At 49.3% G+C, this 113,214-nt stretch carries 120 protein-coding genes and 1 riboswitch (1 of these 121 only partly in view); of the genes, 36 read left to right on the top strand and 84 right to left on the bottom strand.

The window, feature by feature from the left end; all coding sequences use genetic code 11:
• Positions 1 to 62, top strand: a riboswitch (cyclic di-GMP riboswitch) (it extends 25 nt beyond the left edge of the window).
• A gap of 40 nt (positions 63 to 102) precedes the next feature.
• Positions 103 to 960, top strand: coding sequence for a putative glycoside hydrolase (locus ACQKD4_RS01860; protein WP_427372269.1), 858 nt, complete (start codon positions 103 to 105; stop codon positions 958 to 960).
• A gap of 133 nt (positions 961 to 1,093) precedes the next feature.
• Here the strand turns inward: ACQKD4_RS01860 and ACQKD4_RS01855 are convergent, their stop codons facing one another.
• The 5 genes from ACQKD4_RS01855 to ACQKD4_RS01835 form a co-directional block, all read right to left on the bottom strand.
• Entirely contained in the window at positions 1,094 to 2,584 is a 1,491-nt protein-coding gene (locus ACQKD4_RS01855; RefSeq protein WP_427373257.1) for an FMN-binding glutamate synthase family protein, read from the bottom strand.
• Complete coding sequence (locus ACQKD4_RS01850) at positions 2,562 to 2,645, bottom strand: hypothetical protein (RefSeq protein WP_353047527.1); 84 nt, start codon at positions 2,643 to 2,645, stop codon at positions 2,562 to 2,564. Before ACQKD4_RS01850 ends, ACQKD4_RS01855 begins: the two co-directional genes overlap by 23 nt.
• A 74-nt stretch (positions 2,646 to 2,719) precedes the next feature.
• Positions 2,720 to 3,106, bottom strand: a complete 387-nt coding sequence (locus ACQKD4_RS01845) for a hypothetical protein (protein ID WP_214694370.1) — start codon at positions 3,104 to 3,106, stop codon at positions 2,720 to 2,722.
• Positions 3,107 to 3,359: 253 nt separating this feature from the next.
• Positions 3,360 to 3,776 (bottom strand): YbjN domain-containing protein, encoded by a 417-nt coding sequence (locus tag ACQKD4_RS01840; RefSeq protein ID WP_427372268.1) that lies wholly within the window; start codon positions 3,774 to 3,776, stop codon positions 3,360 to 3,362.
• A 152-nt stretch (positions 3,777 to 3,928) separates the two neighbouring features.
• A complete protein-coding gene (locus tag ACQKD4_RS01835; protein WP_427372267.1) occupies positions 3,929 to 4,777 on the bottom strand; it encodes a MurR/RpiR family transcriptional regulator in 849 nt (282 codons plus the stop codon).
• Positions 4,778 to 4,939: 162 nt separating this feature from the next.
• Between ACQKD4_RS01835 and ACQKD4_RS01830 the strand changes: the two genes are divergently transcribed.
• The 7 genes from ACQKD4_RS01830 to ACQKD4_RS01800 all read left to right on the top strand — a co-directional run bounded on the left by ACQKD4_RS01830 (position 4,940) and on the right by ACQKD4_RS01800 (position 13,039).
• Positions 4,940 to 7,399 (top strand): bifunctional diguanylate cyclase/phosphodiesterase, encoded by a 2,460-nt coding sequence (locus ACQKD4_RS01830; RefSeq protein WP_427372266.1) that lies wholly within the window; start codon positions 4,940 to 4,942, stop codon positions 7,397 to 7,399.
• A gap of 137 nt (positions 7,400 to 7,536) precedes the next feature.
• Positions 7,537 to 8,418, top strand: coding sequence for a phosphogluconate dehydrogenase (NAD(+)-dependent, decarboxylating) (gene gnd, locus ACQKD4_RS01825; RefSeq protein WP_214694376.1), 882 nt, complete (start codon positions 7,537 to 7,539; stop codon positions 8,416 to 8,418).
• A gap of 89 nt (positions 8,419 to 8,507) precedes the next feature.
• Complete coding sequence (locus tag ACQKD4_RS01820; RefSeq protein ID WP_074036021.1) at positions 8,508 to 9,851, top strand: gluconate:H+ symporter; 1,344 nt, start codon at positions 8,508 to 8,510, stop codon at positions 9,849 to 9,851.
• Positions 9,852 to 9,867: 16 nt separating this feature from the next.
• The gene (gene gntK, locus ACQKD4_RS01815) at positions 9,868 to 11,367 is read left to right on the top strand and encodes a gluconokinase (protein ID WP_427372265.1); all 1,500 of its coding nucleotides are present in this window, start codon (positions 9,868 to 9,870) and stop codon (positions 11,365 to 11,367) included.
• A 116-nt stretch (positions 11,368 to 11,483) separates the two neighbouring features.
• Complete coding sequence (locus ACQKD4_RS01810; protein ID WP_427372264.1) at positions 11,484 to 11,765, top strand: hypothetical protein; 282 nt, start codon at positions 11,484 to 11,486, stop codon at positions 11,763 to 11,765.
• A 5-nt stretch (positions 11,766 to 11,770) separates the two neighbouring features.
• The gene (locus tag ACQKD4_RS01805) at positions 11,771 to 12,250 is read left to right on the top strand and encodes a GNAT family N-acetyltransferase (protein WP_427373256.1); all 480 of its coding nucleotides are present in this window, start codon (positions 11,771 to 11,773) and stop codon (positions 12,248 to 12,250) included.
• Between the two features lie 54 nt (positions 12,251 to 12,304).
• Complete coding sequence (locus tag ACQKD4_RS01800; RefSeq protein WP_427372263.1) at positions 12,305 to 13,039, top strand: polysaccharide deacetylase family protein; 735 nt, start codon at positions 12,305 to 12,307, stop codon at positions 13,037 to 13,039.
• A 69-nt stretch (positions 13,040 to 13,108) separates the two neighbouring features.
• Here the strand turns inward: ACQKD4_RS01800 and ACQKD4_RS01795 are convergent, their stop codons facing one another.
• Together ACQKD4_RS01795 and ACQKD4_RS01790 are read right to left on the bottom strand one after the other, a co-directional pair.
• On the bottom strand, positions 13,109 to 14,056 hold the full coding sequence (locus ACQKD4_RS01795) for a diguanylate cyclase (protein WP_427372262.1): 948 nt from the start codon (positions 14,054 to 14,056) through the stop codon (positions 13,109 to 13,111).
• 318 nt (positions 14,057 to 14,374) lie between these two features.
• Positions 14,375 to 14,893 (bottom strand): dihydrofolate reductase family protein, encoded by a 519-nt coding sequence (locus ACQKD4_RS01790; RefSeq protein ID WP_427372261.1) that lies wholly within the window; start codon positions 14,891 to 14,893, stop codon positions 14,375 to 14,377.
• Between the two features lie 75 nt (positions 14,894 to 14,968).
• On the opposite strand from ACQKD4_RS01790, the gene ACQKD4_RS01785 reads away from it, so the two are divergent.
• A complete protein-coding gene (locus ACQKD4_RS01785; RefSeq protein ID WP_427372260.1) occupies positions 14,969 to 15,859 on the top strand; it encodes a helix-turn-helix transcriptional regulator in 891 nt (296 codons plus the stop codon).
• A 38-nt stretch (positions 15,860 to 15,897) separates the two neighbouring features.
• Here ACQKD4_RS01785 and ACQKD4_RS01780 read toward each other — a convergent pair whose 3' ends face one another.
• Together ACQKD4_RS01780 and ACQKD4_RS01775 are read right to left on the bottom strand one after the other, a co-directional pair.
• Complete coding sequence (locus tag ACQKD4_RS01780; RefSeq protein ID WP_427372259.1) at positions 15,898 to 17,451, bottom strand: PTS transporter subunit EIIC; 1,554 nt, start codon at positions 17,449 to 17,451, stop codon at positions 15,898 to 15,900.
• Between the two features lie 71 nt (positions 17,452 to 17,522).
• The gene (locus tag ACQKD4_RS01775) at positions 17,523 to 18,875 is read right to left on the bottom strand and encodes a 6-phospho-alpha-glucosidase (RefSeq protein WP_427372258.1); all 1,353 of its coding nucleotides are present in this window, start codon (positions 18,873 to 18,875) and stop codon (positions 17,523 to 17,525) included.
• 143 nt (positions 18,876 to 19,018) lie between these two features.
• Here ACQKD4_RS01775 and ACQKD4_RS01770 point away from each other — a divergent pair, with 143 nt between their 5' ends.
• Positions 19,019 to 19,756 (top strand): GntR family transcriptional regulator, encoded by a 738-nt coding sequence (locus ACQKD4_RS01770; protein WP_214744468.1) that lies wholly within the window; start codon positions 19,019 to 19,021, stop codon positions 19,754 to 19,756.
• Between the two features lie 61 nt (positions 19,757 to 19,817).
• Here ACQKD4_RS01770 and ACQKD4_RS01765 read toward each other — a convergent pair whose 3' ends face one another.
• Entirely contained in the window at positions 19,818 to 20,036 is a 219-nt protein-coding gene (locus ACQKD4_RS01765; protein WP_271305526.1) for a type II toxin-antitoxin system Phd/YefM family antitoxin, read from the bottom strand.
• Positions 20,037 to 20,151: 115 nt separating this feature from the next.
• Between ACQKD4_RS01765 and ACQKD4_RS01760 the strand changes: the two genes are divergently transcribed.
• A complete protein-coding gene (locus ACQKD4_RS01760; protein WP_427372257.1) occupies positions 20,152 to 21,096 on the top strand; it encodes a peptidoglycan DD-metalloendopeptidase family protein in 945 nt (314 codons plus the stop codon).
• A 32-nt stretch (positions 21,097 to 21,128) separates the two neighbouring features.
• Here the strand turns inward: ACQKD4_RS01760 and ACQKD4_RS01755 are convergent, their stop codons facing one another.
• The 6 genes from ACQKD4_RS01755 to ACQKD4_RS01730 form a co-directional block, all read right to left on the bottom strand.
• Positions 21,129 to 21,527: a cytidine deaminase gene (locus ACQKD4_RS01755; RefSeq protein ID WP_427372256.1), complete on the bottom strand. Its 399-nt coding sequence runs from the start codon at positions 21,525 to 21,527 to the stop codon at positions 21,129 to 21,131.
• Between the two features lie 178 nt (positions 21,528 to 21,705).
• Positions 21,706 to 22,542, bottom strand: a complete 837-nt coding sequence (locus ACQKD4_RS01750) for an ABC transporter ATP-binding protein (protein ID WP_427372255.1) — start codon at positions 22,540 to 22,542, stop codon at positions 21,706 to 21,708.
• Entirely contained in the window at positions 22,543 to 23,574 is a 1,032-nt protein-coding gene (locus ACQKD4_RS01745; protein WP_274664071.1) for a FecCD family ABC transporter permease, read from the bottom strand.
• Entirely contained in the window at positions 23,571 to 24,596 is a 1,026-nt protein-coding gene (locus tag ACQKD4_RS01740; RefSeq protein ID WP_214744484.1) for a FecCD family ABC transporter permease, read from the bottom strand. Before ACQKD4_RS01740 ends, ACQKD4_RS01745 begins: the two co-directional genes overlap by 4 nt.
• Positions 24,593 to 25,606: an iron-siderophore ABC transporter substrate-binding protein gene (locus tag ACQKD4_RS01735; RefSeq protein ID WP_427373255.1), complete on the bottom strand. Its 1,014-nt coding sequence runs from the start codon at positions 25,604 to 25,606 to the stop codon at positions 24,593 to 24,595. The genes ACQKD4_RS01740 and ACQKD4_RS01735 overlap by 4 nt, the downstream gene beginning before the upstream one ends.
• A 175-nt stretch (positions 25,607 to 25,781) precedes the next feature.
• Complete coding sequence (locus ACQKD4_RS01730; RefSeq protein WP_427372254.1) at positions 25,782 to 26,375, bottom strand: FMN-binding negative transcriptional regulator; 594 nt, start codon at positions 26,373 to 26,375, stop codon at positions 25,782 to 25,784.
• Positions 26,376 to 26,445: 70 nt separating this feature from the next.
• Between ACQKD4_RS01730 and ACQKD4_RS01725 the strand changes: the two genes are divergently transcribed.
• Complete coding sequence (locus tag ACQKD4_RS01725) at positions 26,446 to 27,111, top strand: haloacid dehalogenase type II (RefSeq protein WP_427372253.1); 666 nt, start codon at positions 26,446 to 26,448, stop codon at positions 27,109 to 27,111.
• Here ACQKD4_RS01725 and ACQKD4_RS01720 read toward each other — a convergent pair.
• A complete protein-coding gene (locus tag ACQKD4_RS01720) occupies positions 27,108 to 27,620 on the bottom strand; it encodes a GNAT family N-acetyltransferase (RefSeq protein ID WP_427372252.1) in 513 nt (170 codons plus the stop codon). The two genes, ACQKD4_RS01725 and ACQKD4_RS01720, sit on opposite strands and share 4 nt — an antisense overlap.
• A 15-nt stretch (positions 27,621 to 27,635) precedes the next feature.
• Positions 27,636 to 28,088 (bottom strand): MarR family winged helix-turn-helix transcriptional regulator, encoded by a 453-nt coding sequence (locus ACQKD4_RS01715; protein WP_074035992.1) that lies wholly within the window; start codon positions 28,086 to 28,088, stop codon positions 27,636 to 27,638.
• 120 nt (positions 28,089 to 28,208) lie between these two features.
• On the opposite strand from ACQKD4_RS01715, the gene ACQKD4_RS01710 reads away from it, so the two are divergent.
• The 5 genes from ACQKD4_RS01710 (at position 28,209) to ACQKD4_RS01690 (ending at position 32,208) form a co-directional block, all read left to right on the top strand.
• Positions 28,209 to 28,565: a DUF2200 domain-containing protein gene (locus ACQKD4_RS01710; protein WP_427372251.1), complete on the top strand. Its 357-nt coding sequence runs from the start codon at positions 28,209 to 28,211 to the stop codon at positions 28,563 to 28,565.
• Positions 28,562 to 28,993 (top strand): DUF1801 domain-containing protein, encoded by a 432-nt coding sequence (locus ACQKD4_RS01705; protein ID WP_427372250.1) that lies wholly within the window; start codon positions 28,562 to 28,564, stop codon positions 28,991 to 28,993. The genes ACQKD4_RS01710 and ACQKD4_RS01705 overlap by 4 nt, the downstream gene beginning before the upstream one ends.
• A 78-nt stretch (positions 28,994 to 29,071) precedes the next feature.
• Positions 29,072 to 29,713, top strand: a complete 642-nt coding sequence (locus tag ACQKD4_RS01700; protein WP_214744494.1) for a TVP38/TMEM64 family protein — start codon at positions 29,072 to 29,074, stop codon at positions 29,711 to 29,713.
• Positions 29,714 to 29,822: 109 nt separating this feature from the next.
• On the top strand, positions 29,823 to 30,548 hold the full coding sequence (locus ACQKD4_RS01695) for a polysaccharide deacetylase family protein (protein WP_427372249.1): 726 nt from the start codon (positions 29,823 to 29,825) through the stop codon (positions 30,546 to 30,548).
• A gap of 127 nt (positions 30,549 to 30,675) precedes the next feature.
• A complete protein-coding gene (locus ACQKD4_RS01690) occupies positions 30,676 to 32,208 on the top strand; it encodes a methyl-accepting chemotaxis protein (RefSeq protein WP_427372248.1) in 1,533 nt (510 codons plus the stop codon).
• A gap of 38 nt (positions 32,209 to 32,246) precedes the next feature.
• Here ACQKD4_RS01690 and ACQKD4_RS01685 read toward each other — a convergent pair whose 3' ends face one another.
• The gene (locus tag ACQKD4_RS01685; protein WP_274664082.1) at positions 32,247 to 33,104 is read right to left on the bottom strand and encodes an SDR family oxidoreductase; all 858 of its coding nucleotides are present in this window, start codon (positions 33,102 to 33,104) and stop codon (positions 32,247 to 32,249) included.
• A gap of 146 nt (positions 33,105 to 33,250) precedes the next feature.
• Between ACQKD4_RS01685 and ACQKD4_RS01680 the strand changes: the two genes are divergently transcribed.
• From ACQKD4_RS01680 to ACQKD4_RS01670, 3 genes are all read left to right on the top strand, one after another.
• Positions 33,251 to 33,679 carry an Rrf2 family transcriptional regulator gene (locus tag ACQKD4_RS01680; protein ID WP_074035980.1) on the top strand — a complete coding sequence of 143 codons (429 nt, stop codon included), beginning with the start codon at positions 33,251 to 33,253 and terminating at the stop codon, positions 33,677 to 33,679.
• A gap of 129 nt (positions 33,680 to 33,808) precedes the next feature.
• Positions 33,809 to 34,726 (top strand): TerC family protein, encoded by a 918-nt coding sequence (locus ACQKD4_RS01675; RefSeq protein WP_427372247.1) that lies wholly within the window; start codon positions 33,809 to 33,811, stop codon positions 34,724 to 34,726.
• An 87-nt stretch (positions 34,727 to 34,813) separates the two neighbouring features.
• A complete protein-coding gene (locus ACQKD4_RS01670; RefSeq protein WP_427372246.1) occupies positions 34,814 to 34,975 on the top strand; it encodes a hypothetical protein in 162 nt (53 codons plus the stop codon).
• Between the two features lie 43 nt (positions 34,976 to 35,018).
• Here the strand turns inward: ACQKD4_RS01670 and ACQKD4_RS01665 are convergent, their stop codons facing one another.
• On the bottom strand, positions 35,019 to 35,735 hold the full coding sequence (locus ACQKD4_RS01665) for a peptidoglycan DD-metalloendopeptidase family protein (protein WP_427372245.1): 717 nt from the start codon (positions 35,733 to 35,735) through the stop codon (positions 35,019 to 35,021).
• Positions 35,736 to 35,931: 196 nt separating this feature from the next.
• Entirely contained in the window at positions 35,932 to 36,408 is a 477-nt protein-coding gene (locus ACQKD4_RS01660; protein ID WP_214694422.1) for a DUF305 domain-containing protein, read from the bottom strand.
• Between the two features lie 168 nt (positions 36,409 to 36,576).
• Here ACQKD4_RS01660 and ACQKD4_RS01655 point away from each other — a divergent pair, with 168 nt between their 5' ends.
• Genes ACQKD4_RS01655 through ACQKD4_RS01645 form a run of 3 tightly spaced genes read left to right on the top strand, consistent with a single transcriptional unit; the run spans position 36,577 to position 39,017 of the window.
• Positions 36,577 to 36,915: a hypothetical protein gene (locus ACQKD4_RS01655; RefSeq protein WP_427372244.1), complete on the top strand. Its 339-nt coding sequence runs from the start codon at positions 36,577 to 36,579 to the stop codon at positions 36,913 to 36,915.
• A 21-nt stretch (positions 36,916 to 36,936) separates the two neighbouring features.
• A complete protein-coding gene (locus ACQKD4_RS01650; protein WP_427372243.1) occupies positions 36,937 to 37,611 on the top strand; it encodes a response regulator transcription factor in 675 nt (224 codons plus the stop codon).
• Complete coding sequence (locus ACQKD4_RS01645) at positions 37,608 to 39,017, top strand: sensor histidine kinase (RefSeq protein WP_427372242.1); 1,410 nt, start codon at positions 37,608 to 37,610, stop codon at positions 39,015 to 39,017. The genes ACQKD4_RS01650 and ACQKD4_RS01645 overlap by 4 nt, the downstream gene beginning before the upstream one ends.
• 18 nt (positions 39,018 to 39,035) lie before the next feature.
• On the opposite strand, the gene ACQKD4_RS01640 is transcribed toward ACQKD4_RS01645, so the two are convergent.
• Positions 39,036 to 39,971 (bottom strand): F510_1955 family glycosylhydrolase, encoded by a 936-nt coding sequence (locus ACQKD4_RS01640; RefSeq protein ID WP_427372241.1) that lies wholly within the window; start codon positions 39,969 to 39,971, stop codon positions 39,036 to 39,038.
• 58 nt (positions 39,972 to 40,029) lie between these two features.
• The gene (locus ACQKD4_RS01635; RefSeq protein ID WP_427372240.1) at positions 40,030 to 42,042 is read right to left on the bottom strand and encodes a heavy metal translocating P-type ATPase; all 2,013 of its coding nucleotides are present in this window, start codon (positions 42,040 to 42,042) and stop codon (positions 40,030 to 40,032) included.
• A gap of 130 nt (positions 42,043 to 42,172) precedes the next feature.
• On the opposite strand from ACQKD4_RS01635, the gene ACQKD4_RS01630 reads away from it, so the two are divergent.
• From ACQKD4_RS01630 to ACQKD4_RS01615, 4 genes are all read left to right on the top strand, one after another.
• On the top strand, positions 42,173 to 43,702 hold the full coding sequence (locus ACQKD4_RS01630; protein WP_427372239.1) for a multicopper oxidase family protein: 1,530 nt from the start codon (positions 42,173 to 42,175) through the stop codon (positions 43,700 to 43,702).
• 168 nt (positions 43,703 to 43,870) lie between these two features.
• Positions 43,871 to 45,013, top strand: a complete 1,143-nt coding sequence (locus tag ACQKD4_RS01625; protein WP_427372238.1) for a sensor histidine kinase — start codon at positions 43,871 to 43,873, stop codon at positions 45,011 to 45,013.
• Positions 45,014 to 45,101: 88 nt separating this feature from the next.
• Positions 45,102 to 45,245: a hypothetical protein gene (locus ACQKD4_RS01620; RefSeq protein WP_274664095.1), complete on the top strand. Its 144-nt coding sequence runs from the start codon at positions 45,102 to 45,104 to the stop codon at positions 45,243 to 45,245.
• Positions 45,246 to 45,336: 91 nt separating this feature from the next.
• Entirely contained in the window at positions 45,337 to 46,422 is a 1,086-nt protein-coding gene (locus ACQKD4_RS01615; protein WP_427372237.1) for a GGDEF domain-containing protein, read from the top strand.
• 40 nt (positions 46,423 to 46,462) lie between these two features.
• Here the strand turns inward: ACQKD4_RS01615 and ACQKD4_RS01610 are convergent, their stop codons facing one another.
• The 7 genes from ACQKD4_RS01610 to ACQKD4_RS01580 form a co-directional block, all read right to left on the bottom strand.
• Positions 46,463 to 47,137: a glycerophosphodiester phosphodiesterase gene (locus tag ACQKD4_RS01610; RefSeq protein ID WP_427372236.1), complete on the bottom strand. Its 675-nt coding sequence runs from the start codon at positions 47,135 to 47,137 to the stop codon at positions 46,463 to 46,465.
• A 1-nt stretch (position 47,138) separates the two neighbouring features.
• Positions 47,139 to 48,446 carry an ABC transporter substrate-binding protein gene (locus ACQKD4_RS01605; RefSeq protein WP_427372235.1) on the bottom strand — a complete coding sequence of 436 codons (1,308 nt, stop codon included), beginning with the start codon at positions 48,444 to 48,446 and terminating at the stop codon, positions 47,139 to 47,141.
• A gap of 16 nt (positions 48,447 to 48,462) precedes the next feature.
• Positions 48,463 to 49,272: a carbohydrate ABC transporter permease gene (locus tag ACQKD4_RS01600; protein ID WP_214759762.1), complete on the bottom strand. Its 810-nt coding sequence runs from the start codon at positions 49,270 to 49,272 to the stop codon at positions 48,463 to 48,465.
• Positions 49,269 to 50,174 (bottom strand): carbohydrate ABC transporter permease, encoded by a 906-nt coding sequence (locus tag ACQKD4_RS01595; RefSeq protein ID WP_427372234.1) that lies wholly within the window; start codon positions 50,172 to 50,174, stop codon positions 49,269 to 49,271. Before ACQKD4_RS01595 ends, ACQKD4_RS01600 begins: the two co-directional genes overlap by 4 nt.
• A complete protein-coding gene (locus ACQKD4_RS01590) occupies positions 50,171 to 51,262 on the bottom strand; it encodes an ABC transporter ATP-binding protein (RefSeq protein ID WP_427372233.1) in 1,092 nt (363 codons plus the stop codon). The genes ACQKD4_RS01595 and ACQKD4_RS01590 overlap by 4 nt, the downstream gene beginning before the upstream one ends.
• Positions 51,259 to 51,846 (bottom strand): glycerol-3-phosphate responsive antiterminator, encoded by a 588-nt coding sequence (locus tag ACQKD4_RS01585; RefSeq protein ID WP_214694469.1) that lies wholly within the window; start codon positions 51,844 to 51,846, stop codon positions 51,259 to 51,261. The genes ACQKD4_RS01590 and ACQKD4_RS01585 overlap by 4 nt, the downstream gene beginning before the upstream one ends.
• 202 nt (positions 51,847 to 52,048) lie before the next feature.
• Positions 52,049 to 53,530: a cryptochrome/photolyase family protein gene (locus ACQKD4_RS01580; protein WP_427372232.1), complete on the bottom strand. Its 1,482-nt coding sequence runs from the start codon at positions 53,528 to 53,530 to the stop codon at positions 52,049 to 52,051.
• A 64-nt stretch (positions 53,531 to 53,594) separates the two neighbouring features.
• Between ACQKD4_RS01580 and ACQKD4_RS01575 the strand changes: the two genes are divergently transcribed.
• A complete protein-coding gene (locus ACQKD4_RS01575; RefSeq protein WP_427372231.1) occupies positions 53,595 to 54,224 on the top strand; it encodes a class I SAM-dependent methyltransferase in 630 nt (209 codons plus the stop codon).
• A 108-nt stretch (positions 54,225 to 54,332) separates the two neighbouring features.
• Here ACQKD4_RS01575 and ACQKD4_RS01570 read toward each other — a convergent pair whose 3' ends face one another.
• The 8 genes from ACQKD4_RS01570 to ACQKD4_RS01535 form a co-directional block, all read right to left on the bottom strand.
• Entirely contained in the window at positions 54,333 to 55,271 is a 939-nt protein-coding gene (locus tag ACQKD4_RS01570) for a sensor domain-containing diguanylate cyclase (RefSeq protein WP_427372230.1), read from the bottom strand.
• Positions 55,272 to 55,378: 107 nt separating this feature from the next.
• Positions 55,379 to 58,705, bottom strand: coding sequence for an Ig-like domain-containing protein (locus ACQKD4_RS01565; protein ID WP_427372229.1), 3,327 nt, complete (start codon positions 58,703 to 58,705; stop codon positions 55,379 to 55,381).
• 158 nt (positions 58,706 to 58,863) lie between these two features.
• Positions 58,864 to 59,142, bottom strand: a complete 279-nt coding sequence (locus ACQKD4_RS01560; RefSeq protein ID WP_012727334.1) for a hypothetical protein — start codon at positions 59,140 to 59,142, stop codon at positions 58,864 to 58,866.
• A gap of 57 nt (positions 59,143 to 59,199) precedes the next feature.
• Positions 59,200 to 60,249 carry a C45 family autoproteolytic acyltransferase/hydolase gene (locus tag ACQKD4_RS01555; protein WP_214694477.1) on the bottom strand — a complete coding sequence of 350 codons (1,050 nt, stop codon included), beginning with the start codon at positions 60,247 to 60,249 and terminating at the stop codon, positions 59,200 to 59,202.
• Between the two features lie 63 nt (positions 60,250 to 60,312).
• Positions 60,313 to 62,049: a methyl-accepting chemotaxis protein gene (locus ACQKD4_RS01550; RefSeq protein ID WP_427372228.1), complete on the bottom strand. Its 1,737-nt coding sequence runs from the start codon at positions 62,047 to 62,049 to the stop codon at positions 60,313 to 60,315.
• 95 nt (positions 62,050 to 62,144) lie between these two features.
• Complete coding sequence (locus tag ACQKD4_RS01545) at positions 62,145 to 62,600, bottom strand: hypothetical protein (RefSeq protein ID WP_427372227.1); 456 nt, start codon at positions 62,598 to 62,600, stop codon at positions 62,145 to 62,147.
• Between the two features lie 11 nt (positions 62,601 to 62,611).
• A complete protein-coding gene (gene fabZ, locus ACQKD4_RS01540; RefSeq protein ID WP_427372226.1) occupies positions 62,612 to 63,034 on the bottom strand; it encodes a 3-hydroxyacyl-ACP dehydratase FabZ in 423 nt (140 codons plus the stop codon).
• Between the two features lie 13 nt (positions 63,035 to 63,047).
• Positions 63,048 to 63,308, bottom strand: a complete 261-nt coding sequence (locus ACQKD4_RS01535; RefSeq protein ID WP_427372225.1) for a DNA-directed RNA polymerase subunit beta — start codon at positions 63,306 to 63,308, stop codon at positions 63,048 to 63,050.
• A 194-nt stretch (positions 63,309 to 63,502) separates the two neighbouring features.
• Between ACQKD4_RS01535 and mscL the strand changes: the two genes are divergently transcribed.
• Complete coding sequence (mscL, locus tag ACQKD4_RS01530; RefSeq protein ID WP_214744537.1) at positions 63,503 to 63,880, top strand: large conductance mechanosensitive channel protein MscL; 378 nt, start codon at positions 63,503 to 63,505, stop codon at positions 63,878 to 63,880.
• A gap of 26 nt (positions 63,881 to 63,906) precedes the next feature.
• Here the strand turns inward: mscL and ACQKD4_RS01525 are convergent, their stop codons facing one another.
• From ACQKD4_RS01525 to ACQKD4_RS01510, 4 genes are all read right to left on the bottom strand, one after another.
• Positions 63,907 to 65,004 (bottom strand): glycerate kinase, encoded by a 1,098-nt coding sequence (locus tag ACQKD4_RS01525; RefSeq protein ID WP_427372224.1) that lies wholly within the window; start codon positions 65,002 to 65,004, stop codon positions 63,907 to 63,909.
• Positions 65,005 to 65,069: 65 nt separating this feature from the next.
• Positions 65,070 to 65,852, bottom strand: coding sequence for a flagellar hook-basal body protein (locus ACQKD4_RS01520; RefSeq protein ID WP_427372223.1), 783 nt, complete (start codon positions 65,850 to 65,852; stop codon positions 65,070 to 65,072).
• Between the two features lie 11 nt (positions 65,853 to 65,863).
• Positions 65,864 to 66,637: a flagellar hook-basal body protein gene (locus ACQKD4_RS01515; protein WP_214792958.1), complete on the bottom strand. Its 774-nt coding sequence runs from the start codon at positions 66,635 to 66,637 to the stop codon at positions 65,864 to 65,866.
• Positions 66,638 to 66,735: 98 nt separating this feature from the next.
• Entirely contained in the window at positions 66,736 to 68,691 is a 1,956-nt protein-coding gene (locus tag ACQKD4_RS01510; RefSeq protein ID WP_427372222.1) for a HAMP domain-containing sensor histidine kinase, read from the bottom strand.
• Positions 68,692 to 68,878: 187 nt separating this feature from the next.
• Here ACQKD4_RS01510 and ACQKD4_RS01505 point away from each other — a divergent pair, with 187 nt between their 5' ends.
• Together ACQKD4_RS01505 and ACQKD4_RS01500 are read left to right on the top strand one after the other, a co-directional pair.
• Positions 68,879 to 70,660 carry a sensor histidine kinase gene (locus ACQKD4_RS01505; protein ID WP_427372221.1) on the top strand — a complete coding sequence of 594 codons (1,782 nt, stop codon included), beginning with the start codon at positions 68,879 to 68,881 and terminating at the stop codon, positions 70,658 to 70,660.
• Positions 70,641 to 71,420, top strand: coding sequence for a response regulator (locus tag ACQKD4_RS01500; RefSeq protein ID WP_427372220.1), 780 nt, complete (start codon positions 70,641 to 70,643; stop codon positions 71,418 to 71,420). The genes ACQKD4_RS01505 and ACQKD4_RS01500 overlap by 20 nt, the downstream gene beginning before the upstream one ends.
• 40 nt (positions 71,421 to 71,460) lie before the next feature.
• On the opposite strand, the gene ACQKD4_RS01495 is transcribed toward ACQKD4_RS01500, so the two are convergent.
• Positions 71,461 to 72,222, bottom strand: coding sequence for an SDR family oxidoreductase (locus ACQKD4_RS01495; protein ID WP_427372219.1), 762 nt, complete (start codon positions 72,220 to 72,222; stop codon positions 71,461 to 71,463).
• A 187-nt stretch (positions 72,223 to 72,409) separates the two neighbouring features.
• On the opposite strand from ACQKD4_RS01495, the gene ACQKD4_RS01490 reads away from it, so the two are divergent.
• Together ACQKD4_RS01490 and ACQKD4_RS01485 are read left to right on the top strand one after the other, a co-directional pair.
• Positions 72,410 to 72,916 (top strand): hypothetical protein, encoded by a 507-nt coding sequence (locus tag ACQKD4_RS01490; protein ID WP_427372218.1) that lies wholly within the window; start codon positions 72,410 to 72,412, stop codon positions 72,914 to 72,916.
• 13 nt (positions 72,917 to 72,929) lie between these two features.
• Positions 72,930 to 73,301 carry a VOC family protein gene (locus tag ACQKD4_RS01485; RefSeq protein WP_427372217.1) on the top strand — a complete coding sequence of 124 codons (372 nt, stop codon included), beginning with the start codon at positions 72,930 to 72,932 and terminating at the stop codon, positions 73,299 to 73,301.
• 41 nt (positions 73,302 to 73,342) lie between these two features.
• Here ACQKD4_RS01485 and ACQKD4_RS01480 read toward each other — a convergent pair whose 3' ends face one another.
• From ACQKD4_RS01480 to glyA, 22 genes are all read right to left on the bottom strand, one after another.
• Positions 73,343 to 74,329: a rod shape-determining protein gene (locus ACQKD4_RS01480; RefSeq protein WP_074035900.1), complete on the bottom strand. Its 987-nt coding sequence runs from the start codon at positions 74,327 to 74,329 to the stop codon at positions 73,343 to 73,345.
• A gap of 81 nt (positions 74,330 to 74,410) precedes the next feature.
• Positions 74,411 to 75,712, bottom strand: a complete 1,302-nt coding sequence (gene murA, locus ACQKD4_RS01475) for a UDP-N-acetylglucosamine 1-carboxyvinyltransferase (protein ID WP_214694514.1) — start codon at positions 75,710 to 75,712, stop codon at positions 74,411 to 74,413.
• A 242-nt stretch (positions 75,713 to 75,954) separates the two neighbouring features.
• Positions 75,955 to 76,173 carry a DUF1146 family protein gene (locus ACQKD4_RS01470; protein ID WP_074035896.1) on the bottom strand — a complete coding sequence of 73 codons (219 nt, stop codon included), beginning with the start codon at positions 76,171 to 76,173 and terminating at the stop codon, positions 75,955 to 75,957.
• Positions 76,174 to 76,374: 201 nt separating this feature from the next.
• The gene (locus ACQKD4_RS01465) at positions 76,375 to 77,565 is read right to left on the bottom strand and encodes an EAL and HDOD domain-containing protein (RefSeq protein ID WP_427372216.1); all 1,191 of its coding nucleotides are present in this window, start codon (positions 77,563 to 77,565) and stop codon (positions 76,375 to 76,377) included.
• Positions 77,566 to 77,715: 150 nt separating this feature from the next.
• Positions 77,716 to 78,126, bottom strand: coding sequence for a F0F1 ATP synthase subunit epsilon (locus ACQKD4_RS01460; RefSeq protein WP_012727354.1), 411 nt, complete (start codon positions 78,124 to 78,126; stop codon positions 77,716 to 77,718).
• Between the two features lie 28 nt (positions 78,127 to 78,154).
• Positions 78,155 to 79,573: a F0F1 ATP synthase subunit beta gene (gene atpD / locus ACQKD4_RS01455; protein ID WP_159562971.1), complete on the bottom strand. Its 1,419-nt coding sequence runs from the start codon at positions 79,571 to 79,573 to the stop codon at positions 78,155 to 78,157.
• Positions 79,574 to 79,607: 34 nt separating this feature from the next.
• Entirely contained in the window at positions 79,608 to 80,465 is an 858-nt protein-coding gene (atpG, locus tag ACQKD4_RS01450; RefSeq protein ID WP_074035890.1) for an ATP synthase F1 subunit gamma, read from the bottom strand.
• 36 nt (positions 80,466 to 80,501) lie between these two features.
• The gene (atpA, locus tag ACQKD4_RS01445) at positions 80,502 to 82,010 is read right to left on the bottom strand and encodes a F0F1 ATP synthase subunit alpha (RefSeq protein WP_078147660.1); all 1,509 of its coding nucleotides are present in this window, start codon (positions 82,008 to 82,010) and stop codon (positions 80,502 to 80,504) included.
• Positions 82,011 to 82,028: 18 nt separating this feature from the next.
• Positions 82,029 to 82,562 (bottom strand): F0F1 ATP synthase subunit delta, encoded by a 534-nt coding sequence (locus ACQKD4_RS01440; RefSeq protein ID WP_427372215.1) that lies wholly within the window; start codon positions 82,560 to 82,562, stop codon positions 82,029 to 82,031.
• Complete coding sequence (atpF, locus tag ACQKD4_RS01435; protein WP_074035884.1) at positions 82,562 to 83,089, bottom strand: F0F1 ATP synthase subunit B; 528 nt, start codon at positions 83,087 to 83,089, stop codon at positions 82,562 to 82,564. The genes ACQKD4_RS01440 and atpF overlap by 1 nt, the downstream gene beginning before the upstream one ends.
• A 71-nt stretch (positions 83,090 to 83,160) precedes the next feature.
• Complete coding sequence (gene atpE, locus ACQKD4_RS01430) at positions 83,161 to 83,382, bottom strand: F0F1 ATP synthase subunit C (RefSeq protein ID WP_012727360.1); 222 nt, start codon at positions 83,380 to 83,382, stop codon at positions 83,161 to 83,163.
• A gap of 65 nt (positions 83,383 to 83,447) precedes the next feature.
• A complete protein-coding gene (gene atpB, locus ACQKD4_RS01425; protein WP_074035878.1) occupies positions 83,448 to 84,185 on the bottom strand; it encodes a F0F1 ATP synthase subunit A in 738 nt (245 codons plus the stop codon).
• On the bottom strand, positions 84,185 to 84,592 hold the full coding sequence (locus ACQKD4_RS01420) for an ATP synthase subunit I (RefSeq protein ID WP_074035876.1): 408 nt from the start codon (positions 84,590 to 84,592) through the stop codon (positions 84,185 to 84,187). The genes atpB and ACQKD4_RS01420 overlap by 1 nt, the downstream gene beginning before the upstream one ends.
• Complete coding sequence (locus tag ACQKD4_RS01415; protein WP_026825087.1) at positions 84,589 to 84,816, bottom strand: hypothetical protein; 228 nt, start codon at positions 84,814 to 84,816, stop codon at positions 84,589 to 84,591. The genes ACQKD4_RS01420 and ACQKD4_RS01415 overlap by 4 nt, the downstream gene beginning before the upstream one ends.
• A gap of 662 nt (positions 84,817 to 85,478) precedes the next feature.
• Positions 85,479 to 86,108: a uracil phosphoribosyltransferase gene (gene upp / locus ACQKD4_RS01410; RefSeq protein WP_074035874.1), complete on the bottom strand. Its 630-nt coding sequence runs from the start codon at positions 86,106 to 86,108 to the stop codon at positions 85,479 to 85,481.
• A gap of 103 nt (positions 86,109 to 86,211) precedes the next feature.
• Positions 86,212 to 87,420, bottom strand: coding sequence for a hypothetical protein (locus ACQKD4_RS01405; protein WP_427372214.1), 1,209 nt, complete (start codon positions 87,418 to 87,420; stop codon positions 86,212 to 86,214).
• Between the two features lie 190 nt (positions 87,421 to 87,610).
• Positions 87,611 to 88,306 (bottom strand): hypothetical protein, encoded by a 696-nt coding sequence (locus tag ACQKD4_RS01400; RefSeq protein WP_427372213.1) that lies wholly within the window; start codon positions 88,304 to 88,306, stop codon positions 87,611 to 87,613.
• Positions 88,307 to 88,414: 108 nt separating this feature from the next.
• Positions 88,415 to 89,650 carry a histidine kinase dimerization/phospho-acceptor domain-containing protein gene (locus ACQKD4_RS01395; RefSeq protein ID WP_427372212.1) on the bottom strand — a complete coding sequence of 412 codons (1,236 nt, stop codon included), beginning with the start codon at positions 89,648 to 89,650 and terminating at the stop codon, positions 88,415 to 88,417.
• A 2-nt stretch (positions 89,651 to 89,652) separates the two neighbouring features.
• On the bottom strand, positions 89,653 to 90,330 hold the full coding sequence (locus ACQKD4_RS01390; protein ID WP_214744568.1) for a response regulator transcription factor: 678 nt from the start codon (positions 90,328 to 90,330) through the stop codon (positions 89,653 to 89,655).
• Positions 90,331 to 90,395: 65 nt separating this feature from the next.
• Positions 90,396 to 90,644 carry a hypothetical protein gene (locus ACQKD4_RS01385; RefSeq protein ID WP_214744570.1) on the bottom strand — a complete coding sequence of 83 codons (249 nt, stop codon included), beginning with the start codon at positions 90,642 to 90,644 and terminating at the stop codon, positions 90,396 to 90,398.
• Positions 90,645 to 90,743: 99 nt separating this feature from the next.
• On the bottom strand, positions 90,744 to 91,688 hold the full coding sequence (locus tag ACQKD4_RS01380) for a hypothetical protein (RefSeq protein ID WP_427372211.1): 945 nt from the start codon (positions 91,686 to 91,688) through the stop codon (positions 90,744 to 90,746).
• A 4-nt stretch (positions 91,689 to 91,692) separates the two neighbouring features.
• Positions 91,693 to 92,946, bottom strand: a complete 1,254-nt coding sequence (gene glyA / locus ACQKD4_RS01375; protein WP_074035858.1) for a serine hydroxymethyltransferase — start codon at positions 92,944 to 92,946, stop codon at positions 91,693 to 91,695.
• 128 nt (positions 92,947 to 93,074) lie between these two features.
• On the opposite strand from glyA, the gene ACQKD4_RS01370 reads away from it, so the two are divergent.
• A complete protein-coding gene (locus ACQKD4_RS01370; RefSeq protein ID WP_427372210.1) occupies positions 93,075 to 93,860 on the top strand; it encodes an alpha/beta hydrolase in 786 nt (261 codons plus the stop codon).
• Between the two features lie 50 nt (positions 93,861 to 93,910).
• On the opposite strand, the gene ACQKD4_RS01365 is transcribed toward ACQKD4_RS01370, so the two are convergent.
• From ACQKD4_RS01365 to rho, 10 genes are all read right to left on the bottom strand, one after another.
• Positions 93,911 to 94,453 carry a TIGR01440 family protein gene (locus tag ACQKD4_RS01365; RefSeq protein ID WP_427372209.1) on the bottom strand — a complete coding sequence of 181 codons (543 nt, stop codon included), beginning with the start codon at positions 94,451 to 94,453 and terminating at the stop codon, positions 93,911 to 93,913.
• The gene (rpiB, locus tag ACQKD4_RS01360; protein ID WP_214694546.1) at positions 94,450 to 94,890 is read right to left on the bottom strand and encodes a ribose 5-phosphate isomerase B; all 441 of its coding nucleotides are present in this window, start codon (positions 94,888 to 94,890) and stop codon (positions 94,450 to 94,452) included. The genes ACQKD4_RS01365 and rpiB overlap by 4 nt, the downstream gene beginning before the upstream one ends.
• Positions 94,891 to 94,894: 4 nt before the next feature.
• Positions 94,895 to 95,395 carry a low molecular weight protein arginine phosphatase gene (locus ACQKD4_RS01355; RefSeq protein ID WP_214694549.1) on the bottom strand — a complete coding sequence of 167 codons (501 nt, stop codon included), beginning with the start codon at positions 95,393 to 95,395 and terminating at the stop codon, positions 94,895 to 94,897.
• A 21-nt stretch (positions 95,396 to 95,416) separates the two neighbouring features.
• Complete coding sequence (locus ACQKD4_RS01350) at positions 95,417 to 96,427, bottom strand: L-threonylcarbamoyladenylate synthase (protein WP_427372208.1); 1,011 nt, start codon at positions 96,425 to 96,427, stop codon at positions 95,417 to 95,419.
• Entirely contained in the window at positions 96,408 to 97,265 is an 858-nt protein-coding gene (gene prmC / locus ACQKD4_RS01345; protein WP_427373253.1) for a peptide chain release factor N(5)-glutamine methyltransferase, read from the bottom strand. Before prmC ends, ACQKD4_RS01350 begins: the two co-directional genes overlap by 20 nt.
• The gene (gene prfA / locus ACQKD4_RS01340) at positions 97,265 to 98,335 is read right to left on the bottom strand and encodes a peptide chain release factor 1 (RefSeq protein WP_074036532.1); all 1,071 of its coding nucleotides are present in this window, start codon (positions 98,333 to 98,335) and stop codon (positions 97,265 to 97,267) included. The genes prmC and prfA overlap by 1 nt, the downstream gene beginning before the upstream one ends.
• Before the next feature lie 82 nt (positions 98,336 to 98,417).
• Positions 98,418 to 99,029: a thymidine kinase gene (locus ACQKD4_RS01335; protein ID WP_214694566.1), complete on the bottom strand. Its 612-nt coding sequence runs from the start codon at positions 99,027 to 99,029 to the stop codon at positions 98,418 to 98,420.
• Between the two features lie 106 nt (positions 99,030 to 99,135).
• Positions 99,136 to 100,359, bottom strand: a complete 1,224-nt coding sequence (locus ACQKD4_RS01330) for a cation:proton antiporter (RefSeq protein WP_427372207.1) — start codon at positions 100,357 to 100,359, stop codon at positions 99,136 to 99,138.
• A 99-nt stretch (positions 100,360 to 100,458) separates the two neighbouring features.
• Entirely contained in the window at positions 100,459 to 100,701 is a 243-nt protein-coding gene (locus tag ACQKD4_RS01325; RefSeq protein WP_012727387.1) for a type B 50S ribosomal protein L31, read from the bottom strand.
• An 82-nt stretch (positions 100,702 to 100,783) separates the two neighbouring features.
• Positions 100,784 to 102,121, bottom strand: a complete 1,338-nt coding sequence (gene rho, locus ACQKD4_RS01320; protein WP_427372206.1) for a transcription termination factor Rho — start codon at positions 102,119 to 102,121, stop codon at positions 100,784 to 100,786.
• Between the two features lie 385 nt (positions 102,122 to 102,506).
• Here rho and ACQKD4_RS01315 point away from each other — a divergent pair, with 385 nt between their 5' ends.
• Positions 102,507 to 103,208: a C40 family peptidase gene (locus tag ACQKD4_RS01315; protein WP_074035842.1), complete on the top strand. Its 702-nt coding sequence runs from the start codon at positions 102,507 to 102,509 to the stop codon at positions 103,206 to 103,208.
• A gap of 40 nt (positions 103,209 to 103,248) precedes the next feature.
• Here the strand turns inward: ACQKD4_RS01315 and ACQKD4_RS01310 are convergent, their stop codons facing one another.
• The 9 genes from ACQKD4_RS01310 to ACQKD4_RS01270 form a co-directional block, all read right to left on the bottom strand.
• Complete coding sequence (locus ACQKD4_RS01310; protein WP_012727390.1) at positions 103,249 to 104,019, bottom strand: ABC transporter permease; 771 nt, start codon at positions 104,017 to 104,019, stop codon at positions 103,249 to 103,251.
• A complete protein-coding gene (locus tag ACQKD4_RS01305) occupies positions 104,009 to 104,935 on the bottom strand; it encodes an ATP-binding cassette domain-containing protein (RefSeq protein WP_427372205.1) in 927 nt (308 codons plus the stop codon). Before ACQKD4_RS01305 ends, ACQKD4_RS01310 begins: the two co-directional genes overlap by 11 nt.
• Positions 104,936 to 105,022: 87 nt before the next feature.
• Complete coding sequence (gene glpX / locus ACQKD4_RS01300) at positions 105,023 to 105,994, bottom strand: class II fructose-bisphosphatase (RefSeq protein ID WP_074035838.1); 972 nt, start codon at positions 105,992 to 105,994, stop codon at positions 105,023 to 105,025.
• Positions 105,995 to 106,008: 14 nt separating this feature from the next.
• Positions 106,009 to 107,265, bottom strand: coding sequence for a UDP-N-acetylglucosamine 1-carboxyvinyltransferase (gene murA, locus ACQKD4_RS01295; protein WP_427372204.1), 1,257 nt, complete (start codon positions 107,263 to 107,265; stop codon positions 106,009 to 106,011).
• A gap of 27 nt (positions 107,266 to 107,292) precedes the next feature.
• The gene (fsa, locus tag ACQKD4_RS01290) at positions 107,293 to 107,943 is read right to left on the bottom strand and encodes a fructose-6-phosphate aldolase (protein WP_337874995.1); all 651 of its coding nucleotides are present in this window, start codon (positions 107,941 to 107,943) and stop codon (positions 107,293 to 107,295) included.
• A gap of 152 nt (positions 107,944 to 108,095) precedes the next feature.
• Positions 108,096 to 108,950, bottom strand: coding sequence for a class II fructose-1,6-bisphosphate aldolase (gene fba, locus ACQKD4_RS01285; RefSeq protein ID WP_214694578.1), 855 nt, complete (start codon positions 108,948 to 108,950; stop codon positions 108,096 to 108,098).
• A gap of 161 nt (positions 108,951 to 109,111) precedes the next feature.
• Positions 109,112 to 109,471: a response regulator gene (locus ACQKD4_RS01280; RefSeq protein WP_074035830.1), complete on the bottom strand. Its 360-nt coding sequence runs from the start codon at positions 109,469 to 109,471 to the stop codon at positions 109,112 to 109,114.
• 91 nt (positions 109,472 to 109,562) lie between these two features.
• Positions 109,563 to 109,919, bottom strand: a complete 357-nt coding sequence (locus tag ACQKD4_RS01275; RefSeq protein WP_427372203.1) for a DUF1093 domain-containing protein — start codon at positions 109,917 to 109,919, stop codon at positions 109,563 to 109,565.
• Positions 109,920 to 110,046: 127 nt separating this feature from the next.
• Positions 110,047 to 111,705, bottom strand: a complete 1,659-nt coding sequence (locus tag ACQKD4_RS01270) for a glycerol-3-phosphate dehydrogenase/oxidase (RefSeq protein WP_224862317.1) — start codon at positions 111,703 to 111,705, stop codon at positions 110,047 to 110,049.
• A gap of 261 nt (positions 111,706 to 111,966) precedes the next feature.
• Between ACQKD4_RS01270 and ACQKD4_RS01265 the strand changes: the two genes are divergently transcribed.
• A complete protein-coding gene (locus ACQKD4_RS01265; protein ID WP_427372202.1) occupies positions 111,967 to 113,082 on the top strand; it encodes an NADH-dependent flavin oxidoreductase in 1,116 nt (371 codons plus the stop codon).
• The last annotated feature ends 132 nt before the right edge of the window (positions 113,083 to 113,214 follow it).

Below are 113,214 nucleotides of genomic sequence, written 5' to 3'. Positions count from 1 at the left end.
AAGTAAGGGCGCAAAGACATGGGTCGTCGATCTTTCGAGATACCGATCGCCAGTCTGCAATAGCCGCAGCCGCTCTCTGATAACTATCAGGAGGGTTTTTTTATGGGTATTTTCTCAGCCAAACGTATCATCAGTATCTGTTGTGCATTCGTTGTCGGATTCGCATTATGGACGCCACATCAAGCGGTCGCCAAAGCGAGCAACCCGCTCGCAAACGTCGAGTCGTACAAGATTTATTACGATATGCCGAGTAAGAGCAAGATCAAAAAGATGCAACAGTATGACCTCGTCATCATCGAGCCTGTTTATTATACTGCAGCTCAAATCAAAGAGTTACAAAAATTTGGTACGAAAGTGTACGGCTACATCAATACGATGGAAGCTGACAATTGGAACGTCGATTTCATCAGGCAGATGAACGAGTCGGACTTCTTCCACCGTAACGGACAACGTGTCCATTATGCGGAGTGGGATTCTTATTTGGTCGACATGACGTCGACGCATTATCGTGAGCTATTGACGCGTGAAGTGGAGAAACAAATCGTCGCCAAAGGATTAGACGGGGCGTTCTTAGATACTGTCGGAAACATCGACAACGAACATTCAGAACAACCGACGATCTTGAAAGCACAGCGCGACGGGATGAGTCAGTTCATGAAGACGATCAAGGCCAACCACCCTACCCTTTCTCTCATTCAAAACTGGGGATTTGCGACACTGAAGACGTATACGTATCCGTATGTGGATGGTGTCATGTGGGAAAGCTTCAACTATACGACGATTTCGAAAGATCAATGGTCAAAAGACCGCATCCAAGAATTGCGTGACCTCGATGCGCGATACGGCATCAAGGCGTTGACGGTATCTTCGAAACAACGTCCGAAGAGTGCGGCATACGCGGAACAAAACGGGTTCATTCATTTCCATTCAAACGCTACTTTAGATTATAATAAATTCTGACTTTCATTTACATGATTGTACAAGTATCTGGTAGTTTCTACAACGAAAATACTGTAAAAACATCCTACGGGTTTGCCTTCTTTATCGGCAAATGCGTAGGATGTTTTGATGAAATCCTTTGATTCAACGTTTATTAATCATGCATCAACCGGATCTGACCGTCCGGTTCTTGATAGATCACGTGTTCTTGTGACAGTTCGGTCGGAGAACGGACCCCTGCGGCGGCCGTCATATTATACAGTCCTTCCCGGAGCGAGATGATGTAGTTCGTGACCCGAAAGCTCTTCTCGTCGACGACAAGAGCACGCTGCAGTTTCGGGTCGGTCGTCGCGACACCGACCGGGCAACGGTTCGTATGACACACCTGCGCCTGGATACAGCCGACGTTGAACATGAGCCCGCGAGCGATGTTGACGAGGTCGGCACCGAGGGCGAGGGCAATCGCCACCTTGTCCGCTGTGATGAGTTTCCCCGAGGCGAACAGTTTGATACGGTCCCGAAGACCGTGCTCGATCAAGAGGCGATGGACGTATGGGAGCGCCGCCTTCAATGGCAACCCGACCGTATCGGCGAGTTCCTGGTACGTCGCCCCTGTCCCGCCTTCACTCCCGTCAATCGTGATGAAGTCCGGTACGATGTGAGAAGTCGCCATCTCTTCGACGAGCGATTCCATGTCCTGTATGTTGCCGACGACGAGCTTGATGCCGACCGGCTTCCCACCGATCTCACGCAACTTTTCGATAAAAGCCAACAACTCCCCATGTGTGTGAAACTCGGAGAATCGGTTCGGGCTGTCAATCGTCTCGCCGACACGCACACGTCGGATGCGGGCGATCTCCTCGGTCACTTTCGAGCCGTCGATATGTCCCCCACGCGTCTTCGCCCCTTGTGCGAGTTTCAGTTCGAACGCCTTCACTTGCGGGAGCGCGCTCTTCTGTTTGAACGCTTCCACCGAAAACGCCCCGTCTTCATCTCGAACACCAAATAGTGCCGGACCGATTTGACAGATGATGTCGACATTCCCTTTCAGGTGATAGTCCGAAAGACCGCCTTCCCCTGTGTTCATCCATGTCCCGCCCGCACGACCGAGTCCGATGGAGAGGGCCGTGATTGCCTTGTCGCCGAGCGAACCGAAGCTCATCGCCGACTGCCCGACGAGCCCGCGGACGTAGAACGGCTCCCGACACGTCTCCTTCCCGATGATGATGGTATCTTCTTCTGTCAATAAGTACGGAGAGATGTCACGTTCGACGAGATGCTCTTTTCGGGTGAAGAGGTTATCTTCATCGAGTTCATACACCCACGTCGACACTTTTGTTGAATTGTCGATGCGTAGTTCGTTCCGATTTGTCGGATAAAGGGCGTTTTGAAGATAGAACCCACCCGCGTCAAAGTCTCGCTCCGAACCGAATCCGATGATGCGTGACTTGTATTTTCCGGCAATGACGGCCGCCTCGTATTCGTTTCGCGAGAACGGCTTCGCCTCGTTGTCGTTCAAGAACAAATATTGCCGAAGCTCCGGACCCATCTTCTCGAACATATAACGCAGTTTTCCGAGAATCGGGAAGTTACGGAGGACGGAGTGCTCACGTTGGTTTCGGTCACGTCGCCACAAGTAAAACAGAAGTAGCGGTGGAGCTGTCATCATCATCAATAAGAGCACAAGCAAGATGGTCAACATCGATGTATTGAGTGACACGGTCTCTCCTCCTTTTTTACTAGACGAAAAACACCCTGTCGCAAACGGAACAGGATGTCATCAGTCGCTCGGGATCGTGACCCCGTCAAATTGTTCATTTCGGCACAGCGTGATCGCCTGCATCGCTAGTTTATAGTCTTCTTCCGGCAAGGCGATCAATTCGGTCGGAAGGACCCATTCTTTTGAGTTATACAAGTGAATGACAAGTTTGGCGAGTACAAACTCTCGTTTATCGAACGTATTGTCATCGATGATCGTGGAGGTTCGAATCTTCCCAGCTTCGAGGTCTATATAAGGAAGCAAACATTCTCGGATATGCGAATGACCCGCAAGTACATATAGCGCGGCGAAGTATTCGCGACTGGTACTGCCAGGATCCGTGAGTCGTTGTGCTAACCGTTTGAACTCGTTGTAGTGGTCGGAAGATAAAAAATCAATATGGTTCATCGGTCCACCTTCTCTCTCTAAGCCTCGCTTTGCCCTCAGAGTTTATAATTTCCACCTTTTTGTAGAAGTTAACCCTGTTTTCTTTAGATTCGAAGTTTCAAAACTGTTCAAAAAAACCGTCTCTAACGAAGAAAATCACCTTTTTTAAAACTTAAATTTTCAATAAAAAAAGATGCTTCGCTAACTTTAACGAAAACATCTCACGCTGTAACTATTTTCATGTCTTTTAAAATAGACTGACATCTATAATTTTTTAAGCCCATTGTAATCGCATAAATTTAGGATAAGACTCTTCTGCATTTCCGATAATCCCCAACAATACATCTGTTAAATGATACGGATCCAGTTTCGTCTCACCTAAAAATAAAGAGTAGTGGGCAGATATGTTTCCATCGGTCTCAATAAATTTCGTAAATCGATACGCTGAATTCAAATTATTTAATAGTTCATATAAAGATTCTTTCTTTAAAGGATTTTGAATATTTGCAATACCAAAAATTTTAAGGTCTATTAGCTCTTCGGTCTTATTAAATTCAACAACTACAGTAACTGACCCACCATTGTCAAAAGATTGTCTTGTTCTAAAAAATGTGCCGTCTTCGTCCTTAATTTCTTCCATATAAACATTCTCGTTTTCTAAATAATTTCTAAAAATAGCGATGTTAGACATTAAAACAACTCCATTCTCCATTATTTGAAAGCTTTATTACATTATATTTATTATTTAAGTTTTTTTAAAGAGAATATCATATCGCTTTAAATTTTTTTCTCTTTTAAAACCTAAAAAATCTACCTTATTCACAGAAGGAAGATTTTTATTGATTACACACGCCGGTTGGCAATCGCCTCACGCATCTGTTGGAGAGACGCACGTGCCGCGTCCCCACGTCGCATCATGACAGCTGTAAACAAGGCATCGATCAAGCTGAGCTCCGCGATGCGGGAAGCGAGTGCCTCTGAGCGGAACGCCGTCTCTTGGGACACGGTATAAAGCGAGACGTCGGCAATCTTCGAGAGCGGTGATTTCGCATAGTTCGTGATGGCAACCGTCGGGACACCCTTCTCTTTTAGGAGTTTGGCGATATCGAGCGTTTCCTTAGAAGCCCCGGAATGAGAGATGACGACGGCGACGTCGTCTGTCGTCAATTGCGAGGCCGACATGAGCTGCATATGCGACTCGAGGATGGCGCTCACTTGAAGCCCGCTTCGGACGAACTTATGATAGGCGTCTAACGCGACGACCGCTGACCCACCACTCCCAAAGAATTCGATGCGGCATGCCCCGAGGAACAGCTCGACGGTTTTCTCTAAGGAGTCTCCTTCTAAAATCTGACGCGTCGATTCGATTGTCTTCCCATTCGTCGAAAAAATTTTCTCCGCGATTTCGAGCGCCGTGTCCGTCTCCGTGATATCTTCATGGATGTCTTGAAGCGGTGCGACGACATCCGAGGCGAGCGCGATTTTTAACGCCTGATAGCCTTTGAAGCCGACGCGCTGACAAAAGCGGAACACGGTCGATTCGGCGACATCAAGGTCATCTGCCACTTGATTGATCGTATGGTGAATGATTTGTTCTGGTTGTTTTAAAATATAGTCGGCAATACGCTGTTCTTTCTTGCTCAGTGTCGAATAGGCGCCACGGATGCGGGCCGTCCCGTTCATCGTTTCCATCAAGAATCACCCTTTCTCTTCTTCACTTAACGATACCGTTTCGAAAAAAATTCCGCAATGTGTGATTCGCTCAAAAAGATTGACCCACCTTACAAAACGGGGCAGGAAGTGCGATTCTGGAATATGCTACTCTAATAAAGCACTTTTCAATTCATTCACTCATTGAACCATTTGAAATCGAAAGGACTGTTTCGAATCGAACATCACCTCAGTAGCACGTACAACTTACCACTCGTCATTCTTTCCATCGCTGTTGCCATCTTCGCTGCAGGTGTCGCTCTCGATATTAGCAGTCGTTTGAAATATGCGAAATACGCCTCACGGTTCAGTTGGGTCGCAGCCGGCGCCTTCAGTCTCGGGCTTGGGATTTGGGCGATGCACTTTATCGGCATGCTGGCATTCCACCTAAACGATGACGTGACGTATCACCTCGGCATCGTCTTGTTGTCGATCGTACCGGCCGTCGTCGCCTCAGGGCTAGCCTTTTGGATCATCAGCCATCCGGAGACACGACCGGTGCAACTCGTCTTTTGCGCTTTCTTGATCAGTGTCGGGGTCGTCTCCATGCACTACATCGGGATGGAAGCGATGCAGATGAACGCCATCCTCACGTATGACCCAGTCATGTGGATTGCGTCTGCCATCGTCGCGTTCGTCGCCTCGCTCGTCGGACTATATATCCTCTTCTATATCCCGAACGTCTCTCGGTTCCATTGGCGCCGCCTTGTCAGTTCGGTCTTGATCGGTGTCGCCGTTTCCGGGATGCATTATGTCGGGATGGGCGCCGCCCGTTTCACGCCGACGGAAGGCGTCGCTCAGCCTCTAAGTGGATATGCGGTCGATAGCACCCTTCTCGCCTACGTCATCGCAGCGAGCGTCATGACCTTGTTCGTGATCATGTATATCTCTCTTAGGACGGCATCACAGCTCGAGGCACAGTCTGAAGAACTCGAGATGAAGTTTGAATCGATCATCGAATCGGCATCGGATGCCATCATCGTCGCCGACCATACCCGTGTCATCCTCCAATGGAATCAAGGAGCGACTGACTTGTTCGGATATACGTATGACGAGATGATTGGACAGTCGATTGTCGCCATCATCCCGGAACGATTCCGTGACGCGCACGAGCGCGGCATGCAACGTTACGAGAAGACGGGTGAGAAACGCGTCATCGGTCAAACGGTCGAACTGATCGGCTTACGAAAAGACGGTGTCGAAGTGCCAATCGAGATGTCGCTCGGAACGTGGAAGACGGACAAAGGCATCTTCTTCAGTAGCATCATCCGTGACATCAGTGAACGGAAACGAATCGAGGCACAAATTAACGACCTCGTCTATTTGGACCCACTCACCGGACTCCCGAACCGTCGCTTGTTCAGCGACCGACTCGACGCACTACTCGGTCAGTCCCAGCAAGAACCGTTCGCCTTATACTATATCGACCTCGACAACTTCAAAGTCATCAATGACCGCTTCGGCCACTCGATCGGCGACCAGTTTTTAAAGCAAGTGACGACCCGGATCCAGTCGACGATTCAAAAGTCGGACACGCTCGCCCGTCTCGGTGGAGATGAATTCATCATCTTGTCACCGCATACGAAAAGTAACCTTGCGGCCCATCGTGCTCAAGAATTGATCAACGTCCTCCATCCACCGTTTGAACTCGAGAACGAGGAAGTGTTCACCGGAGCTTCGATTGGGATCAGTCTTCACCCGTCCGACGGGGATACGGCAGAAGATTTAATCAAGAACGCCGATATCGCCATGTATCGGGCGAAGGCTGACGGCAAGAACGGCTATCAGTTCTTCACGAACGAATTGAACGAGTCCGTGTCCCGTCGTTCGAACTTGTCGATGGCACTCCGTAAAGGAATCGGGCGTGGCGAGTTCACCGTCCACTATCAACCGCAAATCCAGTTGGAGACGGAAATGGTCATCGGCATGGAGGCACTCGTCCGTTGGCACCATCCGGAACTCGGGATGATTTCCCCTGGTGAGTTCATTCCGATCGCCGAAGAGACGGGAAGCATCCACCGCCTCGGTGAGTTCGTCTTGAATGAGGCGTGTCGCCAAAACAAGGCGTGGCAAGATGCGGGCATCCCCCCGTTTCGAGTCGCCGTCAACATCTCGGCCATTCAGTTCGCTCAAAAAGACTTGCCGGAAGTCGTCAGCCGCGCACTCGACGCATCAGGTCTCGAGGCACAGTATTTAGAACTCGAGTTGACCGAGAGCGTCATCCAAAGCGCGGACCGTGCCATCGAAACGATGCATGAGCTCGTCGCCCTCGGGGTCCATCTCTCGATCGATGACTTCGGTACGGGCTACTCGTCTCTCAGCTACTTGAAGCTATTCCCGATTGATACGCTGAAGATCGACCAGCACTTCACGAAAAATATCGAGAGCGATGAGAAAGACGCGGCTCTTGTTAAAACAATCATCCGTATGGCGCATGAGCTTGATTTGAACGTCATCGCGGAAGGCGTCGAGACGGAGAATCAAGTCGCTTTCCTAAAAGCCGAATCGTGCAACCAGGCACAAGGGTATTACTATAACCGTCCATTGCCGGCGGAAGAGATTGACGTCTTCTTCCAGCAATATAAGAAAGCATCATCGAGTTGATTCATTCGACCTCCATGACGGGGGTCGAATTTTTCGTATGAAAAAGAAAAAAATTCCGTGATTCTACTTGTAAATCGAATTTATTTTGATATGATGAATCTAGAGACGGAAAAAAATTCTTTTTCAGGGGTGACGATATGGAAATTGGTTTGATTGGTTTAGGAAAAATGGGGTACAATTTGGCACTCAACTTGAGCGACCACGGACATACGGTCGTCGGGACAGACGTCGGGGACGTCACATCGGACGCGTTCACGATCGTGCCGACACTCGAAGATGTCGTGAGCAAGTTGTCGACGCCACGCGTCATCTGGGCGATGGTCCCTGCCGGCGACGTCACGGAAGCGGTACTCGCCGAATTGTATGAGCGACTCGAACCGGGCGACATCGTCATCGACGGTGGCAACTCGAACTACAAACTGTCGGTCGCACGCGCCGAACAGTTCGCCGAGAAGGACATCAAGTTCTTCGACTGCGGGACGAGCGGTGGCACAGACGGTGCCCGGAACGGTGCCTGTACGATGGTCGGGGGTGACGCAGACGCGTGGCCAACGATTGAACCGATCTTCAAAGACTTGTCTGTCGAGAACGGCTACCTGTATACAGGTCCTGCCGGAAGCGGTCACTTCTTGAAAATGATCCATAACGGGATCGAGTATGGGATGATGCAGGCGATTGCGGAAGGGTTCGACATTTTAGAGAAGAGCCCGTTCGATTACGACTACGAACAAGTTGCACGCGTCTGGAATCACGGATCGGTCGTCCGCTCTTGGCTCATGGAACTTACGGAGAACGCCTTCAAGAAAGATGCGAAGCTGGATGAAATCCGTGGGGTCATGCATTCGTCGGGTGAAGGCAAATGGACGATCGAGACGGCGCTCGACCTTCAGGCGGCGGCACCGGTCATCGCCTTGTCGCTCATGATGCGCTACCGCTCACTCGAAGACGACACGTTCTCAGGTAAAGTCGTCGCCGCACTCCGCAACGAGTTCGGTGGTCACGCGGTCGTCAAAAAGTAAGAAATGCGGAAAAGGTCACGGGGAAATGACCTTTTCCTTTGTCAAAAACTGTAAACGGTTACATATTTGAAATTTAGGGGGAAAACTCAATGTCTGGCTCAACACTTATTTTGATCGCCTTAGCCGGGATCTTCTTGCTCTTATTTTTAGTCATTCGTACAAAACTTCACGCATTCGTTTCGTTGTTACTTGTCAGCTTAATCGTCGGGGTCGCGGCCGGCATGCCGCTCGGGGACGTCATCGCCTCCATCCAGAACGGCATGGGCGGAACGCTCGGCTTCGTCGCCGTCGTCGTCGGTCTCGGCGCGATGTTCGGGAAGATGCTTGAAGTGTCAGGTGGCGCGGAACGCCTCGCCCAGACGCTCGTCAGTAAGTTCGGAGAAGACAAGGCACAATGGGCGCTCGGGATCACCGGGTTCATCGTCGCCGTTCCGGTCTTCTTCGATGTCGGTTTCATCATTCTCGTCCCAATCGTATACGGCCTTGCCAAAAAGACGGGACGTTCGCTTCTCTACTATGGGATTCCGCTCCTCGCGGGCCTCGCGGTCACGCACAGCTTCATCCCGCCGACACCTGGTCCGATCGCTGTTGCGAACTTGATCGGTGCCGACCTCGGTTGGGTCATCTTGTTCGGTGTTCTCGCTGGGATTCCAGCAATGATTTTAGCCGGTCCCGTTTTTGGGAAGTATATTGCTAAGAAGATTCATGTGACGATTCCGGACTACATGGAATTTGAAGAAATCGACACATCGAAAGAATTGCCAAGCTTCAAAATGATCTTGTCGCTCATCTTGATCCCGCTCGTGTTGATCTTAGCGAACACGCTCTCAGCGGTACTCTTGGATGAAGGCAACGCCGTCCGTGACTTCTTGACGTTCCTCGGACACCCGTTCGTCGCCTTGACGATCGCGACGCTCCTCACGTTCGTCTTCCTCGGGACGCGCCGCGGCTATTCACGTGACGAAGTACAAGAAATTGCAACGAAAGCACTCGAACCAGCCGGGATCATCATCCTCGTCACAGGGGCCGGTGGCGTGTTCAAACAAGTACTCATCGACTCAGGTGTTGGTGACGTCCTCGGTGAAATGATGGCTGGTTCACCACTTCCGGCAATCGTCCTCGCCTTCTTGATTGCGACGGTCGTCCGTGTCGCCCAAGGGTCGGCAACGGTCTCGATGGTCACAGCAGCTGGACTCATCACACCGCTACTTGAAATCCAAAACATCACAGGCGCGGCACTCGGTTTGATCGTCATCGCCATCGCCTCAGGGGCGACTGTCCTCTCGCACGTCAACGACTCAGGCTTCTGGCTCGTCAACCGTTACTTCGGTCTCGATGTGAAAGATACGCTCAAGTCATGGACGATCATGGAAACGATTATCGGACTCACCGGCTTTGCCGTCGTGTTCTTGATTAGCCTATTTATCATCTAAGTTAGGAAGTGATTTTGTGTTTACGATTGGGGTCGATATCGGGACGACGAGTACGAAAGCCGTCCTGTTCAACGGTCATCAACAACTGGCGGTACATAACGTGTTGTATCCGCTTCTCACGCCCGATACGGAGACGGCCGAGCAAGACCCGGTCGTCATCTATGGGGCCGTGCTCGAAGCCGTTTCGGCGGTCCGCGCCAAAGCGGACGGTCCAATTCGCTTCGCATCGTTCAGTTCGGCGATGCATAGCTTAATCGCACTTGATGCGTCAGGACGTCCACTCACGAACAGCATCACGTGGGCCGACAGTCGGGCGAACCCATATACGCAAGAAATCAAACGCGACTTTGACGCGAGTGCCCTCCATATGCGCACCGGCACCCCGGTTCATCCGATGGCGCCGCTGTCGAAACTGCGCTGGTTGAAATCAGAACATCCTGATGTCTTTGAACAGACGGCCAAGTTCGTCTCCATCAAAGAGTATGTCATTTATCGATTGACGGGACGTTTCGTCGTCGATCACTCCATCGCCTCGGCGACGGGACTGTTCAATTTGAAACAACAGAGTTGGGACACAGAAGCACTTGAGGTTGCCGGTGTGACGCCAGATCGTTTGTCCGAACTCGTGACAACGACAGAGATTTTACACGTGACGCCAGACGTGACCGAGACGCTCGGCTGGGACTTCCCGCTCGTCATCGGGGCAAGCGACGGCGTGCTCTCGAACCTCGGGGTCGGTGCCTTCGAACAAGGCGTCGTCGCCGTGACAATCGGGACAAGTGGCGCCATCCGGACGGTCGTCTCAGAACCCGTCGAAGATCCGAAAGGTCGCATCTTCTGTTATGCGCTGACAGACAAGCATTGGGTGATCGGTGGGCCGGTCAATAACGGCGGCATCATCCTACGCTGGCTCCGTGACGAGTTTGCGGCAAGTGAGGTCGAAACGGCGAAACGTCTCGGCATTGACGCGTACGACGTGTTGACGCGAATCGCCGAGACGGTCAAACCGGGTGCGGACGGTCTGTTGTTCCATCCATATTTAATGGGTGAACGTGCCCCGCTCTGGGACTCGAACGCCCGCGGTTCCTTCTTCGGACTCAGCATTCACCATAAACGGGAACACTTCATTCGTGCTGTATTGGAAGGGGTCATCTTCAACTTGTATACGGTCATGCTCGCACTCGACGAGTTGACGGGCGCACCGAACCGCATCCATGCGACGGGTGGCTTTGCTCAATCGAGCCTCTGGCGTCAAATGATGGCGGACATCTTCGACACACCGGTCGTCGTGCCGGAAAGTCACGAGAGTTCATGCCTCGGTGCCGTCATGCTCGGGGAGTACGCCTTCGGGGACATCGAGGAGTTCCAAGAAGTGCCGCAAGTGACCCACGAGCATGCACCGAACATGGAAGCGACGAATGTATATCGAGAGCTCTTGCCGATTTACATTCGCCTGTCACGTCACCTGTCAGAAGAATATGAAGCCATTTCAGCGTTTCAGCGGAAGCATGTGTGACATCAAACCGAGTCCTTCGAGGGCTCGGTTTTTTGAATCATGACAGGAGATTTCGTTTCATACATGGAAAGTAAGTGCGAGGTTGAACTGTCAACATTAAAGAAGGGAGTGGTCAAATGGCGATCGCAATCGGATATCTCATTGCAGGTTTAGGCGCATTCGTGGCGTATTGGTTCAGTACGGGCGAAGCACGAAATACAAAATTTAAAATATGGGGTGTTGCGCTCATGATCCCCATTTCACCAGCACTGGCCTTTTCAATCGGACTCTCCTACGCCATCAGTGTACAGAACGGTTGGGCCGGATTGATCATGTGGTTTATTTTCCCTGCGATCTTCTTTAGTGGTCTTGCGCTTCTATTGGTCGGTCTATTCAAAAAAGAAAAGAAAGTCGTTTGAGCGATATGGTAATCACGCTCACGACACCCCGCTGCCTCATCCGCCCATTCGAACGCCAGGACATCGAATCGTTCATGATCTATCGGAACGACTTGGACTGGATGAAGTACCAATCGTTCAAAGGTCTTAGCTATACCGAGTACGAGAACGCCCTACTCGGCGAACAATCGCTTCAACACGGCATACAACTCGCCATCATCGACCAAGCGACCGAAGAATTGATTGGGGACGTGTATATCCAGCAAGAAGACCAGACGTATTGGATTGGCTATACCATCGCACCTACACGAGCTCGCCAAGGCTATGCGTTCGAGGTGATGTCGGGATTGATTCGTCACTTGGCCGACCAAGGAGCAGAAGTGTTCAAAGCCGGTGTCCTTGAGACGAATGAGGCGTCAATCGCGCTATTGAAAAAATTGAACTTCACTTATCACACGACAGAACTCGACGAACACATTTATCGTCTCGATGTCTCGGATATGTGATAAGGTATGTGTCATATGTCACTTGTTTTTTGATTCGAGGGAGCTATTGTTGGAATGAAGAAACGCGTTCTATTGCTTATGTCTATTTTTTTGTTAATTGGTACGTTGTCACAGGCAGCGATCCCGGAACCGAAAGCCTATAACGATCCGAGCCTCATCTATCTGACGCTTGATGATGGACCGAACTGGAAAACTGGAAAACTGCTCGACGTGTTGAAGAAGCATCAGGTAAAGGCCACTTTCTTCATCCTCGGGAAAAACATCGAGGGGAATGAGCATCTTCTTCACCGCATCGTCGATGAGGGTCATTTGATTGCCTTGCACGGGATGCGGCACGACCGGGAAGAATTTTATGAGACACCGATGACGGCGGTGCAGCAAATGCAGGAAGTGCAAGCACTCATCTATGATGTCACAGGCATTCATACGAATATGGCCCGTACCATTTACGGAAGTGACGCCGGGATGTCACCTGCACACTGGCAAGCGATGACTGAAGCCGGTTTTGAGATTTGGGACTGGAACGTTGGCAGTTTCGATCATGTGTATAAGAAAGACAATGCCCGGGTCGAGCAGCGCGTGTTCGACCGACTCGAGGCGAATCGTGCCGCCAATATCGCTTCCATCATCTTGGCGCACGATCATTCGATGACGCCGGAAGCACTCGATACAATCATCCGCTATGCGAAAGAGCGGGATTACGAATTTCGGACGCTCGAAGGCGTTCACCCGCCCCATAACTTTTTAGATGGGTGGGAACCACTTGCCGATGAACAGACGACTCTATGACTGTAGATTTTCTCATGATTTACAGTCCTTCACATGAAAACAGCGCATCGGAATGCCCGATGCGCTTTCTCATTGAACGTATTCCACACTTTCATGGATATGCGTACGGTTTCTTCCGCTGTTTTTCGCTTGATACAGGCAATCGTCTGCTAAATGAACCATTTCACGAAGATGTTCGCTTTTCCCGTTTGCGATCCCGATTGAAACAGAGATATGAATCGTTTGCTGATCGAGTAGCTTAAACTCATGCTTGGAGATGCCACTCCGTATCCGCTCCGCTACTTTGATCACTTCGATTTGCGAAAGCATCGGGATTAAAATCCCAAACTCCTCCCCACCGATACGGGCTTTGATATCGTGCTCCCTCGTTTCACGATGCAACAACTCCGCGAACTGCTTCAAAATCTCATCCCCGTTCGCGTGACCATATTGATCGTTGATTTGTTTAAAATAGTCGATATCGATGATGAGCACGTTACACATCGCATAATGTTCTTTGACCTTCTTCATCTGCATCTCCCACGCTCTACGGTTTGCGAGTCCCGTCAAATGATCGGTTTCTGCTGATATTTTATACTCTTTCACGCGATGATGAATGAGATACAGATCAATGTTCAAGACGGTAATCAATAATCCGATGGGGAAACTAATCATGATGACAAGTAAAGCGGCGTATGCGGCATTTTCACTGAATTCTCCACTCGTATAAATCGCAACACCTATAATGAAACATGTCAACACATTCAGCGTGAGACCAAATTGAAAGAGCCGTTTCTCTAGACTAACGATGTTGTATGTCGCGAGAATCCCAAGCACGATCAGAAATAGGGAGATACATGACACAATTGACGGAAAATCAATCCCATAACTAAAACGATAGACTGAGATGATGGTCGCTGTAATAAATAATGGAGATACAAGTCGATAAAATCCAAGCAGGATCAGAACAAGAAAACGAAAATCGATTTTCACGACGTCGTCAAATACGACTCCTTGCGTGATGAGAAAAATCCCCAAACACCCTGATAATACACCAATTAACATTTTTTGAGTGTATTCGTACTTCGTATTGTAATTCATGATTTTAGAGATGAAATAAATGCCCGTGAACGATATACAAGAATTTGCGATTAAGCTAATGAACATGATATGGCCCTTTCAGTAAGCGTGATGTTCGTGCTACTCTCTTCATATATCCAATTTGAACCATTTACTAACATTTTAACCAACATGAAGTTTATTTTAAATAATATTTTTATTAACGAAGTAAATTGGATTTCAGAATATTGAACACGACCACAAAAAAATCGAGCCCTTTATGGACTCGATCCTCACTTATCGTTCATATGTCACCATCACAAATTGACCGGATGCGCGTTGACTTGTCAGTCGAAGTTTCGTCTCTTTTGTGCCTTCTGGGAAGAGCGGGATCCCCTCACCTAACACGACTGGGGCAATCGCGATCTCATATCGGTCAATCAAGTCATGTTCCATCGCCGCTTTGATGACCTCTCCGCCACCGATGAGCCAGATGTCTTGATCGACTTCTCCTTTCAACCGATGAATCAGTTCTTCGATTGGTTCATCCGTGAACGTGACATGCTCAGCTTCACGGTCGGGCTGACGCGTCAAAATATAGTTCGGGAGGTTTTTATACGGATACTCTCCCTGTTCTAACATCAGTACTTCCTCATACGTCTTCCGTCCCATGATGACGGCACCAACGGTCTTGAAAAATTCAGCGTACCCGTTGTCCCCGTCTCCTTCTACGGCGAACAACCAATCGAGTTGGTCGTTCGACCGGGCAATCTTCCCATCTAAGCTCATCGCAATATACAACACTACTTTCGGCATCGTATCTTCCTCCTTGATTCGTGATATATTCAGCTTAACCAATAAACACGACAAAAGATGACGGGAATGATAGCTATGAAAAAACGACACTTGCAACTGATTCGACTGCTCAATCGAGGACGACGTGTCACCGCTGAAGAACTGGCTCAAGAGACGGGCGTTTCCATCCGAACGATTCAGCGGGATATGCTGTCGCTCGAAGAACTGGGTTATCCGATTTGGAGTGTGCCCGGGATCGGTGGCGGCTATGAGATGTTGCCGAACCGCTTGTTGCCGCCATTGCACCTCCGCGAACAGGAAGCGGTCGCTCTCTACCTCACACTGAAATGGATGGAACACATCCCGAACGTGCCATTCGGTGATATACGACATACGCTGTCCGACTGGTACGCGAACGAATTACCGCAAGACCTAGAGACGAAGATTCATCGATTGGAACGAAACATCCTATGGCTCGGAAACAAACAGATTCCAAACGCTACGTTCACAAAAGACATCTATCAGGCGGTCGAGCGCAAGAACAAGATTGAAATGACGTATCGGACGACGAAAGGACCACGTACGTTCATCGTCTCCCCGGTCGGTATGGCACTCCTTGACTTGAAGTGGTACGTCTTCGGGCTGTCTGAACTGGGATTCCGGCAATATCGGATTGATCGAGTGGACGCGGTCAAGTTGCTCGAGGAACCGTTTGAATCCGAGGATTTGGTGGCCTTGCTTCAGGCAAGTGATGAACGAGTCGGTGTGACCGTTCAACTTGAGCTGACGTCACTCGGTCGTCGTTTACTTGAAGATGTATTACCCGATATCGAAGATAAGAATGAATGGGACGTACCCGAAGAAGAGCTTCCGTTTTTGTCGAGACAGCTGTTGAAAGCTGGGGCTGAAGTGGAGGTCAAGGCACCGCGTGCGTTGCGGGAGATGATGAGAGAGCATGCGGAACGTCTTGTAGCACTATACGTATGAAGACTGAAAAGGCTCAACCCATACGGTTGAGCCCGATTTCAATTCGCTTCATCCATTTCCTTATGAATGCGTAGCAATTCGTTTTTGTATAAATCAGAGCGACCTCCAAAAATCGCTTGAATGTTGTTTTTCACTTTGACGACTCCAGCTGCTCCGAGTGCTTTTAGTTCATCCTCATTGATTTGAGAAACATCACTTACTTCAACACGAAGTCGTGTGAAGCATGCATCGATATCACGGATGTTCTCTCGTCCCCCAAGTGCCTCTTCAATCGCAAGTGCTGTCGTTTGAATCGCTGATTGACCTGACTTTTTATCATTGTAGTCTTTACGCGTAAACAGTTTCGCTTCTTGTCCGCCACGCCCTGGTGTTGCCAAATTCCACTTCTTGATGGCGAAAGTAAAGATACTATAGTAAACGATGAAGAAACCAATGCCGACGACGATATTCATCCACCAGCGTGGTGTACCTGGTAAAACGTTCACTAAAATATAGTCAATCAATCCTGATCCTCCAGCCCAACCGATATGTGTATCGAGCGCATACATGAGCGCGAAAGAAATTCCCGTCAACACACTATGGATGACATACAGGACAGGTGCCACGAATAAGAAAGTGAATTCAATCGGTTCTGTGATTCCTGTTAAAAAAGCTGTACCAGCCGCTGCAATCAATAAGCCTCGAACGACAGGACGTTTGTCCGGATCAGCCTGACGATACATCGCGAGCGCCGCCCCGAGTAAACCGAACATAATGATTGGGAACTTACCAGACATGAAGCGTCCCGCCGTCACTTCGACACCTTCTGCGATTTGAGCGAGGAAAATATACTGATCACCGTTCACGACCGCATCACCGATCGTTGCTGTTCCACCGAGAGATGTCCACAGGAACGGGGCATACCAAATATGGTGTAATCCTGTCGGAATCAATAACCGCTCCAACATCCCATATAACCCTACGTATGCAGGGTTGGTCGCATCACTCGCGATGACGTTTGCCATTGAAGTGAGTGCCGATTGGATCGGCGGCCAGATGAGCATCATGACAAATCCAAGTAAGATTGAGAAGAAAACCATCACAATCCCGACAGAACGATCACCTGCAAAGAATCCCAACACTTCTGGCGGATTGAACGTATGGAACTTTTTATAAACCCATACTGCGAGCAATCCGACCGCAATTCCTCCGAGTACACCGGTTTCAAGGGAAGGAATACCAAGTAACATGCCATATTCCCCACTCTCGGCAGCCATTTCTGCCGTGATGCCGAGAGAGATTGAGATTGTCGTATTCATAATGACATATCCGACGAGTGCTGCGAGTGCGGCAATCCCTGATCCCCCTGACAAACCAACTGCGACCCCGATTGCGAAAATGATTGGTAAGTTCGCAAAGATGCTTAGACCGATCTGTAACATTCCAGCACTAATCGCTTCTACCGTTCCGTTCTGTAAAAACGTCCAGCTATCGGCTAATGGTCCTGTGAGTGCCGCACCTAGTCCTAGCAAAATTCCGGCAGCCGGTAATAAAGCGACCGGTACCATGAGCGCCTTCCCAAACTTTTGAAAAACTCCAAACCATTGACTCATTCGATTCACTCCTCATCTTGTAAGCGTTATCAATCCAAACGATGAGAAAGGGGATTGCCTCCCCTCTCAAGTTACCGTATTGCTACTGTCTCGCCCGATTTTAATTCCGGCCAGTACGTTCTGTTTTCCTCAATCAAATCATCTAAGATTCGACGAGCTATTGGTGCATCGACGACTGTACGATTTAGCGTCAACGCCTGAAGTGCCTTCTCATAACTGTTTTCGAAGTATGCGTCGACGACAAGTTGTTCATAAGCAAGCTGTCCTTCAATCATTCCTTTGTAAAAACGAGGAATCTTACCGACTGCGAATGGTTTCGGTCCACGATTGGTAAGCATCGCAGGCACTTCAACCATCGCATCGTCTGGCAAGTTCGAAATGATCCCGTCATTTTTCACCATGACGATGAAAATATCACCGCTATTATAGGCTAGCGAAGCAGCGACCCGAATCATATAGCAGCCGTGGATATCGACCTCAAGGTGAACATTTTCGAGCGAGTCATCTTGAATAATCTGATCGCACATCGAGAAGACACGTTCTTGACGTCCGTTGATCACCTGCCGCGCGCGTGTATTCGTGACATCTTCTTTTTCTGCCATGTCAGATGGATATAAATAATATTGAAGATACGTGTTCGGTAAGTACTCTGGGAAATCCGTCAGCATCTTCTCTACTTGTTTGAACGTCTTGATCCACGATGGGTCATTCGCAATCTCCGAATCTTCTGGAATGAAACCGTCTTCTAAAATGGCGCGTTTGATGTCTGCAGTCAATTCATTTCCTTCTTTATCGAAGATGCCTGTGAACCAACCAAAGTGGTTGAGTCCGAAATATTCCGGAACGAGATCCCAAATCTCTTTACCGAGAATCTTCGCATAGCTCACCATGATCGCTGCCGGCATGTCACAAATGTTTAATATTTTTTGATCGTCTGGGTATGCACGTTTGAGCGCCTCGGCGACAATCGCAGCAGGGTTCGTATAGTTTAAGATCCAGCCATTCGGTGAGCCGGCACGAATGTCAGAGACGAGTTCAATCATATCTCCGATTGAGCGCATCCCGTATGACATTCCGCCCGGTCCACACGTTTCTTGTCCCACCACGCCATGTCGAAGCGGAATCTGCTCATCTTTTTCGCGCATCTCCAAACCACCTGTCCGAATTTGGACGAAGAAGAAATCCTTATCTTTAAAAGCATATTCTTTGTCCGTCGTGTATTCGAACGACTCGAGTTCTGGATAATGCTCACGCAAGATGACTTCACTCGCTTTCGCGACACGTTCTTGACGTAATTCATCTGTATCGTAAAACGTGATGGAACGAAGTGGGAAGTGTGCTTTTTCCTCAATCAAACTCATGATCATGCCGATTGTGTACGTACTACCTCCACCGACGACTACGAGACGCTGTGGTTTTTTCATGTGTGCGTTCCCCTTTCAATACATATCTAATTTATTACAATACAAATCTAATACATATTATTTGAACCGTCAACACCTTTTTGAAAACGTTTTATTTTTGTATACTATGAGTAATGAACGCATACAATCAGGAGGTTATCTATATGAAAGCCAAATCTCCGCTATACCAGCGGATCGCTCAGGAGATGCGCACGTTTATCGAGACCGGCGATTGGGCGCCCGGTGAAGCAATTCCGACAGAAGCACAACTCGTCGAGGAATTTAAAGCGAGTCGAGTCACCGTTCGACAAGCCGTCAAACTACTTCAAGAAGAAGGTTTGCTTTGGAAGCGACAAGGGAGCGGCACGTATGTACAATCCGAAAAGATTGAACATAATATGTACGAATTAAAAAGCTTTACTGAAGACATGAAGCGAGAAGGAAAGGACGTCACGAGTAAAGTACTTACTTTCACCGTTCAACCTCCGACTGAAAAAATAAGGGAAATACTCGAGCTCGATGAAGATGCTCTTGTCTACTACATTCGCCGGTTACGCTTTGCGAATGGAGAACCGCTCATTGTCGAAGATACGTATCTTCCACTTCAACTGTTTCCAGATTTAACGTATGAGGTGATGACACGGTCGAAGTACGATTACATTGAAAATGTCAAAAACCTGAAGATTGCCGATAGTGTTCAGGAGTTTATTCCTGTCTTACCGACGAAAGAAATTGCTGAAATGCTCGAGGTGAGCGATCGAACACCGATACTCAAAGTCGAACTCTATTCATTTCTCATGGATGGCAGTCGCTTTGAGTTCACCGAAACCTATTTCAAGAGTGAAGAGTATCGCTTTATCATCCGTGCCGGTCGAAGACATGAAACAACAAACACCCAGTGAATCCAACGATTCACTGGGTGTTTGTTAATGCAAACTCATATGTTTCAACATTAGACTAATGCTATTCAAGCTGCTTTAGGGATTCAAATAGACGCTCAGCATTTTTTGGACTGCTCGTCAGGTAAATGGTTTCTAACAAGCTATTATATTCTCGTTCAGAAATGATAACAGCATTCTTCCCGCCTTCTTTCGAGATGAAAATCGTCTCGTCATTTTCACATACTTGATGAAGCAAGCGGTTCAACTTTTTTTGCGCTTTCTGGTATGGAATCGTAGACATTCACATCACTCCTCATTTACGCCCATTATATTATGATTTTTTATGAATGACGAAACATCTATATTTCTACATCCGTATAAAAGACCAATCAATCATCAACAAAGGCGGTATGCACATGCATCACGAGAATAAAAAGTTCATTCACTTATTCAAAGACGGTCAGTTCGATGACATTTATCATCAAATGACCGATTCGTGCAAATCTCATTATTCCATGGACATGTTTCATCACGAAGCGTCTTCGTTTCATCATGGAATTCGGCGCTATCGTCTGCTCAATGAAATGGTGTTGAACGGGAATCGGTATGTATTATGGTCAGATTTCCGAAAAGAAAAGTTATTGTCCGTTCAATTCAATCGCGTGAATCAGATTGAATCCATTCAGATGACGGTCACATCCTCTTCAAAAGAGACCAATCCTTTCACGAAAAACAAATACCGCCTTCCATTCAAAGAGCAGTGGTTCGTCGCCTTAGAAGGGACGAACATCGGGATGTATCTTCATGAACCGATTCGAAAGAAACGTAATGGCTATGACTTTCTAAAAACAAAAGATCAGCAACCTTACAATCGTAGAAAAGTCGGAATCGATGGCTCGTATGCGTTCGGAGAACAAGTCCTGTCACCACTCGACGGTATAGTTTATCAGGTCGTCGATGGGCTACCAGATGAACCAAATCCTGATCATCCACTCGGAAATCACGTCATCATTCAACATAAACATGATGAATACACGCTTCTCGCTCACTTAGATAGCGGTTCGATCGTCGTCAAAGTTGGAGACCAAGTGAAGACCAAAAAGGTGATTGCCCGCTGCGGACGCTCCGGAAGCACGTTAGAACCGCGCTTGCATATGCGTGTCATGAATCACCCGACTGTGAACACCGCGACCGCTCTCCCGATTCGATGGAAAGGTCGACAGCGACCAGTGCGTGGAAAAGTGGTCACTTCCCGCGAAGAGGACAGTTGGTCAAATGGGCTCGCAGGCCTCGATTTTTCAGAACTGCTCTTTTATATTATTCAGGCCATCCCGCGATTATTCTTTCACTTTTTCAGATAAGAAAACCCCTCAGAAATCTGAGGGGCCCAACATCACATATCCAAATCTGTGAACGCGAGCGGGACGAGCTCCCCGAGTGCCACTTCTTTCACATCGGCGTTGCCGTTCGTGAGGAGTACTTTGAAGTCAGGATCGCCGAACTCGACCATGACCTGGCGGCAGATACTACAAGGTGGCAAGAAGTCTTCCGTGTCCCCAGATACGGCAACCGCTTCGAAGTCACCTTTCTTGTATCCTTGTGCGACCGCTGTGAAGATCGCTGTGCGCTCTGCACAGTTCGTTGCTCCGAACGAGACGTTCTCGACGTTGACACCATCGATGACCGTGCCGTCCTTCATGAGAAGTGCCGCACCGACGCGGAACTTCGAATATGGTGAATACGCATTGTCCTTCAATTGGCGTGCGCGCTCGACTAATTGTTGTTGGTTCATCTTAAGTCATTCCTCTCGAATATCGAATGAACTGATGCCAGTCCCCATGCCTCTCATTTTTGGGCAGGATTTATAGCATACACCCGCCCCAAAGAGAAGTCAACGACTTTTTTAGAACGCTTTCATAGAGACACAAAAAAAGAAGGAACTTCCGCTCCTTCTCCCTTCTGATTCACTATCATACTAACTCAAGCTGCGCAACAGGCGCCTCTTCCGTTTCTGTCTGCACGTGATGGCGACCGATCGGAATGACGGACGGTGAGCCGGATACCGGGTCACACATGACCGAACAGCGAAGGTTGAAGACCCGATGGATCAAATCACACGTGATGACGTCCGACGGCTTCCCTTCCGCAATCAACTTCCCTTTATCGAGTGCAAAGATATAGTCCGCATAACGTGCCGACAAGTTGATGTCGTGAAGCACCATGACGATCGTCGTCCCGTATTTCCGATTCAAGTCCGTCAACAAGTCGAGAATCTCGACCTGATACGTGATATCGAGATACGTCGTCGGCTCGTCTAAAAAGAGGATGTCCGTCTGTTGGGCAAGTGCCATCGCAATCCAGACGCGCTGGCGCTGTCCGCCTGACAACTCGTCGATTGGACGGTCCGCGAACTCGGTGATGTTCATCATCTCCATCGCTTCAGCGACGGCCTCATAATCGGCTTTCGTCCATCCCTTCAAGAACGATTGATGCGGATAACGACCGCGACCAACGAGATCGGCGACCGTGATCCCTTCCGGTACGACCGGGGACTGTGGCAACATCCCGAGGACACGTGCCAGCTTTTTCGGTGCCATCTTCGAGATCGGCTTGTCGTAAAGCGTCACTTGACCAGCACTCGGCTTGATGAGGCGTGCCATCGTCTTTAGGAGCGTCGACTTCCCGCAACCGTTCGCACCGATGATGATGCTGATTTGATTGCTCGGAATTTCAAGACTGATATCGTTCAAAATCATCTTGTCCTCGTATCCTGAGGTGAGATGTTCCACTTTCATAATGGATGCCATTTAGAAGTCCCCTTTCTGGTTCATCCGAATCAACAAGTATAAGAGATAAGGCGCGCCGATGATACCGGTGATGACACCGACCGGATAGCGTGCCGTGAAGGCGAATTGTCCGACGAGGTCGGCCGCGAGCACTAAGATGATCCCGACAAGCGCTGCCGGCAAGATCCCGGCGTGACTCGTCCCGACGAGGCGTTTGGCGATCGGTCCCGCTAAAAAGGCGATGAAGGCAATCGGTCCCGTCGTCGCTGTCGCGAGCGCGAGCATGAATACCGCCGCAACGATGAGAAGCAATCGAGTTTGGTTCGTGTTGATCCCGAGCCCTGTCGCCGCCATTTCACCGAGCTCGAGCATCTCGAGCTGACGGGTGAGTAACAATACAATCGGTAAACAGATGAGTACCGTGATGATTAAAGGCGGCAACTCCTCTAGCTTCGCCCCATTCAAGCTTCCTGTCAACCACCGCATCGCCATCGCGACATCATTTTGTCGGCTGATGAGAAGTAAGTAATTGATCACCGCCGTGAGCATCGCCTGGATCCCAATCCCGACCAAGACGAGGCGACCAATCGAGAAAGATGCACCTTTGGACAAGAAATAGATGACGAGCACGGTCACGAGTCCCCCGATAATCGAGGCAATCGAGATGACCGCTTCACTCGACTGGAGAACGACGATACAGAAGACGGCAGCCGCACTCGAACCGGTCGTGATGCCGATGACGTTCGGGTTGGCGAGCGGGTTACGAAGCATCGTCTGGAAAATCGTTCCCGCGGCACCAAACGCCGCCCCGGCGAAGACACCGGCGAGCATGCGAGGAAGACGCAATACCTCAACGGCGAACGTCGCTCCTTGCACGTCTTCCCCGAGCAAGACGCGGATGACGTCCTGAACGGGATAAATCGTATTACCTAGCATAAGCATCAAGCCGCTCAGCGTGAGCGCGATGACGCTCAAGAGAAGCGTCATCCCGACATAGCGACGACGGCGCTTCATGCGTCCTTGTCTGATTTGTTCAATCGCTGGTTGCATCATAATCCTCGTACTTTCACTTTCATCGTCAATAGAATCAAGATCGGCGCCCCGATGAACGCCGTCACAATCCCGACCTCAAGCTCGCCCGGACTCCCAAGCAAACGTCCGATGACGTCCGAGAAGGTCAGAATGATAGCACCGGCGAGGGCGGACATCGGCATGAGATAACGCTGGTCCGGACCGAGCACGAGCCGAATCAAGTGCGGGGCGAGTAACCCGATGAAGCCGATCGGTCCGGCAAGCGCCGTCGCCGCCCCGCATAGAATGACGCCTGCGAACGAGGCCGTCAGCTTCAACGTTCCCGTCCGCACGCCAAGACTCTTGGCCATTTCTTCCCCGAGCGCGAGTGCGTTCAAGGAAGGTGCGGTCACGACTGCGATCACGAGACCGATCAATAAGAATGGTAAAAACGTATAGATGGAATCGATGTTGCCTGCCCCGACACTTCCGACTTGCCAGAAGCGAAACTGATCCATGACGTTTGACCGTGGAATCATGAGGGCCATGACAAGTGATGACAACGCCGCACTCGTCGCTGCTCCCGCCAAGACGAGTTTGAGTGGGGTCGCCCCACCTCGACCGAGCGAGCCGATACCAAAGACGAAGATGGCCGTCAACAACGCCCCGACGAGCGCGAACCAGATGAACGCACTCGCTGTCGAGATGTTGAAAAATGCGATCCCGATGACGACGGCGAGCGCTGCCCCTGTGTTGACCCCGAGAATACTCGGGTCAGCGATCGGGTTACGCGTCACCGACTGCATGAGTGCCCCTGCCACACCGAGCGCTGCCCCGCACATGAAACTGAAGATCGTCCGGACGACCCGCTCCCGGACGATGTCCGCTTCATACGACTGAACAGCCGGGCGGAATAAACCGTCCAGCAGTTCATTCCACCCGACTGTCCGTGAGCCGAAGGCAAGGGATGCCAGAATACATAGCACCGTCAGTACGAGCGTCCCAATTAAGAGAAGCGGAAAGTACTTCGGGGTATGCATCTGTTTCACCTGTTGTTGCATCATTTTACTTTCGCGAGCGCATCCGATACGCGTGAGACGTACTCATCGATCGTATATTCAATCGAGAGCGGCGTCGGTGTCCCTGCCGCTGCGAGTGGCGTGTTATCTTCGATCAAGACGACCGATCCACGTTCGATGGCTGGTACTTTACTGTAAAGCGGGTCTGCTTGGAGCGCCTTCAACGTATCTTCATTTCCGTATGTGACGAAGATGTCGACGTCGTTCAAGATATCAGCGTTCTCTTTGCTGAGTTCAAGATAGAAGCTGTCCGTTTTCGCTGCTTCGTCTAAGATGTTTTGTGGGTATTCCATCCCGAGTTCTTCGATGAAGGCACCACGTGGGTCACCCGTCGTATAGATATAGAATTTTGAAAGATCTTCCGCGCTCATTGAGACGAATGCGGCTTTCTTTCCAGCAATCTCAGGAACAGCTGTCGCTTTGTCGATGATCAACTGCTCCGTATCCTTGATCAATTGTTCGCCTTCTTCACCGAGTCCCATTGCGAGTGAGTCGTAGCGAACCATGTCTTGCCATGAAGTGACCCAAGGTGTTTCTTGGTACGCCACGACCGGCGCGATTTGGCTGAGCGTGTCGTAATCTTCTTGCGTGATCCCTGAGTAGGCCGCCAAGATGACGTCCGGGTTTGAATCCGCGATTGCTTCAAAGTCTAATCCGTCTGTGTCTTGATAGATGTTCGGGTTCTCTTCCCCGAGTGCCTTCAACTTCTCTGCTGTCCATGGAAGCATACCGCTGTCATCTTGGACACCGTAGTTCGCAGCCGAGAATCCGACCGGTACGACGTCGAGCGCAAGTGCGACGTCATGGTTTCCCCATGAAATCGTTGCGACACGTTCCGGTTTCTCTTCGATGACCGTTTCACCGAATGCGTGCTCGATTGTGATCGGGTAACCTTCTGCCGATTCTTCTGTCCCTTCATTCGTGGAAGCGTTCTCAGCTTCTTCCGAACCACAACCGGCTAAAATGAGTGCAAATGCCGATACAAAGATGAACATATGTAACCATTTCTTGAATGTGTTGTTCACGTGATTTTTCTCCTTTTCGAACTTCTCTGTATTTTGTCGATACTGATAATCATTATCAGTTATGAGTATAGACCTGCTCCTAAGTCATGTCAACCTCTATTCGGCAAAGAAATATGAAAAAACCTGCCGTTTTAGGACAGGTTGCTTAGGAATTTCGATGCCGTCGCATGACGTCTGCGATTGGTTTATCTTGTTTTTCAAGCTCGGATACGATTCGTTCATGATCCGTGTCGCTTCGGTTTTGACTTAACTTGAACGTCGCCTGGATGTCAGTGATGTCAATCCGAAACCCGACGACGCCATGCATCTGTCGCTTCACCGGTTCCGATAACGTTTCCCAACGCACCGCATGCTCACGTTCCCCTTCGTGCTCATGAAGCATGCCTGCAAGTTCCTCCACTAATTCTTCCTCGTTGAGAATCGTTGCACGTCCATACACGTGTACGGCTTGATAGTTCCATGTTGAGACGTCTTCATGACCGTACCATGACGCCGATACGTAGGCGTCTGGTCCTTGGAAGATGACGAGAACGGTTTGATCTTCAATCGTTCGCCACTGCGGATTCGCTTTCGCAATATGTGTCGTCAGTTGTCCATTCGCCTCATTGAATCGTAACGGGACGTGTGTCGCAATCGGTTTGTCTCCGTCATGCGTCACGATCGTACCAAACGGATGGGCATGCAAAAAAGCAAAGATGTCAGCTTCGTCTTTCACAGAATAACGGCTTTGGATATACATGTCGAACCCCCTTTCCCCTATTATATTCTGAACAAGACGGGTATAACGACACAGAAGGAGGAATGTTTTTATGAAACCAACAATCAAAGCGATCGTCTTTGACGTATATGGCACCTTATTCGACGTCCATTCGGTGAAGGACGCCTGTGAACAAGAGTTCCCTGATAAAGGAGCAGCCATCAGCCAAGTATGGCGGACGAAACAACTCGAGTATTTCTTTTGGCGCCACATGATGGGACGCTACGAAGATTTCGAGTCGGTGACCCGTGACGCTCTCCGTTATGCGTTAGCCGTCCATGACGCAACATCCACAGACGACATCGAACAACGTCTCATTGAATCGTATGCGCACCTGACCCCATATGAGGAGGTCGAATCGGTCCTGAAAGAGCTGCACGACGTGAAGACCGTCATCCTCTCGAACGGGACGGACGAGATGCTTGAGGAACTGCTCCGTAACGCAGGACTCACCGATTATTTCGATGAGGTCGTCAGCGTCGACGGCATCAAACAACCGAAACCAACGCCAGCCGCCTATATGCATTGGTTCAAGACGTCCGGTCTTCGTCGTGATGAGGTGCTCTTCTTATCGTCGAACGGATGGGACATCGCCGGGGCGAAAAACTTTGGTTTCCACGCGGCCTGGATCAATCGGAACGACTTACCGTTCGAGGAGTTCGATGTTAAACCAGATGCCGTCTATCCAAACTTGAACCACTTGTCAGAATGGCTCTAGTCCGTGAACGACCTCATGAAAATGAGGTCGTTTTGTGCATCCTCCCCCATGAAAAAGGTGTGCACCCCCGTCTGTTCGAACCCGTTTCGTCGATAGAATCGAATCGCTCTCTCATTACGTTCCCATACGCCCAGCCACATCTTTCGCTTGTGTAGCTCCTTCGCCAATTCAGTCGCCTTAGTAAATAACGCTTTCCCCACCCCGTGACCTTGAAACGCTTCGAATACGTAAATCCGTTCGATTTCAATCGTTTCGGCGCCCATCGGTTCAGTTTGAGCATCGCGTACGTTCACTTTCAAATACCCTGCCAACTCGCCATCTACGTGCGCAAAGTAGAAATGAGAGTCAGGGTGTGCTAACTCCTGGTTCAATTGCTCAGTCGCATATGCTTTTTCTAGGTAAGCGTTCAAGTGCTCCGGTGTATTGTGATGTGCGAACGTCTCCGTAAACGTCTGGATGCTAATGTGACGCAAGGCTTCTACGTCTGTCACTTTTGAAATTTCAATCATGTACCCTTGCTCCTCTCAGTATTCTCGATGCTTGCCTTTCTTCACCTCTGTCCAATCTGTCTCCACATTACTTCGTACTTTTTTCAGTAGCTGCAACAGTTGCGCTTTTTCTTGCTCGTCGAGTCCCGATAACGCGACCGATGTCGAATATTCATGTTCCCGAATGATGTGCGGGTACAATGCCTCGCCTTTCTCCGTCACGTACAGGCGTTTAATTTTTTGATTCTCCAAATCTGAGCGCCTTTCAATCCATCCTTCTTGCTCTAATTTTTTGATGGCACGTGCGGCGGTCGTCCGATCTACCTTAATCAACTCTGCCAGTCGCTCTTGAATGATACCTGGGTGTTCAAAAATCCTGACAACGTATAAGTACTTTCCCTTTTCTAAACCGAGTGCCTTGAATTCAATGTTGCTGATTGAATCGAGGGCACGCGCGATCATCCCAATCTCTCGCAGATGATCATGCATCAGCAGTCACCCCCACTCTTTTTTGTTGTAAATGCAACAAAAAACATTTGATATAAGCATACTCGATTTTGTGAGAGAATGAAAGGAGAGATTTTTTATGAAGAAGGAGATGAATGTGCAATGAGTCACCGCATCTACACGACGAGCTTTGCGAGCGTCTATCCGCTCTACGTCGCCAAAGCCGAACGGAAAGGACGGACGAAAGAAGAAGTCGACACGATCATCGAATGGTTGACGGGTTATGATGAAACCGGTCTCGAACGTCAAATTGAGGATCAGGTTGATTTTGACACATTCTTCGCTTCAGCACCTCGCCTGAATGAAGATCGCACCCTCATCAAAGGTGTCGTCTGTGGGGTCCGTGTCGAGAACGTCGAGGAACCGCTCATGCGCGAGATTCGCTACTTGGATAAACTCATCGATGAGTTGGCGAAGGGGAAGAAAATGGAGAAGATTCTACGGGGAGGCGAATTATGATGGACGTGACGACACTTGTGGACGAAGCACGGCTCGATTCCTTCATCCATCTGATCGAGGTCATCGATGACCATTTACCAGAAGGCTTTGAAAAGACGACAGACGGACACGGCGTCCATTACGTCGTCCCGCTCGAGCGATATCCATCTGGTTATCACGTCACACCAGGGACTCCGCTTCCATTCATCAGTGTAATCGCGCAAAAGCGCCATGTCGGACTTTATCATATGGGCATTTACGCCGACCCTGAACTACTCGCTTGGTTTGAACAGGAGTATGCGAGACGCGTCCCGACGAAGCTCGATATGGGAAAAAGCTGTATTCGCTTCAACAATGTGAAACGGATCCCGTTTGATTTGGTCGGGGAACTCGTCGAAAAGATGACTGTCGATGAATGGATTCAACGCTATGAAGGAAACCGAGGCTAACGCTTCGGTTTTTTCGCACATTCATTTTCTGTCATGCGCCATGGATGCGGTATGCTTAGAAAAAAGGAGGGACGCCTCATGCCACGCTGGCTAAAAATCACTTTGTTCTTACTCGTGTTTGGCACGTTGTTCTATATCACCCATTTCCACTATGAGTTGCGTCCGTCTGACATTCGCGACATCGTCTTGTCGTTTGGGTTTTGGGGTCCTCTATTCTTTATATTCCTTTACGCCATCGGTCCGGTCGCCTTTTTACCGACGTCCGTGCTGTCACTTGGAGCCGGTCTCGCGTTCGGCGTCTGGCCAGGGGTCCTCTATATCATCATCGGGGCGACCGCTGCTGCGACGACCGGTTACGTCATGGGACGCTTCTTCGGACGCTCGGTCGTCAACGTCGACCGCTATCCGTGGTCAGAGAAACTGTTCACCCAGATGGAGCGTCGCGGTTTCTTATATGTGTTCGTCTTACGACTCATCCCGCTCGTCAGTTTCGACTTGCTCAGTTACGCCGGAGGCATCTCGCGCGTCCGTTTCCGCGCGTTCGTCCCGGCGACCGTACTCGGCATGATTCCAGGGACGTTCGCCTACAGTTTTCTCGGTGCGAGCCTCGCATCAGGTAGCGTCACGACGATTTTCATCGCCGCACTTGTCTTCGTCGGGTTGATTGTCATCACATATATCTTCCGTGAGCCCGTCAAGAAGTGGCTTGGATTAAATTGAAAAATCGATTTTCCTTCCTCACAAAAAGGCGTTTGAACACCTAAACCCTAATCCTGTAAATTATATGTGGGAATAATATCCACATTGTTGATTGAAGGAGAATCGATTCGTGCTAAAAAAATCAATCGTCTGTCTGTTCACCGCGTTCCTCTTATTCATTTCCTCTGTTCCGGCTTCCGCAAGCGAGTTCCACCCTCGTTATAACAAAGGTGAGATGGTCTATCTGACGTTCGATGATGGACCGAATCAGTATACGCCTAAATTGCTAGACGTCCTGAAACGCTACAACGTGAAGGCGACATTCTTTATTCTTGGAAAGAAAATCAAAGGAAATGAGGCTATTCTTCAACGGATTGTTGACGAAGGACATACCATCGGACTACATAGCATGACCCACGACAAAAAGACCTTTTATCGTTCACCGAAAACGGCAGTCAACGAGATGAAACAGGTCCAACAGTTGATTTTTGATATTACCGGTGTGAAGTCGACAACGATACGTGTCCCTTACGGAAGTGTGCCCCATATGACAAAAGCACATCGCCAGGCGATGGAGAAGGCCGGCTTCCACATGTGGGACTGGAACGTTGATACGCTCGACTGGAAATACAAAAAGGACCAGAACGTGATGCGCTATCAAACCATCAAACAAGTGCGTGCCCATCGTTCTTACTATCAGGCATCGATTGTCTTAATGCACGATCACGCCACTTCCCCAGAATCTCTCTCCTATATGTTGAGACATTTGACACGTGAGAAGTTTGTATTTTTGACGACAGACCAGGCAAAGGAACCGTATCATTTCTACAAAAAATGGTATGGCACATCACATTGAACGTTTGAATTGGAGCCTCGCGCTCCTTTTTTGTGCGTCGAATATGCAATTTCAATAAACTTCTGGGACATCCGTCCGATATGTATAGAGCCACAATAAATGAACACGAGAATGTGAGGAAAGAAACATGAGTTTGATGAAACGAAATCAGTTGATGTTGTTGACGACGTTATTGATTGTGATGACGTCGGTTGTCGTCCATTTGCTTCACCGTTTTACGGAATTTGCCTACACGTATACGATTTTACGAAACGGCGCGGATGGCTATGTGTACTCGAATGTGACATGGGTGCTCTTCGCGCTTCCACTCGTCTTCCTCGGGATGATGCTCGTCAGCCTGAAGCGAGAAAGCAAGATGTTCCCGTATTGGATGATGCTGACGCTCACCTTCGCGAGCATCTCGACGGTCGCCGGTGGACAAGGACTCGTCGAGTATCACTTCTCCATCTTTGTCGTCTTGGCCATCCTGTCGTTCATGCGTCGTATCGACTTGATTTTGTACAGTACCGGCATCTTTGCAGTACAGCATTTGGCAGGGTATTTCTTATTTCCCGAAATAATTTGCGGAACGAGCGATTACCCATTTAACTTGTTGCTCGTCCACGCCGTGTATTTGATTCTGCTCAGCGCCGTACTTGTCGCTCAGATCCATTTCCGCAACAAGGAGACGGAACGTGTCGAAGCGCACGAACAGGAGACGCGACAGTTGTTGAACCAAGCGATTCAAGACGTCAGTTCCCTCGTTCAGTCTTTGAATGGCCACGCGGAAGAGCTCGAATCGGCCGCGAACCAGTCGCTTGAATCCGGGGAACAAATCGCCATCACGGTCGACCCGATCGTCGCGCACGCTTCGTCTCAACAAGCTTCGATGGTACAAGGTGCGGACGAGATCCAATCGATTCGTTCGCTGACCGCGCTCATCCAGGAACGGATGGCGCAAACGGCAGCAGCCTCGTCCCGTATCGCCAAAGACGCCCTCTCCGGGAATACAGACATGCGCCTCATGGAAGAAAAAGTGCATGAAATCATCACGGAGTCCGAGCAACTTGAGCAAATCGTCGCGACGATGACGAATCGCTCCTCTGAAATTCAAGGCATCTTGCAGCAAGTCGGCTCGATCAGTGAGCAGACGAACATGCTCGCCTTGAACGCATCGATTGAAGCGGCCCGCGCAGGAGAGGCTGGTCGTGGATTTGCCGTCGTCGCCTCTGAAGTCGGGAAGCTTGCCGTTCAGTCTCGAGAATACGCATCGGAAATGACGCGCGTCCTCGGTGGATTGATGGAAGATACGACGGTCGTCTCGAACTCGGCTCACCTCTTTAAACAAGCAACTGAAAACTGTCAAACGGTCACAAACGATGTGACGGCTGTCTTCGGGCGTCTCACGGAAGACGTATCGGAGATCGACGCACAAATCGCCTCGATCCAAGAGACACGACAACTCGTGACGACGCAGATGGAGACGCTCGAGACACGCCTCGAATCGACGAAACATGCTTCAAGCGAACTGCAACAACAGATTCACCATGTGGCCGCCGCAACGGAAGAACAGGTCGCTGTCCAAAAAGAACTCAGTTCCATGTCGGACCGCCTCGCCGTGACGGCGAATGCCCTTGAAGATGTGACGACTCAACTCGAAAATCACGCATCACGCGCCTAACACAAATGCCCCTGACCAAACGGTCGGGGGCATGCTGTTTATCGATCGAGTAGTTGTCGAATCCCTTCTTGTAATGGTGTGACCGGACGTCCGAGAACCGGTTCAAAGTCGCTCTCGTGAATCTCGAGCGTCCCTTGACGGATGCTTCGCTGGATGCCGGCGAGAAGTGCGACCACATCATCAGGCATCCCTGCCCCGCGCATCGTCTCTTCATATGCCTCAAGGTTCAGCTCTTGCATCATGACGTCACGTCCTAATACTTCACTGAGTGCATCGACTAAATCTTTTTGTGTATGGAGCGGTCCTGACAATTCATATACCGCACTCTCTTGCTGTTCTTTCAACAGGACGTTCGCCGCTGCTTCCGCGTAGTCTTGTTGAAGCGCCCAGCCGACCTTCCCGTCCCGGGCCGCCGTGATCCACGGTGCCCCGTCAACGACTGCCTGCATGCTCGGCAATTCGTTCTCTAAGTACCAGTTGTTCCGCAAGAACGCATACGGAATCCCCGATTCCACAATCGCTTCCTCTGTGACGACGTGTGGGGGTGCCATCAAGTTCTCACTGTCTGTCGCATCGGCCAGACTCGTATAGGCGATGAAGGAAACACCAGCCCGTTTTGCCGCCTCGACCGCGTTCGTATGTTGACGAATCCGCGTGTCGTTGTCGCCATCTGCCGAGATGATCAACAGACGCTCGACACCTTTGAACGCTTCATCGAGTGTGTTCGGCTGATCAAAATCTCCATGGCGTACATCAACCCCACGTTCTTTCAGCGATGCTGCTTTCTCCGGATTGCGCACGCTAACCGCGAGGTCACTCGCATCGATGGATTTGAGTAACTCCTCTACAATTTTTGATCCTAATTTACCGGTTGCCCCGGTGACTAAGTATTTCATTTTTGATTTCCTCCCCTATGCTGTAATCGAATCAGTTACATGTAATCATGATAATTACAGGTAACTCATTTGTCAATTATTCTTTCCCTGTTATACTAAACATGTAACAAAGTTGTTTACATGCATGAATAGAAAGGGAGAAATTTATGACGATCAGTAGTCGATTTTCAGTGGCAATCCACATGCTGACTCTTGTCGCACTTTCACCGCCAGAAGTCATCTCGTCTGATTTTTTAGCGCGGAGCGTAAATACAAACCCTGCCCTCATTCGAAAAATTATGGCTATGTTGAAGAAGGCTGAATTGATTCAGGTCAAACCTGGTGTTGCTGGTGCGACCCTTACAAAATCATTAACCGAAATCTCACTTCTCGAAATTTATCAAGCAGTTGCCGTTGTTGAACCGAATGAATTGTTTGGAATTCATGACCAGCCAAATCCCGCTTGCCCAGTCGGCCGAAATATTCAAGCGACAATAGAGCCTATTTTTATTACGGCTCAATCCGCAATGGAACGTGTACTCGAACAGATTATGCTTTCAGACGTTGTAAAAGATATTGAGCAACTAACAAATTGAAAGATGTACTTCATGAAATCACTTTTTAAAAGAGTGATTTTTTTCATCCCCCCCTTCTTGACTTTAAGTTCATATGAACCTATATTAATGATATAAGAGTTCATACGAACTTAAAAGGAGGAATTGTTGTTGACCCTACTCATCGGGTTTTTACTCATCGTCATCTTCATGCTCGCGCTTGACCTCGGGGTGTTTCACCGTAAGGCACACGAAGTCTCGCTCCGCGAGGCGTGGACATGGACGTTTGTCTGGATCGGGATTGCCATCGTATTCGGGGGATGGTTGCTCTACACACAAGGTAGTACGGCGGCAACGGAATATGCGAGCGTCTACTTCATCGAGAAGGCACTCGCCATCGATAACGTCTTCGTCTTCTCCCTTGTCTTCGCTTATTTCGCCATCCCGCTCAAGTATCAGCACAAAGTGTTGTTCTGGGGGATTCTCGGAGCCATCTTCTTCCGCGCAGTCTTCATCGTCGCTGGTGTATCGCTTTTAGAAAACTTCGGTTGGGTCTACTACGTGTTCGGAGCGTTCCTGATCTACACAGGTTGGATGATGTACAAGAATATCGGGAAAGACGAGTCACTTGAAGAGAACAAGACGATTCGTTGGCTCGAGCGACGCCTTCCGATCACACAGGACATTTCATCTGGGAAGTTCACGAAACGGATCAACGGGAAGTTGTTCTTCACACCGCTCTTCATCGCGCTCATCTTCATCGAATTGTCGGATATCGTCTTCGCCGTCGATTCGGTCGCCGCGAGCTTCGCGTATTCGCGTGACCCGTATATCATCTTCTATGCGAACATCATGGCGATTCTCGGACTCCGTAGTCTCTACTTCGTCCTCGCCAACTTGATTGACCGTTTCTACTATTTGAAACACGGTCTCAGCTTCATGCTCGTCTTCATCGGGGCGAAGATGATTTTAGGTGATGTGTACAAGATGCCGATTTGGATGTCACTCGGGACAATTGTTCTCGTCATCTTGATTAGCGTCCTCTATAGTTTCTACAAAACGAAACCTAGTTCGTCCAAACACGTATAATGAATCAATCGGTCCATTTCGTCGGTGTTCTTTCTTTGAAAATCGGGTAATCATTGAGGTGCACAACTAAAGAAAAGGGGATTCACTATGTTTGATCGGATTGGCCTCATGAGTATCGGTCTCGTCTTCGGGATCATCCTCATGCTACTCTTTAATACTTTATTCGGATTGGTGTTCGGTATCGTCCTTGGCGCATGCCTGATTGTCGCCAACCAAATCGGACGAAACAAGCGAACGACCATCCACTAACCAAAAAGCACGCGCTCCCAAATATGGGGCGCGTGCTGTTGCGTTAAAACATCGTATATGGATTGATGCTGTTTGCTGGCGATGAACTGCTATACACGTAGCTGTTCCGATGTACTTCGAAATGGAGATGGTTTCCGAACGAGTTGCCCGTATTTCCGACAGCTCCGATTGTCGCTCCTTTTGCAACCGTCTGTCCTTTGACGACATTGAGGCGGTCGAGGTGCGCGTACACCGTGATATATGTTTGTCCGTTCAACTGATGGGTCATCATGATATGGTTCCCATACGCCCCGTAATTGCGGGAGACAATGACTTGCCCAGAAGCGGCTGCAACGACCGGTGTCCCTCTCGGTGCCGCCAAGTCGATGCCGTTATGGAACGTATAACCGTATTGCCCGCTCGCTGGACCATATTTTTGCGTCAACGTCCCTTTTGTCGGAATGACCATCTTCGCTGTCGACGTCGTCGAGAGTGACGTCACACTGTACTTCTTCACATATGTACTTGATACGTAACGGGCTGTGCCGTTGAAGTTGATTTTCGTCCATCCCCCGCTCACGCCAAGATATTTGAACGACTGCCCCAATTTGGCGCTGCCGACGATCGCATACGTCGTGCCTGGACCCGAACGGACGTTTAAACTGTTGGTCGTGACTTTGACATAATACGTGGTCGCCGCTTCAGCAGGCGTACCGGCTGGAGTGAAGATTCCGATGGTGAGCAACACAGCACAGAGGAGAGAGAGCATCTTTCGTTTCATGTTATGGTAAATCCTTTCAATTATGTATTTAAATTTTTAATTTTTATATTATCTTGATGAAAAAATTTTACCACCAAAACAAACCGACAAATATGTCATTTATATTTCAAATAAAGGAAAACAAATTCTAACTTACTTCCCTCATTTTTCCTAAAGGCAAAAAAAACATACACAGCCGATCGGCTGTGTATGTCTGTTACTCTTGATTCTCTTCTGCGTTCTCTTCTTCATCCTCTAAATCTTTAATCAACTGCTTCATTTCTTCAATTTCACGACGCTGCGCCTTGATGATCTCTTCCGACAGTTCTTTGACGCGCGGGTCCTCAATTTCGGCGCGCTCACTCGTCAAGATGGCAATCGAGTGATGCGGGATCATCGCTTTCATCCAACTGACGTCATCGACCGTCGTCTGACTACGTACGAGCCAGAGCGAGGCACTGAAGACGAGGGCACTGACCCCTAGGATGATAAAGTTGAGGGTTTTATTCTTATACATCCCCCACATAAAGAGAAGCATGACGAATGCCATGACCGATCCCATGATCAGTGCCATATACAACCTCGTTTGACTAAAGAAGATATGATTGATTTGAAAGACGTTCAAATACATGAGCCAATACATAATAAATGTAGAGACCGCAATCATGATTCCAAATTTACCGTACGATTTCATCTCGTTCACCCTTTCTTGTTATGCATGTAGAAATACTTTTACCTACTTGTTCTGTAATCAAACCTGCATATTTTTTAGCCATGGCATGTTCTTGATACTTTTCACTTCTTTTTCACAAACGTCGGGTAGACTAATGAAATTGAGATTTTGCAAGGAAGGGGAACGACAATGCAAGAGCTGACATTGCGTGACGTATTGGCAACACTAGATTCTGTGTTATCTTGGTCGTATCTCGACCGTCCAGAAGAGATGGCGATTCACGGGGTCGGGGCGACACCAGAAAAAATAAAAAAAATGTTTTTATATGTATGCAAACGTCCGATCAATGAACGTGGTGTCGATTTAGTGAAGACCGCCATTCGTAACGGCGCAGTGGCCATCGTCACAGATCGACCGATTGATGCGAGAGTACCGGTCATTTACTGTCGAGACATCTCACGCGCATGTGAACAACTGCAGGCTCTTTTTGGCACAGAAGGAAATCACGCGAAGCACGCGGAACGATAAAGAGGAAGGAGGGATTGTAAGATGACGATCCTCATTGTAGATGACGAAGAAAAAATGAGACATTTGATTCGTCTGTTTCTTGAAAGTGACGGGTACACGTGCATCGAGGCGAGTGATGCCCGCTCGGCACTCGACAAAATCGAAGAACGCCCGGACCTCGTCCTTTTAGATATTATGATGCCAGAAGTAGATGGCATCTCGCTTTGTCGACAGCTAAAGACGATGGACCCGTCATTACCCGTCGTCTTGTTGACGGCACGTTCAGACAATGAAACGACCATCCAAGGATTAGATGCTGGAGCGGATGATTATGTCACCAAACCGTTCGATGGGAATGTTCTCCTCGCCCGTATTCGTGCCGTCTTACGACGGACCCGTGTCGTCAATATCCAATACGGTCCGCTACGATATGACGAAGAGAGCGGACGTGTCCTCTATGAGGAACAAGAAATCGTCCTCACGCCGAAAGCAACAGCCATCCTGAAACTGTTCCTTCAGCATCCAAATCGCCTGTTTAACCGTTTGGATTTATATGACCTCGTCTGGCCGTACTCTGCCGAATCCGACCCACGTACGGTTGATGCACATATTCGTATGATTCGAGAAAAGTTAGGGGATGCCGGTTTTCCAATCGACGACTATTTGAAGACCGTTTGGGGACGTGGTTATCGATGGACCGAGGAGCGTTCCGGATGAAACGAAGTCGCAACAGCCTCCCGTTTCGCATCAGCCTTGTCTTCCTCTTATCGACGTTATTAATTGAAGGCGTGTTATTCCTTCTCCTTTATCACACGTTACTCGGAGAGCGCGTTGTAGAAGAGATCGATCGTCTCGAGTCAAGGGCCGAGAGCCATGCGAACGTGTTGGCGATGAACTTTTCAGAGGAGACAATCGGTCACGTCGCCACGATGGAAAGTGAGACCGACACGAAAGTCGCCATCACAAACTCTGCACATGACCTCCTTCGGGCTTCCCGCTCCTTCCCTCAAGTCTTAGTCGATACCGTCGATACGAAACAACGCATCGGACCTGTCGATGACACGACTATTTTAGAGAACGACTGGGAAAATGAGCCGTACTTGAGCGTTCGTACACCAATCATGGATGATACCGGCACTCAATATGGATATGTCTATATGTTTTTACCGACTGAAATCATTCACGGAATCAGTCACCGCCTTCAGTTGCGATTTTTATATATCACGGCCATCGCACTCGTGACGACGATCTTGACCTTCATTCTCCTAAGCCGTCTCATTTCAAAACCGATCGAGTCATTGAGACGGGCGACGGAGAACGTCCTCACGAACCCGGACGATTTACAGTTACCGACGAATCGAGTGGATGAAATCGGAGAATTGGCACGTTCGATTGAATCGATGTCGGTTGAATTGTCTCGACTGCGACGCGAGCGACATCAGTTTCTATCCGATCTCTCGCACGAAATCAAGACCCCGCTCACCTACTTGAGAGGATATGCCGAAATCGCTTCGAAAGACAGCACTCCAGAATCGCTTCGGCAACAGTCGATTCAAACGATTTTAGATGAGAGTCGCTCGCTCACGGAACTCGTTGAAAATGCGTTTCAATTGGCACAGCTCGATGAAAACACGTTCTTGTTACATCGAGAAGAAGTGACCGTCACGACGTTCTGTGCGGATTTACGTCGAATGCTCGATACGATGTTTCGAATGACGACGATTCGCTTCGATGCCCCGGTGAATACCGAACAACCAGATGTCACGCTCACATTAGACCGTCATCGAATGCTTCAAGTCTTTCGCTCCATCGCCCACAATGCGATCGAACATAGTGAGGCCACACAGGTTTCGCTTCGTTCAAACGTCACGGACACCCACCTCATCTTGAGCATCACGGATGACGGGAAAGGCATTCCTGAAGAAGATTTACCGCACATTTTTGACCGCCTGTATCGTGTGGAAAAATCACGCTCCCGACAGACCGGTGGCAGTGGACTCGGACTCGCCATCGCTGACCAAATCGTCAACCGTCACGGCGGAGAATTGACAGTCACGTCTGACGCATCGGGCACTTCTTTCACCGTCACGCTTCCGCTCGACAAAAAGACGCCTATCCTTTAATGGAAAGGCGTCTTTTGATCAGTTGAGCTCACCTTTGTCGAGGCGCATCTCCCATTCCCCGTCCGTAAACTCATATACGCTGTTATCCGATGTGACAAGCAACATGCGCTCCTCTTTGATGGCCAATTCGATTGGCACAGCGTTCGCTTGAAGCTCTGGAAGATTGAACGTCTCTGTCGACTCATCGTCTAAGTTGAAACGAACGCCTTCGAATGAACCATCTGTCTGTCGAATGTAGGCCAACTGTCCATCGTCCGCACCGACCGTGACGACTTGTTCCGACTCGATGAGCGGCTCGAACGAATCTCCAGAGTCATTCGAAACGAGGATGCCGGACGGCCCATACAAGAAGACACGCTCCGCATCCGTCGCATCGGCGACGATGCCTGCCACTTGTGTTTCCTCTATGCCTTGTACCTGCATCGGTTCAAACGTTCTTCCTCCGTCTGTCGAGCGATGGAAACCTGTCTCGAGTTGAGACGTCGCCTCTTCTAAATAGACGTACAGCGTTCCTGTCTCATAACCGGCACTCATATAGTGGAAATCCGCTTCTCCTTCAAGCGACCGTGCTTCTAACATCGCACCGTGGTCTTTCCCATGCAACACACCAAGTGGATTTTTGAAGTCTGTTCGGCGGTCGGGGTGACCACTAGCATAAAATCCATCTTCGATGACTTCAAAGCCCATATAGTCATGACGATTCGTCGGAAGTGTGTACCAACCGTCTTCACGATATTCCATCAATCCGGCATGCGTCGCGATGACAGGACGTTCGTCATCTTGCCAAAATCCAGCCCCGTGGATATGGGAGACCATCTCATCCCCCTCGACGCGTTGCCATGCATCTGTCGTTGCGCTCTCTGATTGATTAGTGTCTGACGGTGCCTCTTCCGCTCCACACGCTGATAAAAGCAGTGGCGTCAGGGCTAGTGATAACATTAACGTTCGTTTCATCTCGATCCCTCCATCATTAGCATCCCATCTAGCATACATGCTAAAGATGAAAAACTTGTTAAATCTTCAAAAGTCGGGCGTTGATGGCGACGATGACCGTGCTCAAACTCATCAAGACCGCACCGATGGCTGGTGATAGGATGATACCAATTGGCGCTAAGACGCCTGCAGCGAGCGGGATGGCGACGATGTTGTACCCAGCGGCCCACCACAAGTTTTGAATCATTTTCCGATACGTGTTTTGTGAAAGTTCCAAAATCGATAAGACATCTTTCGGATTACTGCGGACGAGGACGATATCTGCCGTCTCGACGGCAACGTCCGTCCCACTCCCGATGGCGATGCCCACATCCGCCTGTGCCAGTGCCGGAGCATCATTGATTCCGTCTCCGACCATCGCTACTTTGCTCCCATCTTTCTGGACGTCCTTCACTTGGTTCGCCTTGTCGTCCGGCAATACTTCGGCATACACGTCATCGATGCCGAGCTGACCCGCGACCCAATGTGCGACCTTCTCATTGTCCCCCGTCAACATGATGGAACGGACACCTTTTTCACGAAGGGCCTCGACGGTCTCCTTCGCCTCTTCCCTTACCATATCGGCCATTGCGATCATCCCGACCCATTCTCCGTCTTTCAAGACAAAGACGACGGTCTTTCCTTCTTCGGAAAGTCGTGCGAACGTCTCTTCATCGATTTGAATGTGTTGTTCACGGATATGACGTGGACTGACGACTTGAACATGCGCTCCGTCGACCGTCCCTTCTAATCCGACACCCGTCATCGAACCGAAGTTGTCGACAGTCGACAGCTTCAATTCCCGTTTCTCGGCTTCTCGCAAAATTCCTTGAGCAAGCGGATGTTGGGACTCCCGTTCGACAGTTCCAGCTAATCGCAATACATCTTCTTCTGTGAAAGATGAGCTCGCTTGTACGTCCGTGACGCCGAAGTTGCCTTCCGTCAACGTACCCGTCTTATCAAAGATGACCGCATCGAGGCGACGCGCTTCTTCAAATTGAGTCCGATTTCGGATGAGGAGACCTTGTTTCGCCGATAACGCTGTCGAGACGGCAACGACGAGAGGTGTCGCTAGTCCGAGTGCATGGGGACATGAGATGACCATGACCGTCACCATCCGTTCGACTGCCGTTCCGACCGAATAGCCGAGCATGAACCAGATGATAAATGTGATGACGCCTGCTGCAATCGCGATATAGAACAAATATTTCGCCGCACGGTTCGCTAGGTTTTGAGCCCGTGATTTCGATTTTTGTGCCTCGCTCACCAATTCGATGACTTTTGACAAGTACGTGCTTTCTCCCGTACCAATCGTTTCAATCGTCAAACTCCCTTCTTGGTTGATTGAGCCCGCAATGACATCTTCGCCTTCTGTCTTTTCGACCGGGACCGATTCGCCGGTCAACATCGACTCGTCGATCGTCGTTCGTCCTTTGATGATTTTCCCATCCACGGGTACCTGTTCCCCCGGTTTGACGAGGATTCGGTCTCCTTCCTTCAGTTCAGAGATGGGGACGTCTTCCGTTTCTTCCCCATTGATGCGATGCGCCTCGTTCGGGAGCAGTTGCACGAGTTGTTCTAATGCATTTGACGCCCCCATGACAGAGCGCATCTCAATCCAATGTCCGAGTAGCATGATCACAATCAGTGAAGCGAGTTCCCAAAAGAAGTCATGTCCGCTTCCATATCCAAAGACGACAGCTGCGCTATAAAAATAAGCGACGCTGATCGCCAAGCCAATGAGCATCATCATGCCCGGGCTACGATCCCGCAGCTCCTCTACACTCCCTTTCAAGAATGGCCATCCTCCGTATACATACACAATCGTCGCCAACACAAATAAGATGGTCTTTTCAAGCGGAAAATCGAGTTCGAACCGTAGCCATTCTTGAATCATGTCCGACAATAATAAAATCGGGATCATCAGACCGAGCGATACGAAAAAGCGTCGTTTGAAATCGTCAATCATATGCTCGTGTCCGTGTCCGCCATGATGAGAATCGTGACTCTCCTCATGATGTTCATGGTGTTGATTGTGTTCATGTTCCATCATTTATCCACTCCTTTACACGGATTGTATACCCCTATGCGGTATACAACTAAACGGATTTGGACTTTCATGTTTCTTTCACAATTAGGTGGTACAACAAAGTGAGGACTGAACAATGAAGGAGTGTTATCAGATGAAATCAAAAGGAATATGGTTCCTGTTGACGGGGATTTTGATTGGGATCATCCTCGTCTTACTAGTCGTCCTCTTCAACGGGACATGGAACCATAACAACAATATGGATCAAGATCATATGATGGGAAATGATTCGTCGACCGGGCAAATGGGTGACCACATGATGGGGAATAACGGAATGGATGGCAATAGCGGACCGATGGGACACGGTGCGACCCAAGATCTCCAAGCATCGGATGAACCGGAACAGCCGCTTCCGATTCCGACTGCCTTACAGCCAGACCGCGTCACGGAAGACACTGTTTATTACACGGTGGAAGCGACTGAAGGCATGTCTCAATTTTTCCAAGATGGGAAGAAAACAGAGACGTTCGGATATAACGGAGACTTGCTCGGACCGATGCTCGAACTCCAAAAAGGAAAAACGGTTGTGATTGATACAATCAATCGATTAGATGAACCGACAACGTTCCATTGGCACGGTCTCGTCATTCCTTCCGACATGGACGGGGGACCGCATCAAGCTGTAGCAGCGGGTGAACGTGCACAAGTTCGACTCGATATCGACCAAGAGCCGAGCACACTTTGGTTTCATCCGCATCCGATGGGTGCAACAGCTGAACAAGTATACAAAGGTCTCGCCGGTCTCCTCTATGTGACCGATGATACAGAGAGCGGCCTACCGAATGAATACGGGGTCGATGATATCCCGCTCATCGTACAAGATCGCCTCTTCACCGATAAGGGTGAGCTTGATTATGATGCCCACATGAACGTCGACGGAACGACGGGCGATACGATTCTTGCGAACGGCGCCATCAACACCACGTTCGATGTTCAGACCGAGACGCTCCGTGTTCGGCTCGTCAACGGTTCGAACGCACGTGATTTCGATTTCACGCTATCGAACGGGGAGGATATGACACAAATCGCAGGAGATGGCGGTCCGCTAGAACGTCCGGTCGCGATGAAGACCATCTCGTTGACACCAGGCGAACGGGCCGAGGTGCTGATTGATTTTTCACAAGTAGAAGATGACGTGGCCTTAGAAGCGGACGGCGTAACGTTCACTACGTTTCGTGTCGGTGAACTCGACAAGGCATCCATCGATATTCCGACGACCGAAACGATGGAGCGCTCGACAGATGAAAAAGCAGATCGCCGACTCACGCTTTTTGGAATGGGGAATATGGTGTCGATCAACGGAAAAACGTATGACCCGGATCGTATCGATATCGAAGCGAAACGCGGAGACACCGAAGTGTGGGAGATTGAAAATAAACCTGACATGATGGGTGGGATGACGCATCCTTTCCACATTCACGGCGTCCAGTTCCGAATCATCAGTCGGGACGGCAACCCACCAGCCGACCATGAGAAAGGTTGGAAAGACACGGTCGCTGTTGCTCCTGATGAACGGGTGAAAATTGAACTTACCTTCACCGAAACCGGCACGTTCATGTATCATTGCCACATCCTCGAGCATGAAGAGAACGGGATGATGGGACAACTGAAAGTCACGAAATGAATCGAATCTCTCCGCTTACGACGCGGGGAGTTTTTTTGTTGCGATTCGTATAATTCGTCCCGATTTCAGCACATTTCTGTTAGGACTATTGCCTGTATAGGGATTCCTGCCCGAATGTCGTATACTTGTTGTGAATGAATGTACAAATGTTCGCGAGGAGGTATGTCAATGCGCCGATTCCGTAGGGTTAGGCAGAAACGCTCCGCTCGTCAAAAACAAGAACGCCATACGTTCTCCATCGCTTCCGTCGTGGAAGAAGTGCAGGATGCAATGTGTTATATCGATTTCTCGAAACACCGTCTCTATACGAATCATCTCCTTCATCACTGGTGCCCTTCGATGACGACTCAATCGTTCACCTCGATGGAAGCATTGACTCGCTTTCTCTATACAACGTTCGAAGAACATGGTGCCGACATGGCGCAAGTCACCCATTTGATTCAGGAATTGCTTGAGTGCGAAACAGAGAAATGGCCAAGCATGACGTCACGCCGTATTCAGTTTGACGACCGAACGCTACACCTCATCTTCAATTTCACCCGGACACCTCGGGGCGTCTTCATCATGTGGCGTGACCAAACGGAAGCCGTTCGCTTCGAAGAACGAAAAGATACATTTCTTGCCGAGTTGTCTCATGACTTCCGTACCCCTTTGACCGCAATCCATGGCTATACCGAATTGTTGATGGCGCGTCATGAAGGTTCCGAGAAGTCTTATCACATGTTGGAACAAGTGAAACAAGAATCGGAGCGGCTCGAGCGGCTCGTCGATAATTTTTTGGACTACCAAAAAGAAAGCTATACGGCCGAACAATTGACCGTGACGACATTCGCGCTTCGCCCCCTATTAGCGGACGTCATGGCGAATTATCAAACGACTTCGCCACTTCATTCGGTAACGTTTGAGACGAATGACGTCTGGATTCAAGCAGATGAAGAAAAGTTACGGCAATTGCTCCATAACTTGATCGGGAATGCCATCAAATATTCTCCAGATGGCGGGACCGTCCATACACAAGTCGAGGAATGTGACGGTACGGTCATCCTGTCTGTATCTGATACCGGCATCGGCATTCCGGAAGATGCGCTCCCTTATGTATTTGACGAATACTATCGTGTCGACTCGCTCGCTCATCAATCCATCAAAGGCACGGGGCTCGGTCTACGGATTTGCAAACGAATCGCTGAAGCCCACGGTTGGGGTATCCATGCAGACTCCATATACGGAGAAGGTACGACGTTCACCATTGAGCTTCATACCCGGCACACATGCCCCTTGCCACGAACATCCTTTACAATCACGTCCGACTGATTCGTTCAATCGGACGTTTTTTCATTTCATGATGTAACACGATTCAATTTTGGGAATAGAGAAGTGACGAAGAGAGGAGGAAATGAAGATGAAACAACGAGGATACTTATCCATCCCGGTCGCTGTCGTGTTCGCCATCGTCTTTGGTTTGACCCTCGATAACTGGTGGCTCGGAATTGGTATTGGCATCGCTATGTTCTTTGCGTTTCGAGGCACGAAGAAAAAAGCGTGAAGAAAAAATGAAGGTTTACACATCTTCCGATTGACATTATTTTGGAGACTGCTACGGTTAACGTATAGTCTATCGAAAAGGTCGTGAAGGAATGACGCTCACTGTCTTGTTACTGAACGCCTGTGTTGCGTTTACCGGGTTTTATATCATCTCGAAGATTTATCATTCTACGCTCTTTCATTCACAATTTTTCCGTAGCTTTATCATCGGTCTATTGGCCGGTGCGCTCGGTCTTTTTTTGATGTACAACGCCGTCGAGGCCAACGATACGGTTCGTGTGGATTTACGTCACTTACCGCTCGTCCTACTCGCGTTTTACGGTGCTCGGGCACCCTTGTTTATTGCGACACTCGTCATTGCGAGTACGCGCTTCTTGTTCGGGATGACAGAACAAGCTTTCATCGCCTTTATCGCGACGTTCATCGTCAGTATCGGGATGCTCTGGATTCATCGTTTACTTCGCGAACGACTCTTTTTACAAAGCATCTTTTTAAACGTGTGGGCGCTATTCGTTATTTCGCTCGCCGTTTATATCAATATGGGCTGGAGCGCGGCATACGTCTCCCTCGTCTTGACCATTTGGATGGTAGGGATGCTCGTCGGTCTCCTCTCGAGTACACTCACGATCGACTTAGAGAAGACGACGAGACGCGCACTCGAATATAAACAATCTTCCGAACGGGACCACTTGACGGGCCTGTTCAACCGTCGCGTCTGGGACCGCTACACCGCCTCGCTCGGTGAAGATGACCGCACATACAACATCCTCGCGCTCGATATCGATCACTTCAAACACGTGAACGATACATACGGTCACGGGAATGGCGATCTCGTCTTACAACAGTTCGCTGACATTCTAAAAGTAGAGACGCGCGCACACGACACCGTCGCTCGGATCGGCGGCGAAGAGTTTGTCATCTTGATGTACGATTTGACGCCAGAGAAAGTGGATAAAGTGGCCAACCGGATTCGGGAACGCGTTGCTACTGAAATGTTCTACTTGAATGATTTCCCACCGATTCAAATCACGACGTCTGTCGGGGTCGCCCACGGTACCGCCCTTCCGATCAAACGGATGGTCGACCTCGCGGATTCGGCACTCTATCAAGCAAAAAGTGAAGGACGCAACCAAGTTGTCGTCTCAACATATGCGTCACCAGAACCGATCATGACATGAACGAACCCCGCTCCTTCAAAAGGAGCGGGGTTTTGTCTGCTTATTTCGCGAACCTTTCGACTTCATCCGTCATGATGGCTGCCACCGGCATCAGAGGCAAGTCTTTCACGTCGTTGATGGTGTAGACACGGGTCTCAAGTGGCGTCCGTCGCATCTCTTCCCACGCTTTTGAGCCGATAAACTCGGCCTGTGCGTGGATCGCCTCGGCTCGAATCGTTTCAGCGAACGAGACGGTGTCCGATTCTCCCGTGAGCGTCAAGACGGCAAGGCGTGCGTGCGGTGCCACATCCCGCATTCGGACGAGCGTCTCCCGATTGAACGAGGAGAAGACGACGCGCCCCGTCATGTGAAACTCGTCGACGGTGAGCCAGGCGAGTCGTTCGATGCCTGGATACGCGTATTGGTCCGTCTTCAATTCAACGTTTAGCGTGACGTCACTCCGTTCAATCAAGCCAAGCACTTCTTCTAACGTCGGGATGCGTTCATACCCGTCAATCTTCAATTGACGTAGCTCCTGAAGTGTCATGTCTTTTACCCAACCGGTCCCATCTGTCGTCCGATCGACAGTCTCGTCATGGATGACGACAAGCCGACCGTCTTTTGACAGTTGCACGTCGAGCTCGATGCCGTCCACATATGGGAGGGCCGCCTCGAACGCGGACAACGTATTTTCTGGATAATTGGCGCTATACCCACGATGTGCGTAAATCAACATCTCACTGCCCCAAGGTGGAAGTCGTCTCTTCGGCCGCACGCTTCAATGCGTCTTCGGCCGACACACCTTGATACAAGCTTTCCATCGCATTGACGACACTTTGACGCGATTGTGGGAACGTCGAAATGAGTGCACCTTGTGTCGCTGGTGATGGCTTCGTCTCGCTGAGCTGGTCCACCGTCACTTTGAGTTGTGGATATTTCGCCCACATCTCTTCGACAATCGGTTCGTTGTATGCGTCAGGGTTGATCGCGAAGTAGCCTGTATCGACATGCCACTGCGCTTGTGCTTCCGTTGAGGACACATACTTCATGAACTCCCATGCACCTTCTTTCGTTTCTTCGGCGATGCCGTCACCCATCCAGAGTGATGCGCCACCGATGACGACGCCTTGACGGTCTGCTTCGTTCGGTACAGGCAAGTATGAGGCACCGATTTCAAAGTCTGCGCTGTCCGCGACAGTACGGATACCGGCTGACGAGTCGAGATACATGGCGACTTTGCCCGATTGGAACGCTGCACGCATATCGTCCCAGTTTTGACCAACGTTCAGGAACGTCTTCTCATCGTACATTTCCTTGATCAAGTTGAACGCATTCTGTCCTTCTTCCCCATCGAACACGGCCTTCGTCGGATCTCCACTGCGCCCGTTTTCGTTATCGACGTAAAGTCCACCTTGCGCGGCGACGAGCTGTTCAAAGAACCAACCATAGTTGAGCATCGTGAAGCCGGTCTGGTCGTCCGTCGTCAACTTCTTCGCTGCCGCTTTCAACTCGTCATACGTGCGCGGTGCCTTCTCCGGGTCGAGCCCCGCTTCTTTGAACGCATCCTTGTTATAGATGAGGACAGGAGTCGACGAGTTGAACGGCATCGAGTATTGTTTGCCGTCCACTTGGTAATAGCTCAAGATGTTCTCTTCCCACACGCTCGTGTCAAAGTTCTCTTTGTCGATGAACTCTTGTACCGGTGTGATCTTATTCGAGTCAATCATGTATTTCGTCCCGACCTCAAACGTCTGCATGATGGCCGGCGCGTCTTCCGAACCGGCGACGGCATTGAACTTCGTCAGCGCCTCTTCGTACGTTCCTTGGAAGATCGGTTTCACTTCATAGTCGTCTTGCGAGGCGTTGAATGCATCGACCTGCGTATTGAGCGCTGTCTCCAAGTCCCCGCTCATGGCGTGCCAAAAGACGACTTCTGTCTTCCCGTCTTCTGTCGTCGCCGCGACCGGTGCCGCTTCTTCACTGCCACATGCCCCGAGTAATAACACTGAACTTGCCAACCCTGCGAATAATCCAAACTTTTTCATCTGTCATGTCCCCCTATTATTTGATTGCGCCTTGCGTCAATCCTTCTTGTAGATGTTTTTGTCCTGCGAATAACAATAAAAGTGTCGGAATGATGATTAAGACGACCGCCGCCATGACGACGCCCCAATCCGAGGCGACCTCGTTCGACTGCATCTGTTTGATTCCGATTTGGACCGTCCGCGCCTGTTCCGTGTTCGTGACGAGGAGCGGCCATAAGTACATGTTCCAAGTCGTCAAAAAGCTATATACCGACAATGTGACGAGCGGTGTCTTCGATACGGGCAAGACGACGTTCCAGAAGAAGCGGAACCGGCTGATCCCAGCGATTTGAGACGCCTCATACATCTCATATGGAATCGTCTTGAACTGTTGCCGAAGTAGAAACGTCCCGAATGCGAGTGCGAAGAACGGCACCGATAGCCCCCAGACGGTGTTGAGCCAGCCAAGTGACTGGATTGTCAAAAAGTTCGGCACCATCGTCGCTTCCCATGGGACCATCATCGTCGCGAGGAAAAGCATGAAAATGAGCCCTTTTCCTTTAAAGTCGATGAAGACGAATGCGAATGCCGCGAGACTCGACAAGACGACCTGTCCGACCATCACGAGAAGCGCGACAATCAGACTGTTCACTAAGTAAGTCAGCATCGGGATTCGTTCGAACGCGGCGATATAGTTCTCAAATGACGGGTCGCGTGGGAGCAGATGTCCCTGGAGCACTTCCTTCCCGTCCATCAGACTGATCGAGAACGCATAGGCGATTGGGAACAGCATGACGACGGCGCTCAAAACGAGTAAGACATATACGCCTACATTCCGTAGTCTCATTGGTAATGCACCTTCCTTTCGACCAATTTGAATTGGAGCCATGTCAACAAAAGGACGGCGATGAATAAGAGCACGGCTTGTGCACTGGCACTCCCGACGTTGTAGTTGATGAACGCGTCTTTATAAATGGCATAGACGATGACATTCGTCGCATTCGTCGGTCCGCCTTTCGTCAACAGATCAATCTGTCCGAACGTCTGGAAAGCGTTGATGAGCGAGATGATGCCGACGAAGAAGAGCGTCGGCGACAACATCGGGATCGTGATTGAACGAAGTTGCGTCCAGTAGTTCGTCCCCGCAATATCCGCACTCTCGTATAGCGTCCGGTCGATGTTTTGCAGACCACCGAGGAGAATCAAAAACGTGAAGCCGATGTTCATCCAGACGGTCGCGAGTGAAACAGACAACAGTGCATATTGCGGGTCAAGAAGCCACTGTACGCCGCTGGCACCGATCGCTCCGAGGAACCGGTTGAAGATCCCGATTGACGGGTTATACATGAACATCCAGATGACCGATGAGGCGGCGACACTCATCCCCATCGTCGCCGAGAAGGCCGTGCGAAAGATGCCGATGCCTTTCAACTTCTCATTGGCGAGGAGCGCGAGACCGAGTGCAATCAGAATCGTCAGCGGAACCGTCAAGAGGACAAATCCGACCGTCGCCTGAATGCTTTGCCAAAACGCCGCACTCGTGAACAAGTTGCTGTAATGACCGACGCCGACAAATTCGAGTGGCGTCCCTTGCGTGTCCGTCTGGAAGAAACTCAAGTACATCGTCCGGAGGAGCGGATAGACGAGAAAGACACCAAACAAGATGATGGACGGGGACAAATACAACAGCCCGCTCGCCGCGTCCGACAGTCTCGCGCGGATCTTCTCTCTCGGTAAGGCGACCGTCATTGGAACACCTCCAACGCCTCAAACAGCTTCGGCTGTCGTGGCTCGATGCGTTGCCCATCCGCGTCAAAGAGCGACATCTGTTTCGGTTCCACGTAACACGCCACTTTTTCTCCGACAGTGAGCGGCCATTGCCCTGGCCATTTCGCCAGCCATTCATTGCCACCGACATCGAACGCGAGAATCGTCTCGGTCCCGAGTACTTCGATGTTTTTCAACTCCGCATAAAACGTCACGTCTTCGTCGGCAGGTTTGATTTGTTCCGGACGTACACCGAGCGTCGCCTCTGACGCTTCTGTCAATGCGTTCGGATGGAATAGGCGTCCGTCTGCTGCCATCCACCCTCTCTCTTGTCGGGTGACCTCGACCAGGTTCATCGGGGGTGATCCGATAAACGAGGCGACGAACGTGTTCGCCGGTTTGTTGTATAAGTCGAGCGGCTTCCCGACTTGTTGCACTTCCCCTTCATTGAGAAGCATGATCCGGTCCGCCATCGTCATCGCTTCGACTTGGTCATGTGTGACGTAAATCATCGTCAGTCCAAGTTTTCGCTGCAACTGGCGAATCTCCGAGCGCATCTTCGCCCGCAGCTTTGCGTCCAAGTTCGAGAGCGGCTCATCCATCAGGCAAATCGGTGCCTCCGTCACGATGGCTCGCGCCAACGCGACCCGTTGTCTCTGACCACCTGACAGTTCACGTGGCTTCCGTTTCAAATAATCGGTGAGCCCGAGCGTCTCGGCCGCCTGTAGGCAACGCTCACGCTGTTCTAGTTTCGTCAGTCCTTTCGTATGTAGACCGAACGTGATATTTTTCTCGACCGTCATATGTGGATAAAGGGCATAGTTTTGGAAGACCATCGACAAGTGACGCTCGCTCGGCTTCATCCCGTTTGCTGCCACTCCGTCGATGCGAAGCGTTCCGCTCGTGATGGATTCGAGTCCAGCGATCATGCGAAGCATCGTGCTCTTGCCACATCCGGACGGTCCGACGAGTGCGAAGAATTCTCCTGCTTCGATCGTCACGTCGATACCCCGAATGACTTCCGTCTCCCCGAATGATTTGGTCAGTTGTTGTAGTTGAATTGATTTCATACTAATTCCTCCTTCTGACTTTGAACCTGCCAAAGTCGTTCGTCCCCGGTCGAAACCGCGAATGCCCCATGGTCGAGGGCGCGATGCACATCGATCGGTTGACGAATCATCCCACCTGTCACAATCGGGAAAGAGACTTCCTGGGAAATCTTCTCGACGACACTCGGAATCAGACCAGGCATGAGTTCGATCGCGTCCGGTTGCTGCGCTTCGGCGAGTTTGAGTCCGCTCGTGACCGCGTCCGAATCGACAAGAAACAGTCGCTGAACCGTCAACAGCCCTGCCCGTTTCGCGTGCTGAAGCACCGATGCTTTCGTCGTGACAATCCCGTCGGCGCCGACACGTTTGGCGAGATAGTCGATGCCATCCCGGTCGAGGCTGATCCCATTGATCCGCTCGGCGTGGAGGAAGACCGTTCGGTTCTCTCGCTTCAAATGCGCCACATAGCGGTCGAGCGTGCTGAGCGTCCCCATCATGAGGAACGTCGTCGTCACATCCGTCTGTAAAAACGCTTCGATTTGTTTCGGACTCTTGATTGAGGCTATCATCCGTTCTTGCCCAATTCGTGCAATCGCTTCATTCACTTGAATCATCCTTTCTTGAAAAAAAGGACCAACAGAAACGACACGTCATGGACGTACGGGCTTCTGTTGGTCTCTCAAAGGTTCTACCGGTAAGTATTCACTTGGAAGTGAGGGGGTCTCACAGCTCTTATCGTAGCGGACGATTGTAAAGCTACCATAAAGGAATCGCTAAGTTTCATGAAGGAAACGTAAAAAAACCGATTCACGGGGAATCGGCCAATGTCTGTTCAGCTTTCGCTAATATATCTGATTTGACGTCATCGTCTCGTCCTTGCCAATTACGAACCACCATCTTCATCCGCTGATTTTTCGAGAATCGTTCTTCGTGTCGATCGATGAATCGCCAGTAAAGGGCGTTGAACGGACAAGCATCCTCTTCGGTCGTATGTTTCGGGTTATACGGACAATCTTCACAGTAGTCACTCATCCGGTCAATATATTTTCCGGATGCGACATATGGCTTCGTGGCGAGTTTCCCACCGTCCGCATGGAGTGCCATCCCGAGCACGTTCGGTAAGACGACCCAATCATAAGCATCGATATACATCTCATTGAACCAGTCGCTCGTCTGCTTCGGCGAGATTTCAAACAACGTCGCGTAGTTTCCGAGCACCATCAGCCGCTGGATGTGATGGTTGTGGGCATGCGCCACGACCGGCTTCAGACTTTGATGCAGACAGTTCAAGTCCGTCTTCGCGTCCCAAAAGAAGGACGGTAAGTTGCGTTCATGCTTAAACGTGTTCACCTCTTCATAGCCCGGCATGACGGCGAGGTAGACGGCGCGCATATATTCCCGCCACCCGAGGATTTGGCGGACGAATCCTTCAATCGATGACAATGGTGCATCTGCCTCACAAGTCGCCTCGACGACTTCATGTGGCGTCAACAGACCGATGTTGATGGCAGCCGACAATAGACTGTGTGACATTTCCGGTTCATTCGTCATCATCGCATCTTGATACGGACCGAACGTCTCGAGCCGCTCGTTCACGAATCGATTCAACGCCCGTCTCGCCTCGGTGTGTGTGACCGGCCAATGAAACGGGGTCACTTTCCCTGGATGATCCGAGAATGTCGACTCGACCTTTTCGATGACGTCTTTTGTGATGGCGTCCGGTCGAAAATGGATGGCGGACGGAAACGACAGTCCTTCTTTCGGTGGCTTTCGATTTTCCGCGTCAAATGACCACTTCCCGCCACGCGGCTTCCCGTCTTCGAGCAAGATATCGAACCGTTTCCGCATCTGACGATAAAACCGATCCATCCGCCACGGTTCGTCCCCGAGCGTATCGGTCGCTTCTTCTTTCGATAAATAGAAAAGCGGGACATCCGTATGCTCGACTAATTTATGTTTCTTGCCGAATTGCTTGAGCTTTTTAGCCATCGGTTCGTCCGTGACGGCGGTGACATGAATCTCATCCGGATCGTACTGTTTTAGGTGATTGTCCCATGCCTCCTGAAACGAATCCGCTTCATGGTAATCGACGGTGTACCCTTTGTCGCGCAACTCTTCCGCAAAGTGACGCATCGCCGAGAAAATAAGGACGAGTTTTTGCTTATGGTACGGACGCCACGTCGCGCGAGACGTCGCCTCGATCATGACGATGACGTCATCTTCCTGTATTTGCTTCAACATCTCGAGTTCGTGTGAGAGTTGGTTGCCGAGTATCCAAAATGAACGCATGTTGTTGACTCCTTTGTCTGATCGATATGCTACAATCGAGCTACTCTTGAAATGAGGTGACAGTATGCTCCCACAAGTGTTCAAAAACTGGGTGGACAGTCAGTACGAAAACCCACGTGGTCCCGTCGGAAAATATATCGGGGAAAAGATGGTGCGCCAACACCGTATCGAAGTCGAGTGGACGATCGAACAGTTACAGATGCATCCAAACGCCACCGTACTCGAACTCGGGTGTGGAGCCGGTGATGCGCTATCGACGATTCTTCAAAAGCGGGAGGATGTGAACGTGATCGGTCTCGATCGCTCGAAGACACTCATCGTTTCGGCAAAGAAACGGAACGCCGCGTCCATTCAAACGGGACGAGCTCGCTTGATGGAAGGCGATTTTCATCAATTGGCGATGATTGACGCATCTATCGATCACGTGTTCAGCATTCACACGCTATATTTTTGGGAAGATGTCACGACCGTCCTGTCTGAAATCGAACGCGTCTTGAAACCGAATGGCACATTTGTCATCACGTACTGCGATGGGAAAGGCGATGTGCAGTGGGACGGGATTGCTGACAGGATTCAGAAAGAGTTCATCCCCGAGGCGACGAAATTCGGATTTCAGGACGTGTCGGTACGGCGAGGTCCCGACTCGCGCGACTATCGTACGGTCGCATTGATGGGATGCAAACCGCATTCTTAATCAGTACCCGTTTTTCATTCGATTCTTTCACGACAATCTGTTCGGCATGACTGAACATAAAATAATAGGCTAAGCCGATGGTCATCCACGGGCTTAGCCTATTAGCGTTCATCTACAAATTTGATACGTGTTCTTCCCGCTCGCCTTTGATTGATACAGTGCGACATCCGCTTCTTTCAACAATTGACGGAGGTCTTTCTCCTCATCAGGATCGTATGGAGCGATACCGATACTTGCTGATAACGGAAGATGGGCGTCCCACTCTTTCAATACAGTTAACATCCGTTCGGCATACTCGATGACCACTGCTTCAGGTAACGCATGTGCGACTTTCACTAAAAATTCATCGCCACCTAAGCGATACACCTTCGAATCATGAATTGGCTCCATCAAGCGTTTCAGACGACGTGCGACTTCTTTTAAAACGAGGTCCCCTTCGTCATGACCAAACGTGTCATTCACAAATTTGAAGCCATCTAAATCGATGAGAAAAAGTGCGCCTCCTTGATTCGGAGTTGTCTCGAAATAGTTATATAAGTAGTGTCGGTTATACAGATCCGTCAGTTCATCCCGTGAAGCCCGACGTTCGAGCTCTAAGTAATAACTGAACATACGCACTACGCGTTTCAGCAATTGGACACTTTTCGAATCATACTGGGCACTTTTATGATTCGCGACACAAAGCGTCCCGAAGATATCCCCGCTCTTCGTCAAAATCGGGATGCCTAAATACGACTTGATGTTCACTTCCCTCAGTAATGATTGAAGGCGTGTCGACTCGATTTGTTCTTCGATGTCTTCATACATCAAGACTTCTCGCTGATTGAAATCAATTCGATTGCACACCGTATCCTTCAAATCAAAAGACATTCCTTCTTCAAGCATGATGGGAGAATCTTGTGACGACAGTTTGAGGATATGCTGGGTGTCATCTTCAATTGATGTAAGATAGACCAATTTATCTGGCATAATCTCTTTCGCTAACTCAATCATGTCAATCGCAAGCTCATCAAAATTTCGATACATTTGGAACTCATATGAGTGCATATTATCCCCCCAACCTCATTCATATCTCATTATAACGAATTCTGATGATTTTTATGTAAAAAAATTACATAAAAATCTCCCGAACATCACGGTCGGGAGATCCTTCATTATTTTGTGACGACGACGTTAACCCGTTTTGTCGCATAACCGGCGCGCGTCATCTCCACTTTCAACGTACTACCTGCTCGTTGTTTGTTCACATACACTTTAAAGTTACCCTTCGTGTCTACCTTTACGGCTTTCCCCACTTTAGAAGAGCCGTTATATACTTGGATTGTGGCCCCAGGATGTCCCGTTCCCGTCACAGAAGTATGTGTTGCTCGCAGCGGTTTGACCACAAGTGGCTTCATCACGTACTTAATCGTTTGTGTCGAAGCAGAAGAGACGTTTCCGAATGCATCTCTGGCACGGACAGAGACCGTTTTGCCCGGTGTCCATTTTTTGATGGTATAGGTGTATACACCTGAGTTGTTCGCTTTCGTCGTATGAGTGCGACCATTATAGGAAATCAGGACGGTCGCCCCTTTATCTGTTTTGCCCGTGATTTTCGTCGTCACGGCCGATACTTCATTCACCGTCGGCTTCGTCGGTGCCGTATTGTCTTTCGCTTTGAGGGATACAGACGTTTTTTGACCGAGTTTATGATACGTGATAAATTGTAATGTCTCCCCTTCTTTATAAGCACGAATCATCGATAGTTTTAACGTCCCTGTACCATCCACGACCGTTTGACCGAGTTTTGATGCACCGCTCCACACTTCAACTAACGCATGCGCTTCACCTTTCCCGGTGAGGTGTCGGGATGCGTTTTGGAATTTGACGTTCGTTACATTTTTTCCTTCATACGGTTTTGTCACCGTTTTCGTCAGTTCATACTTCACTGTCTTATCTGGGTTGATCAGTTTGACCGTCACCGTGGCAGGGAGCGTAATATCGTTCGCCCATGTCACGACGCTTCCCATCTCATTTGGATTATATGTTTTTCCATTCACCGTGAATGTATACTGACGTTGATCCATATGGTCGAGTGGTGAATAAAACCAGATGTATTGTCCACCATCGAGGCGAATGTCTTGAATCTTTTCACCAACTGGAGCAACGTATGCAAACGTACGATTGCCTGCCGCATCCATTGACGTGATTTTTACGTGACCGTAGGAGACCCCATTTTTCGTGAAATAGATTGGATCGGTCGTCTTGATGACGAAATCACCCGTCTTCGAAACGGAGACGACTTTTTCTTTATCACTTCGGTACGTGAACGTGACCTTTGCACCTGGCTCGGTCTTCCCATAAATCACATGTTCACCCGGCAACACATGCTTTTGCTGTGTCAATTTTGGTCGAGTGATATCCTTCACGGTCACTTTATTTCCCTCTGACCAGTTGCCAGCACGGTCTTTCGCTTTGATGACCAGATGCGTGACGCCGTCCGTCAATAAATTGGATACAGGGAGTTGGGCGAACTTCGTGTACCCTGAACTATGGACAGGTGACACTAGATTTGGTTTTACAACCCCTTCACGCAGTAACGTTGTACCCTTATAATAAGCAACCGTAAAGTCCTTCACATACTCATTCGCATGCACATCAATCTGTTTACTCGTGTCTGAGAGAACTTCATACACTTGAAGGATCGGAACCATACTGTCTTCAATCGTATACGAGAAACGTTGGTCGGCTTTCCCAGTTACTTTGACGAGAAGTTCGAACGAATTTGTCTTCTCTACGTTGACTGGAAACTCAAATCGTCCTGTGCCATCGGCGGTGATGTCTTTCGTAATTCCTTTGGAAAACTGTAAGATCGCTCCAGGTTCAGTTGTCCCTTTTAATACTTTGGAATGGTTCGTCAACTTTTCGATGATTGGTTGTTGAATTGCATCGAACGTTCCTTCCACCCACTCCGAAACACGACCATCCGACAATACCGTTCGTGTCATGAAACGATCATTCACTTCAAGTGGGACAATCGGGTTGGTGAGTGATGTCTTTTCGACAAGAGATTGTCCATTCGCCTTCTCAATTTTCGTTTCAAATGAAATCGTCTGTCCCGGATAATGGAAGGCCGGTAGACTCAACACAAGACGATTCGACTCAAGCTTGATGTTCGGTTTTGGGATGATGCGGTTGTCTTCCGCCCGTACTTCCAATAATGGATTGTTTGAGTAGTTGTATTCATCGACATAGTTGACCATGAATGAGACACCATACAGTTTCGGCAAATCGAACATAATATTCCCGTCCACGTCACTCGTTTCTCGGAAACGGACTTGTGCGTAACCTGCACGCGGGTCTTGATATGTGAGCACGAACGTTTGATTCGGTGTCGCTTTCGCAATCAACTTCGCTTCCTCTAAATCAAACGATGTCTTTTCAAAAGAAATCGTCCGAATATCTCGCTTCACCTTCACTTCTTTTGTGAAAAGCGTCTCTTTGTCTTTCTTAATGGTGAGTGTGCGAATCGACTGATCATTCAACTCATAACTACAGTCAAAATAACCGTTCTCATAGCTAGTCGTGCAATACGCGTCATCGAGTTCAATCGTCGCTCCCGGGACTGTGATGCCTGTTAGCTGTGTAAATGATTCTTTGATGATAAGAAGCGGATTTTCCGTCGTCGGATGAAACGCGGGCATCTCAAACGTCTTTCCGTTCACGATTGATTTATCTACAAAATGAGAAAGTTGGACCGTGTACGTTTGTTTCTCATAAGCACGTGACTCCCATCCCGTAAACGGAAAATCAAATTTTCCTTTCGCATCAGCGCGTCCGGTCCGCACTTCAAAGTATCCAATTTTCACGTGCACTTCCGCATAAGGAAGAGTTGTTCCTGAAACACGTAATGTTTCATGTGGCGGGGCATCTAACGTCAATTCTGCCGGACTTTGAGATGCTTGATACGTTTTAATCGGAGTTGACGCCTTCTCAGGGCTGCTGACGTATACGCTTACCGTTTCTGACGTATTTTTAGGAATGCGTAACTCACCTTTTGCTTCTTTTACACGCCCTTCATATGTCGCATGAATCGTATGGGTTGGATGTGTGACAAATACAAATTCATTGTTAATGAGGCCAAGTAATGTTGCATCAATTGGAGTCACAGGATTCGATGGTGTGACTACTTCTCGCTCAATGACACGAATCAATTGATCAAAACCATTCATCTCTCGTTGATAGACTGCGACTTTCCCCACAAGTGGTTCTTCAAATGTATGTGTGTATGTAGAGTTAGCATCACTGACGAGTTTGATAACCTTTTCATTTGCCACAATCGTGACAGGTTGATTCGGTCGATCCGTCGTCCCCTCTACTGTTTTTGGATTAGAAGTCGTCGTACTCACGGTAGCTGCTTTCGTCTCATGAATCGGGAACATCGATCCGATAAGCATACATACAATGAGTAGCGGTATGCTTTTTTTCATTGTTGCAAACATCATATTGTCTCCTTTTGGTAAAATCTGATTAAACAATAAAAAATATAGCATGATTTCCAATATTCTAGTCTATGTTTTTTAAAACAAGGTCAATAAAAAGAGCCCTCTATTTTTAGAGTGACTCCTTCCGAACCGATACATTTTATATCTACTCTCACTTATCCCCGACTCTTCCGCGTCAACGTCAATCCACCAAATCCACTGATGACGGCGATATAAAATCCTAAATCGTAGAACCAGCCGGTATTGTTCACTTCATACACCCGATACGTGTCATTGAATAACCCTAAAATGAGTGAGATCGGTGCAATCCACCCGTGCCAGATGCCCCAGAAAAAGCCTGCCGGGTCCGTCGTATACGTCCCATCACCGGGCACACATCCACCGAGTAGTGTCACGAGCGTGAGCATAATGAGTATGATGCCAAATCGTTTCATCTTTCATCCCTCCTATTATGTGTATTCCCGTTTCTACAAAAAAAGCACTGACAAACGTCAGCGCCAAAGTTGGACCGTATTCGCAAACTCGATATCGGTCGCGAGTTCCCCGTCAAGCGCATGAAGGTCGAAGTCTTCCCCGTCGAGCCATTTTTGGAAATCGAAGATGACCGGGTCGCGGTCCCCGCCGAGCGCGAACCACGTCTCGAGCGTTTCCGGGAAATAGGCCGCTGTATGAATCGTCCCCGCCCAGCTCTTATACAGTTCTGAGAAGACGCCCTTATCGGTGTCGTTCATGAGGCGGAACGCACTCTCTGCGTCTTGAATCAAATGCTGTACCACTTTGATTTCCATCATGCGACGTGTGGAATCGTCCAGATGGTAGCGATTCTCGTGTTGCAGTAACTCGAAATGGTTCGTACATATATTGGATTCCCGCACCTGGATATCCCGCGGTGTCGCCTCAATCACGCGTGTCTTCGACGACTTGTCATGGACGACGTACGTGAAGGAACCGCGATGCGGAATCTCTTGTAATAAGTCGACTGCTTCTTCCACGGTCGCGCACGTCTCGAGAATGATGCGGCCGATCATCTGGCAGACAAATCCGTCTCCCGGTCGACGTCGGTTAATAAAGTTGTACCCCATCGCGAGACCTTTCTCATTCATCCCGTCCATACGTCCCGTGACACGAGAGACTGGTCCGATGACGGCATATCCGTCGTCCGGTTGAAAAACGTTATAACGCCCATCGTACGTCATCGGATGATAGTCATAGTTTCGGACGAGGAAGTTGTCTCCTGTCAGAATCGAACACCCGCTGATTGGATTATTGACTCGGAAATGTCCGAAGTGAAGCAACGTATCATTGAGAGACAGTTTGAGCTCGTCTTGAAGCCCGATCAACTCTTCCCAAATCTTCGGAGCCACTGCATCAAAGGCAGCCTTTGCCTCCGTCGCGTCAATCTCAAATCGGGGAACACGTAGTTTCCATTGGTCCGTCCGATTTTCGAGCAGTTGACTGCGTTTTATATATTGTCCTTGAAATCGACCGAAGTCGTAATGACTTCCGCGAAATTGTGTCAGTTCACTAGAGAATTGTTGCATGAAAAAACCTCCCTTGCGCCCATTATAGCGGACACAGGAGAGGTCTGTCTGAAGTGAGACTGCTTATAACTTGAACTGGCGACTCATCTGTTGCATCGATTCCGCCGTCGTCGACAAATCTTTGACGAGACGGTTCATCGTCTCACTCGTCGCTGACATCTGCTCCGTTGAAGCGGCCACTTCCTCGTTCCCGGCCGTGCTCTCTTCTGAGATGGAAGCAATTTCTGACAAGCCGTGCTGGATATGGTCTTGGTTCGTCTTCACCCGATCGAGCTGACTTCGCATCGAGCCCGTCAGCTGTTGCATATGGCGGACACTTCGTTCGATTTCCGTGAAGGCGCGCTTCGTCGACTCGAGCGTTTCCTTCCCTTCCTCTGCCGCCGTCATACTTTCCGTGAACGTCTGACCAAGGGCGATCGAATTTTGTTTGACGCTTCCGACAATTTCCGAGATTTCACTGACAGACTCGGCGACACTGTCAGATAGCTTCCGAATCTCCGAAGCGACGACCGCAAACCCTTTCCCGTGTTCACCCGCACGTGCCGCCTCGATGGCTGCGTTCAATGCGAGCAGGTTCGTCTGTTGCGAGATTTGGCGAATCATCGTGACGAGTTCCGTCACCTCGTCCGCCTGTTGTTCGAAATCACGGACTTGTCCTTGTGACGACTTCACCTGTTCATGGATATGTGTCATTTGGTCGACCGCACTCTCCATATAGCGAAGCCCATCCATCGTCACCCGACTGACGACTTCTGCCTGTTCGCTCACTTGGTCTCCGTCTGACGTCGTCTGCTCGACGAGTGTCGAGAATTCGTTCATATGTCCATAAAGGCGCATCGTCAACACACTTTGATTTTCGACACCGCTCGCAATCTCTTCCATCGTATAAGCGATTTGACGAGACGCGTCATTCACTTCTTCCGAGATGCTCGAGACGTTCCCGCTCTCGTCTCGGACCGTTTGTGCCGACGATTGGATACCAGCGATCAACTCTTTTAACATATGAGTCATCTTTTCCATCGAGACCGTCAGACGCTTGATCTCATCATTCGATTTCAACTGAATGGTTTCGACTTCTTTCGTTGCCGTCGCCAAATCGCCTTCGGCAATCGACGTCGCGACACGTTCTAACGCTTGGAGAGGGCGTAGCTTCCAGCCGAGGTACCGCCAGATGATCATGGCTGCGACGACAAGTAAGACGAGAAGACCAATGAGGATTGGTGGCAAACTCTCCGTCAACACATCTCCCGTGATTGTTGCGACTTCTGTGGCTGCCTTATCGATTCCAAGGACACCGATGACCTCGCTACCTCGTTTGATTGGGACGAGCACTGTCACATACTTCCCGTATTCCGGATCGTCAATGACGTTCGTTGTGACCGTATCGCCATTGAACGCATCCATCGCTCCTTCGTATGTCATCGCGGTAGTAGGTGTCCCAATGTCTGCTGCATCCGTTTGACTCAAACCATCAACGATGATTTGAACTTCTTCGCCCTCGGTGGCAATCGTATACACATACATGGCCCCGATTTGTTGGCGATATGTATCGAGATATTCTCGTAACTGTTCATATTGCTCATTTTTTTTCGGATTTGACAAAAAAGACGCATATGCATCCGCATCTAATGTCTCGCTAATCCGTTCTCCATCTTCAATCATCGTCGCATGTAATGTACTGAGTACGGAATGCTTCGTACTAACATATTGCACGACCCCGAACACGACGATGAGCAATGTGACGAAGGCTAACATCGCTAATACAATGCGTTTTTGTAACGACTGTGTTTTCTGTTTCATCTCGATTTCCTCCATTCTGTCCTTACCCTTTGTATCGGACAGAATGCATCAATCTCCACAAAAAAAACAGACGATTTTCGACAAAATCGTCTGTTTTATTCAATGTTTGTCGAATCGATGACTTCGAGTGGAATCGTAACTTCCGTCTCGCCTTCCTCTACGAGATGGAAGAGTGGAAGTGTATCTGATACGAAAAGATCAGGGTCGACATCGGTCTGATATTCATACGTTCGAATGTCTTCTTCCCGCTCTGCAATCAGTTCGCCGAACGGAATCGCAATCCGTTCTCCATCGACCTCATAACTCATAACCGTCGTCGGGTCGAGGCGGCGATTTTCAAGCATGCGAATCGTGAAGAGCATCGTTGTATTGTTCGTCCGTTCAAGTGAAACGGCAATCGCATCAGATTGTCCTGCCCGCTTCTCAATCATTGCCTCATCCACGTTCTGTTCGTAGACAATGTTCTCTTCGTTCGACTCTTCCGTCTGTAGTTGCTGACAGCCCACAATCGTCATTAAGCCAACTAGTAACACAATTACTAAAGCACGCATCCCATTTCTCCTTACTTCAAGGCGAAAGTGAGTTCTGCTTCACAAGCAACTTCTCCATCGACTGTGGCCACGGCACGTCCTTTACCGATCGGTCCACGAATTTTCATGATTTCTACTTCAAGGCGAAGCTGATCACCCGGGACGACTTGACGTTTGAAACGACAGTTGTCAATCCCTGCGAAAAAGGCAAGCTTGCCTCGATTCGATTCGTCTTTCAACATTGCGAAAGCACCGACTTGTGCGAGTGCCTCGACAATCAAGACGCCTGGCATGACGTTATAGTCTGGGAAATGCCCGTTAAAGAACTCTTCGTTCGCCGTGACATTTTTTAATCCGACAGCACGCTTCTTATCTTCGACTTCGATAATTCGATCAATTAACAGAAACGGGTATCTGTGTGGGATTACTTCTTTAATTTGCTCAATTGTATACATCCATCCACCGCCTTTAAGAGGTTAGCCAAAAATCGGTGATATGGCGCCACGTCTCGATGTCAAACACATCTCTCCAGTCGCCTCCGCCAATGACGCTATATCCAATGACCGCTCCGAGGGCGAGCATCGCGATTGCCAACACTAAAACGACGAGTACACGCAGTAAAATCGGGAATCGACGATGATTCGACAATCGTGATCGCTGCTTCTGCTTCGTCTCTTGTTCTGGTGAAGCTTTTTGTTCTTCCGAACTCGTTTGTTCATCGTTCGCCACGTCCAACCATCCTTTCAGCTAAAATGATTATATCATATTAGTACCTGGTATTAAAATGCGTAAATTGCTACCTTTTTAGTGTACCCTATGCACAAATGTCGAACAAGCATCCTTCCCTGACAGAAGCTGAACGATTTTTTCCTTTTCTCATAAATATGCTACGCTTATGCTATTCCATGTCAGGAGGTTTGTATATGTTAAAAGAATTTAAAAAGTTTGCGATGCGCGGGAATGTCATCGATCTCGCTATCGCCGTCGTACTCGGTGCGGCGTTCACAGCCATCGTGAACTCGCTCGTCAATGATATTTTTATGCCGCTTCTTGGAATCATTATCGGAGGAATTGATTTTTCGAACTTAAAAGCGAGCGTGCTTGGAGTGGACGTCTTATACGGGAACTTCATCCAACAAATTGTATCGTTCATCTTGATTGCTTTTGCCCTCTTCCTAATCGTCAAAATCATCAATCGTCTACAACGTGAGAAAGAAGTCGAAGAGGCGGCCGCCCCGACTCCTACAAAAGAAGAGCAGTTGTTGACCGAGATTCGTGACTTATTAAAAGAACGTTCATAACAAGCAAAAAACGCTTTGACGAATCGTCAAAGCGTTTTTTCAAGGACATGGCGAACCCGTTGGACCGCATTCGTCAGTAACGGAGCGGCTTCCCATATCGCTTCTTCTAGCGTCATGATGCGCGACACGATGGGAAAGACAGCAATAATCCCTGATTCCACATGAGCGGTCAAGTCAGATTGTCCGGCGAACACGAGTGTCGGGACCCCATATGTGTGGGCGAGACGCGCCAACCCGTAAGGCGCTTTTCCCTCTAAGCTTTGTGCATCAAACTTCCCTTCTCCCGTGATGAGCCAATCCGCACTTTTCACATGCTCTTCGAACCTTGACCAACGGACGACTTCTTCGATGCCACTCATATAGGTCGCCCCAAGTTGCAGGAGCGCGAATCCAATACCGCCTGCCGCACCGGCTCCGTCGAGTGACTTCATATCCTGATTGAAGTGACTTGCATAGTCGTCGAGTAACTGATTGTAGCGAACCACATCGTCCGCTGCCAAACCTTTCTGGGGACCGAACACGTGCGCAGCACCTCGTTTTCCCGTCAACGGATTACGTACATCAGAAGCCATTCGCCACTCAACGTCCCTTACTCTCGGGTCGAGTCCTGACCAATCGATGGAAGCGACGTCTGCAAGTTGATGTGGCATCGAGGATACAGCTGCACCGCTCGCATCTAGAAAACGAACACCTAACACCTCAAGCATCCCTTTCCCACCATCAATCGTCCCGCTTCCTCCCAGTCCGATCGTGATGACCGTCGCTCCTCGGTCTAGTGCATGAACGATTTGCTGTCCGACTCCGATCGAACTATAGCGCCATGGGTCGACGTGAGTGAGGAGCGTTAACCCTGTCGTTTCCGCCACTTCCATCACGGCGTGTTTCGTTAATGGCTCAAAACCAAATCGTGTGGGACGCTTCGTCCCATCTAAGCACGTAACGACCTCTTCCACGATGACCGCATCCTCGTGCGTTGCAAACCACGCATCAAGAAACCCTTCTCCTCCGTCTGAAATCGGGATAGTGATGACGTCATGTCCAGGCAAAGCACGACGGACAGCTTGATTCGCTTCCATGCTAGATAGCGAGCCTTTGAATGAATCCATGGCAACTACGATTCGCATCTCGTTGACCTCCCTCTCCATAACTTATACAAAAACCGCCTCTCTCACGGAGAAGCGGTCATATTTTACGGACGTAATGCCGTGACAAGTCCCATCATCTGATCACTCATCGAAAGGGCGCGCGAGTTCATTTGGTAGGCACGTTGGGTGATGGTCATGTCGGTCATCTCTTTCGTCAAATCAACGTTTGACGACTCGAGTGTCCCTTCCATCAACAAATTTCCTAATGGACGATCGACTTCAGTCTCGAGGTCGGCTGCGAACACGTTATCGCCAAGTGGACGCAGTTCAGACGTATTTCGGACTTCTACAATATCGAGTCGTCCAAATTCCTGCTCGACACCGTTCACGCTCGCCAATACTACACCGTCTTGACGAATGCGATGATTCGTCGCCTCGTTCGGCATCGTGATCGCATTGCCGTCATCTCCGAGGAGCGGGTTTCCGTTCACATCGACGAGTGTCGTCTCATCACCGACAGACAGCTGCATGTTCCCGCTACGTGTCACCCCGACACCGTTCGGCGTGTCCACGACGAAAAATTGACGGCTCGCCTTCAAGAAGACATCGAGACCGCGATCTGTCATGCGGACTTGTCCGATATTGAATTGTTGGGTGATATCAGCGACATGACCGCCTACCCCGATGCGAATGCCGTTCGGTGTATCTCGACCGACTTCGAATTCTGGACGTGGTTGGTTATCATACGCTTGCGATAAGAGTGATGCGAAGTGTCCTTGCTGACGCTTGAAGCCGACCGTATCGACGTTCGCGATGTTATGACCTGTCACATCCAGTTGACGCTGAAGTTGAGACAGGGAGTTGACCGAATTATAAATGGACTGCATGGTGTTCCTCCTTAACGAACGCGAGCGATTTCGATGGCTCGCTCGGCACTTTTATCATACGCTTGGACGACTTTTTGGTTCGCTTCAAATTGACGATACGTCATCATGAGATCGGCCATCGTTTGGTCGAGGTTGACGTTCGCTTCCTCGATGAAGCCCTGCAACACGTCAACTTGTGCTGGTGCCGGCGCATCGCCTGTCACGCGCCAATCATTCCCGACTTGTTCAAGTGTCGTCAAATCATCGATTTGATAGGCACCGAGTGTCGCCACGTTTTGACCGAGCGACGTGATGACCCCATCTTTCCCTACCTGAAACTCGCTCGAAGGGAGCTGGATGCGTTCCCCTTCATCAGAAAGTACATATCCACCGTCTGCTGAACGAAGGAATAATGCCTCATCGATTGAGAAGCGACCATTCGTCGAGTATAACGTCTCGCCTGCCTGTTCGACCGCAAACATTGGTGCACCTGTAAAATCAGCAGGAGCCTTCAAATAAAGATCTGTCGGACTTCCCGATTCCGTGATACTCCCTGCTGAGAAGCGTGGCATCGTCTCTTGAAGATAGACGCCCATCGAAAGGGTGCCGACTTCCCCGTTCACACGCGACTTCCCATTATCGGGATTGCTCACCTGCGCGAGCAACATCTCCGGAAACGATCGGACCACGCCGTCAGACGCCTTGAAGCCCGGAGTTCTCACATTGCCAAGGTTGTTGCTTAAAATCTCTTGTTGGCGCTGAAGGGCGTTCATCGCGCCTGCCGCTGTATATAATCCGCGTAGCATTGTCGTCTTCCTTTCATCCTGTAACATGATTCACTCTTTATATCGTACCAAATGAGTGATGCATTCACCGTTTTTTCAAAAAAAGTTCATCCTATGATTTAGGATGAACTTTCTTCGCTTACATGATCGACCATCGGTAACTCGACAATCATCGTCGTCCCTTCTCCGATTTGAGAACGGACATCAATCGTACCACCGTGTAGTTGGACGATTTCTTTACAGATCGATAATCCTAATCCGGTGCCGCCAATGCGACGACTCGCTTCGGATTGGGACCGATAAAACTTATCGAAGATTCGACTTGCGTCTTCCTCGGAAAGCCCGAGACCTTCATCTGTGATGGCGATTTGAATCGTATCTTCTTCACACGTCACATCGACACTCACATTTCCACCGTCCGGAGAATACTTGATGGCATTGTTCAGGATGTTCGAGAACACTTGTCGCAACTGGGCCGGGTCTCCTGCCACAAAGAGCGTTTCGTCACAGTCGAAGTGGAAGAGATGATGCTCTGTCGACCCCGCATGAATCTCAAGTAAGTCGGATAGTAAGTCATATAGACTCTCGACTTTAAACTCAGGCGTTCCCATGCCCGCCTCCATTTTTTGAACGTCTAACAAATCGCTCACGAGACGTTCGAGACGTTTCGTCTCACTCGCGATCATCTCCAAGTAGCGCTCTCGTTTCGTCTCATCTAATTGACGACTCTTTAAGAGCTCGGAAAAGCCGAGAATCGATGTGAGCGGTGTCCGCAACTCATGCGATACGGTTGCAACGAGCTCTGTCTTCATTTGATTGATCTCTGTTTCCTGGGTAATATCCCGCGAGACGAAGATGACACCGACACGCTCGTTCTGCAAATCGATCGGTTCGGCATACATCCGAATTGTCTTCTGACCGTCTTGCATCGTGTACGTGAACGTCTCATCGAACATCCCTTCTTCTTTCGCACGCTTCGTGAAGCGGTTCAGTCCTTCTTTGTCATCAATCTGATTCATGAACATCGGGTAATACATCGCAATCGGATATAAACTCCCTCGTTCAGTTGTTGGAATCGGATGTTCATATAAATCAAAGAGCGCGCTGTTTCCGAATCGTTCATTCGTCTTGAGTTCCGTGTAGACGATTGAGTCGCGCATCGTATGCAAGATTCGGGCGGTCTTTTCACGCTCAAGGTCGACTTGGTCTTGTTGAGTCCGAAGCGATGTCGCCATCTCATTAAACGCCTTGGATAATTGACCGACCTCATTTTGTAGCGGTTTGATGGGAATAAGGGTCGCGCTCGGATTCGTCGCGAGCCGCTCACTGTTCGTCATGAGCGTCTGCAACTGATTCGTCAGCCGTAAAATATAGGGTTGTAAGCCGACGAACAACAAAAAGAGGGCGCCAAGTAAAATCAAGAGCCACATCCATTGGGCTTGTACTAACTGTTTCGAGAGCGCATCGCGTAATTCACTTTCTTGAAAGTCGAGATTTGCCCGATAGTCGGTAAAGACCGACTCCATATCGACGATGCTTGCACTCATGTCCGCAGCGTTGCTTGAGTTGAGCTTAAATCGCGTCTGAGTGGACGTCTCATTTTTCGGCATGAATTGCCCGACCGTACGCATCTGTAGGAACTCTTCATCCACTTCCCCTGCCTGCTTCGCAATCACGTATTGTTCAAGCGCGGGCATGACGCGTGTCGTATAAATAGAAAAGAGGAGTCGCGCATCTTCTGCGAACTGCGTTTCTTCCTCATTACTTGCTTGTGTTTCGAACCAGGTCGTTTGCTCATCGATATTCGTTTGAGCCTTACGCACTTCCTCTAACAGGGCGCTTTCCCCAAGGAGGACGTGACCGCGTAACTCATACTGCATCGATTGCCACGTTTCAAATAAATCTGTCGCCCGTGCACGTTGCTCACTGATCCGCTCCAATTGAACGGTCGTTTGTTGAATCGATTGTTGTGTATAAAAATAGGTCCCAACCGATGTAAGCGTCACTAAGGCAATCAATATATAAAAAATGGTCATCACTTGTCGACTAATGCGTTGTTCAATCCAACGTTTCATGGAATGCCTTCTTCCTATACTCCTTGAATGTCCCGTTTCGTACGGTGAATGACTTTTCCTGTTCAAACAAAAAAAGTTCGGGTACGATGATGAGACGGAGAGTCACTGCAAAAAATCCATTCACCTATTAGGAAGAATAACGTAGTGACCTCACAAGAAACTCACAAAGAACGAAGGGAATGTGCGCATGACTCGTAATCGAATGACATTTATCTTTATCCTAGTGATGTTGATCGGAGTCAGCCTCACTTTATTGATACGACACCAGTCAATCAATCCCGCTGTCACCGTAAAACAAGGAGAAGTTTCGCTCCGCTCTTCCTCTGTTCAAGACGAGATTTTACGCCTCGACGGCTCGTGGCGCTATGAGTCGGGAATCGTCTCGGAAGTTGACCGACGCTCCTATCGAACCATCCCATTTACGACACCATACAAAGAATCCACATATGAAATCGACCTCTCACTTCCAGAAGGAACATATGCGTTACTCATTCCTTCATCACTGTCCTCCTCTACGATTTTGATTGATGGAGCATCTGTTGACACAACACGCATCGGAAATAATCGTTCAGGTGAACAACCATCACTTCTGTTACTTGACGATGGAATGAAAAATTTCCGATTGACGGTTCAACAGAAACAACAAGCAGGGAATTCAGTGCCTATCGAAGAAAGTATATTGGTCGGGCCGTTACATCAAATCATGACGGCCCAAAACGCTTACACAGGCTACGAATTTTTCATGTTGCTCATTTCCCTGCTGATTGCCATGTTCTATGCCATCGTCTATTTGTTCCATCGAAATGAACGATTATATGGCTACGGGACAGCGTTCTTCTTGTTGACAAGCCTTTCTCTCATGTCTCGGGACGGCATGTGGATCACGGGAAGTGACAAGTTGACATTAAGTTTGGCACTGTTGAGCATTATCATGTTGATCGAATTCGCGAGATGTTTGGAGCGTGTTTCGTTTGATCGGTTTTTAGCGTTTGCGAGATATCCGCTTTATGTATTGACTGTTCTAGCCATCGTCCTGCCACACTCCATTTATAGTGTGTTCGAATACTTCGTATGGATGATCGTCTTGTTCATCACGTTCTTTTGGGCCGGCTTGAACATCGGTTGGCTTCTTGAGAAGTACAAGACCACGAATACGCTCGAATTATTGACATTCACACTCGCCCAGCTTGTCGGATATATCGGCATTATGACGTCGACATTCATCGTGTCGTCCAACCAACAACTCTATGCCAACACGTTCACCATCATTTACTTCTTGTTAATGTTTTTATTGCTGCCGATTCACTTGTCTACGGACAAAAAGAAAAAGCAACAAGTCGAAGAGCTGGCCTCTCAACATGAGATGTCATTCTTTAACGCCCAAATCAAACCACACTTCCTCTACAATACGTTCGGGAACGTGATTGCACTTTGCTATACGTCACCGCCAGAGGCCGCCCGTCTCCTCAGTCATTTGAGCACGTACGTCCGATTCATTTTTGAAAATGGTCGGACCGACCACGATATCTCCATTCGACAAGAAGTCGATATGATTGACTCTTATCTCGCCATCGAACAGACTCGGTTCAGCGATTCGTTTGAGGTCGTGAAGGAGATTGATGAATCGTTATTAGACTATGCTATCCCGTCGCTTCTAATTCAGCCCCTCGTTGAAAATGCCGTTCGACATGGTCTCTATCGGCATCCAGGGCAAAAACGAATCACGCTTTCCATTCAAGAACAGAATGGAATGATTGATATCCGCGTTCGTGATACAGGAAGCGGGTTTGATCTGAATCAGTCGAACGAATCATCCGGTATCGGAATCTGTAACATAAAACGCCGAATTGAACACCTTCAAGGTGCGACATTTGATTTAACCTCTACTTTAACGCGAGGGACCTCTGTTCATTTACGGCTACCCAAACAAGAAAGGACGAATCACATCAATGCGTACGATTTTAATTGAAGATGAACATCATCTTTTAGGCATGATGGAGCGAATTGTAAAAGAAGAGCCATCTCTTGAATGGGTCGGTTCGTTCCAAAGTCCGCTTCAGGCCCTCGATTTTGTTCAAGAACATCCTGTCGACCTCGTCTTTTTAGATATCGAGATGCCTGAAATGACTGGCCTCGAACTCGCGACCTATTTGCCCGAACGGACGCAAGTCGTCTTTACGACCGCACATCAACAATATGCCGTCGAAGCGTTTAATCTGCATGCGACGCATTACTTGTTGAAACCGATCACGGAGCAAATGATTCACAGCGTCATCCCGCGCATCGTGCAACGTTATGAATCGATTCAACAAAAGAACCCACATCAATCTTGTCGCATCCAATGCTTTGATCGCTTTTCGGTTCGGACACAGGATGGAAATCTTGTGAAATGGCCGACGCAAAAGACAGAAGAAATATTTGCGTTCTTGGTGTATCACCGAAAACAAGTCGTCAATAAATGGGTGCTTGCGGAGACGTTGTACCCGGATATCGATGAGCCGCAACGTGCACTGCACAACGTATACAATGCCATCTATCGTTTGAAAAAGACGCTAGCGGAACATCAACTAGATATTAAAGTGAAAACAATCAACAACGGTTACTCGATTGAACTTGGTGAATCTTGTGTCTGCGATTATTATGAATGGTTGGATGCAACAAATTCTTCGATTTCTAAGACGGAACTGAAAAATCGATTGTTCGTCGATAAAGACTATAAATGGCACTAAGAAAAAGCATCTCGCGCAAAAAGCGAGATGCTTTTGTATATTAACGCCCCGTGAATCCACCATCTACATGAAGATGTTGTCCATTCACCCATGCTCCGTCTCTTCCCATCAAGAAAGCCACGAAACGCGCTGTATCTTCAGGTGTGCCTACCCGATTGTATGGGAACAATGGGAGCAGGTGCTGACGAAGCTCATCATCAATCCATCCCGTGTCTGTCGGGCCTGGATCGAGTGCATTCACGGAAATTCCATACTTCCCTACTCCGTTTGCGAGTGCAGGCGTGATCGCAATCAATGCCCCTTTTGTCGCGATGTACGCTAGGTTATTCGCATCGGCCCCACCCGATACTAAAAACAAAATGCGTCCGTCTTGATATCCTGCTTGCTGATAACGTTCGACAAACGCAAAGGTGAGTCCAAGTGCCCCTTCGTTGTTCACCATATAATGCTGTCTCAGTACATTGGTCGTAAAGTTCTCGGCGTTGACATGTCGCTCATAGGTCGCGTTATGAATCAGCCTGCTCGGTACCCCTAGTTTGGCCTCAATCCGATCAAGTAGTCCAACTTCGTCACCCGATGCTAAATCATACGCCTCATGCTCCACACGGGCTCCTTGTTCGGTCAACTCTTGAACGAATCGATTGATGAAGCCTCTCTCTTCCCCGACTCCTTCGGTCGCGTCAAACGGACTCCAGTGCGTCAAATACAAGTCATGCCCCTCATGTGCGAGTTTTCGTGCGATGGCAGCCCCAATGCCTTGATTGCGACTGACTCCGGTAATGAGTGTAAGTGGTTTGTTCATCATGTCCTCCGATTCGATTTTTTATGTTGTTCAGTCATTTAGTGAATCGGTGCCATCATGATTCCCCTCTCATTACTTAATGATTTCATTATATACAATTTCACCCATAAATAACCTATATATTTGTAGTCCCTTCAGATATGATGAATGTATATGATTCATCACATCGGTATTTGGAGGCGCTTATATGAAAAAGTTAATCATGACGACATTCTGTACACTGACCATCATTGCTGTCTTCTATGCCGCTTGGACAGATGAATCGTTTGTCACCCTTACCCAATCCGTCGACGTAGATCAAAACGAATTGGAGCGTTACTTGACGGCTGAAGTCATGTCCCCTAATTTCGGTGGGGACGTTTACGCGAGTTATCATATTCTCGGGACGAGTACGACTCGACAGGAAGTGTATGTATGGGCGCTTCTTCAAGAGTATTACCCAAATCATCAACAACTCGAACGGGGGACAGGGATGTCTGTCCCAATCGTCTTACGCATCGACCAATCCACAGGGGTCTCACGAATAGTCGATCATACGTTACCACGCGACGGTTCCTATTATCCTAGCGATTTACACACCTTATTCCCGTTACGTATTTCTATCGGCATCATGTATTATCCAACAGAGCTTGTCAACCGCCTGCATCAACAACTTGAACATAAGTTACCGCTCCCCGTATCTACTACATACTGAAAGGATGAATCCCATGAGCCTCATTCAACAAATCAAACAAATCTACATACCTGTCAAAGAGTTAAACCGTGCCGTTCAATTCTATCGAGATACGCTTGAAATCCCTTTTCTCTTTCAAGCAGGAGAGCTAGCGTTCTTCAACTGCGGAGGTGTGAGACTTATGCTGTCCCCTCCTGAAAATGGGGACTTTGCAAAAGCTAGTCCGATCCTCTACCTAAGTGTCGCGTCCATTGATCATGCTTATTCGCAGTTCCAAACTCGAGGGGTGACTTTCATCGATGAACCTCATCTCGTGGCAAAAATGGATAAGACAGAAACATGGATGAGTTTCTTTAGAGACTCTGAAGACAACGTGTTGGCCCTTCTAGCCGAAAAACCAATCTAACCTACATAAAAACAGGCGACCGCGCACGGTCGCCTGTTTGTTTATTTCAATCGATCTAAGTTTTCGAGCATGATCCCCGTACCGTGCGCGACACTGAGCGTCGGCTCTTCAGCCATCATGACTGGGAGCATGACACGCTCGGCCACGAGTTGGTCGAGACCGTGAAGGAGTGATCCCCCACCTGTCATGATGATGCCACGGTCGATGATGTCAGCGGCAAGCTCCGGTGGTGTCTGTTCAAGGACACGCTTCGTCGCTTCGACGATTTCGTTCGCTGACTCGGCCATCGCTTCACGGAGTTCTTCCGACGTGATCGTCACTGTACGTGGCAATCCACGTACCATGTCACGTCCGCGAATGTCCATCGACTCGTTACGTCCACCTGGGAACACCGTCGCAATTTCTTTCTTGATTTGCTCGGCTGTCCGTTCCCCGATGATGAGTTTATGCTTCTCTTTGATCGCACGGAGAATGTCCGTATCGAAACGGTCCCCTGCAATCTTGATTGTTTCACCGCAGACGATATCACCCATCGAGAGGATGGCGACATCTGTCGTCCCCCCACCGATGTCGATGATCATGTGACCGACCGGCTTCCAGATGTCCATGCCCGAACCAACAGCTGCCGCCTTAGGTTCTACGGCGAGGAAGACTTCTTTCGCCCCTGCTTTTTCAGCAGCCTCACGAATTGCTTTCGCTTCGACTGGCGTCACGTTCGCAGGTGTACAAATCAACATGCGAATGCCTCCGAAGAAACCTCGGACTTGAATTTTCTCGATGAAGTGACGGAGCATTTCTTCTGTGGTGGCGAAATCGGCGATGACTCCATCACGAAGAGGACGGATCGCCACGATATCACCAGGTGTACGACCAACCATCTCATACGCTTCTGAACCGACTGCTAGCACTTTCCCTGTAGAGCGTTTCATCGCAACGACTGAAGGCTCGTCTAAGACGATTCCTTTCCCTTTTACGTGAATGACAACGTTTGCTGTCCCTAAATCAATCCCGATATCTTTTGAAAACATGATGTATAGGTTCCTCCGTTCATTTCTTCATTGAAAAGAGCGAGAAGAGTCTCTCCTCGCTCTCGAATTCGTGCTCGTTTCTTAGTTCTGAACCATTTCACTCGTAACTTCGACAGTTCCTTGGATGCGCTCGATGTCGGCACCGAGTGCTTGAAGTTTTTTGTGGAAGTCTACGTATCCACGGTCGATATGATATAAATCACCAACGCGTGTCTCTTCTTCTGCGATGAGACCCGCTAGAATAAGTGCTGCTCCGGCACGAAGGTCAGTTGCGACGACCTCCGCTCCTTGAAGATGAACGCCACCTTTGACGATTGCTGAACGTCCTTCAATCTTAATGTCCGCATTCATGCGACGGAATTCTTCCACGTGCATGAAGCGATTCTCAAACACGGTTTCTGTAATCACGGATGTGCCGCCTGCTTTCAAGACGAGGGCCATCATTTGTGATTGCATGTCTGTCGGGAATCCAGGGTGTGGCATCGTCTTCACATCCACCGGCTTCAACTGATCCGGCGCTGAGACGCGCATGCCTTCCGCTGTATCTTCGAAGTGTACACCCATCTCTTCCATTTTTGAAATGAGTGGACGAAGGTGTTCACGCTCTGCACCGATGACTTCGATGTCACTTCCTGTAATCGCACCTGCGACGAGGAATGTCCCTGCTTCGATACGGTCAGGAATGATCGAGTGTTCTGCACCGCGGAGTGTTTCCACACCTTCGATGCGAATCGTTTCTGTACCTGCGCCACGTACGTGTGCGCCCATTCCGTTCAAGAAGTTCGCAAGGTCCACGATTTCAGGCTCTTTTGCAACGTTCTCGATGATCGTCGTGCCTTCTGCAAGCACAGCAGCCATCATGATGTTCTCCGTCGCACCAACAGATGGGAAGTCCAAGTAGATTTTCGCGCCTTGGAGACGACCTTCTACAGAAGCTTCCACGAATCCGTTGCCGATGACCGTCTTCGCACCCATCGCTTCGAATCCTTTTAAGTGGAGGTCAATTGGACGTGAGCCAATTGAGCAACCGCCCGGCATTGCGACACGCGCGTGACCGAGACGAGCTAAAAGAGGTCCCATGACGAGGATTGAAGCACGCATCTTCCGAACGTACTCAAGCGGTGCTTCATCTTTGATGTTGCCCGACGCATCGACAGTTACTTCATTCTTCTCTTCATTGAACGACACCTCTGCACCGAGGTGACGAAGTACTTTATTAATCGTGTACACGTCAGCAAGACGTGGTACGTTTTGTAAAATTGACTTTCCTTCGCTAGCTAACAGAGTGGCAACCAATGTTTTGAGTACAGCGTTCTTAGCTCCCTCAACGCGCACAGTACCTGACAGTTTACGTCCTCCACGGACTACAATCAAATCCTTCATATCTCTCTTTGTCCTCCAACTTCATTGTTTTTTTATATAGTGCGTCGATATCCGATTTCGGATGTGATGATGTCGATTATTAGAATGGTTTGTAAAACGTGATCGATTCTTCATTCGTAAATAAAATCGTAATAAATAAGTTCAAGCTGAATGAAAAAACATCATGTCAGACGAATTTATCCTACATGATAAACATATAGGAGTCGTTACAGCAGGATTACAGTTTGTTAAACATTCTGTGGCTACTGTATAGGTGCGAGCTCTTGTGCCAATCGGATATACTCCAAAAAGAACTGAGCAATCAACGAACCGAAGACGACGGCTACGAGAACACGCAACACAGCTGCTTGCGGGCTCCTCACTTGATTAAGCAACTTGTCCCATTTGACGGGTAAGAGTGCCCACCAAGCGACGTAAATCGCTATGACATAAATCGCTAGCGAAAATACGGTATTGATCATCGACGATTCCCCTCTTTTCTAAAATTCGTACCATTTTTAATCATATCATGTCATGTTAGAGAAAAAAAGACACAGTGTCTCAAGCTTCGAGCGGTTTTAGACCATTCGATCAACTCACTTTCTCCACAAGCACACCAAAAGGGACGTCATCCGCAGTAAGGCCTTACTACAGTAATTGACGCCCCTCACATATTTCAAACATTATTCACTCGATTCGTCAAGGCTACGTGACCAGCGGATGGCTTCTACGTAATATTGAGCCCAATCTGAATCTGTGTTATGAATAGGGATTGTCAATCGTTCATAAGCGATGACATCCTCGAGTAACATCCGTAATTCGTTCGGTTCTCCGAGAAGCGCCGCTTTCACAGGAGGCGCTACAGGCAGCTCTGCAATCAACGTCTGCATCGCCTCGTCCAGAATGACGTCTAGCGATGAGAAGATACCCGTGATAAAGGCATCAAAGGAATTGACGCCACTATTTGTATCCTCCGCAATCAATTCCATCATCTTCCCTCGAATGACACTTTGTTTAATCAGTTCCTTCGATTCAGACGTCTGCATCTCGCGAAGTAACATCAAATAGGACCAACGTTTTAATTCATCTAACCCGATTCGGGCAACGGCTTGTTCGATGGACTGGATTGTGCGACGACCTTTTTGATACACCGTATTGACGGAACGAAGCATTTTATACGATAAGTCGACACTCCGTTCGATTTGTGCTGAAATACGACGGAAACTCGGCTCTGGGCGATCCAGTTCTTTCAATACCTCAATGAGCGTGTGACGCAACGGATGAACTTCTGCCCCGTGTATGACGATCGGACGGCTAAAGAAATAGCCTTGGAACATCTTATACCCTAGCCGTTTCGCAATCTCGTACTCTGCCGGTGTCTCGATTTTTTCCGCTAAAAATTCGATCCGATGTCCGAGGGCGTCGATTAACTTTTGTTGCTGTTCCACCGGTGTGGCTTGATAGTCGATTTTAATGATGTCGGCCAAGCCGATCAATGCTCGGTACTTTTCCTCAAACACGAAATCGTCAAGCGCAATCGTGTACCCTTGGCGTCTAAGCGAACGTAGAGACTGCAACACTTTCTCAGTCGGCTCGACGTGCTCGAGTACTTCCACGACGAGGGATTGACGAGGCAACAATGATGGCACCTCCCCTTCAATCAACGTCTGTGGAAAGTTGATAAACGCTCTCGTCCCTTCTGTCAATTCCCGAAAATTAAAGACGAGATAGGCGTTATGAATCACGTCAGCCGTTGCTAACGAATCATCGACGTTCTCAAACATATTGTTTTCGCTGCGGCGATACAACAGTTCGTAGCCGCAAACGCGTAATTTTTGGTCAAAAATCGGTTGTCGCGCAACGTAAACTTTCATTCCCTACTCCCCTTTACGTTCATTCCCACTTATATTATCGGTCATCCACCATCTATTTTTTACTAGTGCCATGATTTAGGAGCACGACAAAAGTCCTATCTTTTCATATAAACACAAAAAAACTCCCACACTTTCGTGTGAGAGTCGTCGTTATTCTTTCATATCGCGAATGCTTAAGCGGTTGATTGCTTTTTTGAGCGCAAGTTCCGCACGACGGAATTCGAGTTCTGAGAGCTTCGTGTCTTGAAGACGACGCTCGGCCCGAACCTTCGCCGCAGAAGCGCGGTCATAGTCAATCTTATCCGCCATTTCGGCTGTTTCAGCTAAGATCGTCACCGTATCGGGACGAACTTCCATGAAACCGCCGCTGATTGCGATCAGCGTGCGTCCACCATCTTCGTGGCGCAGTTTGAGCACTGAGACGTCGAGTGGTGTCACCATCGGGATGTGCTTCGGTAAAATACCGAGCTCACCAGTGACCGATTTGGCGATGACCATTCGTGCGTCCCCTTCAAAAGCTGCACCATCCGGGGTGACGACGTTGACGTGAACAGTATTCATCGTCTAGTTTCCCCCTTCCGCGTAGGTCTTAGACCAACGTCTTCGCTTTTTCGATGACGTCTTCGATTGGACCAACGAGACGGAATGCATCTTCCGGAAGATCATCGTGTTTACCTTCGAGGATCTCTTTGAAGCCGCGTACTGTCTCTTTGACTGGCACGTACGAACCTTTTTGGCCCGTAAACTGCTCAGCCACGTGGAAGTTTTGTGATAAGAAGAACTGAATACGACGTGCACGGTGAACCGTGAGTTTGTCGTCTTCAGACAACTCGTCCATCCCGAGGATTGCGATGATGTCTTGAAGTTCTTTATAGCGCTGAAGCGTCTGTTGAACGTTACGCGCGATTTCGTAGTGCTCTTTCCCTACGATTTCAGGAGAAAGGGCACGTGAAGTCGATGCGAGTGGGTCAACGGCTGGGTAAATCCCCATCTCCGAAAGACGACGCTCAAGGTTTGTTGTTGCATCAAGGTGGGCGAACGTTGTTGCTGGAGCCGGGTCCGTATAGTCATCGGCTGGTACATAAACCGCTTGAATCGAAGTTACCGATCCTTTTGCAGTCGATGTGATTCGCTCTTGAAGCATACCCATTTCTGTCGCAAGTGTCGGCTGGTAACCTACCGCCGATGGCATACGTCCGAGAAGGGCCGATACCTCAGAACCTGCTTGTGTGAAACGGAAGATGTTATCAACGAAGAGAAGAACGTCTTGTCCTTGCTCGTCACGGAAGTATTCTGCCATTGTCAAACCAGTTAAGGCAACACGGAGACGTGCACCAGGTGGTTCGTTCATCTGACCGAAGACCATCGCTGTTTGCTTGATAACGCCTGAGTCCGTCATCTCGTGGAACAAGTCATTTCCTTCACGCGTACGCTCACCGACTCCTGCGAATACAGAAATCCCGCTGTGCTCTTGCGCGATGTTGTTAATGAGTTCCTGGATGAGGACGGTCTTCCCTACACCGGCACCACCGAAGAGGCCGATTTTACCACCTTTGATGTATGGTGCGAGAAGGTCGACGACTTTAATCCCTGTTTCAAGGATTTCAACTTTCGTTGACAATTCGTCAAATGTTGGCGCTTGACGGTGAATCGGTGCACGAAGCACGTCAGCTGCCACTTCTTTATCATCGATCGGGTTACCGAGAACGTTGAAGACACGTCCAAGTGTCATTTCTCCAACTGGTACCGAAATCGGTGATCCTAAGTCAAGTACTTCCATACCGCGGCGAACGCCGTCAGTTGAGTCCATCGCAATCGTACGGACCGTGTCGTCACCAAGGTGAACAGCTACTTCGAGCGTCAAGTCGACACTAACATCGTCTGCTGTCGCTGCCACGTGTGTGACTTTGAGAGCGTTGTAGATGTTCGGTAAGTGGTTGTCGAACTTAACGTCGATAACTGGGCCCATGACTGCGACTACGCGGCCTTTCATGCCGTATTCGTTCATCGTGTTAGCCTCCTACAATCTAGAGAGCGTGCGCTTATTCAAGCGCCGACGCACCTCCGACAATCTCTGTGATTTCTTGTGTGATCGCTGCTTGACGCGCGCGGTTGAATTTGAGCTTGAGTCCGCGAATGAGTTCATCCGCATTGTCTGTCGCACTCGACATCGCCGTCATCCGTGCTGCGTGCTCTGATACTTTCGCATCGAGCAATGCACCGTAGATGAGTCCTTCCGCATAACGTGGGAGGAGCGCCGCTAAGATCGTTTCTTCTTCTGGTTCGTATTCATACATCACATTGGATGCGGACTGTTCGATATCCCCGAGCGGGAGCAATTGTTGAATCTTCACTTCTTGGCTGATGACCGAGATGAACGAGTTGTAGCAAAGCTTCAATTCATCAATCTCGCTCTCGCTGAAGGCACCAACCGTCTGCTTGACGATTTCTGCGACTTCAACAAAAGTTGGTTGGTCGTTTAGCCCTGTCATCGCGCTATACACCGGAATGTTGCGTGACTTGAAGAACTGGACACCGACTTTTCCGATTACGTAAAGACGATACTCATCTGTTGATGTGTGCTTGTCTTTGAGTTCACGGTACACGTCACGCAAGACGCTGGCGTTGTATCCACCTGCGAGTCCGCGGTCTGACGTGATGACGATATAACCAGTCCGTTTGACGGGACGTACTTGAAGCATCGGGTGTGTCGCGCCTGATGTACCACCGGCGATCGACGAGATGACTTCTTGCAACTTGTCCATGTACGGCTTGAAGTTGGCGTTGTTCCCTTGGGCCCGGTTCAACTTCGATGCCGACACCATGTTCATCGCTTTCGTGATTTGCTTCGTGCTTTGGGTCGAGGTGATCCGCATCTGGATCTCACGTAATGATGCCATTTCGATTCACCACCTTAATAGACGCTCGTCACCGGATTAAACCGATGGCGAGAACGTCTTTTTGAATTCCGTAATTGCGTCGACCATTGCCTCGTCTGAAGGAAGGTTTCCTGTCTGACGGATTTCACGGCAGAGGTCTTTACGGTTTTGGTCGAGCCATGCGTTCATTTCTGTTTCGAAACGACGGATGTCTGTGACTGGGATGTCATCGAGATGACCTTTTGTGAGTGCGTAGATGATGATAACTTGCTTGTCTACAGAAAGCGGTGCGTTCAAGTCTTGTTTCAAGACTTCAACCGTACGCTGACCACGGTTCAACTTCGATTGTGTCGCTTTGTCGAGATCTGATCCGAACTGAGCGAACGCTTCGAGCTCACGGTAAGACGCGAGGTCAAGACGAAGTGTACCAGCAACTTTCTTCATCGCTTTCACCTGTGCCGAACCACCAACACGCGATACCGAGAGACCGGCGTTGATCGCTGGGCGTACCCCAGAGAAGAAGAGGTCCGACTGAAGGAAGATCTGACCGTCTGTGATCGAGATAACGTTTGTCGGGATATATGCTGAGATATCCGATGCTTGTGTCTCGATGAACGGAAGTGCTGTCAATGAACCGCCGCCGAGTTCGTCGTTCAACTTCGCTGCACGTTCAAGAAGGCGTGAGTGAAGGTAGAAGACATCCCCTGGGTAGGCTTCGCGGCCTGGAGGACGACGGAGAAGAAGCGAGAGCTCACGGTAAGCTGCCGCTTGTTTCGAGAGGTCATCATAGACGACGAGGACGTGTTGTCCGCGGTCCATGAAGTACTCACCCATCGATACCCCTGCGAATGGTGCGAGGTAAAGAAGTGGTGCCGGCTGTGATGCCGATGCCGAAACGACGATTGTATAGTCGAGTGCGCCGTTTTGACGAAGCGTCTCTACTACGCCACGTACAGTCGATTCTTTCTGACCGATGGCAACGTAGATACAAATCATGTTCTCTTCTTTTTGGTTGATGATCGCATCGATGGCAACAGATGTTTTACCTGTTTGACGGTCACCGATGATGAGCTCACGCTGACCACGACCGATTGGAACGAGGGCGTCAATCGCCTTAATTCCTGTTTGAAGTGGTTCGTGAACCGATTTACGAGCCATAACGCCGTAAGCTTTACGCTCGATTGGGTTATAGTTGTCAGTCACGATTGGTCCAAGACCATCGATTGGTTGTCCGAGCGGGTTCACGACACGTCCGAGGAGTGCCTCACCGACTGGTACTTCCATGATGCGACCTGTACGTTTGACAGAGTCGCCTTCTTTAATGCCTTTGTAATCGCCAAGGATGATAATCCCGACGTTACCTTCTTCTAAGTTTTGCGCCAAGCCCATTACGCCGTTAGAGAACTCTACGAGTTCCCCCGCCATAACGTTATCGAGTCCGTGTGCACGAGCGATACCGTCACCTACTTGAATGACTGTACCTGTCTCGCTGACTTCGATTTCAGAACCGTACGAAGCGATTCGTTCTTTTAGCAGGGCGCTAATTTCTTCAGCTTTGATTGTCATTGAATTCACCCCTATTTCTTACGCATTCAACAATTCACGCTCGAGGCGTGTCAATTTCGTTTCGATCGTATCATCGTACGTCGTGTATCCGACTTGGACACGGAGTCCACCGATGACTTCTTCATCGACGACGTTCTTCAATTGGAGCGTCTTCCCGAGCTTCTGTCCGAAGACGAGTTCGACGTCTTTCAAGTCTGTTGCCGACAACGGGTAGGCGCTTGTGACAATACCCTCTGCAATCCCACGGTAGTCGTTGATGTAGTCGCGGACGTATCGTGGCAAAGCGCGAACCTCTGCCGCACGGTCGTTTTCGACCATGACGAGAAGTGTGTTCACGACAATCGCCGTCATATCACCAAAGCTGTCTTTTAAAAGCTGTGCAAGCTCGCTGTCACTGACTGCAGGATTCGTTAAGAGATCCATGAGTTCAGGAGTCGCGTGGAGCACTTCATCGAGCAGACGCACTTCCGCTTCGACTTGGTCGAGCGTGCCTTGTTCCCGTCCTAAGTCGAAGAGCGCTTTGGCATAGCGTTTTGCTAGTGATGCGTTCATCAGTTCGCACCTTTCGCTTTAGACAGGAAGTCTGTGACGAGGGCACGTTGTTTCGCTTCATCGCCTTTAAGGTCTGATTGAAGGACGTGGCGTGCTGCCGAAAGCGCCTGTGTGACGACTTCCGTTTGAAGGGATTGTTTCGCAAGCTCACGCTCACGCTCAATCGCTTTCTCTGCCTCGATTTTAATTTGTTCAGCTTCCAAACGCGCCTGCTCCACCAAGCGTGCTTGTTCTGCTTCTGCTTGTCGACGGCTTGCGTCGAGCATTTCTTTCGACTCTGTACGTGCTGCACTGAGTGCATCACGTTGTTCGACGACATAGTTTTCCGCATCTTTGCGGCTCTTTTCAGCGAGTTCAATCTCGTTCGCTACATACTCTTCACGCTGTCTCATCATTCCAAGGAGTGGTCCCCAAGCAAATTTCTTCAACAGGGCCAAGAGTACGAGGAATGTGAAAATTGTAAAGATCATATCCAGAATGCGGAGGCCTTCGCCGCCAGCACCAGCTGCAATCATCATCGTATCCATGCATACCCTCCTCTTGACTAAATAAGTGAGGGAGACGTGCTCCCTCTCATGCTATTCTCGTTAACTCGGAATCAAGAGTTGAGGAGAAGGAAACCGACAGCCACACCGATGATCGGGAGGGCCTCAACCAAACCGATACCGATGAACATTGTTTGACGAAGTTCGTTTTTGAGTTCTGGTTGACGTGCTTGTCCTTGTACTGTTCCGTATACGATCAAACCGTTACCGATACCAGCTGCGAGTGCTCCAAGACCGATAACAAGTGCTGTTGCGAGAAGATTAAGTTGTTCCATTGTGTATATTCCTCCTAAAAGTTAAGTAAATAATTTGTTTGTAACGCTTTGGCGAGATGTCCGAATCAATGTTCGGCCGAAGCTTTGTGCCCGATGTACACCATTGCAAGCGTCAGGAAAATGTAGGATTGGATAACCCCGATAAAGATTGAGAAACCTTGCCATAGAATCATTGGGAAGACCGCAAAGATTGCGCCGAGCGGGTTGAGTGCTCCTTCGGCTGTAATCGCGAGTCCCAAGATGATGGTAATCATGATTTCACCGGCAAAAATGTTACCGTATAGACGCAAACCGAGCGTCAACGTGTTCGCAAACTCCTCGATCAATTTGATCGGAAGTAAGAACCAGACTGGTTTTACGAATTCCGCCGAATAGTGCTTGAATCCGTGTAGCTTCACCCCGTAGTAATGCGACATTGCAACGACGAGTGTCGACAACGCCAAGGTTACGTAAGGATCGGCCGTCGGTGAGTTGAACCACAGATAGTGTCCGGAAATGACGTTAAACGGTAGACCCATCAAGTTTGAGAAGAGAATGAACAAAATCAACGTCATCCCAAATCCGATAAAGCGTCCTCCTGTCTTCCAGTCCATCGCACTAGCGATGATTCCACGTACGAACTCCGCGAAGAATTCCATGAAGTTTTGTTTGCCAGTCGGCTTCATAGCCAAACGTCTTGTTCCCCAAATGGCGAATACGAAGACGAGTAACGCTGCTATTAGCACTGTAATGACGTTCGTCCAGCTCCCGTATAACGTATAGTCTCCAAAGTGCAGAGAATATGTGGGAAACTCATGACCCATTAATATTCACCTCTTTTCCTGCTGAGCTGGGCAAGTGTGAACTCGCCAAATTGTATGATGTGGCCGGCGATTAGACCAGTTACCACCGCGATGACGGACACCCGATCTTCGTAAAGAAGACCGACTATCACTGCTAACGCACCAACCGCCATTCTTGAAACGGTCCCGTGCGACTTTGGTCGTCGTCCATGCTCGATGACGTCATACATGCGGATGACGCTTCGATTCTGCATATGTAGAATGATGAGACTTCCGACCCCACCGATGAACAACCCGAGAAATACGGCTTTATACATCGGGATGATGAATGCGCCGATGAGCAAAATCGCAAACCAGACGGTAAACCATTTCGTATAACGCTTCATCAGTTCTTTCTGTGCTTTTCTGTCTGCTTGAATCGTATTCATTCGTCCTCTCCTGTCAATAAACTCCGAAGGGTGAGAACTAGCGCCGTAATCCCGAACACGAGTCCGAGGATAATCGACACATTCCAACCAAACGTGCCCCAAAATTCACGTCTTTCGCCGTATTGTCCGACGAGATAACCGATGACGATCGGTCCAGCAAGTGCTGTTGAAATTTGTGAAGCGAGCGAGGCATAGGATAGGTAACGATTGTCTTTTTTCGCCATCCTGGTCCCCCTTTCACGCATGGTGCGTTTCTCTGTTCTTCACGGATTCACACTCGCGTGACCATCAAAAGTCACACAAGTTCAGAGTAATAGAAATGGCATAAGAAGTCAATGAATTTCACAATTATAAAAGCGCTTTAAATCAAGTCGTATCAATAGTTTTACGCACTTCATAAAGTAAACGATTGATGCACTTTTTAAAGAAAGTGTGAAGAAACGTTGAAATAAAAATGTTGACTTTATAACATTTCACAAACGGAATCAGATGAAGAATAGTTCAGTTATACCCCCACGTTTTGGAAATTTCAATCCGTAAACGTTTACGTTCACAAAGAGTTACGAAACGGCCGTTGACTTCATTTTGAAATCGTTTTCAACGTCCTGTTTCAGTATACCGAGGATGTTTTTGCCATGTCGAGCGATTTTGCCCATTTTTTTGTGAGGAATCTCACCGCTCTTATTGGACGTATTTTCACGCGGCGTCTAAACGAAAGATTGCGGGACTCTATTTAAATAAGAAGAAACGGCATTCAAGTGTCTCGTATTTCGATTTCATCCCGTTCACTTTTGTGTCTAATTTGTGACATCCGAAAATGACAAATATTATTTGAGACGCATCATGAAAAAAAGCGAAAATCGCATCGGCGATTCTCGCTTCATTCTTACTTCGTACCAAACAAACGGTCACCCGCATCCCCAAGTCCAGGAACGATATAACCGTGATCATTTAATTTTTCATCGAGTGCTGCGAGATAAATCTCGACATCCGGATGTTCTGCTTGCACACGCTCTACGCCTTCTGGTGCTGCACAAAGACAAGCCAACTTGATTGACTTCGCTCCGTGTTTTTTAAGAGCCGCGATGGCATCAGCAGCCGAACCGCCCGTTGCGAGCATCGGGTCGACGACGATGAAGTCGCGTTCCGTCACGTCTGTCGGGAGCTTCAAGTAGTATTCGTGTGGCTCAAGTGTTTCCGGATCGCGATAGAGACCGATGTGGCCGACTTTTACGTTCGGCATCATTTTGAGGAACCCATCCACCATACCAAGTCCTGCACGTAAAATAGGGACGATTCCCAATTTCTTGCCGGCAATCATCTTTTGAGTGGAAACAGAGACCGGTGTCTCAATTTCTACATCTGTTAGCGGTAGGCTGCGCGTGATTTCGTATGCCATAAGTGAAGAAACTTCGTCGACGAGTTCACGGAACTGCTTCGTCCCCGTCTCTACTTTTCGCATAATCGTCATTTTGTGCTGAATCAAAGGATGGTCATAAACATGTACTTTTCCCATCTTGCTTCACTCCTCTCTCATTCTCTCTCGAGCATTGTACCCTAACTCTGTTGAGATGGGTAGAGCCAACTTCTATTTTATCAGAGGTCAGACGCCCTGAACGTCAATTGATTTGGAAATAGTCGTTCGCAGGAAGTTCATATGACCGAGACGTCATTTGGTCGATCAAGTAGAGTTCGGTTTCCGCCTTCCACACGTCAAACGACTGTTTCGTCAATTCTCTATATAAGTGTAATTGCCCCATGTTGACGGCATTCGTCGGCTTCTCCCGCATTTGGACGTGAGACAATTCATCAAACAGTTCTTGGGTTTTTGGTCCGTCTAACCAGACCGTATCTCGGCTAGATTCAAAGACAGCGAGTTGCATCTCCTCATCAGTTGGTCGTGACGACATCTTGTTCATGACCGGTCGGCGGACGTGTCCCCAGATTTCAAGGACGGTACCGTATGTTTTCGAGAGCGCGAGTGAAGTCTGTTCAGACACGTTCTCCTCAATCGGTTGTTCCGAGAGGATGATTCGTTTCATCAGTTCTCGATGGTTTCCTTCGAGCGAGAGTTCTTCTTCTTTGGCGTCTACCTTCATGTACGGCGCTTCGTACATGCTCGGAAGAACGAGTTGTCTAAGCGAAGGGGTCTTCCCGACTTGTAGAGCGACTCGATTGTCTGCCCGCCTCGTCAAAAAGACATAGCCTTCGTTTTCTCCACTTTGAAACGGAAACAGTTTTGGTTCGACAATCGGATCAAGCGTACGGCCGTTCCGAATCGTCTCGAACGTCACGTAGATCGCACCCGTGTCCGGCGTCGTGTAGCGGAATGCCGAATCCGCAATCACTGCTTCATGGGTATCGTTCATTTTGAACGTGCTCGTGATTTCTTCGATGTCCTCGACGCGATCAAATTTAATCGTCGAGACGGCCTCCGACTCGACGAACCGTTCCTTGTCGAGTGCTTCAAATTCTGGAATTGGTTCGACCGCAAACGTTCGTTCCATCAATTGATTGCTGTTTGCACAAGTCAGATATCGCTCTTCCCCTGCGGCAAAATACTTTACGTTTTTATAGCCGAGGGCTTCGTAGAGAGGATGATGGAATGTTACTTCCGCCACCTTTGCTCTCCGTTTCGGTAAGACATCGGTCGGACGCTTCTCACAATATGTAAGCATATTTTCTTTCGTTTGTTCGGTTAATGCCACCTCAGGCTCTTGTTCGACTCGATAAGATGACAAAGGACGTAATTCAATCGCGTTCAACGTCTCGGCACCACATCCACTCAACAAGATACAACTGAGTAAGATTCCCCAGTACGTCCGCATTGATGTTCCCCCTCATTCCCAATTAGGTGAAAACCACCTAAATTTTTCTTGTACATCATAACATATAACCTATTTTTGTGATGATTTCAGAATTATTACGTTTCTGATGGCTGAGTAGAAGATGTTGATTGGACATATACCTACAAAAAAGAACCAACCTCTTGAGAGATCAGTTCTTTCGAGTCTTTGATTAATCATTCTCACGTTCATCTTCAGAAGAGTCATCTTGTGATGAATCGTCCTGTGAAGAATCCTCTTGCTCATATTGCTCATCGTCGGATTCATTGTCCACTTCGATGACTGCTTGATTTCGATTCAATTCAAGTTTGACGCGATCCCCAACCCGTGGTGTGTCGTCATCGATTTCAGATCGTGCAGCGAGCGGATACGTCTTTTCTTTTCCATCGATGTTGATGGTGACTTCTTGATCTGTGAGTTTGACGAGTGTGCCAGAAATGTATGCATCGTCATCTCCGCTCTCACGGTCCACTTCTTTCACTTCATCATTTCGATTCAATTCGAGTTTTACTCGGTCACCGACTTGCGGTGTATCGTCGTCAATCTCATGCGTCTGTGCTAAGCGGTACGTTGATTCTTTCCCATTGAAGCTGATCGTGACATCTTCTTTTGTCAGACTGACTAGCGTCCCATATAGTTCATAGTCATCTTCTACACTTGAAGATGATGAGTCGTCGGATGCGTTGACGCTTGAATCCTCTGCTGACGAAGAATCATCTGCTTGGTCTTGTGCTGAGTCGTCACTCGCTTGATTGATGGCTTGCGGGACGATGACCGTGTCCGTCTGATTCCCGCTCACATAAAACCCAATCCCTACAATTGCCATGACGCCAAGTAAAGCTCCGATGATCCAGCCGATGCGTTTCATGTTCATTTCCTCCTCGTTATGTGTTCTTCTTATTTTCATCATAAGCCTCGTGTGTGAGAGAGCATTTAAGACTACATTAGAAGTTGATGAGAAAATGCGAAATGTTCATCATCGAGTGAGGAAAAATACACTGCCGTCAGGATCATTCGGTTCGCTTCCAATCGTCCAGCCGTTCACATCTGCGACTTCCTTCGCAATCGCAAGACCAAGTCCACTGCCGCTCCGGTCTCGTGCCTCATCCAATCGATAAAAGCGGTCGAACAGACGAGCTCTTACTTCATCTGATAAGACAGGTCCCCTGTCGCTCACTTCGATTCGATTGTCTGTCAGGTGAAGGCTTGTCTCTGTTGCATACTTCAAACTATTATCGATCAAGATGACGAGAATGCGTTGTAACGAGTCACGATGGCCATACCAGCTACCGTTCGCATCGATGGGAAGGTGTACACCGTGCGACCGTAAAAATCGTTCTGTTAACATGTCGCCAAGCTCAGCCAAATCAATGTCTTCTCGGTCGACCTCTTCAAGCGCAGCGAAGCGATTTAATTCCAGCATCGGTTCAATCAAGTCGTTTCGCATCTGTCGCGACTCCGTCAAAATATGGTCGATGGCCTCGGCGCGGACACTCTCGTCCTCTTGTCCCCAGCGCTGCAATAATTTCGCGTAGCCTTCGATGACGGTCAGTGGTGTTTTTAGTTCATGTGAAACATCGGCGACGAAACGACGCTGTTGGTCCATCGTCCCTTCGACCCGTTCAATCATATGGTTGAATCCGTTCGAAAGGAGCGTCACTTCGTCCTTCCGGTCATCGACCTCAATCGTTTCTAATTTGCCCGATTCGGTAATCCGTTCCATCGTCTCCGTCAATCGACGTAACGGCGACAGTCCTTGGCGTAAAATCCACCATGTTCCGAGGAACGTCAAGAGGACGGCTAGGAAAAACATGACAAGAAATATCGTCGCCAACGCTTGAATCGTGTCACTCACTGCTCGATCTTGAAACCCGAACGCCAGCCCATCCGTCGTGGCGACGACGAACCAGTCATCGATGAGTGCGGGTTCTCCGTAATTGATGGGAAATGTCGTCCCATCTGGTACTTCTCCACCGATGATTCCCCACTCCCCGTTTTCTTGACGCTCTAGGACGACACTGTCCTTATGAAGGGACAGCACGGCATCGCTGTTCCGGACGTCTTCTTCTAATAAGTTTAACGCTTGTAGTAACACGTCAAAACGTGAATCGACGATCTCTTGCCTCGCGACGAACCATGTCACACCAAACGAGACGAGAAGGAGCAGCAACATGAATCCCGTCATCGCCCAGGCGATTTTTGTACGTAACATGCTCACTCACCACGCTTCAACATATAACCGACACCACGGACGGTTTGAATCCAAGAACCGGTCAGTTTCTTTCGGACATAACGGACATATACGTCCACGACGTTCGTATCACCGAAGTAATCAAATCCCCACACATGTTCGACGAGTTGATCACGGGTCAAGACGCGCTCGGGGTTCTCTAAAAAGAAGACCAACAAATCAAACTCACGCCGCGTCAAATCGATTTTATTTCCCTCGCAATACACTTCATGTCGATTCACATCGACCTTGAGTGTCTCATAGGTCAGGACATGCTCGGAATGGTCCTGCCGAACGAGCTGGCGCATACGCAAAAACGCCCGGATTCGAGCGAGCACTTCTTCGATTTCAAATGGTTTCGTGATGTAGTCATCGGCCCCTAGGTCAAGTCCACTCACTTTGTCATAGCGGTCTCCCCGAGCCGTCACCATGAGAACGGGCAACAGCGGTCGTTCTTCTTTTAATCGACGGACCACCTCGAGTCCGCTCATTTGAGGCAACATGATATCGAGTAAGACGAGGTCGATCTCGTCGGCGACGGCACGCTCTAAACCACTACGCCCATCTGTCGCCACGACGACTTCATATCCTGCGTGCTTCAACTCTAGTTCCAGTAACCGTGCAATCTTCGAATCATCTTCTACGACCAGAATCGTCTGCATCCTGCTCACTCCTTTGAAAAAACGCCGAGCGGACCGCTCGACGTATTGGTATTCATTTCCCGAAATCAATCCTCAAAAAACAGACGGACGCCTTCCGGGATTGCTGATTCCACTTGTCGTTCAAGACGGTCTTCCCATTGGTCCCACGTTGCATCCACTTGCTCGATTTGCTGCTCGATGCCCGTGGCCGCGAGCGACAGTTGCGTGAGGCTTGATTGCCCCGGTGTCGTAAAGAACAAGAAACCGGCAAGTCCGATTCCCATCAGGCCGATTGCCAATAAACTAGTCCCAATCATTTTTAGTAAACGTTTCATTCGTGCATCCCTCCTACTCGCATCATACGAGATGAAAACGAGAAATCGAGGTGGAGTTCATTAAAATTTCATGAGAAAAGGCGCTGCTCGCGCAACACCTCACTCGTCGAGCACGGATTTCGCAATCGGCGCCCAATACGTTCCTTTCATTTCTGACACGGTCGTCAGCGTATCCCGATAAGCAGGATCGTCCGCTTTTTTCTCGGCAATCCCTTTCATCCATAGGACGTCTGCCTTGTACCCAGACTCAGGATAGGAATCGAGATAAGAAGCGTAATCCGCGATTTTCGCTTTTCCTAACTTATTGTCGACAAGAAGTCGATAAAATCCAACCGCCTGCTCTTGACCTGCTTTCGCTTCTCCGTCGAGCAGCTGTTCAGCTTGCTCGTACTGTTTGTCTTGTACGAGCGCTTCGACCTCCGCTAACGGCACGACGTCAGTCGCTTGATCCGGCTTCTCTTCCGCCGAATCACTTGACGTTTCTTCTTGACCTTGTAGCTGTTCATTTTCCTTCTCAAGTCGAGCGACTTCCGCTTCTAGTTCCTTCAAGCGCTCCGCCATCACCTCTTCCTCGGTCACCGTCTCGACGACGACTTGATCGGTCTCGCTTGGTGGGACAATCGGAGGTTCGGTATCTGGCCAAAACACGAGCGCAGCGGCAGCAAGTCCCACGACGAGCGGAAGACCGAGCCATTTCTTATCAAACTTGAAGGCCTGTCGCCACTCGGCTAAATCCGAATGTTGGATGACAGCCGGAGAAAACGAACGAAAGCGGCGCTTGGCCGCTTTTTTCCCGTTCGCCTTCACTTCTAGCGCAAGACCTAGTCGATGGAACGCAGCGGGCACTTTCATCCCGAGGAGCGGTACGATTCGTTCGCTCGCTTCTTCGTAATAGCCATGGTCGAGGAGCGTCGTGATGACCCCGAACTCACTGGCGACAAGACGGAAAGATGGGTCGTGTTCCCCCTTACGAGCCAACCATTCCGTCATATCGAACAATGGGAGTTCGGATAGCTCTCGTTCTGCGAGTGTCCGGATGTCCATTGACTCAGCCTCGTTCTGGGTAAAGTGGGAATTTCGCAGTTAACGTACGCACGTCTTGAAGTGCTTCTGCGAGTACCGACTCATCTTCATGTTGTTTGAGTACACGACCGATTAGGCGTGCCACTTCTTGCATATCGTCCTCTTTGAAGCCACGCGTCGTCATCGCTGCCGTACCGAGACGGATTCCGCTTGTGACGAACGGTGACGCTGGATCGAATGGGATCGTGTTTTTGTTGACCGTGATCCCTGCAGCGTCGAGCGCATGCTCCGCCGCTTTCCCTGTGATGTCGATTCCTTGAAGGTCGACGAGTAAGAGGTGGTTGTCCGTTCCGCCCGATACGATTCGGAGCCCCTCTTCTTCAAGACCAGCCGCAAGTGCCTGTGCATTGGCGATGACTTGACGTTGATACTCTTTGAATTCTGGTTGGAGTGCCTCTCCGAACGCGACTGCTTTCGCTGCGATGACGTGCATGAGCGGTCCACCTTGAATTCCTGGGAAGATGGATTTGTCGATTGCTTTCGCAAACTCTTCTTTACAAAGAATCATACCGCCACGTGGTCCACGAAGTGTCTTGTGCGTCGTCGTCGTGACGAAATCCGCATGCTCGACCGGGTTCGGGTGAAGACCTGCTGCCACGAGTCCAGCAATGTGCGCCATATCGACCATGAGGTACGCATCGACACTGTCCGCAATCTCACGGAACTTCGCGAAGTCGATTGTGCGTGGGTAAGCCGACGCTCCCGCGACAATCAATTTCGGTTTATGTTCTTTCGCAAGCGCTGCGACGACGTCATAGTCGATGTGTTCTGTCTCTTTGTCTACACCGTATTCGACGAAGTTATACTGCACTCCCGAGAAGTTGACCGGGCTACCGTGCGTCAAGTGACCGCCGTGTGATAGGTTCATCCCGAGCACCGTGTCTCCTGCTTCAAGCACTGTGAAATAAACTGCCATGTTCGCTTGTGCACCAGAGTGTGGTTGTACGTTCGCATGTTCTGCACCGAACAATGCTTTCGCACGGTCACGCGCCAAGTTTTCAGCGACGTCGACAAACTCACAGCCACCATAATAACGGCGTCCTGGATATCCTTCGGCATATTTGTTTGTCAATACGCCTCCTTGCGCTTCCATGACCGCTTCTGAAACAAAGTTTTCTGAAGCGATGAGTTCGATGTTGTCGCGTTGACGACCGAGCTCGTGTTGCATTGCCTCAAACAATTCTGCATCCTGCACCTTTAACTTCGTCGTGTTTACCATGTGAAGACCCCCTCTAAATGTCTAAAAATCAACACCCCCATCGTACCACACGCTTGTTTTTTTGGGTATCGCTATAATCTGACGAAAAGTTGGGTATCATTTAGAGAGACTGCAAAGGAGGTCACTTCATGATTGAGACAAAAGAAATCACGATCACACCATTCGAACGTACCCGCACGGTTCGGATCTATACACCTGCCGACTATGAGACATCGGAAAAACGGTATCCCGTTCTCTATATGCATGACGGGCAAAACTGTTTCGCTGACGAGGAGGCGAGCTATAACATGAGCTGGCGCGTCGGTGAATATTTAGACGCCTCGAAACGTGACTTGATCGTCGTCGCTCTCGATAGCGCACCCGGGGAAAAGCGACTCGATGAGTACGGACCGTGGGAAAATCCATACATCGGGGACAGCCTGCTCGGACGCGACATCGTTCTCGGCGGAGAAGGATCGGCATACATCGAATATATCGCCCAAGAACTAAAACCTAAAATCGATGCCGACTACCGGACCATCCCGGAAGAAACGGCGATGATGGGAAGCTCGATGGGTGGACTCATCTCAGTCTACGCAGCGTGTGTATATCCTGAAATCTTTAAGCGCGTTGCTTCCTTATCGTCTGCCTTCTGGTTCAATCAAACCGAACTGGAGCAATTGATTGAGGCGAGTGACTTAAAAGATGTCGAACGTCTCTATTTAGACGTCGGTGCCAAAGAAGTCGAGGAACCGATCGAGAACGGACCGACGAACGAGATGTATCGGGAGTCGAGCGAACGGGTGTACAACCTGTTAAAAGACAAGGTCGAGCACATCCGTTTCGAAGTGATTGAAGAGGGTGTTCATAACGAACTTGCCTGGCGCGAGCGTTTCCCGATGGTCGTGTCGTATTTATTTGGCGAAGAATTATAACCACAAAAAAGCATCGCATTCGGTCGGAAAACCTGAATGCGATGCCTTTTTCATTTGTTTGGATAGTGAGCTCGTGGTCCACCAATCAGTTTTGGTCTCGTGACCGCGAACGTGACGTACGCTTCGCCAAGATGTTTCGACGATAGTCGAACCGGAATAGCCACTGGTTTTAAATGCATCCCGATCAACGTCGAGCCGATATCGATTCCCGCATCCGCTTGAATCGATTCGACGACACATGGTTCCTCGAAGTTCGCATATGCCTTTTCCGACATCGCCCCACCCGCCGAACGGACAGGAACGACCGTCACCTCTGTGAGACCGAACTGCTTGAGCGTCCGTCGTTCCATGGTGAGAGCACGGTTGATATGCTCACACCCTTGGAACGCCAAATGGACACCCGTCTTCTCTTTCAATTCAAGGAAGGCCTCCATCAATTCTTCTGCGACGTCGATGGACCCTGCCTTGCCGATCGTCTTCCCAAGCACTTCACTTGTGGAGCATCCGATGACGAGAATACGCTCATCATGTAACGGGAACCGTTCGTGAAGCTCCGTTAATAATCCGAGAAGTTCCGTCTTCATCGGGCTCACTTCGATTCGTATGCGCTCATCTTGTCGACACGGTTTGAATGGCGACCGCCTTCAAAGTCCGTATCAAGCCACGTCGCCACCAAATCGACCGCAAGGCCAGGTCCAATGACACGCTCGCCCATCGTCATGATGTTCGAGTCGTTATGCTGACGTGTCGCTTTCGCACTGAATGAGTCGTGAACGAGTGCCGCACGAATCCCTTTGACTTTGTTTGCTGCGATTCCGATTCCGATTCCTGTACCGCAAATCAAAATCCCACGATCGAACTCGCCTGCCGCGACAGCTTCTGCAACCGGAATGGCTACGTCTGGGTAGTCAATCGAGTCGGCCGAGTGCGTGCCAAAGTCTTTATACTCATGTCCGAGTTCCTCAAGCAATGCTACGATGTCTCTCTTTAAGTTGAATCCGCCGTGATCGGCGCCAATTGCAATTTTCATTCGTTCATTCCCCCGTCTTCTTTGGTAGGCGTCTCGGTGGTTTCGTCACCTTTGACCCATCATTCGTTAATTTTAGCACAAGTCGATTCACGAGTGGCTCGAGTTCGTTTCGCACTTGGCGATACACATTCATCGAACCGCCGAACGGGTCGTTGATGTCTCGCTCAAGCCCTGTCACGAATTCGTAGAGCGTGTACGTCCGCTCTGCCAAATCCGGGTATGTATCCCGAATTTGTTCGCGGTGCGCACGTGTCATCGTCAAGATGATGTCCGCCCAATTTCCTAACACCTCATCGAACGTCTGGGTGACGTGGTCGAGCTCGATCCCACGTTCTCTGAGAACTTGCAGTGCATTTTCAGAAGCATCGAATCCTTGCATTGTCCGCAGACCGGCTGAGCGAATATCAAACTCGTCCCCAGTCATTTTCGAACGGAGCAAGGCCATCGCCATCGGGCTTCGGCACGTGTTGCCACTACATATGAATAATACGCGTTTCATTGACATCGCGTGTCCTCCTCTATGTCTTTAGGCATCTTTCGTCGGGTGAACGACCTTCCCTCCCGCCGCTTTGTACAAGCGGTTGTAAACGGCTAAGGCGACCCCGACCGGTTCAATCTTGTTCACATAAATCTCATCGACGTCCGTTTCATCAAATCGACGAAGGGCATCGTATAAACGTTGCGCCGCCGCTTCCATCGAAGTACCGAGGGAATAGGTGACATCAGCCATTGTCGGCTCTTCATCGAATACGAGTGCACCGATCCGCAATCCCTTTTGCTTCCGATCCGCAATGACACGTTGCAAATCCTGACGTGTGCCATCGACTAAGAAGACGGGCGCCGTTGGGGCATAATGCGTGTATTTCATTCCCGGTGATCGTGGTGCGGCTTTGTCATCACTCAAATTGGCATCTAAGGCGACCGGTCCGATGACAGCTTCGATTTCTTCTCGCGTCACGCCACCCGGTCGTAAAATCGTCACCGTGTCACCCGTGCAATCGATGACGGTTGACTCGACGCCGATTCCAGTTGGTCCTCCATCGACAATCCCCGCAATCCGCCCGGCTAAATCGTCAGCCACATGTTGAGCGGTCGTCGGAGAAGGACGTCCGGAACGGTTCGCACTTGGTGCCGCAAGCCCTAAGCCTGACTTGCGAATCAACTCAAGTGCCGCCGAATGATTCGGCATCCGAAGCCCGATGGAATCCAGTCCTGCGGTCACGAGCGATGAGGCTCGGCCGTTTGAAGGCAAGATGATCGTCAAAGCGCCTGGCCAAAACGCATCCATCAAGCGCTTGGCAACGGGAGGAATCGTATCGACAAACAACTTCGTTTGTTCGATTGAAGCGATATGGACGATGAGTGGGTTATCCGACGGTCGGCCCTTCGCCTCAAAAATCTTGCGAATCGCCACATCATTCATGGCGTCCCCTGCGAGACCATAGACCGTTTCTGTCGGCATGGCGATGATTTCACCCGCTTGAAGAAGACGTACCCCCTCTTCAATCTCATACGATTTAATCCATTTCGTTTCCATACGCAATCCCTTCCCTTACGGCATAGACGATACGGTCCTTGCCGTTTATATCTTTTAAAATACCCGTTTCTGCTTCAGGATAACGTTCAGACAGTAATGATTTCACATCTTGTCCTTGGTTATACCCGATTTCAAACGCAATCAATTGCCAATCGGCACGTAAGACGCGCACTGACTCTGAAATCAGTTGGCGATACATGTCGAGCCCATCTGCTCCGCCAAAGAGTGCGAGGTGTGGCTCGTAGCCGACAACCGTCTCATCTAATAGAACGTCTGCCTCGATATATGGTGGGTTCGAGACAAGAATTCGAATCGATTGATCGGCAATCGGGGCGAGCCCGTCTCCTTCATAAAAGCGTACATTCCCACCGAGCGTTTTCGCATTCCGTTTCGCGACCGCAATCGCTTCCGGGGAAATGTCGACCGTCTGTACCCGGACACCGAGTTCTACACTGAGCGTGATCGCAATCGCCCCGCTCCCTGTTCCAACATCCACGATTTCATCGTCTGCTACGTGACGAATTTGCCCGAGAACCCAGTCAATCAACTCTTCTGTTTCCGGTCTCGGGATCAAGACATCCCGATTCACTTCGAACGAGCGGCCATAAAACGGTGCCTGTCCGATCACGTGTTGTACGGGTTCTCCAGTCAATAGACGTTCGATTCCAGTTTCGAACCGTTCCGCTTCATCCGCGGATAGTTCATCCGACAATCGAACGAGGAGACCCGTTCGGTCGACATCGAGTACGTGCATGAGCCACCATTCGGCAGCCGCACGGTCACGCCCGGCCTCTTGAAGCCGCTCTTCTGTCTGCTTAAGTAGCGCAGCGACACGCATCATTCCGCATCCTCCATGAGACGTGCCTGCTCATCCATGATGAGGGCGTCAATGATGTCCTCGAGTTCACCCGCTAATACACGATCTAACTTTTGGAGCGTCAGTCCGATACGGTGATCGGTGACACGACTTTGTGGGAAGTTATACGTGCGAATCCGTTCAGAGCGGTCCCCTGTCCCGACAGCGGATTTTCGCTGTGCCGACAGTTCTTCCATATGCTCGCTTTGCATCTTGTCATATAGGCGTGCCCGAAGGACCTTCATCGCCTTGTCTTTGTTTTTATGTTGCGATTTCTCGTCCTGACACGAGACGACGAGACCAGACGGGATGTGTGTCAAGCGGACAGCGGACTGCGTCGTGTTGACGGACTGTCCTCCTGGACCTGACGAGGTGAACGTATCGACACGTACATCTTTCATATCGATATGCACCTCGACATCTTCCGCTTCAGGCAAGACGGCAACCGTTGCCGTAGACGTATGGATTCGCCCACCCGACTCCGTCGACGGGACGCGTTGTACACGATGCGCCCCGTTCTCAAACTTGAGCTTCGAGTAAGCACCTGCGCCGTTGATCATGAACGTGACTTCTTTGAACCCACCGAGTTCGGTATAGTTCGCGTCAATCAGTTCAACTTTCCAATTTTGACGCTCGGCGAATCGCGTGTACATCTTGTATAAATCGCCGGCAAAAAGGGCTGCCTCGTCTCCTCCTGCCGCGCCTCGGACTTCGACGATGACGTTCTTATCATCGTTCGGGTCTTTCGGAAGCAACAAAATCCGCAACTTCGCTTCAAGCTCTTTCACTTCCGGCTCCAAGAGGTTCATCTCTTCTTTAGCAAGCTCGCGCATGTCGGCGTCGAGCGTCCGGTCTTCGAGCATCGCCTTCGCTTCTTTGAATGCTTCGCTCTTCTCTTTATATTGACGATACATCTGTACCGTTTCTTCTAACTGCGCCTGTTCTTTCGAATATTGTCTCAACTTCGTCGAGTCGCTGAGCACTTCTGGGTCGGCGAGCATTTCATTCAATTGCATATAGCGATCTTCTAATACACTTAAACGGTCAAACATGATGATCCGTCCTTTCTCCGTCAAATCAAACTCTATCTATTATAGCAAAAAAACGGACCGCCGAGGGCGGTCCGTTGATTCATCAGTCTACCACCGTATGGCGGACCGGATGTGGTTTATTCGGTACGTCATGGCAATGACGGCATCGCGGTTCGTACGACTCCGAAGCGCCGACCAAGATGACCGGATCTTCATAACGAGCCGGCTGTCCGTCAATCAATCGTTGCGTCCGTGAAGCCGGTGCACCACATGACAAGCAGATCGCCTGCAGTTTCGTCACAAACTCCGCACGCGACAACAGCTCAGGCATCATCGTGAACGGTTCACCTCGGAAGTCCATATCGAGCCCGGCACAGATCACGCGTTTGTCCTCGTTCGCGAGCTGTTCGATGACATCGACGATGCCTTCGTCAAAGAATTGTACCTCATCAATCGCGATGACTTGCGTTTCTTCCCGCACGGCATCGTATAAGTCTTGGCTCGATGCGACGGGTACCGCCACGACCGAGTTGCCCGTATGTGAGACGACGTTCTCTTCATGATACCGGTCGTCGATTGCTGGTTTGAACACTTGGACCGGAATCTTTCCATAGTGAGCGCGGCGGACACGGCGAATCAATTCCTCCGACTTCCCTGAAAACATACTCCCACAAATCACTTCAATCCAACCGTATCGGTTCGTCACATGCATCATTGTTCTTCGCCCTCTCCATCGATAATCGCTTTCCGATTATACCTATCTTTCGAGTTGAGGAAAAGGGTTGACTTCTTCCAAATTTTCTTAGAAGTGAATCCGCCCTTTACTCGTCGGCTTTCGCTTCTTTTTGCACATCAATTAATTTTAATTTACGTGCGAGCGGTCGGATCGTGAGACCGTGTAACGTTACGGAAATGAAGACGAGTCCGAGCGTGAGCGGTAACATTTGCTTCGCATCGTCAATCCCGAGATGTGCGACTTCTTCAGCAAAGAATCCAGCGACCGTCATCGCGACGATTCCGCGCGGTGCAATCCAACCGATGAACCCTCGTTCCGCTAGCGGCAGTCCTCCACCAATCGTCGACAAGTAAATCGCAACCGGACGAACCAAGAAGAGAATCCCGGCAATCGTCAAGAGCAGTGGCCATTGGAAGATATTTAAGAGTTCTGCCCGTGAAAGCGACGCCGTCAATAAGATGAAGACGGACGAAATGAGCAAAATTGAAATGTCTTCTTTAAACGATTGCAACTCTTCGATAATCTCCTCGTCCCGATGTTTCGTATTGGCCATCGTCATCCCCATCGCCGTCACGGCGAGAAGCCCGACTTCGTGCATCATGAGTTCGCTGAGTGAGAACAAGATGAGGACGGCCGTCAATGTGACCGAGGCACGCAGGTAACGTGGTACCTTCTCCGCGACAAACCATCCCATGAGGAGATGCCCAAACAAATACCCGAGTCCGATCCCGACAATACAAGCACCGGCAAACAAGAGCTGCATCCATAAGTCCATTCCTTCATATACGATGTATCCGAGCCGAACGACGAAGAGTCCGAGCAGTGCCCCGACCGGATCGACGATAATCCCTTCCCACTTCAAAATCGCTCCGACACGATCTTTCAAGTGTGCTTGTCGTAATAACGGGATGACGACAGTCGGTCCTGTCACGACGAAGAGTGCCCCCATCGTCCATGCGACGACCCAATGCAACCCTCCGACGTGCTGGATGAGGAGCGACATTCCGACGAACGACAGCGCGACTCCGATCGTGACGATGCGGACAATCGACCGTCGGAATTGATTGATCTCGCTGAAGTGAAGCCCGAGACTTCCTTCAAATAAGATGATGGCGACCGCAAACGAAATGATGGGATTATATAAATCCCCTAGTAGTTCACGCGGATCAAACAGCCCAAGAATCGGACCTGCCAACACCCCGGCGAGCGTCATAATGATGATTGCCGGAATTTGATAACGCCATGCCAACCATTGTGACATGATACCGACCCCGATTAATAAGCTGATACTGATGAGTATAAGTTCCATAACGGCCCCCTAACGACAGTCTTTTGTCTCTTTACCCGCGTCTATGTAACAAAAAACCGCCAAGGGCAATCCCTAGGCGGTGAGCATACAACTTTACGATTAACGTTGGTATTTCTTGTTGAAGCGCTCGATACGACCATCTGCAGATGCGAATTTCTGGCGACCTGTGTAGAACGGGTGCGAATCAGAAGATACATCGACACGGATGAGTGGGTACTCGTTTCCATCTTCCATCGTGATTGTCTCGTTAGAGTAACGAGTTGAACCAGTGATGAATTTGAATTCTGTCGTCGAGTCCATGAATACGACTTTACGGTATTCTGGGTGGATTCCTTGTTTCATTGCTTTTCAACTCCTTCGGCCCTAAGTATTCTTTCAACCTAGAGAAAGTTCACTAGAATATAATATCACCCTACTATAGGATTTACAAGTCTGTTTTCGTTTTTTTCACCGGTCGTCTTTTTTTCTTATCTGCCTCTAACGCAGCGAAAAAGTCGAGGTTCGTTTTCGTCTCACGGACACGGCGTAAGAAGTGTTCGACGAAGTCCGAAGACTCGTTCATCGTGCGGCGAATCGTCCATAGCGAGTCGAGTTCGTCCTTGCCGAGTAACAGCTCTTCTTTCCGCGTCCCCGAACGACGAATGTCGATTGCCGGGAAGAGGCGGCGTTCCGCCAATTTCCGATCAAGATGGAGCTCCATGTTCCCCGTCCCTTTGAATTCCTCATAGATGACGTCATCCATTCGCGAACCGGTATCGACGAGTGCGGTCGCAAGAATCGTCAAGCTACCTCCGTCTTCGATATTTCGGGCCGCCCCGAAGAATTTTTTCGGTTTGTGGAACGCTGCAGGGTCAATCCCTCCAGAGAGCGTCCGTCCGCTCGGCGGAACGGATAGGTTATACGCACGCGTCAATCGTGTGATGGAATCAAGTAAGATGACCACGTCTTTCTTATGTTCCACGAGACGCATCGCCCGTTCGAGGACGAGTTCTGAAATGCGCGCATGGTTTTCCGGTGTCTCATCAAACGTCGAGAAGGCCACGTCCGCATCCGGTACAGAACGTTGGATGTCGGTCACTTCCTCTGGTCGCTCATCAATCAACAGAATGATGAGTTCGACGTTTGGATGATTCGTCGTGATCGAGTTCGCAATTTCTTTTAAGAGCGAGGTTTTCCCCGCTTTCGGTGGTGCGACAATCAATCCACGTTGTCCGAATCCGACTGGCGCAATCATATCCATGACACGTACTGAGAGATGTTTCGGCTCTGTCTCGAGCACCATCTGTTGTTCCGGGTAAATCGGAGTGAGCGCCGGGAAGTAATCGCGTGACCGCGTCGAGTCCGTCGACTCCCCGTTGACCGCCTCTACACTCAACAATCCTTGGAATCGTTCGTTTTCTTTCGGTTTGCGGACTTTCCCTGTCACGAGGTCCCCGTTTCGGAGGTTGAAACGACGAATTTGTGAAGCAGCGATATAGATGTCTTCTGAAGATTGAGAGTAATTGATTGGTCGGAGGAAGCCAAATCCGCCGTCATTTTGCGACTGAGGATTCGGTGGAATGATTTCTAGAATACCTTCGAGGAAGTATAAATCTTTTGATTCGGCCTGAGATTTCAAAATTCGAAACATGAGCTCACGTTTCCGTGCTTCTCGAAAGTTTGGAACTTTGACTTCTTTGGCGATCTCATATAACTCTTTCAACGTCTTCGTCTCGAGTTCACGAAGCGTGTAATTTTTTGTCGGTTCTGTCTGTTGACTCATTCAAGCCACCTATCTTTCTACATTTCATTACAAGAAGTATTCAACTTGATTCTTTTTGTTCTGTCATCATCTAATCACATTTTCTCCGTGTCGTCACCGTGCAAAAATCACCTTTTGTCTAACGGTTTCCCTCTTGTACAAATCCTTACACAATAATAGATGGTTTTGTAACAAAATAAGTACTATATCCACATATTGTTTCATTTCTGTTACAAGAAAACGTTTTTTTGACTTGTGATTGAAAAATGCCATCGGTCTTGCGCATGATATAGTTTATTTGCACAGGAAACCGGGTAATGCTCGCAACTTGTGCTCGACTATTAAAATATTACTCGACTTTGTCATATAATAACGATTTGATTTTAAAAACGGAGGGAATTACACAATGTTAAAGCGTATTGCATCTATCGTCGTCGCTGCTACTGTTGCTTTCTCGGGTCTCATGTTCTCAACTGGTGAACAAGCAGAAGCTGCTACTGGCACTTTCGCTTACTCGAAAGTCAACGGCTTGAACATCCGCACTGCCCCGTCACTTACGTCATCAAAAGTTGTCGCGAAGATGGATAAAGGTCAACGCTATACATACCTTGGTAAATCCGGTTCGTTCTATAAAATCAACTACAAAGGTACACACCGTTACATCTCAGCTTCTTCAACGTACACGTACTTGAAGCCGAGAACATCAACTTCAACAACGACGACAGTTTCAACGTCATCGTCAAGCAAACGTGCGAAACTTGTTGCTGAGTCGAAAAAGTACCTCGGTACACCTTACCGTTACGGTGGAACAACGACTGCTGGATTTGACTGCTCAGGTTACACTGGACATGTTTACAAAAAAGCAATCGGCAAAACACTCCCACGTTCTTCACGCCAGCAATACTCAAGCGCGAAGAAAATCTCGAAGTCATCGATTCAAGCTGGTGACCTCGTCTTCTTCTCACACTCAGGTGGGACAATCCAACATGTTGGGATGGCACTTAGCAAAACACAAATGATCAACTCAGAAACAGGCGGCGTGAAATACGCGAGCTTCACTTCTGGATACTGGGCACCACGTTACGTTGGCGCTGGATCATACCTCTAATACAACATCACGACTCGGTTCATGGGAACCGAGTCGTTTTTTATTTTTGCTTCAATGCCCCTCTCGCATTCGTCGCCGCAAAGACGATCATGAGTACACTCATCGTTCCTGCCACTGCGAGTCCTGCCGATAGAGCCCCCCAGTCAATCTCCGGTTGAGTCAAGACGGCCCGCATCCCTTCAAAAATGTACGTGGTCGGATTGAATGTCGCCGCCACCTTCAGCCACTCCGCCTCAATCAATTCTTTTGGAACGAACGTCGTCGATAAGAAAATGAGTGGGAAGAACAAAAGCGTACCCGCCTGCGCCGCTTGCGCATTCCGTGTCTTTAACGCGACGCCTACGGAATAGCCCGCAAATCCAAGACCGAATCCGATGGCGAGTAGTACCGTGAAGAAGAAACCGACCGCCCCGACAGGAATCGTGAGCCCGAGAAGAAACGCGACCGCAAAGATGAGTAGCGTTTGAACAAGCAGTTGCAACATCCCGGCAATCATTGGTCCGAGCACGATTGCTGTCCGGGTCGCGGGAGTCAATAATAACCTCGCAAAATACCCACTCTCGATATCACGGACAAGGGCTTGTCCCGTCCCCCCTGCTCCACCGACCGCACCCGAAACGATCGATACGGGTAAGATGAAGTTCAGGTAGTCGCTTCCTTCAAACTGAGGAAGCGACGCCACGCTCGATAGTCCGCTCGTATACACGAGTAAAAAGAAAACAGAGATGATCAAGTTCGGGATAAATGAAAACGGATTTCGGATTGTCGTCACTAAACTCCGTTTCGTGAATAACCACGTCTCAGTCCACACGAAGCTCGCCTCCTTCATACGATTCGCCTGTCACTTTCAAGAACACGTCATCAAGCGACGGTTGTTTCACCGTCAAACGCTCAGGTTGTAGTCCTTGTTCGTCTAACGCCCGAACGATTTCGGTCAGCGTCACATCACGCAGTTCGAACGATACATGATTCCCGTTCGCCGTCGTCTGAAAGAGCGTGGCGGCAGTCGTCGCGTCTGACTCGTTCGAGAAATCCATCGCAATCGTCTCACCACCGACGAGTTGTTTCAGCTCCTCAGCCGTTCCTTCACTGACAATCTTCCCGTGATTGATGATGGCAATTCGGTCCGCTAGTTCATCTGCTTCTTCTAAGTACTGGGTCGTCAAAAAAATCGTCGTCCCAAACTCTTGATTCAGTCGCCGCACTTCATTCCATATCTCAATCCGACTCGCCGGGTCGAGACCCGTCGTCGGCTCATCTAAAAACAAGACGGTCGGGCGATGGACGAGCGTAAGGGCCAAGTCGAGACGTCGTCGCATCCCCCCTGAATACGTACCACTCCGTCGATCTGCAGCATCTGTCAGGGAGACGACTTCTAATAATTCATCCGCACGACGGTGCGCTTCCTCGTTTGACATCTTAAACAATCGTCCTTGCAAGACGAGTAGCTCACGCCCCGTCAGCACTTTATCGATTCCGGTTTCTTGTAAAGCGACCCCGATTGACAGGCGGACGTCTTTTTCTTGTTTGACGACATCGAATCCGTCGACCCGTGCCACTCCGGATGTCGGACGCACGAGCGTCGTCAACATTTGTACCGTCGTCGATTTACCGGCGCCGTTCGGTCCTAAAAATGCAAAAATCTCTCCTTCTTTTACGGAGAACGAAACATCGTTCACCGCCGGAACATCTTTGAATGTCTTCACGAGTCCTTCCACTTCGATCATCATCCCCACCTCCTGACTATCCATTCCCGTTTTCATACGATTTCATCACAAAAAAGTCGCGGACGTTTACACATCCGCGACTTCATGTTATTCAGGTTTCATAACCATTTTCGGTTTTTTCGTAAGAGAGTGGTTCCCTTCTACGAAGCGCACGGTACCAGACTTGGCACGCATGACAACGGAGTGCGTTTGTCCACCTTGCGACGTAAATTGGACGCCACGTAACAATTCACCGTCCGTCACACCTGTCGCCGCAAAGATACAATCCTCACCTTTTACCAAGTCATTGAGTAGAAGGATTCGATCCGTGTCTTCGATGCCCATGTCATGGCAACGTTGTTTTTGTGCCTCGTCTTCCGGGAGCAAGCGTCCTTGGAAGTCTCCACCGAGACACTTCATTGCGACAGCGGCGATGACGCCTTCCGGTGCCCCACCTGAACCGAGTAGCAAATCGACACCTGTTTTCGGGAAGGCCGTGTTGATCGCTGCGGCGACATCCCCGTCTGGAATCAGCTTGATTCGCGCTCCAGTCGCCCGGACCCGCTGAATGATTTCTTCATGTCGGTCCCGATGTAAGATTGTCACGACGACGTCTTCCACGTTTTTCTTCTTCGCTTTCGCCACAATCTCGATGTTCTCTTCAATCGAGTTGTCGAGACTGACGAGACCGGCAGCTTCCGGTCCGACCGCAATTTTTTCCATGTACATGTCCGGTGCGTGAAGGAGGTCTCCCGCATCGGCGACTGCGAGCACAGCGAGCGCTCCCCACGTTCCGGTTGCCACGATGTTCGTCCCTTCTAACGGGTCAACCGCGACATCGAGACGTGAGCCATAGCCGTTCCCGACCTTTTCTCCGATATAGAGCATCGGGGCTTCGTCCATTTCGCCTTCTCCAATCACGACAATCCCCTTCATCGGAATCGTATCAAAGACGTCACGCATCGCCGTCGTCGCTGCATCATCTGCCTCGACCTTTAAACCGCGACCCATCCAACGGGCTGAAGCAAGTGCTGCTGCTTCTGTGACCCGGACCAGTTCCATCGATAAACTTCGTTCCACCCGAAATCTCCCCTTTATGCCCCGGTGTGATTTTCCACCCAAACGAGCGCACCGAGTTGTTTTAATTTGCCGACAAAGTCGACGTATGAATCATTCAACCGTTCTGCATGAAGTAACGTCGATTCTCCAGACGCCTGAAGTGCTGATAAAACGAGTGCCGCGGCACTTCGCGCATCTGTACATTCCATTTCTGCGTTCGCGAGTTGATTTCCTCCGCGAATCACAGCTGACGCATCTTCTAGCGTGATTTGCGCGTTCATTCGGCGCATCTCGGCGATATGTCGGAATCGTTGGGAATACAATTTGTCCGTGACAACGCTCGTCCCGTCTGCCTTCAACAAAGCCGCTGACATGATCGGCTGCAAGTCACTCGGATATCCTGAATAATGGAACACGCGAATGTCTGTCGGCAAAGATTGATTGGCGGTAACCGTCACCGACTCCTCGCCAACTTTCACTTCCGCACCATAATCCAATAGTTTTTGGATGACCCCTTCTAAGTGCGTCGGAATGACCGGTTGCACGGTCACACTACCCGACACCGCGCCGAACATCATGAACGTGCCTGCCTCGAGGCGATCGGGGATTAACGTATGCGTACACCCATGCAAACGTTCGACTCCTTTGATACGAATCTCATCGGTACCCGCTCCACTCACGTGTGCGCCCATCGATGTGAGCATCGTGGCCACATCGACGACTTCAGGGTCACAGGCCGCATTCTCGATGACCGTCGTGCCTTTCGCCAAGACCGCCGCAAGCATCGCACTCACAGTTGCCCCGAACGACCGTAAGTCCAAATAAATTCGATTCCCGACGAGTTCTTCGACCCGGACATGATAAAGTCCAGATTCATTTTCGACATGAATGCCAAGACGCTCCAACGCTTTCAAGTGTAAATCAATCGGTCGTGGACCAATCGCATATCCTCCGGGTAGCCCGACCGCCCCTTTTCCGAATCGAGCGGCGAAGACACCGAGTAAATAGACAGCGGCACGAACTTTCCGCGTCTCGGAGCCGAGAAGAGGCATGGCGACAGCTTCATTCGAATGAATGGTCATCCGTTCGCCCTCACGTTCGACCCGAACCCCTAGCTCTCTCAACAAGTTGACCATCACTTCTACATCCTCAATCATCGGGACGTTTTCAATCGTCACCGACTCTTCTGTGAGAAGTGCAGCCACAAGGCAAGGGAGAGCGCTTTGTTTCGCCCCGCTAATCTCAACGATTCCTTCTAATTTTTGCTGCCCAACGATATGGAGAATTTCCACGCTGATCAAAACCTTTCTACGACGGACTTATTTGGATTGAGCGTTGTTCCAATCCGCTAAAAACTGCTCAATGCCTTTGTCTGTGAGCGGATGTTTCATCATCTGTTCGATGACTTTGTAAGGGACTGTCGCAATATCGGCCCCGAGGAGTGCGGCTTTCGTCACATGAACCGGGTGACGTACAGAGGCCGCGATGATTTCTGTCTCAATGCCATGAATCGCAAAGATGTTGGCAATCGTCTCGACGAGGTCGAGTCCATCTTGACCGATGTCATCCAAACGTCCAATGAATGGAGAAACATATGAAGCACCGGCACGTGCCGCGAGTAACGCTTGGTTCGCGTTAAAGATGAGCGTCACGTTCGTTTTGATTCCGAGCTCTTTAAACTGCTTGACCGCTTCCATCCCCGCTGGTGTCATCGGTACCTTTACCGTAATATTCGGCGCGATGGCAGCAAGTTCCTTTCCTTCTTCCACCATACCCTCTGCATCGAGTGCAATAACTTCCGCGCTGACTGAGAGATCCCCGACGATCTCACAGATTTCACGAAGTCTTGTATGGAAGTCGACACCTTCTTTCGCGACGAGCGACGGATTCGTCGTCACGCCCCCGATGACGCCCATCTGATGAGCTTGTTTGATGTCTTGCACATTTGCTGTGTCAATGAAAAAACGCATATGTGTCTCCTCCTCAATTTGTGATCGCTTACAATCTCTATTATGAGGAAAGAACAGGTGAATTACTACACCCTTTGTCAGATTCAGAGCCTGATGTCAGTCGAACATACAAAAAGTCGGTTCTCATAGAGAACCGACTTGATCAAACAGGATTATGCTTGGTTGCTAGAACCAAACTCACGCATTTTGCCAGTTACGACGTTGTAGATCGCTTCGATCCCAGGTCCGATAACTTTACGTGGGTCATATACTTTCGAGTCAGCGTCAAGCTTCTCACGTACCGCACGAGTCCACTCTTGTTGGCACTCAGTGTTAACGTTGATTTTGCTGTGTCCGAGCTCGATTGCTTTTTTAACTTGGTGCTCAGGAATACCTGATCCGCCGTGAAGAACGAGTGGAGTTTGTGTCGCTTTCGCGATTTCTTCCATCTCTTTGAAGCCAAGCTTCGGCTCACCTTGGTATGGTCCGTGTACAGAACCGAGTGCTGCAGCAAGTGCATCTACTTTCGCTTCTTTAACTACACGTACACACTCTTCGAGGTCAGCGTATTGTACGCCACCGATGACGCCGTCTTCTTCGCCGCCAACTGTACCGACTTCTGCCTCAACAGAAGCGCCTTTAGCGTGCGCGTACTCGACAACTTGTTTCGTCATTTCGACGTTTTCGTCGATCGGGTGGTGTGAACCGTCGATCATGACTGATGTGAATCCAGCGTCGATCGCTGCTTTACACTTGTCGAATGAAGAACCGTGGTCAAGGTGGATTGCAACTGGAACAGTGATGTTGTAGTCGTGCATGAGACCTTCAACCATTTTGACAACTGTTGTGAAGCCACCCATGTACTTCGCTGCACCTTCTGATACACCGAGGATTACTGGTGATTTCTCGTCTTCCGCAGCGCGAAGAATCGCTTGCGTCCACTCGAGGTTGTTGATGTTGAATTGGCCGACTGCATACTTGCCTTCGAATGCTTTGTTAAGCATTTCTGTCATTGATACTAATGGCATAATGACATCCTCCTGTCTGTTCGCTATTATACACGTTTGGGAAAAGTTCCCCCGTGCAATTCGTTCCCATTATAACACACCGTAAAACATGTGCCTATGCTATTCGGGCATAGAAATGGCTTAGCGCAAGCGTTTACATATGTCATCTTGGTGACGAAACGTCAAATTTTCAAGACTTCTTTCACTTTTTCAATCATTCCGTATATATCAAACGGCTTTTCAAATTGTGCAGTGATTCCGAGACGACGCACCTCGTCAATCACCGTTTCTTCTCCGAATGCCGTCATGATCATGACAGGTGTCTCTAGTTCTTGTTCTCTCATTCGACGCAATACCTCATGACCGAACATACGGGGCATGTTCATATCGAGAAGTACTAAATCATATTGCTCTCGTTCTAAAAACTCCCAGGCTTTGATGCCGTCTTGCGCCGTGTCCACATCAACACCCATGTTCGTGAACACTTGTGCGAGCATCGTACGAATTCCGTCCTGGTCATCTGCAATCAACATCCGTGACATGCATGTCCCTTCTTTCATTCATCATTTTCCATAATCAAACATTTTAACCATACCAAACTCGCTTCTTTTTCGCGATGCCTATCTTTTGAAATCAAGGGAACGATGACTCGGTATCTTCTTGTTGTTCTTCTTTCAACTGTGCAGGTACTTCTAGCGCGTTCACACGTTCATAATCGGTTACTTCGGGAGCTTCTTCTTTGACATACACTTTCAGAAAGTCCCCTTCTGCTAATAATGAGGGAGTCGCAATGGCGAGCGGTCGCTTCTTCCCATCTTCATCGTAGCCGATGAGATCGTACCGATATCCGTGCGATGTCTGTGTTGCCACTTCCGCGCTCGGGACCTTGACATAATACACATCGGCTAACAGACGATCCAGATTGACATAACGCCAGCCTACTATGAATAGAACGCCGATTAGTAAGACGGCGATGAGCTTTCTTATCATAAACAGTTCTCCTTCAACGTGAGAGTGACTACTTATGAGATATACCGTTATTCCGAAGTCATGAAACCATTCGACAAAAAGAGGCTCATCCTGTTCAGAATGAACCTCTCGTGTGACGCGTTGGATGTTATGATTCGACAGTCACTGGAACGACTGCGATTTCAATCTCTTTCTCGACCTCTTCACGTTCCTCTTTCAAACGCTCATCTGACCATTTGAAGACATCGGCCATACAGCGAAGGACACCGTCTTTATATTGACGGACGAAGTCGATATCGAAGAACATTGCGCCCGTGCGGCGAATTAAGAAGTCGATGGCACGCACGACTGATTCTTCTTCGATTCCGTAAACCAATTGCGCATAGACGATTTCAGGAAGGTCATATGCGTTCGCATCCATCCGTTCGATGACACGATCGATATTCGATCCGTATAGACGAACGAGTTCTTCCGCATGGTTTGCATCTAAGCCATGATTTTGAAGTTCTTTTGTTTTCTTCTCAAGGAAGTCTTTGAAGCCTTTCGAACCGCCGACGTGACCACCTGACATCGGCATATGCTTCGTCCGGCTAGCCAAATAGACGACACCGTCTTCTTCTTTCAACAGTTTTGCAACGAGGTCGACGACCGTTTCCGACATCTTGCGATACCCTGTCAATTTACCACCAGCAATCGTGATCAAGCCGCTGTCTGACTGCCAGATTTCGTCCTTACGTGAAATTTCAGAAGGGTCTTTTCCTTCTTCATAAATCAACGGACGAATACCTGCCCAGCTCGACTCCACATCATCCGCTGTGACATGGACGTCTGGGAACATATAGTGAATGGCTTCTAAAATATAATCGCGGTCTTCCGTCGTCATGCGTGGATGCGCTTTGTTTTTATCGAAGAACGTATCCGTCGTTCCGACGTATGCTTTGTTTCCGCGTGGAATCGCAAAGACCATGCGACCGTCCGGTGTATCGAAATAGATTGCTTGTTTGAGCGGGAATTTCGACTGGTCGATGACCAAGTGAATCCCTTTTGTCAGGCGAAGCTGCTTTCCTTTTTTCGAGTTATCTTCTTCTCGTAACTCGTCGACCCATGGACCGGTCGCGTTGATGATTTTCTTCGCATAGACGTCATACGTCGACCCGTCAATCTGGTCTTCGACGTGTACACCGGCCACTTTGCCGTTTTCGTAAATCAACCCTGTCACTTTGGCGTAGTTCATGAGAAGCGCACCATGATTCGCTGCTTCTTTCGCCACTTCAATCGTCAATCGTGCATCATCTGTGCGGTACTCGACATAATAACCGCCTCCGACCAAATCATCTTTTTTCACGAGCGGTGCCTTTTTGATGACCTCATCTGGTTTGAGCATCATGCGACGTTCTGCACGTTTAACACCTGCGAGGAAGTCATATACCATGAGTCCGATCGATGTTGAGAAGGGACCGAATGTGCCTCCCTTGTGCATCGGTAAGAGCATTTGCTCCGGCGTTGTGACGTGTGGACCATTTTCATATACGATCGCACGCTCTTTCCCGACTTCCGCGACGAGCGCCACTTCGAATTGTTTCAAATAGCGGAGTCCCCCGTGAACAAGTTTCGTCGAACGACTTGATGTCCCTGCCGCAAAGTCTTGCATCTCGAGGACAGCTGTCTTCATCCCACGCGACGACGCATCGAGCGCAATCCCCGCTCCGGTAATCCCTCCACCGACAACAAGAACGTCATGACGTTCACTTGTCAGTTGCTCATATCGTTTCGCTCGTTCTTTCGCTGAGAAATTTCTGATTTCCATCTTATTCCCTCCTATAGTAAGTGCGGTTCAATGAATAGAAAAAGAGACCACAACAAAAACAAGGCTTCCCCCTTCTGTTGTGGTCTCTCTATTGTCTCGAACCGAATATCAACTTTTCTCCTGTATTATACCCTATTCTTTTGAGTTCAATCATCTCTTACGCTTGAGCAATCTGTAATGTGTCGTTTCACAAGCATCCGACTCGCATTTTTGAGTTGAGAAGCTTAGACTTCAAGGTATCATGTTGAAGGAGGATTTCAGATGAAACGTATGTTACAACCTTTTCAGTTCAAAAATGGCGTCGAAGTACCGAACCGCCTCGTGTTGGCACCGATGACACATTACTCATCCGAGCCAACGGGCGAAGTATCCGAGCATGAGCTCGCCTACTATCGGAAGCGGGCGCAAAACGTCGGGCTCGCCATCACGGCTTGCGCCTACGTGACAGAAGACGGGAAAGGGTTCCCGAACGCATTCGGGGTCAATGACGACAAATTCATCCCGGGTCTCCGTCAATTGGCAGAAAGTTTAAAAGCGGAAGGCGCAAAAGCCATCCTTCAAATTTTCCACGCCGGACGGATGTCACCACCTGAACTCGTCCCGAACGAACAACCTGTCAGTGCAAGTGCCGTCGCACCTGTCCGCGAAGGCGCCGCTACACCACGTGCCCTCGAGACGCCAGAGGTCGAAGCCATCATCGAGGCGTTCGGCGAAGCGACGCGTCGCGCCATCGAAGCCGGATTTGACGGAGTCGAGATTCACGGAGCGAACACCTACTTGATTCAACAATTCTTCTCACCGCACTCCAATCGCCGTGAAGATCGCTTCGGCGGTGATGTCCATGGACGTTTGACGTTCCCACGCGAAGTCATTCGCCGTGTCAAAGAAGCAGCCGCAGATGCAGAAAACTTCCTCGTCGGCTATCGCTTCTCACCAGAAGAAATTGAAGAGCCAGGCATCACGCTCGACGACACGGATGTGTTGCTCGATATGATTTTAGAAGAAGGCGTCGATTATATTCACGCGTCTCTCTGGAACTTCAATACGGCTTCCATGCGTGACGAGAACGTCACGGAACGTTCGATTGACCGCATCGCCAAACGAATCAATGGTGCCATCCCGCTCATCGGAGTCGGGCAACTTCAGCGTCCGGCGCAAGTCGAAGACGCACTCGAGGTCGTCGACCTTGCGGCACTCGGTCGCGAACTCATCATCGACCCGGAATGGCTTGAAAAAGTGAAATCGGACCGCGAAGACGAGATTGAGACAGAACTCGATTTAAACAAACAAGCCGAACTCGCTGTTCCCGCCCCACTTTGGAACGCCATCACAACTCGTGCCGGTTGGTTCCCGATTAAAGATCAAGAAGTGAAATAAAACGTTAGTATGCGACAGACATGTTTTTTGTCTGTCGCTTCTTTGTGGTCGCGGACACATTTTAGACACATATTCGACACATTTTTATTTAATTTTCTTTCTAAATTTTATGTATTCAACTTTTCACATTTA

This window comes from Exiguobacterium sp. NPDC077395, from assembly GCF_050269125.1.
Taxonomy (GTDB): Bacteria; Bacillota; Bacilli; order Exiguobacteriales; family Exiguobacteriaceae; genus Exiguobacterium; species Exiguobacterium aestuarii_A.
This window is presented reverse-complemented; position numbering and strand designations above follow the sequence as displayed.

Bases quoted from the DNA above. Each gene is read 5' to 3' on its own strand.
- ACQKD4_RS01465 (WP_427372216.1), bottom strand. From the start codon at position 77,565: ATGAAAGTTTACGTTGCGCGACAACCGATTTTTGACCAAAAATTACGC.
- ACQKD4_RS01610 (WP_427372236.1), bottom strand. From the start codon at position 47,137: ATGTTGATTTACGCACATCGTGGGTATAGCGCCAATTATCCAGAAAAT.
- ACQKD4_RS01275 (WP_427372203.1), bottom strand. From the start codon at position 109,919: ATGATAAGAAAGCTCATCGCCGTCTTACTAATCGGCGTTCTATTCATA.
- ACQKD4_RS01860 (WP_427372269.1), top strand. From the start codon at position 103: ATGGGTATTTTCTCAGCCAAACGTATCATCAGTATCTGTTGTGCATTC.
- ACQKD4_RS01735 (WP_427373255.1), bottom strand. From the start codon at position 25,606: ATGTTCATCTTTGTATCGGCATTTGCACTCATTTTAGCCGGTTGTGGT.
- ACQKD4_RS01800 (WP_427372263.1), top strand. From the start codon at position 12,305: ATGAAGAAACGCGTTCTATTGCTTATGTCTATTTTTTTGTTAATTGGT.
- ACQKD4_RS01810 (WP_427372264.1), top strand. From the start codon at position 11,484: ATGGCGATCGCAATCGGATATCTCATTGCAGGTTTAGGCGCATTCGTG.
- ACQKD4_RS01750 (WP_427372255.1), bottom strand. From the start codon at position 22,542: ATGGCATCCATTATGAAAGTGGAACATCTCACCTCAGGATACGAGGAC.
- ACQKD4_RS01710 (WP_427372251.1), top strand. From the start codon at position 28,209: ATGAGTCACCGCATCTACACGACGAGCTTTGCGAGCGTCTATCCGCTC.
- ACQKD4_RS01630 (WP_427372239.1), top strand. From the start codon at position 42,173: ATGAAATCAAAAGGAATATGGTTCCTGTTGACGGGGATTTTGATTGGG.
- prfA (WP_074036532.1), bottom strand. From the start codon at position 98,335: ATGTTTGACCGTTTAAGTGTATTAGAAGATCGCTATATGCAATTGAAT.
- ACQKD4_RS01605 (WP_427372235.1), bottom strand. From the start codon at position 48,446: ATGAAAAAGTTTGGATTATTCGCAGGGTTGGCAAGTTCAGTGTTATTA.
- ACQKD4_RS01525 (WP_427372224.1), bottom strand. From the start codon at position 65,004: ATGCGAATCGTAGTTGCCATGGATTCATTCAAAGGCTCGCTATCTAGC.
- ACQKD4_RS01645 (WP_427372242.1), top strand. From the start codon at position 37,608: ATGAAACGAAGTCGCAACAGCCTCCCGTTTCGCATCAGCCTTGTCTTC.
- ACQKD4_RS01690 (WP_427372248.1), top strand. From the start codon at position 30,676: ATGAGTTTGATGAAACGAAATCAGTTGATGTTGTTGACGACGTTATTG.
- ACQKD4_RS01725 (WP_427372253.1), top strand. From the start codon at position 26,446: ATGAAACCAACAATCAAAGCGATCGTCTTTGACGTATATGGCACCTTA.
- ACQKD4_RS01700 (WP_214744494.1), top strand. From the start codon at position 29,072: ATGCCACGCTGGCTAAAAATCACTTTGTTCTTACTCGTGTTTGGCACG.
- ACQKD4_RS01560 (WP_012727334.1), bottom strand. From the start codon at position 59,142: ATGAAACGATTTGGCATCATACTCATTATGCTCACGCTCGTGACACTA.
- fabZ (WP_427372226.1), bottom strand. From the start codon at position 63,034: ATGTATACAATTGAGCAAATTAAAGAAGTAATCCCACACAGATACCCG.
- ACQKD4_RS01705 (WP_427372250.1), top strand. From the start codon at position 28,562: ATGATGGACGTGACGACACTTGTGGACGAAGCACGGCTCGATTCCTTC.
- ACQKD4_RS01370 (WP_427372210.1), top strand. From the start codon at position 93,075: ATGATTGAGACAAAAGAAATCACGATCACACCATTCGAACGTACCCGC.
- ACQKD4_RS01405 (WP_427372214.1), bottom strand. From the start codon at position 87,420: ATGCGGACGTACTGGGGAATCTTACTCAGTTGTATCTTGTTGAGTGGA.
- ACQKD4_RS01770 (WP_214744468.1), top strand. From the start codon at position 19,019: ATGAAAGCCAAATCTCCGCTATACCAGCGGATCGCTCAGGAGATGCGC.
- ACQKD4_RS01805 (WP_427373256.1), top strand. From the start codon at position 11,771: ATGGTAATCACGCTCACGACACCCCGCTGCCTCATCCGCCCATTCGAA.
- ACQKD4_RS01680 (WP_074035980.1), top strand. From the start codon at position 33,251: ATGACGATCAGTAGTCGATTTTCAGTGGCAATCCACATGCTGACTCTT.
- ACQKD4_RS01500 (WP_427372220.1), top strand. From the start codon at position 70,641: ATGCGTACGATTTTAATTGAAGATGAACATCATCTTTTAGGCATGATG.
- ACQKD4_RS01380 (WP_427372211.1), bottom strand. From the start codon at position 91,688: ATGGACATCCGGACACTCGCAGAACGAGAGCTATCCGAACTCCCATTG.
- murA (WP_214694514.1), bottom strand. From the start codon at position 75,712: ATGAAGGATTTGATTGTAGTCCGTGGAGGACGTAAACTGTCAGGTACT.
- ACQKD4_RS01420 (WP_074035876.1), bottom strand. From the start codon at position 84,592: ATGAATACGATTCAAGCAGACAGAAAAGCACAGAAAGAACTGATGAAG.
- ACQKD4_RS01595 (WP_427372234.1), bottom strand. From the start codon at position 50,174: ATGACGGTCGCCTTACCGAGAGAGAAGATCCGCGCGAGACTGTCGGAC.
- ACQKD4_RS01655 (WP_427372244.1), top strand. From the start codon at position 36,577: ATGCAAGAGCTGACATTGCGTGACGTATTGGCAACACTAGATTCTGTG.
- ACQKD4_RS01490 (WP_427372218.1), top strand. From the start codon at position 72,410: ATGAAAAAGTTAATCATGACGACATTCTGTACACTGACCATCATTGCT.
- ACQKD4_RS01495 (WP_427372219.1), bottom strand. From the start codon at position 72,222: ATGAACAAACCACTTACACTCATTACCGGAGTCAGTCGCAATCAAGGC.
- ACQKD4_RS01580 (WP_427372232.1), bottom strand. From the start codon at position 53,530: ATGCGTTCATTTTGGATACTCGGCAACCAACTCTCACACGAACTCGAG.
- mscL (WP_214744537.1), top strand. From the start codon at position 63,503: ATGTTAAAAGAATTTAAAAAGTTTGCGATGCGCGGGAATGTCATCGAT.
- ACQKD4_RS01510 (WP_427372222.1), bottom strand. From the start codon at position 68,691: ATGAAACGTTGGATTGAACAACGCATTAGTCGACAAGTGATGACCATT.
- ACQKD4_RS01515 (WP_214792958.1), bottom strand. From the start codon at position 66,637: ATGCTACGCGGATTATATACAGCGGCAGGCGCGATGAACGCCCTTCAG.
- fba (WP_214694578.1), bottom strand. From the start codon at position 108,950: ATGCCATTAGTATCAATGACAGAAATGCTTAACAAAGCATTCGAAGGC.
- atpA (WP_078147660.1), bottom strand. From the start codon at position 82,010: ATGACAATCAAAGCTGAAGAAATTAGCGCCCTGCTAAAAGAACGAATC.
- ACQKD4_RS01685 (WP_274664082.1), bottom strand. From the start codon at position 33,104: ATGAAATACTTAGTCACCGGGGCAACCGGTAAATTAGGATCAAAAATT.
- ACQKD4_RS01305 (WP_427372205.1), bottom strand. From the start codon at position 104,935: ATGATCGAAGTGGAAGGACTCGTGAAGACATTCAAAGATGTTCCGGCG.
- ACQKD4_RS01660 (WP_214694422.1), bottom strand. From the start codon at position 36,408: ATGAAATCGTACGGTAAATTTGGAATCATGATTGCGGTCTCTACATTT.
- ACQKD4_RS01720 (WP_427372252.1), bottom strand. From the start codon at position 27,620: ATGATTGAAATTTCAAAAGTGACAGACGTAGAAGCCTTGCGTCACATT.
- glyA (WP_074035858.1), bottom strand. From the start codon at position 92,946: ATGGTAAACACGACGAAGTTAAAGGTGCAGGATGCAGAATTGTTTGAG.
- ACQKD4_RS01715 (WP_074035992.1), bottom strand. From the start codon at position 28,088: ATGCATGATCATCTGCGAGAGATTGGGATGATCGCGCGTGCCCTCGAT.
- ACQKD4_RS01615 (WP_427372237.1), top strand. From the start codon at position 45,337: ATGACGCTCACTGTCTTGTTACTGAACGCCTGTGTTGCGTTTACCGGG.
- ACQKD4_RS01775 (WP_427372258.1), bottom strand. From the start codon at position 18,875: ATGAAAAAACCACAGCGTCTCGTAGTCGTCGGTGGAGGTAGTACGTAC.
- ACQKD4_RS01315 (WP_074035842.1), top strand. From the start codon at position 102,507: ATGTTAAAGCGTATTGCATCTATCGTCGTCGCTGCTACTGTTGCTTTC.
- ACQKD4_RS01555 (WP_214694477.1), bottom strand. From the start codon at position 60,249: ATGCAACAATTCTCTAGTGAACTGACACAATTTCGCGGAAGTCATTAC.
- ACQKD4_RS01755 (WP_427372256.1), bottom strand. From the start codon at position 21,527: ATGAACCAACAACAATTAGTCGAGCGCGCACGCCAATTGAAGGACAAT.
- ACQKD4_RS01350 (WP_427372208.1), bottom strand. From the start codon at position 96,427: ATGGAAACGAAATGGATTAAATCGTATGAGATTGAAGAGGGGGTACGT.
- ACQKD4_RS01620 (WP_274664095.1), top strand. From the start codon at position 45,102: ATGAAACAACGAGGATACTTATCCATCCCGGTCGCTGTCGTGTTCGCC.
- ACQKD4_RS01570 (WP_427372230.1), bottom strand. From the start codon at position 55,271: ATGCACTCATATGAGTTCCAAATGTATCGAAATTTTGATGAGCTTGCG.
- ACQKD4_RS01330 (WP_427372207.1), bottom strand. From the start codon at position 100,359: ATGGAACTTATACTCATCAGTATCAGCTTATTAATCGGGGTCGGTATC.
- ACQKD4_RS01335 (WP_214694566.1), bottom strand. From the start codon at position 99,029: ATGATGCATGTGACGAACCGATACGGTTGGATTGAAGTGATTTGTGGG.
- upp (WP_074035874.1), bottom strand. From the start codon at position 86,108: ATGGGAAAAGTACATGTTTATGACCATCCTTTGATTCAGCACAAAATG.
- ACQKD4_RS01575 (WP_427372231.1), top strand. From the start codon at position 53,595: ATGCTCCCACAAGTGTTCAAAAACTGGGTGGACAGTCAGTACGAAAAC.
- rpiB (WP_214694546.1), bottom strand. From the start codon at position 94,890: ATGAAAATTGCAATTGGCGCCGATCACGGCGGATTCAACTTAAAGAGA.
- ACQKD4_RS01820 (WP_074036021.1), top strand. From the start codon at position 8,508: ATGTCTGGCTCAACACTTATTTTGATCGCCTTAGCCGGGATCTTCTTG.
- ACQKD4_RS01550 (WP_427372228.1), bottom strand. From the start codon at position 62,049: ATGAAACAGAAAACACAGTCGTTACAAAAACGCATTGTATTAGCGATG.
- ACQKD4_RS01650 (WP_427372243.1), top strand. From the start codon at position 36,937: ATGACGATCCTCATTGTAGATGACGAAGAAAAAATGAGACATTTGATT.
- ACQKD4_RS01765 (WP_271305526.1), bottom strand. From the start codon at position 20,036: ATGTCTACGATTCCATACCAGAAAGCGCAAAAAAAGTTGAACCGCTTG.
- ACQKD4_RS01745 (WP_274664071.1), bottom strand. From the start codon at position 23,574: ATGATGCAACCAGCGATTGAACAAATCAGACAAGGACGCATGAAGCGC.
- ACQKD4_RS01730 (WP_427372254.1), bottom strand. From the start codon at position 26,375: ATGTATATCCAAAGCCGTTATTCTGTGAAAGACGAAGCTGACATCTTT.
- atpG (WP_074035890.1), bottom strand. From the start codon at position 80,465: ATGGCATCATTACGTGAGATCCAGATGCGGATCACCTCGACCCAAAGC.
- ACQKD4_RS01440 (WP_427372215.1), bottom strand. From the start codon at position 82,562: ATGAACGCATCACTAGCAAAACGCTATGCCAAAGCGCTCTTCGACTTA.
- fsa (WP_337874995.1), bottom strand. From the start codon at position 107,943: ATGCGTTTTTTCATTGACACAGCAAATGTGCAAGACATCAAACAAGCT.
- ACQKD4_RS01485 (WP_427372217.1), top strand. From the start codon at position 72,930: ATGAGCCTCATTCAACAAATCAAACAAATCTACATACCTGTCAAAGAG.
- ACQKD4_RS01625 (WP_427372238.1), top strand. From the start codon at position 43,871: ATGCGCCGATTCCGTAGGGTTAGGCAGAAACGCTCCGCTCGTCAAAAA.
- ACQKD4_RS01670 (WP_427372246.1), top strand. From the start codon at position 34,814: ATGTTTGATCGGATTGGCCTCATGAGTATCGGTCTCGTCTTCGGGATC.
- gnd (WP_214694376.1), top strand. From the start codon at position 7,537: ATGGAAATTGGTTTGATTGGTTTAGGAAAAATGGGGTACAATTTGGCA.
- ACQKD4_RS01545 (WP_427372227.1), bottom strand. From the start codon at position 62,600: ATGCGTGCTTTAGTAATTGTGTTACTAGTTGGCTTAATGACGATTGTG.
- ACQKD4_RS01665 (WP_427372245.1), bottom strand. From the start codon at position 35,735: ATGAAACGAAAGATGCTCTCTCTCCTCTGTGCTGTGTTGCTCACCATC.
- ACQKD4_RS01505 (WP_427372221.1), top strand. From the start codon at position 68,879: ATGACTCGTAATCGAATGACATTTATCTTTATCCTAGTGATGTTGATC.
- prmC (WP_427373253.1), bottom strand. From the start codon at position 97,265: ATGCGTGTCGCTGCGCTACTTAAGCAGACAGAAGAGCGGCTTCAAGAG.
- ACQKD4_RS01565 (WP_427372229.1), bottom strand. From the start codon at position 58,705: ATGTTTGCAACAATGAAAAAAAGCATACCGCTACTCATTGTATGTATG.
- ACQKD4_RS01390 (WP_214744568.1), bottom strand. From the start codon at position 90,330: ATGCAGACGATTCTGGTCGTAGAAGATGATTCGAAGATTGCACGGTTA.
- ACQKD4_RS01460 (WP_012727354.1), bottom strand. From the start codon at position 78,126: ATGAATACTGTTCACGTCAACGTCGTCACCCCGGATGGTGCAGCTTTT.
- ACQKD4_RS01845 (WP_214694370.1), bottom strand. From the start codon at position 3,106: ATGAACCATATTGATTTTTTATCTTCCGACCACTACAACGAGTTCAAA.
- atpE (WP_012727360.1), bottom strand. From the start codon at position 83,382: ATGGAACAACTTAATCTTCTCGCAACAGCACTTGTTATCGGTCTTGGA.
- rho (WP_427372206.1), bottom strand. From the start codon at position 102,121: ATGAGTCAACAGACAGAACCGACAAAAAATTACACGCTTCGTGAACTC.
- ACQKD4_RS01355 (WP_214694549.1), bottom strand. From the start codon at position 95,395: ATGTCAATGAAACGCGTATTATTCATATGTAGTGGCAACACGTGCCGA.
- ACQKD4_RS01635 (WP_427372240.1), bottom strand. From the start codon at position 42,042: ATGATGGAACATGAACACAATCAACACCATGAACATCATGAGGAGAGT.
- ACQKD4_RS01840 (WP_427372268.1), bottom strand. From the start codon at position 3,776: ATGTCTAACATCGCTATTTTTAGAAATTATTTAGAAAACGAGAATGTT.
- ACQKD4_RS01780 (WP_427372259.1), bottom strand. From the start codon at position 17,451: ATGAGTCAATGGTTTGGAGTTTTTCAAAAGTTTGGGAAGGCGCTCATG.
- ACQKD4_RS01835 (WP_427372267.1), bottom strand. From the start codon at position 4,777: ATGGAAACGATGAACGGGACGGCCCGCATCCGTGGCGCCTATTCGACA.
- ACQKD4_RS01740 (WP_214744484.1), bottom strand. From the start codon at position 24,596: ATGATGCAACAACAGGTGAAACAGATGCATACCCCGAAGTACTTTCCG.
- atpF (WP_074035884.1), bottom strand. From the start codon at position 83,089: ATGGATACGATGATGATTGCAGCTGGTGCTGGCGGCGAAGGCCTCCGC.
- atpB (WP_074035878.1), bottom strand. From the start codon at position 84,185: ATGGGTCATGAGTTTCCCACATATTCTCTGCACTTTGGAGACTATACG.
- ACQKD4_RS01325 (WP_012727387.1), bottom strand. From the start codon at position 100,701: ATGAAACAAGGAATCCACCCAGAATACCGTAAAGTCGTATTCATGGAC.
- ACQKD4_RS01480 (WP_074035900.1), bottom strand. From the start codon at position 74,329: ATGTTTTCAAAAGATATCGGGATTGATTTAGGGACAGCAAACGTTGTC.
- atpD (WP_159562971.1), bottom strand. From the start codon at position 79,573: ATGAACGAATACGGCATGAAAGGCCGCGTAGTCGCAGTCATGGGCCCA.
- ACQKD4_RS01760 (WP_427372257.1), top strand. From the start codon at position 20,152: ATGCATCACGAGAATAAAAAGTTCATTCACTTATTCAAAGACGGTCAG.
- ACQKD4_RS01270 (WP_224862317.1), bottom strand. From the start codon at position 111,705: ATGGAAATCAGAAATTTCTCAGCGAAAGAACGAGCGAAACGATATGAG.
- ACQKD4_RS01790 (WP_427372261.1), bottom strand. From the start codon at position 14,893: ATGCCGAAAGTAGTGTTGTATATTGCGATGAGCTTAGATGGGAAGATT.
- ACQKD4_RS01265 (WP_427372202.1), top strand. From the start codon at position 111,967: ATGAAACGTATGTTACAACCTTTTCAGTTCAAAAATGGCGTCGAAGTA.
- ACQKD4_RS01600 (WP_214759762.1), bottom strand. From the start codon at position 49,272: ATGAGACTACGGAATGTAGGCGTATATGTCTTACTCGTTTTGAGCGCC.
- ACQKD4_RS01395 (WP_427372212.1), bottom strand. From the start codon at position 89,650: ATGTTACGTACAAAAATCGCCTGGGCGATGACGGGATTCATGTTGCTG.
- ACQKD4_RS01640 (WP_427372241.1), bottom strand. From the start codon at position 39,971: ATGAAACGAACGTTAATGTTATCACTAGCCCTGACGCCACTGCTTTTA.
- ACQKD4_RS01415 (WP_026825087.1), bottom strand. From the start codon at position 84,816: ATGGCGAAAAAAGACAATCGTTACCTATCCTATGCCTCGCTCGCTTCA.
- ACQKD4_RS01385 (WP_214744570.1), bottom strand. From the start codon at position 90,644: ATGAAACGTTTACTAAAAATGATTGGGACTAGTTTATTGGCAATCGGC.
- ACQKD4_RS01400 (WP_427372213.1), bottom strand. From the start codon at position 88,306: ATGAAACGCATCGGCTGGATCATCGGAGCTTTACTTGGCGTCATGGCA.
- ACQKD4_RS01785 (WP_427372260.1), top strand. From the start codon at position 14,969: ATGAAAAAACGACACTTGCAACTGATTCGACTGCTCAATCGAGGACGA.
- ACQKD4_RS01280 (WP_074035830.1), bottom strand. From the start codon at position 109,471: ATGTCACGGATGTTGATTGCAGATGACCAGGACGGAATTCGTACGATG.
- ACQKD4_RS01590 (WP_427372233.1), bottom strand. From the start codon at position 51,262: ATGAAATCAATTCAACTACAACAACTGACCAAATCATTCGGGGAGACG.
- ACQKD4_RS01520 (WP_427372223.1), bottom strand. From the start codon at position 65,852: ATGCAGTCCATTTATAATTCGGTCAACTCCCTGTCTCAACTTCAGCGT.
- ACQKD4_RS01470 (WP_074035896.1), bottom strand. From the start codon at position 76,173: ATGATCAATACCGTATTTTCGCTAGCGATTTATGTCATAGCGATTTAC.